This window comes from Bacillus sp. FSL K6-2944, from assembly GCF_038005385.1.
GTDB classification, from domain to species: Bacteria; Bacillota; Bacilli; order Bacillales; family Bacillaceae_G; genus Bacillus_A; species Bacillus_A cereus.
The window spans coordinates 57,672-173,014 of sequence record NZ_JBBOTE010000003.1; the positions used below are offsets into that span (position 1 = coordinate 57,672).

Sequence of the window (115,343 nt, forward strand, 5' to 3'; positions counted from 1 at the left end):
TCTGATCGATAAATGTTGTGTCTATATCCGAACCAAACCATTCTGCCAACTTCACTCGTGCCTTATCTTTCACATCTTCATTGACGTATAACGACACCTGTATTAGTGCGGCCGTTAACGCCCCTAAATCATCCGTATAGCCAATTCCAGCAATGAAATCTGGAATCGCATCAATCGGTGCAATAAAATAAGCAAGTGCTCCAATTACAATAATTTTCACTCGTTTTGGAACATCGGGTCTTTGCAAAACGTAAAACAGTAATAAACTTGCATAAATGACCGACTGCCCAGCTTGCTTTGCAACATGTTTTACTTTCTTCCAAAACGCTTCAACTGAAAATTTTTGTTTCATGTAAAAAGCCTCCCTATTTTTAAAAAGAAATAAGCTACAATATGTTATCAGTAAAAGTTCATGGAAATTACACAAAACCTATCAATGAACTTTTATTGTAACAAACAAACTAAAAAAGAACAAGTGTTCGTTAATTTTTACACGATTTCCTTCATATAATAGATTTCTAGATAACCCTTACCCATCTTCGTTTCTTATTTCTCAACAAAGAAAATTTTCACTTCTACTTAACATTCTGCTCTACCTTTGTTATATTTTCTAGTTGACGGACATATAAACGAATGTTAAAGTTTTCTCTGGTAGTGACAAATCTTATACAAAAAATGTAAAATGTTATAGTGTTTCTCAGAAATGAATTTTGTTGTATAATACAGAAATGACGTTATGCTTATGAGCAACAAAAGAAACCAAAAGGGTATGCATAGTTATAGTCGTATATGGGTGAATATAGAACCTTTAATTATGGCCAAGAAAACTATGTATTTTTTATTTTAGCATTTTTCGCTCCAAAATCGACCAAGCCTGATAGAGAAAGGGTGGAAATGAATGAAAGAAACCTTGAAATCACAATTTCAAAATGTGCGTTTCACTGTATTCGTAGCTTTAGCCTTATGGCTGAAAACTTACCTTATTACACGCACAAGCTTTGACTTAAAACTTGAATCTTTCATGCAAGAATTCATTTTATTCCTTAGCCCATTAGCAGCATCATTACTGCTTGTTGGTCTTGCATTATTTGCAAAAGGGAAAAAACGTAACTATATAGCACTTGGAATTAATTTTGTCTTAACAATCGTTCTTGTTGGTAACGTAATGTTCTACGGATTCTACAATGACTTCGTTACATTACCGGTGCTAGGACAAACATCTAACTTCGGAAGTTTAGGTTCTAGTGTGAAAGAATTATTTAACTACAAAATTATCCTTGCATTTGCAGACATTATCGTTTTCTTCGTTCTATTAAAGAAAATGAAGAACTTTGCACCTACAGAGCGTGTAGCACGCCCGATGCGTTCTCTATACTTCGTATCAACAGTTGCTATTTTCTTCGCAAACTTAGGACTTGCAGAAGCTGAACGCCCAGAACTATTAACACGTTCATTTGACCGCGTTATGCTTGTTAAAAACTTAGGATTATATGTACACCAAGTATACGATCTTGGCTTACAAGCAAAATCAAGTTCACAAAAAGCGTTCGCTGACGGTAGTAAATTACAAGAAACAGAAAACTACGTAAAAACAACACAAAGTAAACCAGATCCAAATATGTTCGGTACTGCAAAAGGGAAAAACGTAATTGTTGTCTCTCTTGAGTCATTACAAACATTCTTAATTGGTGCAACAGTTAACGGACAAGAAGTTACACCATTCTTAAACCAATTTACGAAAGAAAGTTATTACTTTGATAACTTCTTCCATCAAACTGGTCAAGGTAAAACATCTGATGCTGAATTCCTAGTAGATACTTCGTTATATCCACTAGACCGCGGTGCTGTATTCTTCACACACGGTAACAATGAATATACAGCAACTCCAGAAATTTTACGTCAGCAAGGGTATCACACGTCGGTATTCCACGCAAACAACGCAACATTCTGGAACCGTAACATTATGTATCCAGCACTTGGTTATGATCGTTACTACAACGAACTTGACTACAAGATTACGCCAGAAACAAAATTAAATTGGGGATTAAAAGATATCGAGTACTTCGATCAATCTATTGATATGTTAAAACAAGTGAAGCAACCATTCTATACTCGCTTCCTTACTTTAACGAATCATTACCCATTCACTTACGATGACAGTACAAAATTAATCGACGAATACAATTCTGGTGATGGAGTATTTGACCGTTACATGGTAACTGCTCGTTACTTAGACGAAGCAATGAAACACTTTATTGAGCGTCTAAAAGCAGAAGGTATTTACGACAACTCAGTAATCGTATTCTACGGTGACCACTACGGTATTTCTGAAAACCATAACCGTGCAATGGCACAGTTCTTAGGAAAAGAAGAAATCACTGCATTTGACCATATGAACTTACAAAAAACACCGATGTTTATTCACGTTCCAGGTCAAAAAGAAGGTAAAACAATTTCGAAACCAACTGGTGAAATTGACATTAAACCAACTATTCTAAACTTACTTGGTGTAGATTCTACAAATGACGTTCGATTCGGTCATGATGTATTCTCACCTGATAATAAAGGATTCGTTGTTCTTCGTGACGGTAGCTTCGTTACAGATAAATACATGTACACAAACAGTACATTCTATGACCGTGCTACTGGCGAAGTTGTACAATTACCGAAAGAAGAATCTCAACCACTAATTGATCGCGCCCAAAATGAATTGAACATGTCTGATAAAATCATTGAAGGTGACTTACTTCGCTTCTCTGAAAGTAATAAGATCAAAACTGGTGAAGTAAAAACAGTTATTAAAGAAGAAAAGAAGAGTGCTGAGTAATCTCAGCCTCTTTTTTTATTTTCTTCCATACAACTACTTATATTCATTAACTTTAAAATTACATAACCTTTACCAAATATTCACATAGTGTTAATGAAAAATCTCTATAATAAAATATGTAAACGAGGTTCTACATATTTCTTATCTCTCATCTTTCGTAAGATCCCTTAAAGAAGTGTGTAAATCTTTTGTTTCTACTTTCTTATAATTGTCTTTCAACATGTTTTGTTTCCATACACAAAACATTCAACGAGACAATGTCCCTATGAAAGATAGCTACCCTCCTTGTGCAGCATTCCATAAGAATGTTGCTTTTTTTTATTTAAAAGCAGGATTCTCATTCTTATTTTCGAATTTGTATATACAAAATGCTGTAAAGTGAAACTTTAATCAGCCCTCACCAATCGGGCAGCTACGGGCAGTTATTCGCCCAATTCACTTCTTTGCTCCACCCGAATTTTTAAGTAGGAGTTTTACTGCCCGTTAATGCGGGGTAAACCATCCTTACTTCTCTATGATTTACAAATACATATACGGTCATATGTAGAGAATTGCTTACATAAAAATTACTATAGTGATTTTTATCTCGCATGAATGAAAGTTTCACGTTACTTACGTACTTACGAAAGGATGGGACGGAAATTGGCATACGAAAAATTTGTACTTTGGAATGATGAAGTTATTGATACAACAAAACAACAAACGTACATAGAACTTGAAGAGAGAGGTTCGCAGTTCGGAGATGGTGTCTACGAGGTTATTCGCCTATATAAAGGGAACTTTCACTTATTAGATCCGCACATAACGAGATTATATCGATCCATGGAAGAAGTAGAATTATCGCTCCCTTTCTCAAAAGCTGAGCTCATCACTTTACTTTACAAATTAATTGAACGAAACCATTTCCACGAAGATGGCACAATTTATTTGCAAGTATCTCGTGGTGTACAAGCTCGCACACATGTATTTTCATATGACACCCCTCCGACAATTTATGCCTATATTACAAAAAAAGAAAGACCAGCCTTATGGATTGAATATGGTATACGCGCTATATCAGAACCCGATACTCGATGGCTACGCTGTGACATTAAATCATTAAATTTATTACCAAACGTACTAGCTGCTACGAAAGCTGAACGAAAAGGCTGTAAAGAGGCACTTCTCGTAAGGAATGGTATTGTAACGGAAGGAAGCCATTCCAACTTCTTTTTAATTAAAAACGGAACTCTTTACACACATCCAGCCAATCACCTTATTTTAAATGGCATTATTCGTCAATATGTCCTTTCTTTAGCGAATACTCTTCACATTCCTGTACAGGAAGAACTTTTCAGCGTTCGTGACGTTTATCAAGCAGATGAATGCTTTTTTACAGGCACAACAATTGAAATTTTACCAATGACCCACCTTGATGGAACCGCGATTCAAGATGGGCAAGTTGGACCTATCACCAAAAAACTGCAAAAATCTTTTAATAAAATCTTGTTACAATCCAATATGTCATCTTCTTAAACACGAATAATTTCTGTCCTTTTATATTCAATATATGCATTTAAATGGAAATCAAGGTGGAAATTTATACCTTGATTTTTTCTTGTAATCTTTTTGTCATATTCAGATTCCCACATAAGCCTTGACAGTAATCGACATGCTCTTTAGAATTTTTGTAACTACTCAGCTTCTTCAAATAAAAAAACAGGCCAAATACATGTTTCCGATTCGAAAACATGAAAAGAAAATACTCCAATCAGAGAAAGAATCTATGCCAAATAGAGAAATTCTCTTATGAAGTCGTGTTATTCCAAGGAACCGTTCTAGTTTCTATGACTTGGTTTATCGCTTGTAAGACCGATTGTTTTTGTTTTTTCATGGTACTCATAAAGCTTCGTATCTGACAAAAAGATTCTGCGCCTTTCTTACTTCGGAAAGTCCCAGACACTTTCTGTTTTACTTTCGTCATCCGAATATCCCGTTCTGCTTGATTGTTATCAAATGGAATGGCTGGATGTTCTAAAAACGCTAGAATTCTGTCAGAATACTTGACGAAGCGATTCCATAAATTTTGAGAAGGCGTCTGCTTTCCTTTCTTCTTTTGTTTCGTGGAAAGAATCTGTTGTTCTTTCAATATGGATTGATACATAATAAACAGATTCTTTTGCGTCGCTTTTGGCATGGTACCTTCGGATTGCTTTTTCATCGTCAACGCTTGCGTTAGAAATTTCTGCATCTGTTGTGCCCATTGTTCTCCAGTACTATCTATAATTCCTTGTAAATCTCGTAAGAGATGGGCATTACATAAAACGTGACGACAATCTGTATACGCATCATACGATTTCCAACCATCATGCATCGCAATTCCAGAAAAAGATGGCAAGATTTCTCCAGCATCCATTGCTTCTTTTCCACGTTTTTGATGAATATGTTGCAATGTCACCTCCGGTGTACTGGCAGTATGTAACCATTGTGTTTTGTTTTCTACACGCATACCAGTTTCATCAAAATGGACAACAGGAGACTGCAGAATCTTTTCCTTTACTTCTTTTATGAATGGCTGCAATTGAGAAGCGAAAGCCTGTGTATGATTTACCAGGGTTCCTTCGCTTATAGAATGTCCAAAACAATCCTGAAAGAATTCTTTTGTTCGCTTCAAAGAAATGCATTGATAATGCGTTAAATAGGGAATCAGTCTTTTTATATTTGGACCATATTGAACAGGACGAGATACTGTCGAAGGAAATTGGGCTTCTTGGATAGAATGGCAATGTGGGCATTCTTTCTGTTCTACTTTATGTTCTGTCACTTCGATCTGAATAGGTGGTAAGTCATACACTTGGCGAATGCGATACCCTTTTACAGGCTCGTGGTTCAAGGAAGTATGACAACAAGTACAATATGTAGGAGAATGTGTAATCGTATGATCTGGAGTCGCTGTCAAACCAAGAGTATGTCCCTTGTGGCCCAACTGGCCACCCGTTTGACGATGAGACGGTTTGCGCAAACTTTTTGTAACGGGCTTACCCAAACCATCTGTAGAAGGTGGCTTATGACTATTTTTGGAGTTTTTTTTTGAAGCATTTTCTAGTTCTTGTATACGTTTTTCTAACTTAGAAAATGTTTCTTCAAATAAAGAAATAACAGCTTCAGGTCCTTTTTTATATGTATCTAAAATAATTTTTCGATCGACCATAAGATTCACCTCCCCTGTTTGATATACTCAGTATTTACAAATGGGAGGCATATGAAACTAGTAAAATTTAAAAAAGACACCGAAAGGTGGCTGAGTAGTTACGAATTTTTAACAGTTGGTAAATATTTCTTCACTACATTACAGACAGAAAGGAATCGACAAATTATGAAAAAGTATCTTGCCGGTCTTGCGGCAGTGTCTGTAGCAGGAGGAGCAGCACCTACACTTGATAGTGTTCAAGCTGCACCTGAACAAAATACACAAAAAGCTGCTACAACTGTCCAAGCTTCTGCGTCAAACAACTCATCTTATACGGTAAACGCGAGCGTCTTACATGTTCGTGCGGGATCAAGCACTTCTCACGACATCATCTCACGCGTTTATAACGGTCAATCACTAAACGTGATTGGCGAAGAAAATGGTTGGTTCAAAATTAACATTAACGGAAAAACAGGCTTTGTTAGTGGCGAATTTGTATCAAAAAGTGGAGCAGCAAACAACAATGTAAGCACAGGTGGAAACAATAAAGTTACCGCTGATGTATTACGTGTACGTACAGCTCCTAACACTTCTAGTTCTGTTTCTGGACGTGTATATGCAGGACAAACATTAAACGTAATTGGACAAGAAAATGGTTGGGTGAAAATTAACCATAATGGACAAGTAGGTTATGTAAGTGGCGAATTCGTATCTGGCGTTTCTTCTACTGGGGGTTCTTCAAACAACAATACGAATAATAACAACCAAGAAGTAAAACCAGCAAGCGGAAACTATACAGTAAATGTATCTTCCCTTCGTGTTCGTACAGGTCCTAGCACTTCTCACACAACTGTAGGTTCTGTCAAAAAAGGACAAGTAGTACAAGTTGTTGGCGAAGTTCAAGATTGGTTCAAAATCAATTACGCAGGACAAACTGCTTATATAAGCAAAGACTACGTAACAAAAGGCGGTTCTAACGAAAACGTTACAGAAGGCAACAAACAAGAGCAAAACAATAATGGAACTATTCAAACTGGTGGTTCTTACGTAGTTAACGCTACATCTTTACGTGTTCGTACAGGCCCTGCCGCTTACCATAGTGTAATTGGTGGCGTTTTAAACGGTACAACATTAAACGTAGTTGGATCTGAAAACGGTTGGTTTAAGGTAAATTACCAAGGAAAAACAGGCTTTGTTAGCAGCGAATTTGTAAAATTCGTTAAAGGTGGCACTACTACTCCTGAGCAACCAAAACAACCTGAAAAACCTAACCAAGGTGCAATTGGTGACTACTACATTAATGCTTCTGCACTAAATGTACGTAGCGGCGAAGGTACAAATTATAGAATCATAGGCGCACTTCCACAAGGTCAGAAGGTTCAAGTAATCTCTGAAAACTCTGGATGGAGCAAAATTAACTACAACGGTCAAACTGGTTATATCGGAACACGTTACCTATCTAAAACACCAGTTGGAGGCGCAGTAGATAATAAGCCTAACAATAACCAAAATAACAATCAAAACAATAACAACAATAATAATACAGGTAATAATAGCGGCGACAGTTCTTCCGTACTTGCATACGCAAAATCAATGCAAGGTGTACCATACGTTTGGGGCGGAACTTCTGCTAACGGTGTTGACTGCAGTGGTTACATCTACCACGTATTTAAGAAATTTGGTCATAACATTAGCCGCCAAAGTGTTGCAGGATATTGGAGTAGCCTACCAAAAACTTCAAGTCCACAACCTGGTGACTTAATTTATTTCCAAAACACTTATAAATCTGGCCCTTCTCACATGGGTATTTACCTTGGGGGCGGATCATTTATCCAAGCTGGAGATAAAGGTGTAGCAATCGCTTCATTAAGTAACTCTTATTGGAAGAGCCACTTCTTAGGATACACGAAAGCACCTTAATTAATAGTTTCAAAGCCTTCTAGTTTACTAGAAGGCTTTTCGCTATGAGTTCAACATATTACTCCCTTTCCCCTAGCTTCCCTCTACAAAAATAATGTATCTATTCTTCCATTTCATACACTTTATTCTGCAAAAACAATCCATAACGTTATCATAATGTATATATTCCCATAAAAAACATAACCTATTTCATGTCTATTTATTTCATATGTGTTTTTTTGAAGAATTTTCTTTTTATTTAAACTTTTCATTAGACGTTTGACCTCCGATGTCCATTATGATAAGTTACTTAAGATGTTATATTCGTAAACGTATAGACAACTGGTTTATACACTGTTTTTACTATGAGGAAGGAGCATACACTGCATGAATCTTTTATGGGGAATTGGCGGCGTGATTGGAGTATTAGCAATTGCATTCTTACTATCTTCCAACCGCAAAGCTATTAATTGGCGCACAATTTTAATCGCGCTAGCATTACAAATGTCATTTTCATTTATCGTATTACGATGGGATGCTGGTAAAGCAGGTTTAAAACACGCTGCTGACGGTGTTCAAGGATTAATTAATTTTTCTTACGAGGGAATTAAGTTCGTTGCTGGGGATTTAGTCAACGCAAAAGGACCTTGGGGATTTGTATTCTTTATTCAAGCACTACTTCCAATCGTATTTATTAGTTCATTAGTAGCAATCTTATATCATTTTGGTATTATGCAGAAATTTGTTAGCGTCGTTGGTGGCGCATTAAGTAAACTTCTTGGAACTTCTAAAGCAGAAAGCTTAAACTCAGTAACGACTGTATTTTTAGGACAAACTGAAGCTCCAATTTTAATTAAACCTTACTTAGCACGTTTAACAAATAGTGAATTCTTCGCTATTATGGTAAGCGGTATGACAGCTGTTGCTGGATCTGTTCTCGTCGGTTATGCAGCAATGGGTATTCCGTTAGAGCACTTATTAGCGGCTGCAATAATGGCAGCTCCATCAAGCTTATTAATTGCGAAACTGATTATGCCTGAGACAGAAAAAGTAGATAATAACGTTGAACTTTCTACAGAACGTGAAGACGCAAACGTTATCGACGCAGCTGCACGCGGTGCATCTGAAGGTATGCAACTTGTTATTAACGTAGCAGCAATGTTAATGGCTTTCATCGCATTAATCGCTTTATTAAATGGATTATTAGGATTGATTGGTTCTCTGTTCGATATTAAACTTAGCCTTGATTTAATCTTCGGTTACTTATTATCACCATTTGCAATCTTAATCGGGGTTTCTCCTGGTGAAGCTGTACAAGCAGCAAGCTTTATTGGTCAAAAACTTGCAATCAACGAATTCGTTGCATACGCAAACTTAGGACCACACATGGCAGAGTTCTCTGACAAAACAAATCTAATTTTAACATTCGCAATCTGTGGATTCGCAAACTTCTCTTCTATCGCAATTCAATTAGGTGTAACAGGAACGCTAGCTCCTACTCGCCGTAAACAAATTGCACAATTAGGGATTAAAGCAGTTATCGCTGGTACATTAGCGAACTTCTTAAATGCAGCAGTTGCAGGTATGATGTTCCTATAAACTTATATAGAGTCTTCTCTTTCTACAAGAGGAGACTTTTTTCATGCAATCCAAATGTCTTTTATGCATCTATTAATCACTTTATGCCAAATATAAGAACATTATGATACAATAATGTTTAAGTCTTTTTATTTTTCTAATGAAAATAGAGATACTACTTGTTGTTGCCCTTCAAAAGAATGTAACGACATGGTCAATTTCTTAATAATTGCGCATACTACAAGTATCTATTGATGAAATAGCTTTAAGGAGGAAAGTTTTGTGAAAGATAAGTTCTATAAAATCCTCTCTATGTGGATTTTACAAATTGTATTTTATTTTACTACTGTACATGTGACGAAATATGAGCATGCTCTTATTTTTACAATAATATACGTAATCGTAAATGTACTATTCTTATTTTTAGCTGACAAAACAGCACTTGTTTTCTTCATACTAGGAACCATTATTTCCGTATTTTATTTGTTCTATCAAGCATGTCTTCATTTATGGAGTACATCAGATCAATGGCAATATATGATTATCCACTTCCTGATGGCAGCTAACTTCTTCATTGTATATATAACAACTCACCTATTGAAAAAAGTGATTCATGAAAATAAAACTTTAACTGAGCGTGTGAGAACGTTAGAACAATATATTGGAGAATCAAAATTACTAACAAGACAAGAATTCGAGAGACGCCAAGCATTATTAACAACTGCAATGAATCGTCGTAATGAAACAGGCGTTATCATTTACTTTGATTTCACTCCCTTTAGTAAATATACGAAGGAAAGTGTTATGGACCGTGTAGCTTCCTTATTAGTTGAAACGGTAAGGAATGATTTTGACCTTGCTGCTGAATATGATAATAATACGCTAGTTATTTTATTACAAAACACAAATGAAGCTGGTGCTGACATTGTAATGAACCGCCTAAAGCCAAAAATGGAGCAATGGCTTGCTGCTGAAGCAATCCGAGATATAAAAATTTCACGCGAGCAAATTGGAAACAAAGGACAGACACTGTTATGATGACTCTCGTTATACTTCTTTTATTCCTTCTGTTTTGCGTACTCGTTTTTTGGATTAGTATCACATTTTCAATTAAATATGTACTTATTTTTACGGCCTTTCTATTCTCTGGCTTACTCGTTTACTACTCTTTCTTAACAATCGCGGGCTTAATTCACCGAAATAGTAAACGAAAAGATCGTACATTAGACCATTATCCAAGCGTCGATATTTTCATACCTGCCCATAATGAAGGCGTCGTTATTAAAGATACTTTAGAGGCGATGGCGCAGATTGAATATCCAGGAAAACTAACTATTTATTTATTAAATGATAACTCTCAAGATGAAACACCTGAAATTGGCGATGATTTCGACAAAGCTTATGCTCATATTCGCCATATTCGTGTTCCACCCGGTGAACCGAAGGGTAAATCACGTGTACTAAACTACGGCCTTAGTATTTCAGATGGTGAATACTTCTGTGTGTACGATGCAGATAACCAGCCTGAACCACACGCACTGCGAATGCTTGTAGAACACGCTGAAACAACTGAAGATGCTGTTGGAGCTGTTGGACATGTTCGTACAGTAAATGAAAAGCGCAACTGGCTGACGCGAATGATTTCACTGGAATTTCAAATCTTCCAGCTCCTTATGCAATCTGGACGCTGGTTACTATTCCAAACAGGCTCACTGACAGGAACAAATATGCTTCTTCGTCGCTCCGCACTAGAAGAGCTTGGTGGCTATGACCCTTATGCAATTGCAGAAGATGCTGAATTAACATTAAGAATTACACAAAAAGGTTATCTCTTACCAATCGTCCCAGAATCAGTTACTTGGGAACAAGAACCAGAGCATTTAAAAATTCTTATTAAACAACGTACACGTTGGCTCCAAGGGAATTTATACATTTTAGAAAAAATGTTCTCATCATTAAGTTTCTTTAAAGGAAAACTTCTCGTCCATTCCTTACAACAAGTTCTAGTGTATGTTGTATTTTGGCTATTCCTAATCATTTCGAACGTTTGGTTTGTAATTGGGCTACTCGGGATATTCCAAATTCAATATAGCATCCCGCTACTATTTATGTGGTATGTCGCATATATTACATATGTTTCTCAATTATTTAGTGCCCAGAGTGTCGAACGAACCTTTACACCGACTAATATTTTTATTAGCGTTATTATGTACTTTACGTACGCACAGCTCTTTACGTACTTATTTATTCGTAGCTTAATCTTATACTTACGTGCAAAGAGCAAGAAACAAGTCATTGGCTGGGATAAGACAGTTCGATTCAAAAAAGAGAAATAATAACAATAAGCACAGAGCGCCGTATGCTCTGTGCTTATTTATTGCCGTATAAATTATATATCAGACAATACCCCTTAGCTGAAAGTAATTTCACGTCCATCCCCCAACGAACGATCGACCTTCATTTATATACGAAAAAGTGATTGCTATTTTTGTAGAACCAATTGCTTCTCTTGCTGTTCTTTGCGCGTTTCAGTCTTAGGTTCCGTGCTTTCTTGGACACTACGATGTGCCACACGTTTCAAACAAATATGCTTCCACTTTCTTTCGTAACGTTTCATTATTCTAGATGTCCCCCTTGAATGCGCTTTAAAACTATTTGAAATCGCTTACAGGAAATAATATAGCACATATATATAAACGTGACAACACATTTCCGACATATTTTTGACAAAAATACGAATAGAATTCGTAAGGTATCGAATATTGTCGAAACCTATCGTTTTTTCTTCGTATAAAAGGCATACTACTTATATGGTAAAGTATTTTATTTCCCCTACCCGCATTTCAAATTCCTTCTATATAAAGTGAAACTTTCATTAGCCATCACCAATCGTACTTTTACAGGCAAATAGAGAAATAAAAAAGAGCTGATATGAAATCAGCTCTTTTCCTTCTATTATTAATGACGCTTCATACGTCCTTCTTTTTGTAACTCTTTAAATAATGCTGCCATCATAAAGAAAATAACAAAGACGAACGGGAATGCTGCAATGATAGCTGCCGTTTGTAAGGCTTCTAATCCGCCAATATATAATAGCGTAGAAGCTATCGCGGCTAGAACGATACCCCAAATCATTTTAATACGATTGGGTGGGTTTAAACTACCATGTGTCGTTAACATCCCTAAAACGAATGTTGCAGAGTCTGCAGATGTAATAAAGAATGTTGCAATAAGTAAAATACCTAAAACTGATAAAGCTGATCCAAAGCTGCCCATCTGATCGAACATAGCGAATAATCCTACTTCTGTTCCCATTTCTTTCACTTTGTCGAAGATATGTGCATCACCAAACAGCTCCATATGAATACCAGTACCGCCGAACACAGAGAACCAAAGTGCACCAATTACGGTCGGCACAAGTAACACACCGATAACAAACTCACGAATCGTACGACCTCGTGAAACACGAGCAATAAACGTACCTACGAACGGTGACCACGCAATCCACCATGCCCAATAGAAAATTGTCCATGACTGAATCCATTGATTCCCACCTTCGTCTAATGGACTTAAACGGAAACTCATACTTGGCAATTCCTGAATATAAGAACCGATTGTTGAAGTGAAGTAATTCATAATAAAGTTTGTTGGACCTGCAAATAATACAATGATCATAAGTGCAAATGCAAAAATAATATTCGTATTACTTAAATATTTAATTCCTTTATCAAGACCTGTTTGCGCAGATAACATAAATAATACTGTTACGATTGCAATAATAACTAACTGAGTCGTTAATGAGTTCGGGATAGATGTTAAATAACTAACACCACCTGCAATTTGTTTCGCACCAAGACCTAATGACGTTGCAACACCAAATACAGTTGCGAAAACAGCTAACACATCAAATGAATGAGCAATACGCCCGTGTTCCCCGCCCTTAAATAACGGACCTACTGTCGCACTAATCGTACTTGCTTTTCCTTTTCTAAAAGTAAAGTAAGCAATACATAACGCTACAAACGCATATAGTCCCCAAGGATGTAATCCCCAATGGAAAAACGAAAAACGCAGTGCAAGGCGCGCACTTTCCTCAGTTGCACTATCTCCAAACGGAGGTGCGTATAAATGGTTTAATGGTTCGGCAACGCCCCAGAAAACTAAGCCAATACCCATACCAGCACTAAATAACATAGCAAACCATGTCATATAACTATAATCAGGTTCATCATCATCTTTACCTAAACGAATAGAACCGTATTTCGAAACAATTAAAAAGATAGACACACCTAAAATAATAGACACGGAAATAATATAAAACCACCCGAACTTACTAACTAATGCAGTTTGAATTGCGGTTGTTACATTTCCTAAGCTACCTTTTCCAATAATAGATTCGGGAATAATCCCCCAAATTGTAAATGCAATACATAATGTTAATGAAACGATGAATGTTTTTGTCAGTTTCCTCATCAAATCCCCCTTCGTAGGTTTCGCTTTTGTAAATAACATAAATTCCGATATGTAAAATCGGATAGAAAACTATAATTTTGCGGTGATTTTCTTACTTTCACCTTCACCAATTCGAATTCTTATAGACAGCCTTACCTTTCGTATAACTTTTTCACTCTGCAAGAGCTACAAGTTAGAAATACTGCTGTCAAATTGTGTGAGAAAAACGCGGATAGGAATGTATTTTCCTAAAAAAGGATGTGTTACATATGTAAAAAAGGGCAAAGTTCTTCCTTGCAACCCTTTCGTTTTGTAACAATTATGCGGTTTTTTTGCTAGTATATAGCACGTGTTTATAGCTTCACAAACAAAATGTTTATGTTTATATAACTATATTACCCATAAAACGGTAAAATACTCAAGGAATGTAATCGTTTAGTAAACATCATGTAACATTCCTGTAACATTTTTATTTACGTCGAAAAAAACATGTTGTATTAAATATTTTGAATATAACTAGAAACCTATGAGTCATATAGAATGAAAAACGCTTTCCTATATTTTTTGTTATATTACAGGATGTTAATGACTTATTACGAATGGTTTGTAATTGTGTGTTTTCCCCAAATCCGAAAAAATCTGTTGCTATAATGAGGACACGAAAACAAACGCAATGGAGGCTATCATGAAAAAATTAATTGGTATAGCAACAGCAGCAGTTTTTGGTCTTGGGATTTTCACATCATCTGCTAATGCAGAAACTGTTGTAACAACAGACGTACTAAACGTACGCGAAAACCCTACTACTGAATCAAAAGTTGTCGGTAAATTACTAAACGGTAATAAAATAGATGTTCAAAATACAGAGAACGGATGGTCAAAAATTACTTTAGACGGTAAAGACGCATTCGTAAGTGCAGAGTTCACAAAAAGCATCTACTACGTAACAGCTAACGTATTAAACGTACGTGCTGAAGCGAACACAAACTCAGAGGTTCTTGGAAAGTTGAAGAAAGACGATGTAATCGAAACAACGAACCAAGTACAAAATGAGTGGTTACAATTTGAATATAACGGGAAAACAGCTTATGTTCATGTTCCTTTCTTAACAGGTACAGCACCTGTAATTGAGAAACAAGAAACAACTGCTCCTGCTAAAGCTGCAGCTGCAGCACCAGCTAAGGCTCAAGCACCTGTAGCACAAGCAAAACCAGCTGCTAAGCCTGCTGTGAAAGCTGCTGAAACTAGCACACCATCTGGTGGTCGTGAGTTAACAGTTGTAGCTACAGCATATACAGCTCACCCGAGCGAAAACGGTGGCACATATGGCGGCCGTGTATTAACTGCAATGGGTCATGATTTAACTGCGAATCCAAACATGAAAATGATCGCTGTTGACCCGAAAGTAATCCCATTAGGATCTAAAGTATGGGTAGAAGGTTACGGAGAAGCTATCGCTGGAGATACTGGTGGTGCAATTAAAGGTAACCGTATTGATATCTTACTTGGATCAGATAGCGCTGCTCAAAAATGGGGACGCAAAACTGTTAAAGTGAAAATTTTAAAATAACCAATGACTGCTAAATTACAAGCCGGTTCTCTTTATTGAGAGCTGGCTTGTATTTATTTATAATACATATAAGGAGGCTACGCCCATGAATGTGCAAGCAAAAGTAGACTGGATTGGTACGCCAAAACCGTACATATATAAAGATGAAGTGACATATAACGCTACTTCTATTGATTTTTCACTCGCTGGCGATGATAACCGCTATAAGTTAATTGTGCTCAAGTCTGAAAACAATACACATTACAAAATTGTGCAATATGGAATAAAACCAGGCTCTCAAAAGCCATTTCCTATCGACATTCCATTTGAACAAAACATGTTACCAATTATAGAGCAAATATTACATGATCCATATGTACAAGCGATACTAAAGGAAACACACTCATAATTGTAAAAAAATATATCAACGATTTTTCAATTATATCTATCATAAATCGTAATATATCAACGATTTTTCGATTATATCTATCATAACTTACGATATATCAACGGTTCGACACGAAATATCGATTTAGCTACAAAAAAGAAGCTGTTCAAATATTGAACAGCTTCTCTCATATTAACGAGTTGGACCAGATACATCTTCTGATTTCAACGTATTATTTGCACCAAGAGAATGATACAACATCTTTCCATTTCCATTCACAGTTACAATATGTTCGTTATTAAAACTTTTGAACTTCACAGATCCATCACCGTAACGAATATGGTACTCTTCATATGTCGTTACTTTATATTTCGTAGTACTTTGACGCTCTACATTACGAACTTCCATTGTTAATAAGTCTTCTGTAATTCCTTTTTTGTGTAAATACTGTATATAATCACGGTCTTCCTTATACGATTTCCCGCTCTTATCATAATTATTTTCAATTAAACTAAAATCATTTAATGAAATTGCACGTACGTTATCATAAATATGATTTCTTACAAATTCGCCCACTGCTGAACTTGATGTTTCTTTCGGGAATTTTAAGTAATATGTGCTTTGGTCTCCAATTTTAACACTTTCAGATTTCATCACACCAAGATCAGTAGTTTTCTCTAAATGTACTTCTACTGTTTCATCTGTGGATACAGGGCCAAGCTTATAACTTCCATAATTTAATTTTCCACGTTTTTTCCCATTCACAAATACAGTTGCATCACTTTCATCAGAAGAAATGCTTACATACTTGCCTTCAAGCGATAAATCCACTTTCACCTTCTCGCTCTGTTCATCCGCTAAATCTACTTCTTTCTCTGTTTCTAATTCAGTAAGTTCTGTCTTCGCCGTTGCCTTTACAACATATGTACCTGGGAAGTATGGCCCCAACTCTTTCGAAGTTTTATCACTAGAAAGCTCTGCTTCTTTTTTGTCATTCACATATATTTCTGCATTTTTTGCAGTTGTACTAACGCTCATATAATAAGATTTCATGCTGAACTTATACTTTGGATATAAGAACCACTCTTTTCCCTCTTCTACTATTTCCCCGTCCTTAAATGAAGATTTATCTTTTGTTAACTTTTGATCTACTGTCTCTTTCTGTAAATAAGACAGTAATTGTTTGTTGTAAGAAGGATTCTCTTTTAAATAACGCATGTACGCTTTAAGATCCTCTGTCTTAATCTTTAAGCTTGAATCATTTGCTTTTACAAACTCATCAATTGCATTAATATCTTTCTTTTGGAATGCTTCAATCATTACATTTACTTGCTTTTCTTTTGAAAACTTATATGCTCCAAATTTATATGCCCCAAATAATAATGCAGCAATAATGGCAAAACCAATGATTACAAATAAATTTTTCTTACTTTTCACTGGTTTTGTCTCGGTTTGTAATTCTGTATATGAAGCAGCAGTGTTATCAACGATTACTTCTACTTTACTCCCACACTCAGGACAAAAGTTCAAATGGTCTGCAACATTCTTTTTACATGTTCCACAAAACTTCAACGTGCTCTCCTCCTATTTTTTAGCTAATTTCATTCCAGCAAATGCTGCTACATATGTCACAATCAAGCTAAACAAAGTTAAATATATAGTAACTACTCAGCCACCTTTCGGTGTCTTTTTTAAATTTTACTAGTTTCATATGCCTCCCATTTGTAAATACTGAGTATATCAAACAGGGGAGGTGAATCTTATGGTCGATCGAAAAATTATTTTAGATACATATAAAAAAGGACCTGAAGCTGTTATTTCTTTATTTGAAGAAACATTTTCTAAGTTAGAAAAACGTATACAAGAACTAGAAAATGCTTCAAAAAAAAACTCCAAAAATAGTCATAAGCCACCTTCTACAGATGGTTTGGGTAAGCCCGTTACAAAAAGTTTGCGCAAACCGTCTCATCGTCAAACGGGTGGCCAGTTGGGCCACAAGGGACATACTCTTGGTTTGACAGCGACTCCAGATCATACGATTACACATTCTCCTACATATTGTACTTGTTGTCATACTTCCTTGAACCACGAGCCTGTAAAAGGGTATCGCATTCGCCAAGTGTATGACTTACCACCTATTCAGATCGAAGTGACAGAACATAAAGTAGAACAGAAAGAATGCCCACATTGCCATTCTATCCAAGAAGCCCAATTTCCTTCGACAGTATCTCGTCCTGTTCAATATGGTCCAAATATAAAAAGACTGATTCCCTATTTAACGCATTATCAATGCATTTCTTTGAAGCGAACAAAAGAATTCTTTCAGGATTGTTTTGGACATTCTATAAGCGAAGGAACCCTGGTAAATCATACACAGGCTTTCGCTTCTCAATTGCAGCCATTCATAAAAGAAGTAAAGGAAAAGATTCTGCAGTCTCCTGTTGTCCATTTTGATGAAACTGGTATGCGTGTAGAAAACAAAACACAATGGTTACATACTGCCAGTACACCGGAGGTGACATTGCAACATATTCATCAAAAACGTGGAAAAGAAGCAATGGATGCTGGAGAAATCTTGCCATCTTTTTCTGGAATTGCGATGCATGATGGTTGGAAATCGTATGATGCGTATACAGATTGTCGTCACGTTTTATGTAATGCCCATCTCTTACGAGATTTACAAGGAATTATAGATAGTACTGGAGAACAATGGGCACAACAGATGCAGAAATTTCTAACGCAAGCGTTGACGATGAAAAAGCAATCCGAAGGTACCATGCCAAAAGCGACGCAAAAGAATCTGTTTATTATGTATCAATCCATATTGAAAGAACAACAGATTCTTTCCACGAAACAAAAGAAGAAAGGAAAGCAGACGCCTTCTCAAAATTTATGGAATCGCTTCGTCAAGTATTCTGACAGAATTCTAGCGTTTTTAGAACATCCAGCCATTCCATTTGATAACAATCAAGCAGAACGGGATATTCGGATGACGAAAGTAAAACAGAAAGTGTCTGGGACTTTCCGAAGTAAGAAAGGCGCAGAATCTTTTTGTCAGATACGAAGCTTTATGAGTACCATGAAAAAACAAAAACAATCGGTCTTACAAGCGATAAACCAAGTCATAGAAACTAGAACGGTTCCTTGGAATAACACGACTTCATAAGAGAATTTCTCTATTTGGCATAGATTCTTTCTCTGATTGGAGTATTTTCTTTTCATGTTTTCGAATCGGAAACATGTATTTGGCCTGTTTTTTTATTTGAAGAAGCTGAGTAGTTACAATATATAAATGAATTTTGCATAGATAATACCGTTCCACTTGTTCCAAATAAACCTGTTACCGTTCCTGAAACATTAATTTGGAACTTAGAAATCATATTCATTACAATCATCATAATTGTGTAAGAACCACTACATACCGCTAATGTAATATATATATTGGCAGTCGGTAATTTAGCTAACTTTCTTCCCGCTCTAAACATAAAGAACAATGGAATAATAAGCAGTAATAAACCATAATGGAATACGTTATTCACTCTATCAAATTCTGCAAGGCTTTCCTCATTTGCTCCTTTTGAAATCAATATCTCTCTAAGCTCTACGCCATTTACAGAGACGCCTGATATAAATGAAAACGATAGTGTGCTCTCATATGCATTTGATTTCTTACCAATTCTAGTAAATTCCTTACTAAGTGCTGGACTTGATACTTCTAACGGCGCAAAATGAGCCATACTCCATAATTGAGGTGTTAACTCTAATGCTAATAATGTACTTTCAGATTTTAAAGTTGTTATTTCTTTTAATGGTTCAATACCGTCTTCCTTACTTACTAACGCCATAATACAAACCGCTACTGCTGTTACTAAAAGTCCTTTTATCATAGCCGAAACACCGTAATAAACAGACGCTCCATATGGCATTAACTCTTGAAATGCTGCTGCCATATTGTTTTTGCTTGTATGAGCAATAAATCCTAATAAGGTAAATAATGTCCCACATACAAAACCACTCAATAAACTCTTCATCGCTGAATAGCCAACCGTAATCTTACCTGCTTCTGAGAATGGGATTGCAAAAGATTGTGATGCTATAAAACTTATAATGAATAAAAAGACTCCATAAATAATACCAACTGTTGCTGCCATAAAGATTTGATCTTTAATCGTTTTCGCAACATGCTGTTTCCCTAACCAAATTCCTGTACCAGCGAAAATAATAAATGGAATGATTAATAATAATGTAAATGGAGTATGCCAAGATAAAGAAAATATCAATCCACTATCATCGTTAGCTGTAAAACCAAGTAAATGGTAACTTAACATCGTAGAAGTTGCACTCGAATAAAAACTTGGCAACATTTCTAATTCTTTCGCAAATTTGCTAAACATCTCACTTAACATAGAGGCAAATAATAAACTACCAATCCAACCAGCAATTAACATGAGAATACTTGCAACAGCCCCACCAATAAAACCTTTTTGTAAAACGGCTTTATCTGCTTTAAATTCAACTTTAGGAGCACCATCCATTGTAGGCAATTTTACAGTTTGTTCTTTTTTCTTCACAACAGATAAAGAATACCCACACTTTTGACAATATAAATTTTTTTGAGCATTTTCACTGCCACAACCTCTGCAGTATTTTGCAGTATCTTTTTCTAATGTTACTGCATCTATAGCTCCTGCAATCTCCATACTACCTTCATTTGGGCAATAATTTACTTCTTCACCATGTTGTTTTCCACATGTGCGACAATACATTTAATTCACTCCCCACTTTGCTTAATTCCACAAACTGGACAGTAAGTAGAGTTTTTATCGATATGCTCATTACATGAAATACAATTTACCGTTTCACCTTCATTTTCTACTGTTAACATCGGGTTAGGCTTTCCACACGAACCACAAAACTTATCATTTATTGATAAAGGTCCACCACATTCACATGTAGCTTTTTCACCTTGTTGTTTTTGCAATTCAACAATGCGCTTTCTTGCTTGATAAATAGCTACATCAAATTCTTGAACTGGAGCAATCATTTCTTTTAAGCTCGCTTCATTTACTCCACTTCCTCTTAATTGAACATACACTTGCTGTCCAACCTCTAATAGAACCTCTGCTTTTTTCTGCATTTGCACTTGCATTCCCTTTTTCAATTGAGCAATTTCTTGTGCAACTTGCAACTTCATTTTCCCTTGTTCTATTCCTTCTTGTAACTTATTCATTCCACTACCTAACTTCGTCTGTAAATCTGACAAATCATTTCTCCTAATATACATATATATTCATATATGAAATTAACATTTTATATATTACCATGATTTTCAAGTTATGTAATCCAAATTTCATTTTTTCTGTTTTGAGCATTTTTTGTTTATAATGGTAAAGGAAAGAAATATGTGTACGGAGGAATATTATGCTGCAACACTCAATTACGAAAGATGAAATTATGATGATTGCGAATGAGTTCGTTCAAGGACTAGATCCACAGCAAACAGCTGATCAGGAACATGTCGCTACAGCTCGGCACCTATATCGTAGTGGTGTTGTCTATAACGTTGACTTTGATGGTTATACACTATCAGGAACTGTAGATGCGGAAGGCAACGTATATAGCGTTCATATTCCGATTCGTAATGTAGCTGAAAGTTATTGTGATTGCTTCGCACCAACACAATGTGAGCATATGCTCGCTGTATTACTATCTGCAGCGTCTAGTTTCGGGCAAGTAGGAGATGTATTAACTTTATTTAAAAATAATACGAAACCTTCCCTTCCTCCTATTCGAACTGCAAGACAAGTATTGCAATCATCAGCTTTTGAAGAAACGGATTATAAAAGTTGGGAATCGTATTTTGAAAAAGAATATGAATCATTTAAAAAAGAACAAGCTCGCCTTACTTATAAACAAATGTATTTTCTTATGAGTATCTTTACAGATTTCTATACGAAACTTGAGCGCAAAGCTCCGCGCGTAATCGCCATACATGAATTATTCAGGTTACATGCAGCACTTTACTGCTTTCAAAAATTATTAGAAGAAATCCAGGCATTCGAAGCAAACAAAACATATTCTTATCACCAACCTGTTAATGTCGTTCGCCTATTTGTAGACAAAGTGGAATCCATCGTTCGGGACTTACAATCAGAAGCGATTCCTTCAGAGTCTGAAATAATTTTGCAAGAAACAGCTCGTCTCGTTCATGAAGTATTCTTCTCTACCGACGCTTATACGCAAGAGCGATTTTTCATTTATCGCCACATATGGAGTGAACTTTTAAACAATAAAGAGAAAATACAAGAGGAAGAAAAACGAATCGATACGAAAATTAATCCACTATCTAAAGCGTTAGCGTCTTCTCACCTTCTCTTTTTAAATGAAGAAGATCTACTAGCGATGGACTTACTAAAGAAACAACCTGCTTCTGTTGTGAGTCTATACTTCTATTGGTTAGAAGAACTATTAAGTGCCATGCAGTGGGATCGTGCGAAAAACTGGCTTTCCTTTACGTATAAACAAGTAAAGAAAACGATCCAAGATCACGAAAATACGATTTTTATAAAAGATATCGTTCGGCTATTTGTAATCATGTATGAAACATATGCAACACATACAAATGAACAAGCTGGTTTTGAAATGATCTTGCAGGAACTATTACCGTATAGTTTCACAAACTATGAACAGTACGTACTCGCGAAAAAACAGTATCGTACATGGGCAGAGCTTCATCTCTTATATGGGTTTGAAGCAATTGAACTGTTAAAAGAACCACTGAAAGATATTGAAAAAGAAGCGCCAGAAGCAGCACTTCCTCTTTATCATCTTGCTGCTGTAGAAGCAATTGAAGAACGAAATCGTAAATCATATAGACGCGCAGTTCGTTACTTAAAGAAATTACGTACATTATATAAACGATTAAAACGCACCGATGAATGGGATGCTTTCATTATTCACATCGCCAATCTCCATTCACGTCTGCGTGCACTACAAGAGGAATTACGGAAAGGAAAATTAATCGATGATCAATCAAACTGAAGTAACAATTAGGCTCCAGCATGTTAGTCAAGGTTGGTTCCTTTGGGGAGAAGATGACAGCGGTACTCCATTATCCGTAACAAGTTGGAAACGAAATGCATTCACATGGCACTCCACTTCTTTCTACGGTACGTTTCTAAAAGAAGCAACCTTCGAAGGAAAACAAGGTGTGCTGCTAACAAATGCACAAGCCTTTGAATACATTGCAAACAAACCGATGAATTCCTTTGCACATATTCAACTGAACGGCCCTATTACAGCACTTACAAAAGATGCAAATGAATTATGGGATGCCTTTACGAGCGGTAGCTTCGTACCAGATATGGAGCACTGGCCCAAGCAACCATCTTGGAAAGTTCAAAATACGCCAATTGAAGATGACACATTAGCATCTCTTTTCTCAGCAGCAGTTAATGAAAGCATATTACAAGACAATCGCTCAAATGACGGCTGGGAAGATGCTAAAAGACTATATGAACATTACGACTTTACGAAAAGACAATTGGAAACAGCACTACATGAAGAAGATTGGCTTCGAAAAATTGGTTATATTGAAGATGATCTTCCGTTTACAATCGGACTAAGACTGCAAGAACCACAAGAAGAATTTGAAATGTGGAAGCTTGAAACAATCGTGACACCAAAGCGCGGGGCGCATCGCATATATGTATACGAAAACATCGATTCCTTACCGAAAAGATGGCACGATTACGAAGAACGTATTACAGAAACACAAGAAGGTTTTAGTAAGCTCATACCGTGGTTAAAAGAAGGAGATACGTTCCGAAATGAGCTCTTTGAAACAGAAGCGTGGAACTTCTTAACAGAAGCAAGCAATGAATTACTTGCAGCCGGCATTACAATTTTACTACCATCATGGTGGCAAAATTTAAAAGCAACAAAACCGAAATTACGTGTCCAGCTGAAGCAAAATACAGTACAAACACAATCGTTCTTCGGTATGAATACGCTCGTTAATTTTGACTGGCGAATTTCGACGAACGGCATTGATTTATCAGAAAGCGAATTTTTTGAACTCGTTGAACAAAACGAACGTCTATTTAATATAAACGGTCAATGGATGCGACTAGATCCAGCCTTTATCGAAGAAGTAAGGAAACTCATGAACCGTGCCGATAAATACGGACTAGAGATGAAAGATGTCCTGCAGCAACATTTATCAAATACGGCTGAAACAGAAATTGTAGAAGATGATAGTCCGTTTACTGATATTGAAATCGAACTAGATGGATATTATGAGGAACTATTCCAAAAGCTACTTCATATTGGAGATATTCCAAAAGTAGATGTCCCTGCTTCACTAAACGCAACACTTCGTCCGTATCAACAACACGGCATTGAATGGTTGTTATATTTACGAAAGCTTGGATTTGGAGCATTGCTAGCTGACGATATGGGACTCGGGAAAAGTATTCAAACAATCTCTTACTTACTATATATAAAAGAAAACAATCTCAAAACAGGCCCTGCATTAATTGTAGCGCCGACATCTGTTCTTGGAAATTGGCAAAAAGAATTTGAGCGTTTCGCACCGAATTTACGTGTTCAATTACATTACGGAAGTAATAGAGATAAGGGCAATTCATTTGAAGATTTCCTTCAATCGGCAGATGTTGTATTAACATCTTATGCATTGGCTCAACTCGATGAGGAAGAACTAACTTCATTATGCTGGGATGCTGTTATTTTGGATGAAGCACAAAATATTAAGAACCCACATACGAAACAGTCGAAAGCAGTACGAAACTTACAAGCAAATCACAAAATCGCTTTAACTGGTACGCCGATGGAAAATCGCCTCGCTGAACTTTGGTCCATTTTCGACTTTATTAATCATGGATATCTCGGAAGCTTAGGGCAATTCCAACGTCGCTTCGTCACACCGATTGAAAAAGATCGTGATGAAGGAAAAATTCAGCAAGTTCAACGGTTTATCTCACCATTTTTACTGCGCCGAACGAAGAAAGATCAAACAGTCGCATTAAATTTACCAGATAAACAAGAACAAAAAGCTTACTGTCCTCTTACTGGTGAACAAGCTTCCTTATATGAACAACTTGTTCAAGATACACTGCAAAATGTCGAAGGATTAAGTGGAATTGAAAGACGCGGCTTTATATTACTTATGCTGAACAAGCTAAAACAAATTTGTAATCATCCAGCTCTTTATTTAAAAGAAGAAGAGCCACAAAATGTCGTTGAACGCTCTATGAAAACAAAAACGTTAATGGAGCTCATCGAAAATATAAAAGATCAAAATGAAAGTTGCCTAATCTTCACTCAATACATCGGCATGGGGAACATGCTAAAACGTGTGCTAGAAGAAAAATTCGGCCAGCGTGTTCTCTTCTTAAACGGTAGTGTACCGAAAAAAGATCGCGACAAGATGATTGAGGAGTTCCAAAACGGAACGTATGACATTTTTATCTTATCCTTAAAAGCTGGCGGAACAGGATTAAACTTAACCGCTGCCAACCATGTCATTCACTACGATCGTTGGTGGAACCCAGCTGTGGAAAATCAAGCAACAGACCGCGCATATCGTATTGGTCAAAAACGATTTGTTCATGTTCACAAACTCATTACAACAGGAACATTAGAAGAAAAAATTGATGAAATGCTAGAAAGAAAACAATCTCTAAACAATGCGGTCATCACAAGCGATAGCTGGATGACTGAACTATCAACAGACGAACTAAAAGAATTACTTGGTGTATAAAGTGAAACTTTAATCAGTGGAGGTTTTACTCCCCGCAAAAAAAAGCGCTAATCTCATTTGAGATTAGCGCTTTTTTCTATTCCAAAACCAATTACTTATTATAATTCCCGTTAATCCGCCGCACGTATCAAGCAATGAATCTTGCCACATTGGTGTACGGTCTCCCGTATACCATTGGTGAATTTCATCAAATGTTGCATAACCCGCAACGAAAAGAAGGGCATATATAAAACATCTTTTCCTCGAATGACCTGATCGATGAAAAGCGTAATAAATCAATGAACCTAGCATAAAGAACACCATAAAATGAGCACCTTTACGAAGGAAAAACTCAATAAATCCGCCTACACCTTTATTCGCAATACTAACAGGGGTTCCTCCACCATAATCAATAGATACCCATGAAAAATGCTCTTTCACAAATTCAACATTTACATATTGTTCAATATCTGAACGCATATCCTGCTTTTTATATGGTTGTGCCGAAGAATAGAAAATCAGCCCCATCCATAGTAATACAGGAATCCAAAATAACCATTTACGATTCATTATCCAGAATTCTCCTCTCTTAATCTTTTAAGGGTACCAAAAAAAAGAAAAAATTTCACGCCAAAACATGACATTTGTACCCTATTTATAAAGTGAAAGGAGGTGATACACATGGCAATTGAAACAATCGTAATGGATTTAACTTTACGTCTTGTCTTAAATAACGGATTAGATAAGAACGGCAAAACAGTTTTCAAGAGCAAACAATTTAAACGTGTTAAAACAAATGCGAGCTTAGATCAAGTACACAACGTAGCTCATGCTCTAGCTTCCTTACAAGCATCATCACTTCACGCTGTACAACTTGTAAGCACATCAGATCTTTCTAAACTATAAAGTAAAACTCGGATCAGTGGGGATTTTAATCATCCCCGCTGATTATTAGACCGCAATTTAACCGGCAGACCCAAATCCCATAAATAGCTTGATAAATACAAAGGAGGGAATAACAACATGCAAGTACTAGAGTTGATTTTCGCAAAAGAAGATGGAAAAACAGTCGTTTTTTCTATCGATACGCCCATCACACCAATCGATGCACAAGTCGTAAATCAAGTAATGGATACAATCCTCGCCTCATCTGTATTTTCATCCATTGATGAAAATACACGAAAAAAGGGAGCTCGCCTTGTAGAAAAAAATGTATCTGAAGTTCCAATTACTCTATAAAATGAAAAAGACGAATCTGCATCATTTTGCAGATTCGTCTTTTTTCTTCGGCATTTCAATCGGAATAAAAATCTTTGAGAAACCGACGCATACGTACTTATAATGTTCTTCACCTATATCAAACTCAGTCGTATATGTTGAGAAGAATATATAATCATTTCGCTTCGTATAATGATCAATTAATAACCCAACTTGTGGCTCAACATACTTTTTCGCTAACTTTTTACCGGCCGATGCCAAGTCGCCAAGGAGACCCTCTTCATTCTCTTTTTGAACTTCATCTAGCTTCTTACTCACATCATTACGCTTCATAAACTGCTTCGCTGCCCATTCTGTATATTCGCCCTTACTCGGATTACTGTTTGCTAAATATACTAGGAGAACGACAACTAAAGCCATAATAATATACTTTTTCTTCATACTATATCACCGCCTACTCTTTTCTATTTTCATATATATGTACAAGCGATGCAAATTAGAAAGACTATCACCTATTGATTGTAAACGAATAGCCAAAATTTACAATATGAAATAGAATATTAACGGTAAATTTACTTAATTTATATATAATTATATTCGGAATGAAAATTATAAGGGAGGATATAGAATTATGGATAATGAAAACAACATTTTTATTTCTAGTTCTACAATGATGCTTGAACCATGTAAACACCCTTATTACCGCACAAAAATTATCGACAGTAGCGGGAACCATCTTTACTCCTGTCAAACTGCTCTCCAACTTATACAGAAATCTTGTCTAACAAATATTCATTCTACTTATCAAGGGAGACGTAATGCCGTAAAAACAAAATTTAAATTCAAACAAAACGTTCCAATTCCGATCAATCATAGAGAATATATTTGTGCTTTCCCAACAGAATCTCCTGCTTCTCCAAATTGCATTTGGCTTTTCTTCAAACATGTTCATACAATAGAGTTTTTCAAAAAAGCTAAACAAGCTAAAATTCATTTTTCAAATGGAGCTACCGTAACGATACAAATTAGTCCCCATAAGTTAAGCCAGCAATTATGGAAAGCTGGATATGTATTATCCCAAATGAACATGCAAGATTCATCACCTTAATAACAAATAGAATGGAAGGTAGTATTTCCTTACCTTCCATTCTATTTTCTATTTTTATCCTTTTACACTATCTCGCATTTTCTCGAGTGCTTGCCGATACATCCATCTTACTTGATAATATGTCATTTCCGTCTCTAAAGCGATTTCTCCCATCGTCTTCCCTACAAAAAAACGTTCAAAAATAATATACTTCTCCTTCTCATCTAACACGCTCATAAAATCCTTCACTCTTATTTCAACGTCCTCAAAATGAAAGATATCCTCATACTCTCCTACACATACACATCTCTCCTGCACTGCGAACTCTTTCTTCAATCTCTCTAATATATAACCTCGCACCGTGACAACTGCATATGCAGGGAAATACCCCTTCTTTTCATCAAATCTTTCATACGCATGCCAAAGACCGATTAAACCACATTGATAATACTCTTCATAATCTTTACGAATACCTAATTTCTTTATTTGATTTACAATCATCCCTTCATACAAAACAACTGCCTCTTTAAAAGTCGCTGGCTTCACACAGTACCCGTTTCTAAAAGGTATACCTTTCTAGTATTCCGCGGTACCTTCACAATATAAAAATAAAGAAAAGATTTCACTGTGAGTAATTTCAAATACTACCGACGGAATTTGAAATTACACTAGATAGTATTTGAAATTTTGTTGGTGGTATTTGAAATAGGGGTAAAAATAAAAAAGGTGACTCCTTTAAAGAGTCACCTTTTTAAAATAATATGTTATGCACCAAAGCCGCTTACTAAACCTCTTACAACGCCGAATGCAATTGTTAGGATAAAGAAGATTACAATTAAAATCGTAGCTTGTTTCTTACTTAAACCAGCTACAATGTGTAAGCCTAGTCCTGTTAGAATGAGGCTCCAAATATTAAAAATTTCAATTGAAGAGGCAATTCCATGTGCTACTGTCCCTTGTTCAAATAAAGGAGCTAAACTTGTATAAACATCAGTGCCATTTCCATCAAAAATAAAGCCTAATCCTGCATTTAACAATCCGCCGATATAATAAACAAGATTAGCATATAAGTAAATCGATAATATTTTCATGTATGGTGTATCATTGCTCATAAACATCATAATAATTTTATAAAAACCTGCCGCAATAAAGAGACCTATAGGTGTTCCTAATAGACCAACAAGTGCGCCTCCACCAAGGGTAAATCCTTTTACCATTGCCCCTGTTTCACCATTTAATTCTTTTGCCAATTCTGGAGTACTAATTAATGTTAAGTAAGACACTGCTGTTGCTATAATCGTTCCTAATATAACAAATAAGACAAATGCCCCCCAAACCGGACTTTTCGTCTTCATTCTCTCAAACTGCTCACCTGGAGAAGTAATCATTCCTAATAATGATGGCTTCTTCGCGCCTACATCTTGCGTATTAATATTTGCTTCCATTATAACGCCTCCTTCTATTTATATAACCCGTTCTAACGGGCGGTTCACTTCCTCATATAGAGGCTACGAACCGCCCACTAGAACGGTAATGTGTAGTTCTACTACACTATTAATTACTCATAACGCAATGCTTCAATTGGATCTAATTTCGCAGCTTTATTTGCTGGAATTAATCCGAAAATAATACCGAGTGTCATCGAGAACAGTACGCCTCCAACGACAACTTCCCATGAAACGAGTGGCGGCCATTTTGCGAATGTAGAAACGATATATGCTCCGCCATACCCAAGACCAATTCCGATTAAACCACCTAGAAGTGTTAACATAACGGCTTCAATTAAAAACTGTAATAAAATTTTACTACGTGTTGCTCCAAGCGCTTTACGTATCCCAATTTCGCGCGTACGCTCCGTTACAGATACGAGCATGATATTCATAACACCAATACCACCAACGACTAATGAAATACCAGCGATACCACCGATAATCATCGTCATGATGCTAGTTACTTTAGAAACATTTTCTTGGAGTTCTTTTAAATTCACCAGTTCATATTTACCTGGGATTTCACTTGGCTTACGACTATTTAATACATCAACAGCTCGTTTCCCTGCTGCTTCTAAATTGTCTACATTTTTAGCTTGAATTGCGATATTTTGAATATCATCTGTCCCGTATAAAACAGGCCATAACGTAAGAGGAATTAACGCTTCTTCCATTTCAAATCCCATAAATTCATTATCTGATGTATACACACCAATAATTTGCATTGGCTGTCCCTTCATCTCAATAATTTGTCCAACTGGGTTTACGTCCTTAAATAACGTTTCCTCTGTTTTTGTGCTAATCATCACAACGTTATTCGCGTGAGAAATATCTGATTCATTTAAGGAGCGGCCCTTTACAACCTTTACTTTATTAACCGCAAAATATTCATTATCAAGTCCAATAACATTCAGCCTTGCTTTTTTATCATTTACATCAAGTGTCTCTGTTGTCGAATTTGTTGTAATAACGTGTGAAACATCTTTCACTTGTTTTACTTCCAAAATATCCTCTTCCGTTAACTTCGGTATTTCAAATCCACCTATAGCAAATTCATCATTAATATCTGCTTTAAATTGAATTGGCATAAGGTTATTACCACCAGAACCTGCGAATTTCGATTTCAACATCGCTTCCCCGCCTTGCCCAATTGCAACGACAGTAATAATCGAACCTACCCCGATAATAATACCGAGCATCGTAAGAGCTGAACGTAGTTTATGAGCTAAAATAGAAGATAAGGCAATTTTTATACTATCTAGTAAACTCATACCGCACACCTTCTATCTTCTGTAACTTTCCCGTCTCGCAGTACAATGCGGCGGGAAGAATACGCTGCTACTTCCTCTTCATGCGTAACCATAACAATCGTCGTACCTTCTGCATTAAGCTTCGTGAAAATATCCATAACTTGCTCACCAGACTTCGTATCAAGTGCACCAGTCGGTTCATCGGCCATAATGAACGTTGGATTATTCGCAATCGCTCTTGCAATCGCTACACGCTGCTTCTGTCCACCTGATAACTCATTTGGTAAATGATGCACGCGATCTGCCAATCCAACTTTACCTAACGCCTCCAAAGCACGCTTGCGACGCTCCGCTTTCTTCACGCCACCATATACGAGCGGAAGCTCAACATTTTCCACTGCCGAAAGACGCGGAAGCAAATTAAAGTGCTGGAATACAAAGCCAATATATTCATTACGAATTAAAGCAAGCTTTGACTCGTCTGCTGTTAAGATATTCACATCGTTCAGCATATATTCGCCTTCTGTTGGACGATCTAAACAACCGATAATATTCATAAGCGTTGATTTACCAGAACCAGACGGTCCCATAATCGAAACGAACTCACCGCTCTGAATTGTTAAACTAATACCATGCAAAATCGGCACTGCCAATTTTCCTTGATAATACGTTTTAGCAATATGATTTAACGTAATCATTTCTCTTTCACTTCCATTCCGTCATACACATCGTCGGAAGGATTTTTAACCACCTTTTGCCCCACTGTTACGCCTTCTACAACCTCTGTCCAATCTCCATCAGTAGAACCTTTTTTCACATTTTGTTTACGAAGCTTCCCTTTATCCTCAACATAAACAAATGCATCATCGCCTTTTGCTACAATGCTCTTACTTGGGACAGCAATCATCTTCTTATTCTCTAAGTTTACTTGCAATGAAACATGATAACCTGGAGATAAACCATCTTGACTATCAAGACTTGCTTTATATGTATACTGAGACATATTTTGAGTTGCTTCACCCATGCCGCCAGCTTGCGCCATCTCTGCACTTGTTGGGAACTCACTTACCTCTGTAATCTTACCTGTCCACTTCTTCTTATTATTTGCTTTTGCAGTTACAGTGAATGTTTGATCTTTTTGGATTTGTGACTTTTGAAGCTCAGTTAACGTACCTTGAACTTGGAATGGATCTTTAGAAGCTACTTGTAAAAACGCTTTTCCTTGACCACCTAACGCTTGAGATGAACTTTGTGCCGCATCTTTATCTAACTTTTGAACAACACCAGCAAAATTGCTATAAATCGTAAGTTCTTTCTGCTTCTTACTTAACTCTTCTTTCTGCAACTTTCCTTTTTCTTTCTCAAGGTCAATTGTTTTTTGTCCTATCTCTAACTCGTTTACTTGCTCTTCCATCGGATCTGTTACTTCTTTCCCAGCTCCGTTATCTTTCGCCTTCTTAATTTCTTTCTTTAACGAATCAATCTTCTTTTTTCCTTGATCATAACGCATATCCGCCATCTTCTGATCAAGCTCAGCTTGCTTCATTTGAAGGTTAATCTCTTCATTATCATAAGAGAATAACTTCGTGCCTTTCTCTACCTCTTGCCCTTCTTTTACCTCAATATCTTTCACTTTCCCTTTGGCCGGATCTGCATAGAAGCTTTCAATATTACCAGGCTTCACCTGACCAGAAATTAACTTCGTATTATTCAGCTTACGCTCTGTCACTTTCTCAAAACTTACAGCATCAGCATTTGTTGATGCACCCTTCTTCTTACCTTGCATAACAAAAATATTAATTGCCGCTACAATAACAATTAGTGCAATAACCCCAATAATAATCCATTTCTTCTTCTTGTTTGGAGTACGAACCGTATTTGGTAACATATTACCGCTCCTTTTTTATAACTTAATAGTTTAATATAAAAATTGTATAAAACTTTCTGAAAATAAACTGTATATTATTACAATCTTTTTACAAAGTTTTACACATCCATTTATATTGTAACAAAAATTCCAATGATTAGAAATATGACATTATATCTTTTAAGATAGATTTAAGGAAAGGAAAAAGGATAATTTAAATTGAATTTTCAAGTACTTTTTATATGAATGTAAGCCATCTTTTATTAATAAACTTCTTACCAAGATAAATTATTAAAATCATTTTCCTAATTGTACTACTATCATTTTTGTCATATATATTTGACATTTCATTTATTCAATTATAAAATGTCACATATAAATGACATTTTGGTACACGAGGTCTACAACCATAAATGGGAGGGTTATATTTGAATAACGTTAAACAATATCGAAAATCTGAAGGGCTATCGCAGCTAGAGTTAGCTAAAAAAGTTAACGTGGCGAGACAGACAATAAATTTAATTGAAAATAATAAATATAACCCTTCTTTAGCCTTATGTATCGAATTAGCAAAAGCACTAAAAACAGATTTAAACAGTCTATTTTGGGAGGGAGATTAAATGATGAAAATTGAATGGAAAGAAAGAGTTTATAATAGTTTTGTTGGAACACTGAGTGAGAGAGATGAATATCAAAAACAAGAAATCAATAAAGAATTATCTGTAGCTGGAATTGGTTTATGGTGGCTAAATATGTTGGTAATGCTTATTATGTTACTTGTCGATACTATGAACCACACAATATCTATAGGAACAATATTCATTTTTCTATCTAATATGATTTATGCTAATTATTTAGTCTTTAAATTCAAGAAAAAAGGTTTAAGTGATACTGAATGTGCAACAAAAGAAGAATATTTACAACACAAGAAAAAATTAAGAAAAGCTGGCTTAAAAGCAGGTGTGCTTTGGGGCTTTCAAATGTTTGTTTTTATGAATTATATCCTTCCCTATGTAGGTTCAGAAGAAATCTCTATTTCTTTATTTGATGTTATGCTTTGGGGCTGCGCCGGCGGATTTTTCGGTACAACCATGTATCTATTTGGTTTATGGAATCTAAAAAAATTATATTAAGTAACAAAAGTCTTTTACATATTAAACTGCAATTTTACATACTGTTTGTTTTTTCTAATATAAAAGCTATCCAATCACAATTGGATAGCTTTTCAAACAAAATATTACGCCGCTTTAGGATCTTTTCTCTCATGTCCACGTTGAACAATAAATAAGAAGATTGTTGATAAAACCGCTCCTGTTAATAGTAAGATGAAACAACCATCCCAGCCAGAACTATCAACAATAACACCAATTGCTGCGTTAGCTACAAGACTTCCGCCTACATAACCGAATAGACCACACATACCAACTGTCGTACCTACTGCAAATTTCGGTACTAATTCCATCGCACTTAAACCGATTAAGAACTGTGGTACATAAATTAAACAACCGATAATAGAAACTGCAATACTTACAACAAGTACGCTAGTTGCTTGCCAATATATAAACGTACCAATAACAACTCCAACCATACTAATAATACATAATGGCATACGTTTTCCTTTAAATAATTTATCACTTAAAAAACCAACGATTAATGAACTTGGAATTGCCATACCTTCAAAGATTGCATATGCCGCATGCGCTTCTGCTTTTGAAAATCCTTTAACTGTCGTTAAATAAAGTGGAACCCAGTTAATAACACCGAAACGAATTAAATAAACAAAAGCATTCGCAATACATAAGAACCATACAAATTTATTTTTCACTACATACTTCATTAAAATTTCTTTTGGTGACATCTTGTTAGCATTATCTGCTTTTTCAAGATTTTCATAGTCATTACGATACTCATCAATTGGAGGAAGACCTTCAGATTCTGGTGTATCCTTCGCATTGATCCAAACAAGTACTGCAATTACCATTGCGATAATCGCAGGGAAAATAAACACGCCGCCTTGCCAATGATTTTCACCGAAAATACCTACACCAATTCCGACAAGTGGTGGCACAAGCATTCCACCAACGTTATGTGAAATATTCCAAAGACCTGTTTTCGTACCACGTTCTTTCTTCGAGAACCATTTCGTCATAACAATACTACAAGGTGGTGCTCCCATACCTTGTACAATACCGTTAACAACAAGTAATGTAACAATCATCCCAAATGATGATGCAAAGCCGAAACAAATATTTACAAGCCCTGATAAGAATAAACCGACTGCGATAAAGCGCTGGGCGAAAGCTTTATCTGATAAATTCCCCATAAAGAACTTACTAAATCCATAAACAATTGCCATTACTGAACCTAGTAGACCAATTTCAGCTGTACTAAAACCATATTCTTGTACTAAATACGTACTTGATAACGTAAAGTTACTACGAACTAAATAATAAGCAGCATATCCAACTGAAATCCCGATTAACACACGAATACGTAGTAATCGATATACACGGTCGATCATATCCGCTGGCAATCTTTCAATTGCAGGTGCTGGCTTGAGCCATTTAAACATATATTTCCGTCTCCTTTTCTCACTTCAGAGAGAGACGCTGTCTATTCCATATCTCGATTATTCCGCTATTTGATATATTTTGGTTTGTTCTTCTAACCGGCTGTCCTTCTATTTCTTTCTCATTCTTCGCAAACATCGTTGGTACGCCAAACGACACTTTTTCTAAAATATGCCCCGCTTCTTCTGATAAACAATAATCAATAAATAAATCCGCAATAATACCACTCGGTGCACGTTTTAGTTTCGAAATCGCATTAACAGATAACCCTGTTTGCTCAGGTTCGTTACTTAAAATCGGAAAGCCTTGTTTTTGAAGCATTTTCTGATCTCCCATAAAGTTGATGCCTATCATATATTCACCGCTCGCAACAAGTTCTGCTGGAATGTAACCATTCACTGTTACTTCTCCAACTTGTTCTGCCAGATTCTTCACATATTCCTTCGCTTCCTCTTCACCTAACGTATCAATAAGTGATTGGAAAAACGTATATGCTGTACCTGAAACATTTGGATCGGGCATGACAATCTTTCCCTTATATACTGGATTCAATAAATCTTTCCATCTTAACGGATACGAGAGACCGAGCGGCGCTATTTCCTCGTTCCACCGCTCTTTATTAATCGCAATTGCCAGCTTCTCCACTTCATAACCGTACCAATAACCATCTTTATCTTTAACAGTTTTTGAAATACGATTTGCATGTTGGCTTATCACAGGAATAGAAAGATTTTTTTGCTTCATCATTTGATGCGCATCTACTGTACCGCCAATAATAATATCCGCCTTCGGATTTCCAGCTTCTTCTTCCACTCTACGAAGAAGTTCTTCTGTTGAAAGACGAATAAATTCATACGTACATCCGCGCGGCTTACAAAATGATGAAAGTAACGCTTCACCAACTTCCTCACGAGCCGCCACATACGCAACAATATGACGATCATCCAAAATAGGGAGACCATTTTTACTATATTTAATAGAGGTTGTATCTCGAGAGCAACTAGACATCGCTCCTCCAATTACTAGCAAAAAGAAGAAAAAGGCTATCTTTCTCATGACGCATTCTCCTTTACGAATAACTCTGCTAGAGAGCTTTTCATATACATGACATTTCCGTTATTATCACCGAGATATTGCACAACAAAGTACGATGGATACACAGAAATCGTAAGAATATCTTCACGATCATTCTTTACACGCTTACCTGTTTTATAAGCTGTAATATAAGCAATCGGTTCATTCTGCGATTGTAATAACTTCTGAATTTCTCCGTAATCTGTAATTTGCTTTGCGTATCGAATAGAATCAAGTATGTGCGTAAGATTGATAGTACGTACCACATCACCTTGACGTACTATGACATCCTTTGCTGAAGCAAAGAAATCACTAATACGCTCTGGTGTGTAATACAGGCTTAATAAATACGTTTGAAGTGCTGAAATCATCGGATCCATGCCATTCTTTCCGTATACATTTTCCCCATACTGGAACAAGTCACCTACTGCAAAAGTACGCTTATGTCCATTCAAGTACGTTACTTCTCCAGTAAATACTTGTTCTTGGCTCTTAACGTCCCCAGGCTCTATTCGAATTCGGTCAAAGAATGAAACAATCGTATGCAAACGAACTTCATCCGTTACAACAATTTCTCCCCACTTTTCATGTCTTACTTTCACTTCAATTGGAAGAGATTCATTCACCCTTTGTAAAACGGCTTGTTTATCATTTACAATGTTAATTCGATTATAGATTTGCTTCTCCATAACATAAAACAAAACAAGAGAAACAATCATACAAATGACAAACATAAGAATTTGAAATGATAGCCTTTTCATTTCTGCCTACCTCCAAGATAAAAAAACGTTGTTTCGAAAATACCGCATAATTGTTTCATAATACCGCATAATTGTTTCATAAATGTATCATTTAACCGCTTTCAAGTTTTTTATGTCTTCCATCCTTCTCGGAAGCAAAAATGTAATGAATATTGTAGTACCTATTTCTTCACTACTCTCAATCCGCATGCTTCCGCCCTGCTTATTCATAATCTCCTGACAAATATACAAACCATAACCATTCCCGTAACTAGAAGGAAGTGCCTTTCCTTTCGGAGATTCATTCCACTCTGCAAGCACCACTTCATCTATACCGATCCCATCATCATGAACAAAAACCTTCGCCTCATGCTCATTTACAATTATATTCATACGAATGTGAGAAGCATCACTATACTTAATTGCATTATCAAGCACATTTAAGAAAATTTGCTTCGTCTTATCAAAATCCGCAACAACATGTACATCTGTTAACTCATTTATCACTTCAATTTCAAACTGATTTAGACGAGGCTTCACAATTGAAACTGCTTCCTCTGCCAATGCCTTTATGTTCACAACTGTAGGAGACACTTCAAACGTACTCGTTCCATATTTCGAGGACTTAAGCAATTCCTCTACAAGTGATAATAAACGCTCACTTTCCACAGCCACATAACGAAGACTTTCCTGTACATCTTCTTTCGATTGTAACTTCGGAATTAAATCAACAGAACCGATAATTGCCGTTAGCGGTGTTTTTAGCTCATGCGTAATGCGGTCTAGGAAATCTTTCTGCTTCTCCTTCTCCTCCTGCAATTGCTTAATATGCAGTTCAATTCCATCGGCCATCGCGTTAAAAGATGCTGAAAGCTGAGCGATTTCTACGTACTCATTTAACTCAATCTTACTCTTATAATCACCATTCGCGAGCCTCTGTGCCATTTGTCTCAACTGATCAATCGGTTTATGAAGAGACTTCGCCAAACGAATCGCAAAGAAAATACCGGTAGCTACTAAACAAAGGGACGTCATTAAGAACGTCCAGCTCACATTTGTTAAAACTTCCTTCTCACCCGTTAACTCATTTATAAAACGAATACTTCCAATGACATCGTTTCCATAATACACCGGGCTTGAAAACAAAAGAATGGGAGCGGGATCCGCCTCTTCGAAAACATAAGACTTCTTCCCCTTCAAAGAACTCTCAATGTCGATGTTACGGTGAAGCAATGCTCCTTTTTGTGTATCTGCAACAACATCGCCATTCTTCCCGATCATCTGCACACGGACATCCATACGCTTCGCTAAATACGACGCAATTAAAAGTGAATTCGGACCAAGCGTATCCACTTCTGCTTCCTTCTCTAAATAATTCATCGTATAAATTTGTGCTTCTACACTTAACTTTTCTAAAGAATCTGCTGCATTATGATACATATTCTTTTCTAACGTAATATAAACAACTGCATATAAAAGAACAAAAATCGGAATTAACAGCCCAACTATTCCAAACACCATATTTCGCTTTAAAGACATACCATCACCACTTAACAATCCAGTTTATAGCCAACGCCATAAATTGTCTTAATATATTCTCCGCTCGTCCCAAGCTTCTTGCGAAGTCTCTGCACCATAATATCAACTGCTCTCGTATTTCCGATATACTCAAACCCCCATACTTTCTCAAGCAACTCATCCCTCATAAACACACGCTGCGGATTTGAAACAAACAACTGACATAAATTAAACTCTCGGTACGTTAACTGAATCTCTTGTCCACTCACATGTACCTTTCTTTCCTTAGGACAAATCACTATCTCTCCAGCCTCAATTACTTCATGACTTACAGCGACCTCCGTCTTCTTTACACGCCGCGCCATATTCTTAACCCGAAGAATAAGCTCCGCATAATTAAACGGCTTCGTCACATAATCATCAGCACCAAGCTGCAAGCCAAGCAACTTATCATTCATCTGACTCTTTGCCGTTAACATAAGCACCGGAATATCCCTATCCCTCTCACGGAACAAACGAAGCAACTCATACCCATCCGTATCCGGAAGCATAACATCCAAAATCAATACATCCGGCCCTTCATTCCATCGCTCCAAAGCTTCTCTCCCATCAGCCGCTGCCAATACTTCATAACCTTCCATCTCCAACTGCATCCGAATTAAATTACGAATACTCGATTCATCATCAACCACAAGTATTTTCATTATTTTCCTCCTTCCATCATGTATTATAGTACAGTTTAGTATAGCAAAAATCGTACAAAAAAAGAGAGGGTATTGTCGAACATATTTTGTCGACGATACCCTCTCTTATACAAGTCATAGCTTATATCCTATCTTGCAGCATACAACCTATTAAATAAATCAACTTTATCATAAAAGAAGGATTCGGCACATAACCAAATCCTTCCACAATTTATTATAAACGATTCATAATGTCTTCTTTAATAGTAAGTAACTTTTGTTCACTATTTTGTAAAGAACTATCTTTTACACCAAAGTAAAACTTAATCTTCGGCTCAGTTCCAGATGGACGTAGGCAGAACCATGAACCATCCTCTAATTGATATTTTAACACATTTGATTTCGGTAAGTGAATCTCTTCTTTATGTCCATCTTGTAAAGATGTAACGATGCTTGCTTTATAGTCTTCCACTGCTACGACTGTTAAGCCTGCTACTTCTTTCGGCGGATTCTCACGGAACGTTGCCATCATCTCTTGGATTTTTTCAGCTCCATCTTTTCCTTTTAACGTTAACGATACAAGGTCTTCACGGAAGAAACCGTACTTCTCAAATACTTCTAATAGACCGTCATATAACGTTTTCCCTTGTGATTTGTAGTATGCAGCTACTTCACATGCAAATAGGACAGATTGTACTGCATCTTTATCACGGCAGAATGGGCGGATTAAATAACCATAGCTTTCCTCATAACCGAATTGGAATTCATATTGTCCGCTTTCTTCATACTGCCTAATTTTCTCACCGATAAATTTAAATCCAGTTAACGTATCAACTGTATCTAAACCGTATGCTTTCGCAATTGTACGGCCAATCTCAGACGTTACGATTGTTTTTAATACGACACCGTTCTCCGGAAGCGTTCCGTTTTCTTTCTTTTGAGATAGTAAGTAATCAAGCATTAATGCACCTGTTTGGTTTCCTGTTAATACTTGGAACTCACCATTATGATTACGCACTGCTACACCAAGGCGGTCTGCGTCAGGATCAGTTGCGATTAATACATCTGCGCCTACCTTTTCACCGTCACGAATGGCATACTCAAACGCTGCGTGCTCTTCTGGGTTCGGTGATTTTACTGTAGAGAAGTTTGGATCTGGTAACTCTTGCTCTTTTACAACTGTCACATCTGTAAATCCAACTTCTTTTAAACCACGGCGTACAGAAATATTTGATGTTCCGTGTAATGGTGTAAAGACGATTTTTAAGTCTTTGCCGACCTTTTGCACCATTTCTTTATTAATGATGACATTGTTCAATTCTGCAGCATATGCATCATCTACTTCTTGTCCAATAATATGTAATAAACCGTCAGCTTTTAATTGCTCTACATCAGCGACTTCAACTGTTAATTCATCTTCTACTGCATTTACGTAGCTAATTAACTCATCTGCTTCTTTTGGAGGTAACTGTCCACCATCTTCACCGTATACTTTGTATCCGTTATATTCAGGTGGATTATGGCTTGCCGTAAGAACGATTCCACTTACTGTATGTAAATGACGAACTGCGAAAGAAAGTACTGGCGTTGGACGTAAGCTTTCAAACACATATGTTGTGATACCGCGTGCCCCAAGTGTAGCAGCAACTTCCATTGCGAACTCAGGTGATTTATGACGAGAATCATAGGCTACAACAACACCGCGTTTTTTCGCTTCCTCACCTAATTTTTCAATAAAGCTTGCTAATCCTTTTGTTGCTTTACGAACTGTATATACGTTTAAACGGTTCGTACCAGCACCAAGTTCACCACGCATACCACCTGTGCCAAACTCTAGATTTTTATAAAAGCTATCCTCGATTTTCTTCTCATCTTGCTTCATATTTTCTAGCTGTTCTTTTAATTCTGCATCTAATTGTGCGTAAGAAAGCCAGCGACTAAATTCTTGTTTCCAATCCATTCTATTATCCTCCAATTTCAAATTTAAAAGGTATGCCATAGAACACATACCTTTTAAACTAGTAAATTAATTTCTTATATTTTAATTTTAAATCCTTATTTCTCATACCCATGGGGTTTCTTCTGGTGCCAATTCCAAGCATGTTCAATAATTGTTTTTACATTTACATACTTAGGGTCCCATCCTAACTTCTCTTTCGCTTTTTGAGAAGAAGCAACTAAACGCGCTGGGTCGCCTGCACGGCGAGGTGCTACTTCAGCTGGAACCTCATGATTTGTAACTTCACGAACTGCATCAACGATTTCTTTTACACTGAAACCATTACCATTTCCTAAGTTATAAAAATCGCTCTCTCCGCCACCTTGTAGATCTTTAAGCCCTAGGAAATGAGCCGCTACTAAATCTTCAACATGAATATAATCACGGATACAAGTACCGTCTGGTGTATTATAATCATCACCAAACATCATAATCTTCTCACGTTGGCCTAACGCCACTTGCAACACAAGAGGAATTAAATGCGTCTCTGGGCGATGATCTTCTCCAATAATACCACTTGGAGTTGCACCAGCCACATTAAAGTATCTAAAGATCTTATAACGTAAATTTGAAGCTTGGCTATACCAATGAAGCATCTTCTCGATTGCTAACTTCGTCTCTCCATACGTATTCGTTGGATTCGTCATCGTTTCTTCAGTAATAAGATCAACATCTACCTCACCATACGTTGCCGCAGTTGAAGAGAAAATAAACTTATCTACCTTAAACTCATCCATTACCTCTAATAAACAAAGTGCACCATACACATTATTATTATAATATTGAAGGGGCTGCTCCATACTAACTCCAACTAAAGAATCTGCTGCAAAGTGCATAACCGCCTCAATATTTTCTTGTTTAAAAACATCCCTTAAAAAGGATTTATCACGAAGGTCGCCATTATAAAACTTCGCGCCTTCCGTAATTGCATCTTCATGACCAGTTTGTAAGTTATCTACTACTACTACAGATAAGCCTTCGTCTACTAATTTTTTCACAGCGTGAGAACCGATGTAGCCAGCTCCGCCACAGATTAGGATTGAGTTCATTGTTTTCCTCCTACTATTTTCAAATCTCTTAATTATAAAAGGAAAAGGTATACGAGAACTCGTACACCTTTTATCTCTCCTTCATTACTTAGCTACAAAATAATCAGTTACATATTTCGCCCAAACTTCATGTCCTTTTGCACTTGGGAAACCAAACTCTTCTTGTAAATATGGTAAAATCGCCTTTGTAGATGCATCAGGCCACGCTTCCCAATGATTAACATATGTATAACCATTTTGCGTCGCGAATTGTTTTAATGCTTCAATCGCTTTTGGATAATTCTTCGCACCATACACTGGATTTGATGGTTGAATCATAATTGTAGCACCCTTTGCACTAGTAGAAAGTGCTTGAACGAACTTCTGTGTATTTGCTACAGAGTTTCCGTTACCACTTTTACCATTATCAGTAATAAATGGTGGTTCAAATAAAATCACATCTGGATTCTCTTTCGCAATCTCTTTATCACGTTTATTCGTAATTAACTCTTCTGTGCTTTCACCCTTATATTCCTTTACAGTCACATTCCATAAACCTTTACCGTAAGCAGTTTCTAAATTAGTTGTTAACTTAGCTGCCCAAGCACCTTTTTCGGATGAAGAAGCTTCATCACCAACAATAACAAGATTTACTGCCTTTTTATCCTCAGCAGCTTTCTTTAACTTCTCTTTCACTGCATCTGGCAAGTTCTTCGCGTATGCCTCATTAAAAGATGACTTCGCATCTTGTTTTTTCTCTTCCTTTTTCTCTTCCTTTTTCTCTTCTTTCTTGGCTCCGCTATCTTTCACTTCAGCCTTTGTTTTCGTTACTTCACTCGTTTGTCCTGTTGCATTCGCAATCTTCTTATTCCAGTACAATTTACCGCTCACAATCGAAGCTACAAACAATACAAAAATAACAAGGACAAGTACTGCTTTCTTATTCATCGATTCACCTCATCTATTAATCTCACAATATATAATACTAATATAAATCCATGCAAAAATAAACCCAACTCCTTCCAAAGGAGTTGGGTTATTACATATTACTTAGTTAATTCAAGATGTGCTCGTAACTTATTTGTTATATCTTGTTTCGCTGCATCCGGAACATAGTAGTACCAAATACCATCAGCGGCTTTGTGACCGTCGCCTGGGATTTGAATTTCTTCACTGTTCTCCATACAATCTTTATAATTCTTTTGAATATCAAACATTTGATCCTGAGTTAAACTTGTTTTAACGTTCTTCTCAATTGCTTTTAATACATCACCGTAGCTTGCTAATGAAGAAACACTAGCACCCTTTTTAATTACTGCTTGGATTACTTGACGTTGGCGCATTTGACGGCCAAAGTCACCGCGCGGATCTTCATAACGCATACGAGTATACTTTAATGCTGTTTCACCATTTAAATGGATATTCCCTTTAGCAAAATGTTGCTCTCTTGACGTAAATTCCAAATCGTTATTTACATCAACACCACCAACAGCATCTACAATATCTCTAAATCCAGCCATATTTACTTCAATGTAATGATCAACCGGTACATTTAGGAAATTCTCAACTGTTTTTACAGACATATCAATACCACCAAATGCATAGGCGTGGTTGATTTTATCTTTTTTCCCTTTACCTACAATCTCCGTATAAGAGTCACGTGGAATACTCGTAATTTTCATAGATTTTGTTTTTGGATTTAAGGTAAATAACATAAGTGAGTCTGATCTACCTGTCCCATTATCTTCCTGATCTACACCCATCAGTAAAATAGAGATAGGTTTATTATCCGAAACGTCTACTTTCTTATCTCGTTTATCAGACTTATCGCGATCCAAAGGCTTATGCACCGTATTTAACGTATTAGATACATTAGAGTAAACAGTATATGCATATACACCACCAGCAATAACAAGAACACCAATGATACCTAGAATCCAAAATAGAATCTTTTTCTTCATCGTTTTTCCTTCTTTCGGTTAACAATTTTAATAATTCACATATGAACCTATAATACTATACTTCCATATATATGGCTTGTAAATCATTAAAGTATAATGAGTTATTGTACTACAAAGTAAATTTACATTCACTTCATAATTCAAATAATAAATATAGAGATAACACTAGTCAGGTGTTATCTCTATAAATTAATTATTTTATTACTTTTCCAATGATGAATATTGTTTTGTAAAGTAGTTTTGATATTCGCCCGTTACAATCGCTTTCCACCATTCTTCATTATCTAAATACCACTGAATCGTTTGAGCAATTCCTGTTTCAAATGTATAAGTTGGTTTCCAACCTAACTTTTCTAGCTTTGTTGGATCAATTGCGTAACGTTTATCATGACCTAAGCGATCTTGAACGAACTCGATTAAGTCTTCTGATTTACCAAGCGTACTAATAATTGTTTGAACTACTTCTAAATTTGTACGTTCATTATGCCCACCAACATTATACACTTCACCATTTATGCCTTCATGCATAACTAAATCAATTGCTGCACAATGATCAATAACGTGTAACCAGTCACGAATATTTTTACCATCTCCATATACAGGAACCTTTTCATCATTTAATACACGTGAAATTGTTAATGGAATTAATTTTTCTGGGAAATGGAATGGTCCATAATTGTTTGAGCAACGTGTAATATTAATTGGTAAACCAAATGTTTCATGATACGCTCGAACTAATAGGTCAGAAGAAGCTTTACTTGCGCTATATGGGCTATTTGGTTGTAGAGGCGTCTCTTCTGTAAAGAATGTAGTTGGATCAAAATCTAATTCACCGTATACTTCATCTGTCGATACATGAACAAATTTAGTAATACCAAACGCTTTTGCTGCATCTAATAATACTTGTGTCCCTAATACATTGGTACTAATAAATACTTCAGGTTCAGTAATAGAACGATCCACATGACTCTCTGCAGCAAAATGCACAACATAATCAAATTTTTCTTGTTCAAATAGTTGGTTTACCGCTTGACGGTCTACGATATCAACCTTAGCGAATGAATAGTTATCTTTGTTCTCAATATCTTTATGCTTTGTTAAATCTCCTGCATATGTCAATACATCTAAATTTACAATATGATAATCTGGATATTTATTTACCATATACTGTACAAAGTTTCCTCCAATAAAACCTGCGCCACCTGTTACTAATACTTTCTTTTTTTCCATCTTATTTCACCTCTTGTTGTAATTGTGTAATATAATGTTTTGTTGCTTTCTTCCAATCTTGTAATGGCTCAAATCCATTATCAATTAATTTCTGCTTAGACATACGTGAATTTTTAGGACGTACTGCACGAGTAGGATACTCTTCTGTTGTAATACTATTTACTTTCACATCTTGTCCTGCTATTTCAAAGATTTCTTGCGCAAATTCAGCCCAACTACAGAAACCTTCATTTGTAGCATGATATGTACCATATTTCTCTGTTACAACCATATCAACTAACAACCGAGCTAAATCATATGTGTAAGTTGGTGATCCTATTTGATCCCCAACAACGTTCAGTTCATTACGTGTCTCACCTAAACGAAGCATCGTTTTAATGAAGTTATTTCCATTAATACCGAATACCCATGAAATACGCACAATAAAGTTGTTATCTATTAAACTTCTAACTACTTTTTCCCCCTCATGCTTTGTTAAACCATAGTACCCAACCGGATTAGGCGCATCAGTTTCTACAAATGCATGAGTTCCTTCTCCATCAAATACATAATCTGTACTAATATAAACAAATTTAGCATTTAACTTTTTTGCTGCTGTAGCAAGGTATTTTGTACCTTCTACATTCACATTCCAACAAAGTTCTTTATCATCTTCAGATTTATCAACAGCCGTATATGCTGCACAATGAATAATTGCATCTGGTTTTACTTTATCTACAAATTCATAAACCGCTGCTTCGTTTGTAATATCTAAATCTTCTATTCCAATACCTTGCATTTCTAGCCCTTGCTTTTCTCCACGTTTTACTACGTCATATCCAAGCTGACCATTATAACCGGTTACTAAAATTTTCATTTTTTTACTCCCCGTATACAAAGTTTTTTTCTGCTTCTTTTAATGAAGGTGCTTTTTCGTCTTTTTCAGATAGCACTGGTTGAATTTCCATTGGCCATTCTATACCAACCTCAGCATCGTTCCAAATGATTCCTCGATCACATTCAGGTGCATACAATTCATCAACTTTATACTGCACCTCAACATCATCTGTTAATGTCATAAATCCATGTGCAAATCCTTTTGGAATTAATAACTGTTTTTTATTCTCAGCACTTAACTCAATACCGAACCATTGACCGTATGTAGGGCTTCCCTTACGAATATCTACTGCAACATCAAATATTGAACCACGTGTACAACGTACCAGCTTAGTTTGTGCTTTAGGATTTAATTGATAGTGTAAACCACGAAGTGTTCCTTTGGTTGCAGAAAATGATTGATTATCTTGTACAAATTGTAAATCAATACCTGCTTCTCTCATTGCCTGATCACTAAAAGTTTCCATGAACCAACCACGGTGATCCCCAAATACTTTTGGTTCAATTACCTTTACACCTAACAAATTTGTATCTACAATTTTCATTATGTTCACTCCAAATTAGTATTTAATACCACCGTTTGCTACTTTTAATAAATATTGACCATAGCCATTTTTAGAACATTGATCACCTGATTCAATTAGAGTTTCTTTATTAATCCAGCCATTAATAAAGCCAATCTCTTCAAGGGCAGCGATTTTAATTCCTTGATGGTCTTCAACTGTTTTCACAAAGTTTGTTGCATCTACAAGGCTTTGATGTGTACCTGTATCTAACCATGTATAGCCACGACCTAATAATTCAACTTCTAATTCACCATTCTCTAAATACGCTTCATTTATAGACGTAATTTCTAATTCACCACGTGCTGATGGTTTAACATTCTTAGCAATTTCAACTACACGATTATCATAGAAGTATAAACCAGTAATTGCATAATTTGATTTTGGTTCTTCTGGTTTTTCTTCTACGCTCAATACTTTTCCATTCTCATCAAATTCAACCACACCAAAACGCTCTGGATCATGTACATGATAGCCAAATACTGTCGCTCCGCTTTCTTTCTGGGCAGCTCGCTGTAACATTTTTCTCATTCCGCTACCATAATAAATGTTATCCCCTAATACCATAGCCACAGAATCATCACCAATAAATTCTTCACCCAGAATAAATGCCTGTGCTAATCCATCTGGACTTGGTTGAACTTTATATTGAAGGGAAATTCCAAATTGAGATCCATCCCCTAATAAAGCTTCGAAACGCGGTGTATCCTCAGGTGTTGAGATAATTAAAATTTCACGAATTCCCGCTAACATCAATGTAGATAATGGATAATAAATCATTGGTTTATCATATATCGGTAATAGTTGTTTACTTGTAACCATTGTTAATGGATATAATCTCGTTCCACTTCCACCTGCTAAAATAATACCTTTCATAATTCCGCTCCTCTACCTTCAACTTAATATTTATTCTTTTAAAATACTATATTTTAAAATTAACTTGATGCAACTTTATCAATTACTTCTTTAAGGCGAGAAACATGTACTTGTAAAGAATACTCAGCCTGAAGTTTTTCCTCAGCGAGCATTCCCATTTCTTCTAACATATTAGTCTCGTGTTCCTTAACTACTAGCTCAATATATTTTTCCCAATCATCTAAACTATGCGTTAAAAAGCCGTTCTTCCCATGATCAATTATGCTTGTATTAACACCCACTGCATCAGCAATAGTTGTTTTTCCAACACTCATATATTGTAATATCTTCAAACCACACTTTCCTTTGGACCAATCTGAATCCTCCAACGGCATGATTCCAACATCAATTTGGCTTAAATTCTTATATTCGGTTTCTTCGGACCAAGCTAACTCCTCTACAACAAAATATGGTGAGTTGGGTATATAATTCAAATTTCCACCTATACACCTAAATACAATCTGCTTCTTATATTTATCAGCCGTTTTGTCAAAAATAGGTAATATCTTTTTAAAGTATGATGAGTTTCCTGGATTTCCTATCCATCCAAAAACAATCTTATCTTTTAAACTTGAATCTCTATCTATATTTTTTACACAGTTCAAATCAATAACAGTCGGTATAATAATTGTATTGGAGTTTATTTGTTTACAATAAGATTCCAAGAATTCATTTCCACAAATAATCATGTCTGAAATTTTAATTATCCTATCATAACGCTTTCCATATTTCAGATTATAAAGTAACTTATTTTTTTTATTACTTATCTCTGAGGTGTCATCTAAGAAGATTGCATCATCTAAATCAAAGATAATTTTAGCTCCCTTTCGCTTTAATAACCGTTCTAACCAAAATAATCCAAAGGGATATATGTCCCTGTGAACCAAAAGAATGTCTCCCCTTTTCACCTTAAAAATTAAAGATAATGGCTTAAACAATAAAAATATTAAGCGATAAAAGACACTAAATAAGTTATTACTCTTAAATAAACTATATGTAGTATCATCTAAAAATTGAAAGGTTTCTTTTTCCAATTGAATATTTAGATATGGCAGAAATTGAAACACTCTATATCTAGAACTTGCACCTCTTCTACCAGTCGGTGTACAAAAATAGATTTTCACTTTTCAATTCTCCCTATCTGGATATTTCCTTGTTATTCAAACTTCCCATATTATTACGAAGTCCATCAATAAAGCCTTTACCCATCATTTTTATTTTTTTAAACTTGTCTTCTTCAATGACAATAGTATCAAGCATAATTTTAAAAACACCTTTAGTAGATAAAAATACTCTAATTGGGTATTTAAAAAGGTATTCTTTATATAACTGAACTGTATTACGATAAATATAATATTTTCTTATCTCATTATGATTAAGGGCTTTCCATTCTTTTTTCCCGATTTTTAATATATGTTTCTCTCTTCCCAACCTATGACGCAAAATAGCATCCTCAACTTGATAAACTTTATATCCATTTTTTTTCAATCTAAAACAGTATTCAATATCAACCATATCGATAAAATATTCGTCCTTAAACCATCCAACAAGAGAAAATGATTTTGTATTAATAAGACTACCAGATGTTATAGCCGCATCTATATATCCACTACCACGATTTTTACCTTTTCCATTATAATCAGTGATAACTGGTGCTAAAATCATAATTTTTTCATCTTTTTTATCATTATATGCCTTTAAGAGATTCTCTATCATATTCTCAGGTACCGAACTATCATCATCTAATGTTAATGCCCACTGAAAACCATTTCTTTCAGCGTATTCACACCCTTGGTTTAAAGCTGTAGCTATACCTAAATTCTTTTCATTATAAATAATAGTACAGTTCTCTATATCTCTCTCAATTTTTTTCAACAGATGTTTACTCTGATCGGAAGAGCTTCCATTATCTACTATTACAACGAAATCAATTAAATTTTTTATTTTTTTCACATTTTGATATATATTCTCTTCGGGATTATAAGAAACAATAACAGCACAAACTTCTTTTTTCATTATTTTTACCTCATTTTAATTAGTTAGCTATATATTTTCTCTTTCAAATCTTTATGTAAATTCCGTTCCTTTTTTATTCCATATATACATTAAAAATTTTGTCGGAATACTACATTTAATTAAACCTTTAATACAGGTACTGATATCAATTGTTTTACTTTTATATGCCTTATAATAAATCTTACTCGCTTCTTTCTTTCTTCCATTAGCTAGCAAATGATATACTACAAACATCAATAAAAATGAGTGGTATGCCCTTATAGATAAGTCTTTTTTTACATTTTCTCCCCACTCAATAGATAGGTAGAACTTATTATTATTTCCTACCCTTCCTTCCCTTTTCTCATGATGATAAATTGTCAAATGTTCCTTGAAATTTATAAACTTTGCTCCATTATTTCTTAAACGCAAACAAAAATCGATATCTTGATGCTTTCTTAATTCTGGGTTAAATAATGTTTTCTTGCCTAATTGACTAGAAAACATATAAGTACTTGCTTGAACCCAAGTACCATTATTATTAATGAACATATAGTCCATAATATCCTCATGCTCTTCTAAATCTCTATTAGTAGAAAGGGTTTCTTTTTCATCATCTTTTACTATTAAACCAGTGAAGCAAACTATATTATCTGTTTGTCCACTATGTTTAATAAAATCTATTTGCTTTTCTAACTTATTCGGTAACCATTCATCATCCGAATCTAATAAAGCAATATATTCACCTTGACTTTGCAGAATCCCAGTATTTCTTGGTCTAGTGCCATGAGTGTTTTCTTCTAACTTTATATATTTAATTCTGCTATCTTTATAACTGTTAATAATTTCTTCTGTATTATCAGTTGAAGCATCATCCACAATTATTAATTCAAAATTAGAATATGTTTGAGATAATACACTATCAACTGTCCTTCTTATCAAGTCCCCTCTATTATAAGTAGGTACAACCACACTTATTAATGTTTTTTCCATCTTAACCACCGTCTTTTCTGACTAAAAGTTATACATAACTTAACGCTTAACTAAAAAGTTTAAAATTTTAAATATCACTGCTCTAAAATATGAAATTGGCAACAAGCAAATAAACAATATAATCGTTATAGAAGAAAAAATCATAACTCCATTTATCAATAAAGTGCCTATGCCATTCACTTTAATAGTGAACCAACTCATTATATTTTCCACGACGATTATAGTTCCAAGAGAGATACTTGTTAATAAAGTAAAGTGCATAAAATAGGACTTAACACTGCATTTGAATCCTGCTTTAAATAATATATACGGCCTCCAAAATACAATTATAGGTAAACTACTCGCTAAAGTCCCCAAGTACACTCCTATAACACCATACATTTCACCAAGATAAATTGAAACAAATAAATTTATAATAACTTGGATCAATGGCGCATATACGTCCCAAAAAATCCCATAACCGTCTTTAAAATAATCTACCGTTCTTCTAGTAACTTGGATAAAGAAATTACACGCAATAACAAAAACTAATGCTTGAGTAAAAACATACTCTTTTCCAATCCATACCCCAATAAACTCGTTTGCTAGCTTATAAAACGTATATGAAGCACTTATACCAATAAAAAATTCTAAATAATATAACTGTAAAAATACTTTATAAGATTTTTTATTATTTCCTTCAGATATTAAATTACCTATGCTAGCAGTAAACCCATTAAATATTTGCGAAATAATAGTTGTTAATCCATTTACTATCAGTAAATAATTAGAATATAATGCAATATCTCTTGTAGTTGAAACAATTGAAATTATTATACTATCAGTTTGTGTAGTAACTGTTCCCGAGATTTTGTGCACCATAATATTTTTTATATTAGTTAAAACACCTTTATTATCTCTCGCTAATTCCTTATATTTTTTTAATGATGTAAGATTTAACCAAGAATATTTTCTATCAATCTCTCTATTAATTAAAATATAAGTAATTACATTTCCTAAACATTCTAAAATAACCCATGCCAAAAAATTCTTAGTATATAGTATTACTGTAATTTGGATAACTGTTTTTACTATTCTTATTATCCCCGTTGTTCTTGTAATAACATAAGCATTTTGATCTGAAATAGCTAATACATGCTTATATGTCATGAAGTATGAAAAGGCTGTAGTTATTAAAAATAATAAATACGTTACATAAACCTCTATACTACTAAGATTGGATTTAAAAATAATATCAAAAAAAGGAATTACTAAAACTCCAACTCCTAATATTAAAAAACCTATAATACTATAGGTTTTTTTTATAAATTTCATTAACTCGTTTATCTTCTTAAAATTCTTATCTTGAAGGTGAGAATAAAGTGTGTATGCAATAGCAGCAGACACACCCAATTCCATTAAGCTTACTACGCCAATGATATTAGTTACGATAGTAATTAAGCCTAGATAATCAGTATTAAAAATCTGTAAGAATATGGCCCTAGAAAAGAAACCCAAAAACAAATTAATAAAATTAAATGACAAATTATAAATTATGTTTATAAAAGATTTTTTTGTTCTCATCTTTAAAACCCCTGCACTCTAAAAACTTCCTTAGCACTAAATATCGCCATTAGGTTTACTATTTTTTTTTTCTATAGACCTTAATATTTTTCAATTTCAACTTAATTCCCATATACATAAGAACATACAGACACCAAACATTACTTACGGTCATAGGCCTAATAAAATAACTTTCATTAAATTCATGAATAAATAATAAAATCAAAAATACAATTGAAAAGTAATCCATTAGCTCCTTTTTATTTGCATTTATTCTCATATTATTTATTACATAACAAATAAAACTTAGTACCACTACTAATAATCCAATAATCCCCATATTAGCAACGATATCAATATAATTATTATGTGCATGTGGAACATCTGTGTACATATAAAAATCAACATAATTTTTGGTTGCACTATCTTTAATCCAAAAGCTATCAAATCCATATCCTAATATCCAATGATTATTCATCATTGTGAAAATAGCATTCCATATACTCGTTCTTCCAGTAAAAGTAAGATCTCTTCCTAATAACCCGAATATATTATTAATATTCATAGCTAAATAAATCCCAAAGGTAAAAACTGCTCCTAAAGTAAGCGAGGTAAACATCATTCTTAAATAATTATTTTTCACCTTTCGGTATAAGGCTAAAGTTATGGTTAAGCAAATACCTAGTAATAATATTACTAAGCTAGTTACAGAACCACTGTTTAAAAGAATTATTCCCTGGACAAGCATTATCAATAAATAAATTCCTTTTTTATACATTTTTTCAGAATCAAGAAAATAGAAAAATGTGAGAACAGCATATAAAAACATTGAAAAGCCTAATGGATTTTTATGTACAAACACACCAATCCACTCACCGTTGGATGCAATACCTTTATCTGGTTCTATTTGAATAGTGAATAGTGAAACAACAGTAATAAACAAGCCTACCACAAAAATAAGGCGCAATATCTCTTTAAACTTATATACGCTAATTAAAAAAAACATTATTAGCGTAGGCATGATCAAATAAAAAACTGCAGATTTAAAGCTTTCACTTGGATAATTTGACCACATAAAAGATACAAATGCATATATTAAAATACACACTATACTTTTAGAAAAGTAAATCTTTCCTTTTTCTAAAAAGATATATAAAATAATTCGAACACTATAGTATCCATAGATTAGTAAAATCATACTATCTTTTGGAAAAACCGTCCTAATAATCCCTATTGATGTCAAGTAGAAAAGCATCATGAATAATAGATAATCTATATACTTTACTAATCCTTTATAATTCATTAAAACCTTCCTTATATCTCCAATAATTACTTAACAAAAAATCATTGGAATTTATCTATTTATGTAACTACTCAGCCACCTTTCGGTGTCTTTTTTAAATTTTACTAGTTTCATATGCCTCCCATTTGTAAATACTGAGTATATCAAACAGGGGAGGTGAATCTTATGGTCGATCGAAAAATTATTTTAGATACATATAAAAAAGGACCTGAAGCTGTTATTTCTTTATTTGAAGAAACATTTTCTAAGTTAGAAAAACGTATACAAGAACTAGAAAATGCTTCAAAAAAAAACTCCAAAAATAGTCATAAGCCACCTTCTACAGATGGTTTGGGTAAGCCCGTTACAAAAAGTTTGCGCAAACCGTCTCATCGTCAAACGGGTGGCCAGTTGGGCCACAAGGGACATACTCTTGGTTTGACAGCGACTCCAGATCATACGATTACACATTCTCCTACATATTGTACTTGTTGTCATACTTCCTTGAACCACGAGCCTGTAAAAGGGTATCGCATTCGCCAAGTGTATGACTTACCACCTATTCAGATCGAAGTGACAGAACATAAAGTAGAACAGAAAGAATGCCCACATTGCCATTCTATCCAAGAAGCCCAATTTCCTTCGACAGTATCTCGTCCTGTTCAATATGGTCCAAATATAAAAAGACTGATTCCCTATTTAACGCATTATCAATGCATTTCTTTGAAGCGAACAAAAGAATTCTTTCAGGATTGTTTTGGACATTCTATAAGCGAAGGAACCCTGGTAAATCATACACAGGCTTTCGCTTCTCAATTGCAGCCATTCATAAAAGAAGTAAAGGAAAAGATTCTGCAGTCTCCTGTTGTCCATTTTGATGAAACTGGTATGCGTGTAGAAAACAAAACACAATGGTTACATACTGCCAGTACACCGGAGGTGACATTGCAACATATTCATCAAAAACGTGGAAAAGAAGCAATGGATGCTGGAGAAATCTTGCCATCTTTTTCTGGAATTGCGATGCATGATGGTTGGAAATCGTATGATGCGTATACAGATTGTCGTCACGTTTTATGTAATGCCCATCTCTTACGAGATTTACAAGGAATTATAGATAGTACTGGAGAACAATGGGCACAACAGATGCAGAAATTTCTAACGCAAGCGTTGACGATGAAAAAGCAATCCGAAGGTACCATGCCAAAAGCGACGCAAAAGAATCTGTTTATTATGTATCAATCCATATTGAAAGAACAACAGATTCTTTCCACGAAACAAAAGAAGAAAGGAAAGCAGACGCCTTCTCAAAATTTATGGAATCGCTTCGTCAAGTATTCTGACAGAATTCTAGCGTTTTTAGAACATCCAGCCATTCCATTTGATAACAATCAAGCAGAACGGGATATTCGGATGACGAAAGTAAAACAGAAAGTGTCTGGGACTTTCCGAAGTAAGAAAGGCGCAGAATCTTTTTGTCAGATACGAAGCTTTATGAGTACCATGAAAAAACAAAAACAATCGGTCTTACAAGCGATAAACCAAGTCATAGAAACTAGAACGGTTCCTTGGAATAACACGACTTCATAAGAGAATTTCTCTATTTGGCATAGATTCTTTCTCTGATTGGAGTATTTTCTTTTCATGTTTTCGAATCGGAAACATGTATTTGGCCTGTTTTTTTATTTGAAGAAGCTGAGTAGTTACCTATTTATTTTATATTCACACCAAAATATCTCTGTTTATTCTGCTAATGTTTTTCCTACCTATTGAATAGTAGTTCACTTTATATTCTTCTATGTTTTCTAAATCAAAACAATTTCTACCATCATATATATTTGGTATTTTCATTTCTTCTACGAAGCTTTCTATACTTAAAGATTTAATCTCGTTCCATTCAGTTAAAATAAACACTGCGTCAGTATCTTTTATTGTTTCAATTGGGTCCTCAAAATATCTTACTTTTGGTGATAGTACTTTTTTTGCATTCTCAATAGCAACAGGATCATATGCTTTTACTTCTGCTCCCATTTCTATAAGTTCTGGTATAATTGCCAATGAAGCAGCCTCACGAATATCATCCGTATTTGGTTTAAATGCAAGACCTAATATTCCTATAGACTTCCCTTTTAAAGTTCCAAAATCTTCTATAGCTTGATTTAAAAGCCTTCTCTGCTGTTTATTATTAAACTCAATTACAGCACTTAATAAAGAAAAATCATAATCCACATTTTCTGCAATTTTTCTTAAGGCCTTTGTATCTTTTGGAAAACAAGATCCTCCATATCCGAGTCCAGCTTTTAAAAACTGATTCCCTACTCGGCTATCTAATCCCATTCCATATGCTACGCTCTCTACATCGGCCCCTACTTTTTCACAAACATTAGCAATCTCATTGATAAAACTAATCTTTGTAGCTAAAAATGCATTTGATGCGTATTTTATCATTTCTGCACTATTTATATTCGTCATATAGATAGGTGTATTAAAAGGTTTATTAATTTCTTCAATTATCTTTCCAGCCTCTTTATTATCTGCTCCAATTACAATACGATCTCCATTAAACACATCCTCAATGGCAGAACCTTCTCGTAAAAACTCTGGATTTGAAACAATCTGAACAACTAGTTCCTTATCGCTTAAATTCTCCTCGACATACGCTTTAATTTTATGGTTTGTACCAACTGGTACCGTACTTTTCACTACTATAACTACATTTTTTGTAATTGAATTCGCAATATCCTCACAAACTTTATAAATATATGATAAATTTGCTGAACCATCTTCTTTTTCTGGCGTACCAACCGCAATATAAATCACATCAGCATCTCTATAGCTATTATTATTCGCTACTTCAAAAGACAGTGTGCCTTTATCTAGATTATCTTTAATTAATTTTTCAATCCCTGGTTCATAAATTGGTGAAATACCCTCTCGCAATTTATGAACTTTCATTTCATCAATATCTAAACATGTAACATTATGACCAATTTCAGCCAAAGAAACTCCTGAAACTAAACCAACATATCCTGTACCAACTACTAATATTTTCATTTTCCAATCTCCTTACACTAAATAATTAGTATGCACCCTTACTTAATAAAACATTTTTTACTGTTAATAGTAAAATTTTAATATCAAACCAAACAGATGCATTATAAACATAGTATAATTCTAAATCTACACGCTCAGGGTAACCTACATCACTTCTACCACTTACCTGCCAATAACCCGTTACCCCTGGTTTTACAGATAAAAATTCATGTACTTTCTCCTGGTACTCCTCTAACTCCTCTACAACTACTGGGCGTGGGCCAACTAGACTCATTTCCCCCTTTAATACATTAAGAAATTGTGGGATTTCGTCTAAGCTAGTTTTTCTTAAAAATCGGCCTAACCCAGTAATTCTTGGGTCTTCATGTTGTTCTAATTTGTAATTATTCTCTAAATATTTCCTGTATAATTCCTTATTTTTCTTTAATTTTTCTTCTGCGTTTACAATCATAGTACGAAACTTATATATTCGGAACTCTTTACCTTTTTCGCCTATCCTTACCTGCTTAAAGAAAACAGGCCCCTTATTTTCTCCTAGTAAAAACAAAAATGGAATTACTAGAAAAAATGGAGAGAAGATAACTAACCCAATAATAGCTCCTATAATATCTAAAGCTCTCTTAATAAAAACATAGGATGTACTTTTCTTTTTTATATGTACTTCCTCATTTTCTAAAATTTCAACTTTAGCCAATGAAGTTTTACTCAATTGACACTCCCCCAGTTAAATTATTTTTAATTACTATTTTTTAATACTTCATTCATGTAAGTGATCATATCTTCTTTTAAATTTATATCTTGCAAGGCAAATTCTATTGTCGTCTTAATAAAGCCAAACTTCTCGCCTACATCATAACGAATACCTTCAAAGTCATATGCAAATACACGTTGAATTTCATTTAATCGTTGAATCGCATCTGTTAATTGAATTTCCCCACCTGCACCTGTTTGTTGACTTTCAAGGAACATAAAAATTTCTGGTGTTAATACGTAACGACCCATAATCGCTAAATTTGATGGTGCTGTACCTACCGCTGGCTTTTCAACAAACTGGCGCACTTGATAACGACGGTCGTTTTGTTCAATTGGATCGATAATGCCGTAACGATGTGTTTCGTTTTCTGGTACTGTTTGTACACCGATAACCGATGACTGTGTACCTTCATATTGATCCATTAATTGGCGTAAACATGGTGTTTCCGCTTGCACAATATCATCACCAAGTAGTACCGCAAATGGTTCATTTCCAATAAATTTACGTGCGCACCATACTGCATGTCCTAGCCCTTTTGGTTCCTTTTGTCTTATGTAATGAATGTTAATTTTTGAGGAAGCTTGTACTTTTTCAAGCATTTCATACTTTCCTTTTTCTAAAAGGCTTTGCTCAAGCTCGAAAGAATGATCAAAGTGGTCCTCAATGGCACGCTTTCCTTTTCCAGTAACAATAATAATATCTTCAATTCCTGATTCTATTGCTTCTTCCACTATGTATTGAATTGTGGGCTTATCGACGATTGGTAACATTTCTTTTGGCATCGCTTTTGTTGCTGGTAAAAATCTTGTCCCAAGACCAGCCGCTGGAATAATTGCCTTTCTTACTTTTTTCAATTATGACCCTCCGCATTTAAATATTTATATGTAGCAATAACAAAAACCCTACTTATAGGGTCGTCTTTACAACTCCATAAGTAGAGTTTCTAACATAAATAAATTATGGGCATCTAACCCACCCTCACGTCATACTCCCGACGACAAGCGTCTAAGGTAGGCTCGAAATAAAAATTTCTACCCACAGCACGACCGAGTGCCCCCGTTGATAACGGTTAGGAGACATCACCCAAACTCTTCAATTAAAAAATACCGAACAATTTTTTACGGCGAATTTGTTCTGGATCTTCTTTATAAATTGCTTTCCCGCTAATTATTAAGTACGGATTTTCTTTCAAATCACTCATAACATTCATTCCAAATTCTTTCTCGATTAATTCATAGCTCTCTGCTAAATGAAATCCTCTTGACGTTGTGTTATGTGCATCTGATGCAATCATATGTGTTAAATTATGTTCCACAAGCTGTAGTGAGAATTTTTTAATCTTTTTACCAAATTTCCCAAGCAAACTACCTGCTGTTACTTGTGTTAATGCACCTTTATTTACAATGTTATATAACTTATCTGGCCGCTCGATTAACTCGGCATTACGTTCTGGGTGAACAATAATTGGAATCATTCCCTTTACACGTAATTCGTATAATAATTGTTCGGCATAACGAGGTACGTGATTCGACGGAAATTCAATGAATATATATTTATTTGTTTCATTTAAAGTAACGATTTTACCAGCTTCATAGTCTTCTAATAAATCACCATATAACCTGACTTCTTGTCCCGGTAAAATAGTAAGTGGGATATTATGTTGTTGTAGTTCATCATTTAATTGTTTTACGTGATGAATAATTGAGGTACGTTCATTTACATATTTTCCATTTTGATGGTGCGGCGTTGCGACAATTGTATGTATTCCTTCTGAAGCGGCTTGTTGTGCCATCGCTAAACTATCGGTTACTGTTTGTGCACCGTCATCGATACCAGGTAAAATGTGACAATGTAAATCTATCATTTGTTTCATCCTCCCTCTCTCCTATAAAGATCTTTTTTCCCTTGAATATGAGAGATTTCTCATATTCAAGGGAAAAAAGGAGATATGTTTCAACCATATCTCACTCTTTTAATTAGTTTGCACCGTAATAATAATATAATCCTTGTTCACGTTCACGGTCATTTAGAACGACACCTAACAATTTACCTTTAGCCGATTCTAACAATCCTTTTGCTTTTACCGCTGTTTCTTTCTCTGTTGATTCACTACGAACAACAAGAATAGAAGCATCACATACATTTGCCATAATTTGTGCGTCGGTAACAGCTAAAATAGGTGGCATATCAAAAATAACTAAGTCGTACATGCTGTATGCTTGTCCAAGAAGCTCTTTCATTGATTTTGAACCTAACAATTCGGCCGGATTTGGTGGGATTGGACCACAAGCTAAAAAGTGTAGATTATCAACTAATGTTGTTTGCACACATTTTTCTAAACGTTCACTATGTGTTAATACATTTGTTAGTCCAAAAATATTATCTACTTGGAACATTTGATGCATTGCTGGTTTACGCATATCTGCATCAATTAATAATACTTTTTTTCCTTGTTGAGCAAACACCACTGCCATATTCGCCGTCGTTGTTGTTTTCCCTTCACTTGGGTTTGCAGACGTGACCATTAATGAATGTAAATTCGTATCAATAGCCGCAAATTCAATATTCGTTCGAATATTACGATATTGTTCTGAAATTGGTGATTTCGGTTGTTGATGAGCAATTAATTGACGGCGTTGACGATGATTCTTTTTCTTTTTAAATAAATTAAGAGCCAATTGTTTGTCCCCTCACTTTTCTTGATGATGGAGCGTGTGATTTCACGTTCATTGTTTCTTCATCCATACGAGCTACAATTCCTAATACTGGTAAGCCAAGTAAGTTTTCCACATCTTCTTCTTTTTTCACTGTGTTATCTAAGTACTCTAGTAAGAATGCAAGGCCAACTGAAGCCATTAAACCAACAACGAAAGCGATTGCCACATTTAACATTGGGCGTGGTTTAATTGGTGATAATTCTTCTGATAACTCAGCCTTAGAAAGTACCGTAACATTATCCACACTCATAATCTTCGCAACTTCGCCTTTAAATACTTCTGCAGTTGTATTAGCAATATCACGAGCTAATTTCGGATCTTTGTCTTGTGCAGTTACCGCTACGACTTGTGAATCTTTTTCATTAGCCACTTCGATTTTTTTGTTCAATTCTTGTGTTGTTATGTTCAAACCTAATTTTTCTTTTACTTGGTCCAAAATAACAGGGCTTTTTATAATAACCTTATATGTATTTGTTAATTGAATATTTGTTTGTACTTCATTGTACTGAATTGCTGCCCCTTCTTGCTTCTTCTGATTAACAAGAATTTGCGTCGAAGATTGATAGATTGGTGTCATGAAGAAAAAGCTAATGATAGCACTTACAATAGCTGCACCAAAGGCGATTACGAGGATCATTGCTAAACGTTTTTTTAAGATATGAAATAACTCTTTTAGACTAATTGTTTCTTCCATAGGTTCCTCCAACTTTCTAAAATTTACACATAGGAAAAATTATAACATATAAATCTTACATTTTTTATTTTTAATAATTCAGTTTTATATTTGTTCACAAGAAACAAGTTTAATCTTACAAAATTATCTTAAATATGACAACACATTCCAATCATTTTCCAAAATTTTTATTTTATCACTTTTTTCAAATTGTGTAACTTGATAAAGAATTTTCAGAAAACAACAAAAAGCCAACAAAATTTTTTGTTGGCTTTTTCATATTTTAGTAATAACCATATTGCTCTTTTTCTTCTCTTTTATCGTTTAAAACGACTCCAAGTAGTTTGCCTGATGCTTTATCTAATATTTGTTTCGCTTTTACAATTTTATCTTTTTCCGTCTTTTCACTGCGTACAACGAGTACGATTCCATCACATTTATTTGCAAGTATTTGCGCATCCGTAACCGCAAGGACAGGTGGTGTGTCGATTAATATAATATCAAACATGTTATATGCTTCTAGCAACGCCTCGTCCATTGCCCGGCTTCCTAATAGTTCTGCTGGGTTTGGCGTGCTGCCATTAAGTATACGTTCTCTATATCTGTTTTTTTGAATGCATTGCATAAGTTTTGCTTGTCCTGATAATAAGTTCGTTAACCCATTTGAACTATGAATGGTAAATAAGTTTTGTATCGTCGGCTTACGCAAGTCAGCTCCAATTAATAAAACTTTCTTTCCTTGTTGTCCGAAAACAACTGCTAAGTTTGAGATTGTTGTCGTTTTCCCATCACCTGGATCGGCTGAAGTAACAATAATAGAACGAACATGATTATCTACAGATGTAAACTCAATGTTTGTACGAATGTTACGGTATTGTTCTGTAATACGCGATTTAGGCTCTTTATGTGTAATTAATTGTCGTAATGGTTTTCTTTTCTTTCTCCCGAACATATTCATAATCTCCTTTTGTGAAATGCGACATTTCCCTTTTCTCTCTTTTATGCTCGATTTCATACGTCTAATTAATATTTTTGCTGATTTCCCCATATCTCATCATAATCAATAACATTCTAATTTGTCTTACTTAAGTACCTTAACAATATGACAATGCCTTTATTTCTTTAATACCTTTATCGCTTATCCTGTTTTCTAAATAAATAATAAAGTAAGTATATGGTAATTACCATCTATTTACAAGATATTTTCTGATTAGTTTGTATATTATTGTTTCATCGTTATATAGCATAAATTAAAAAATCCCCTTGTCTTTTTCACAAGGAGATTTTTTAGTACTATCTATTCTTTTTTATCACCAATTGCAAATGTAATTTCTGCCTCACATGCAATTTCACCATCTACTGTTGCAATTGCTTTTCCTTTTCCAATTGGACCGCGTACGCGTGTCATTTCTACTTCTAGACGAAGCTGATCACCTGGGCGTACTTGTTTTTTGAAACGGCAATTGTCGATACCTGCAAAGAAAGCAAGTCTTCCGCGGTTTTCTTCTTTCTTTAATACTGCAACTGCTCCGACTTGTGCTAATGCTTCTACAATAAGTACACCAGGCATAACTGCATAGTCAGGGAAGTGTCCGTTAAAGAATTCTTCATTTGCGGATACATTTTTAATCCCAACCGCTCTTTTGCCTTCATCTACTTCTAATATTTTATCAACAAGTAAAAATGGATAGCGATGAGGAATGATTTCTTTAATTTGTTCTATATTTAGCATGTAACAATCGCCCCTTTTGTAATATTGGTCTTACCACTTGGACATATTGCTATTATCCCATTTTGTTTATTGTTTGTCATTACAAAGTAACATTTTATATTTAGCACAACTTCCTAAAAAAAATGCACACACTCTATTCCATTAAAATAGTTGCACATTTTTGCAACTGACACGGAGGTGGAAAGGAGTGTATGCCCAAATTAGGGAAAGGCAATATGTATTGAAACATTATTTGCCTTAATGTCGTATTCGACTCATTATATTATAAACGTTTTCAATTAAGGAAATATTAAATTTAACCATATATATGAATATTTTACCTGTTTCCTTCACATTTCTCTATTTTCCTTCCATTTTCGCAAAAAATCAAAATAAAAAAATATAAAAACGAAAAAAAAGAACTAAGGCGTCAGCCTTAGTTCTTTCAAATTATCTCAAAGCACGCTTTGGTAATCTGTCGATATTCTCTAACATAATACCTGTACCAACCGCAACGCAGTGCATTGGGTTTTCAGCAATTAATACTGGTACTTTTAGTTCTTCTGCTAGAAGCATGTCGATACCGTGTAGTAAAGCTCCACCGCCTGTTAGAATAACACCGCGGTCGATGATATCTGCAGATAATTCTGGTGGTGTGCGCTCTAATACACCTTTTGCAGCTTGTACAATAACAGCTGCATTTTCTTTTAATGCTTCTGTAATTTCTTCAGAGCATACTGTAATTGTACGTGGTAAGCCTGTTACCATGTCACGTCCGCGAATTTCAAGCTCTTCGCTACGTGCACCTGGGAATACTGTACCAACTTTAATTTTAATATCTTCTGAAGTACGTTCTCCGATTAATAGCTTATACTTACGTTTAATATAGTTTAAGATCTCCATATCAAACTTATCGCCAGCCATTTTGATAGAGGAAGAGGTAACAATATCACCCATAGATAGTACAGCGATATCTGTTGTACCTCCACCAATATCAACAACCATGTTACCGCTTGGTTGGAAGATTTCCATACCAGCACCAACTGCGGCTACTTTTGGTTCTTCTTCTAAAAATACTGTTTTACCACCTGAACGTTCAGCAGCTTCACGAATTGCTTTTTGTTCTACTGATGTAATATTTGTTGGACAACAAATTAAAATACGAGGTTTTGAAAAGAAGCTCTTTACGTCCAATTTGTTAATGAAATACTTTAACATTGCTTCTGTAATTTCGAAGTCTGCGATTACACCATCTTTAAGTGGACGAATTGCTACAATATTACCCGGTGTACGTCCCACCATACTTCTCGCTTCTTCACCTACTGCTAATACTTTACCACTATTACGATCAATTGCCACAACAGATGGCTCATTTAATACAATACCCTTACCTTTAACATGAATTAATACGTTAGCCGTACCTAGGTCAATTCCGATATCTCGCGCAAACATTCCCGTTTTTTCCTCCTCGATATTCAAAATCAGGTTACACCCGAATTCTTTTCACCTAATTTCTGATTTTATCATAAATTTAACAGAAACGTAATATTCGCAAAAAGAATTCTTCTGAAAAATATTACCGAATGTGAACGGAATGTTTGCTACTGTAACATTATTGACGTACAGGCTTCTCTACATCTTCTTTTCTATACTTTTGCTTTGTTGCTTCTCCACCTCTTAAATGACGAATAGACTTATGATAATCAAGAATTTCTTTCACTTCATTTGCGAGCTCTGGATTAATTTCTGGTAGACGTTCTGTTAAATCTTTATGGACTGTACTTTTTGATACCCCAAATTCCTTTGCAATGACACGCACTGTCTTTCTTGTCTCCACGATATACTTACCAATCTTGATAGTTCTCTCTTTGATGTAATCGTGCACACCACTCGCCTCCCTAATTTGGATGTGAGAAGGGTGAAATGAGCCTCGCTGCATACGACTAAGAAGTAAGTGTGAGTGCTGTTTGTAAGCGTTAAACATTCTTGGATTTATAATGAAATGATTCACGATTTCTCACCTCAAACACTCTCTTTGCTTTGGTTTATACCATTGTATTGCCCGCACTACTGATATATGCTACATGTTCACTATTTTTGCGGACTAAGTTAAGAAAAATTACGTTTTTTTGTGAGAAATACGTTAACAGTGACTATTTTGACGAAAAAAAATGACACCTTATATATAAGGCGTCATTCTTCTCTTTCAAACTCTTCTTCTAATAATTGATGGTGGGGAACCTCTTTCTTACCGGCAATATAATAATATAAGGTGAATAAAACAAACAATAAAATAATAGCAGTCGACAGAACAAATAAAAATGACACAGTATCCCCTCCCTTTTGTAATATATATTCGAGAATCTCGTCATTTTTCCTTGTTTTTGCAACTTTTTTCTCGAAATTGAGTATTTTTATATAAAAATAAAAAAATCAGCTCCCCTAGTGGGAACTGATTTTTTCACTTTCTTATTCTTGTGAAGAAGAATCGTTAGATGATTCTGTAGAACCATTTGTTGATTTTTCTTCTTTCTTCGGTTCTTCTTTTTTGTCACTAGTTGAACCGCTTGTTGATTTCTCTTCTTTTTGAGACTTGTCTTCTGTTTTACTTTCTGGTTTCGTGCTCGTTGACTTCTCTTCTTTTTGAGATTTGTCATCAGCTTTTTTACCAGAAGCATTCGTAGCCTTTGCAGCACCTGCATCAGCTTTAATTTCTGTTACTGATTTATTTAAGTAACGTTCAGGGTTCACAGCCACATTGTCTTTACGTACTTCAAAGTGAACGTGAGAGCCTGCCTCTTTATTCATTGCACTTAGACCGGATGTTCCTAATACTTCACCTTGTGCAACTCTTGCACCTTTTTCTACTTTCACACTGCCTAAGCTTTGATAAGATACCGCTACACCATTTCCACTATCAACTGTTACAACATAACCAAGAAGTGAATCTTTTTCAGCTTTCGTTACTGTACCACTTAAAGCAGCAGCAACATTGAATTCTTTTCCATTCTTCGCAGCAATGTCAATTCCTTTGTTCGGGGAATATGTGTTGTTATAAAAGACAAGTGCTTTTTCTTGTTCCGCCTCAGTTGCTGCATCTTCATAGAATTTCTTCTGTACGACTACTTCCGCATTCGCGGCAGCTGGCATTTTCACTACTTCTGAAGATTTCGTTACTGGTACTGCTGGATCTTCCGATTGTGTATACGGTGTTGCTTGATCGTGGTTTGGAGTCTTCTTCGGATTAGCTCCTTGGAACCATAGCGCAACCATTAAGATTACCGCTGCACAAGCAATGTATAGTGCCGGAAACACCCATCTTTTTTGAAATAAATGTACTACCTTTTGCGACTTTTTATTATTTCTTCCTCGCATTCCATCATCACCTCAGCAATCATTTTGAACAATATTCACGTATCCTATACAACGTATAACTAATTACTTTTCGACAAAATCTGTAAAAATATGTATAAGAACTGTAAAATTTCCGAGGAAATGATAGAAAAAAGAAAAAACTGAGCACTTTTAGCTCAGTTTTTAGTCTAATTGTTTCTTTTTATATACGATTAAACATACAACGAGCGATATAATAAGCCAAACTGCAACATTTAATACATGCCCACTAATACTACTAAATCCCGCCCCACCTACTAAGCTTTTAAGTGCTTTCACAATATGAGATGTTGGAAGATATCCAATCATCGTCTTAATTACTTTATTTTCAACCATTGGCTCAAACTGTACAGCCAAATACATCGTCATTAATATCGGCATTCCAATTATTGATGTTTGTGGTACAGAAGATGCAAGTAATCCGATCATTGTTCCAAGTACGATAAACAAAATAGTTCCGCATAAGAATATCAATCCTACCAATGGAAGATTAATATTTAACTGATCTAAAATGAATAAATTTACAATACAAATGACCATCGTCAGACCCGATGTTAATAAACTCTTTCCAAGTAGAACTTCAACCGAAGATGCCGGTGATAGCATTAATACACGCAATGTATGTTTTTCTTTTTCTTCTGCAATTACCATAGATTGAACAAAGCCTGCGACAAATAGGAAGGCCGTTATAGTAGTAATACCTAACATTTCCTTTCCCACTCCAAATCTGCTAAACAAAAATGAAAGTATAATTGGTAAAAATGCCATTAACAACACTTGTGAATTTGTCTTAAAATCTTGTACTTCTTTTCTAAAAATAGCTGATACACGTCTCATTGAAAATGTCATTATAATCCCCTCCCAGTAACTTCAATAAAAATATCTCCTAGCGTTGGTTCGTGTGAATGAATGGATAGTAATTCTCCTTTGTTCATCCATTCTGAAATACGTTTTGCGCCTAATTCATCTTTTTGCACTACTTCTTTTTGTTTATCTTTTAATACGACCTCTATTTGATCCTTAGCGTATTGCAAGCGCAGGTTCTCTGGCGTATCAAGCGCTACAATTTCTCCGCCACAAAGGAAGGCAATACGGTTACAAAGCGTTTCTGCTTCGTCCATGTTGTGTGTCGTTAAGAAAATCGTTGTTCCTTCTTTATTTAAGTCTTTTAAGATTTTATGAATATTTTGTACGTTTACTGGATCAAGTGCAGATGTTGGTTCGTCTAAGAAGAGGATATCTGGTTTATGAAGGATTGCTCTAGCTAATGTGACGCGTTGTTTCATTCCCTTTGATAATTTTTTTACTGGTGTTTTTTTATCATCTAATAAATTCACTTGTGCTAGTACTTCATCGATTCGTTCTTTTTTGCAATCATATAAGTCACAAAATAATAGTAAGTTATCATAAATGCTAAGTCTTTCATATAAGCCGCTGTTATCTGTTAAAATACCAATTCGTTTATAATCGATGCTACTTGGTCCTGTAATATCTTTCCCTAATACTCTTACCGTTCCAACACTATGAAGCAATTGAGAAGTTAAAATTTTTACTGTTGTCGTCTTACCAGATCCACTCGGTCCGAGGAATCCGAATATCTCTCCTCGCTTCACCTCAATATTTACATTTCGAAGTGCCGTTTTTCCGTCGAAACTTTTCATTACATCTTTCATTTCAATTGCCAATGTCATTTCTTCATCCCCTTTGTTTTTCTTCTTTATAGATGAAAGTCGCTTTAGCGCTTTTCGTTCGTTTGTTTCACTTTTCTTGACTCAATCATATGAAAAACAAAGGGTTTACGCAGTAAAATACCGGTAAAAGGAGTATTTTTACCGGTGAATGGATCGCATGTTAAGCTTATTGGAGCACTTTTTATAGCCCAATCACGCCTTTTAATTCATCCATGCGTCCTTTTGAAAGCGGAATTGAACTTTTTCTTTCGTCATCCAAAATTAAACTAAAACTGTTACGAGTCCAAGTAATCACTTCTCGTACTCTTTGTAAATTCACAAGATACGAGCGATGACATCTAAAGAAACCAAAACCTGTTAATCTTGCTTCTAGTTCACTTAATGTTAATGCACATACGAAATCACCTTCACGAACGTGAATATGCGTTACTCCGTTTTGCGTTTCAATGAAATGGATTTCCATCGGATCAAGTAAAATGATTTTATCGTTCACTTTCGCAGGTATTCTTTCTAACTTCATTTGCGGAATCATTTGAATGACTTTTTCTTCACCGACTTCTTCCACTTCCTCTTGCTCAATTTCTATCTTTTTCACACCATCATTGTTTAATATGTATACATCCTCTGTTAACGAAAGGGCATCCGATAAAAATGATGACGTAATAAAGATTGCCTTTCCTTGCTCTTTCATTTTCATAATTGCTTTTCGAATAATAACCGTACTCTCTATATCTACATTTTGCTCCGGTTCTTCCAAAATAATTAAATCCGGATTATGAATCATTATTCGTCCAATATGAAGACGACGCTTCTCTGAAAATGATAGTTTTTCTATTTTAACGTTTAGCTTATCTAGGAGACCAACAGACTGCACAACTTCTTCTATACTTATCTTTGATTCATAAAGCCCTATTAAAAACTTAAAGTATTCCTTCACCTTCAAACGATCATATGCCTCATCTTTCAAAAAACAAAAACCGATGCGGGAATAATTTTTCTTTCCAATCACTTCTCCTTCAAACAGTACATTGCCAGTCGAAGCTTCTTCTTCACCAATAATAATGCGGTGTAACACTTTAGCTGTATGATTATTGCATTGCAAAACAATACATTGTCCTTTTTCAACCTTTAGCTCAATTTCCGGTAACTGGTTCGTCTTCCCTAACTGTTTCAACTCTAGTAACGCCATTTCATTTCCCCCAAATGCCTTTTTATCCTATTATATCAAACAGTTAATGGAAAATTATGATATTTTAAACAAAAAGAAATAGGTGCCAGAGTTCTGACACCTATTTCTTCACCATCAATTTCCCTTCATAATCATTCATCGTCTTTATTTCAACGCCTTTATAGTAATGAGCGACGATATCTGTATATTTCTTTCCTTCCGCTGCCATGCCGTTCGCCCCGTATTGACTCATACCAACGCCGTGACCGAAACCTTTCGTCGTAACGATGATTTTATCTCCTTGTTGTTTCCACGTAAAATCAGAAGAACGTAAATCTAACTTTTCACGAACTTCTTTTCCAGTTAATGTTTTTCCTTGAAAAGCTACATCCTTTACGCGCTTTCCTTCCGTAAGGTCTTTAATATTGCCAACCTTTCCGTCTGCTAGCACTTTCACACCGAGACGTTTTTGAAAATCAGCTACTGTAAATGTTTGCTCGCTCGTAAACTTTGGAGAGGCTTGATCCCACGGACTATCTACACTTTTCAAGTACGGATAATCATTTCCCCAATAGTCAGCTGCATTTTCTGTTCGACCATTACTCGTTGAAAAGAAGGATGCTGAAATTGGTTTTCCATCATACGTTAAAACTTGTCCTGCTGTTTTCGAAACGGCTTCTTCGATTTTCTTCAAATTATTTTCGTAGTTATTACCCCATTGCTTCTTCAATTCATCTTTGCTTTTGTACACTTGATCTTTCACCGTATCTGTCACGTCCGCATTATTTTTCTTTCCTCCGCTTAGCATACGTTGTACTACAAATGTTCTCGCTGCTAATGCCTGCGCCTTTAGTGCCTCTATTTCAAAACTGGCATTCATCTCAGAAGCTACTACACCTGTCACATACTCCTCCACTGGTAATGTTTCTACCTTCTTCTGTTTTTCGCGATATACAGCAACTTGAACAGCTGTATCTACTTTTCCTGGAGCTGGTATGCTTTCTATCGCTGGAGGAGTTTTAGAGGCCGTTTCTTCCCCTACTTTTGCTTTCGCAAATGGAATAACAAGGGCTGCAGGTACAATGATAACGAGCGCTATTAAGAGCGCTACTGTAATAAAAAGTGGCTTTGAAAATTTCATCCTATTTTCCTCCAATATAAAAGCTTTACTCCATTCATTCTTATGGAACAACTCTTTCTTTTAGAACATACTTAAGGGGAAGAGTATAAAACAGAAATTTTCTAAATATTTTTACTGGTACGTGCATAAGTATAGAATTTATTGACTATAACAGTAATAACCCAAAAAAATAGCCCCTATGTCAAAAGACATAGAGACTATTTTAATTAAGCGTGAAGATCAGAAACTTCTTGTTCTTTCACTTCTTCTACTTTTTCGTTTACACGTTCAATAGTTGCACCTAATGCAGCTAATTTCTTATGGAAGTTTACATAGCCACGGTCAAGATGTTTTAACTCAGTTACACGAGTATAACCTTCTGATACTAAACCAGCTAAGATTAATGCAGCTGCAGCACGTAAGTCAGTTGCTGCTACTTCAGCACCTTGTAAGCTGTTTGGACCGTTCATAATAACAGAACGACCTTCAATTTTAATATCAGCATTCATACGACGGAATTCTTCAACGTGCATAAAGCGGTTTTCGAATACCGTTTCTGTAATCATGCTTGTTCCATCAGCTTGTAGTAATAATGCCATCATTTGTGATTGCATGTCTGTTGGGAAACCTGGGTGAGGCATAGTTTTAATATCAACCGCTTTTAACTTATCTGGGCCGATAACACGTACACCTTCGTTTTCCTCAATAATTTTAACACCCATTTCTTCCATTTTCGCTGTAATTGAGCGTAAATGTTCAGGTACAGCATTTTCAATTAAGATGTCTCCACCAGTAATTGCTGCTGCAACCATGAATGTTCCCGCTTCAATACGGTCAGGAATAATAGAGTGGTTTGCACCATATAATTTATCAACGCCTTCGATACGAATCGTTCCAGTTCCAGCTCCGCGTACTTTCGCTCCCATCGCATTTAAGAAGTTAGCTAAGTCAACGATTTCTGGTTCTTTCGCTGCGTTTTCAAGAATTGTTGTCCCTTTTGCTAATGTAGCTGCAGACATAATGTTTTCTGTCGCGCCTACGCTTGGGAAGTCTAAGTAGATTTTAGCTCCTTTTAGTTCTCCCTCAACATATGCCTCAACAAAACCGTTACCAACCTGTACTTTTGCTCCCATTGCTTCGAAGCCTTTTAAATGTTGGTCAATTGGACGTGAACCAATTGCACATCCACCAGGAAGTGCAATACGAGCACGACCGTTACGTGCTAATAATGGTCCCATTACTTGAACAGATGCACGCATTTTACGTACATATTCAAATGGTGCTTCAATGTTTAGTTCTTTAGAAGAATCGATTGTTACTTGATTATTTTCAAATACGACTTCAGCATTTAAATGACGTAATACCTCATTAATTGTGTATACATCAGACAAAACTGGTACTTCAGATAGTACATTCTTTCCATCACTCGCTAATAGGGCTGCAGCGATTATAGGTAATACAGCATTTTTTGCGCCCTCAACACGCACTGTGCCGTTTAACCGCTTTCCGCCACGGACGATGATCTTTTCCAAATTATTCCCCTCCGTGTCCTTTTTTCAGTATCTATTCACTCAATACTCAGAAGTTATGATCGGTGTGCCAACCACAATTGTATCTTTGTTGTCTGTAGAACGTATTGCTATTTGCACATTTATTTTCTCTCTATTTGTTGAAAGAGCGTCATCCCACTTTTTATTGTATGCGGAGACTGACACAAATGCTCTTTCTTCTACTTGTTCGATCGCTCTTGCTGAAAGATCTTTCAAAACCTGATTGGTTTTATTTTGCAAAACACCTTCAATCTTATCATTCAGTACACCTTGAACACAAGTGTAAATTATAGGTTTTTCACTAAAAATTTTATTCATGTTTCGAACATACTTCGGGTCCCATTTCGCCCCACTTACTTCAAAGATAATGAAAGTGTTTTCTTTAGTATTTTCTTTACTCCAAGTTACTACTACTCGTTCTTCATAAGAAGAAAGCTTTTTATAGGATGTAGCTTTATATCCATCTGGAGATTGCTCTACTTCCCACTTTTGAATATTTGCCTTTTCCTTCACATCGTTTAACAACTTTTGAAACGTATGTATGTTAGAAATTGTTTTTGTTTCTCTCGCTAACCATGACCATTTTTCTACTTTAGCATCATTTTTCTCTAAAGCCTTGATCATGCTCTCCATTTTCTGTTCATCGCTTATCGGTTTCATCTCTCTATATCCAACCAAAAATAAAACAACACTAAGTGCAACAATAAGAATGGCTTTAAGCTTCAATTTCATCCCCTCCTATCCCCATTGTTAACGGAGATTTGAGGTTCTATACACTTACTTTACTAAATACGTTAAACTCTTCGAATAGCCTAAATAATCAAGGAAAAAGTTACTTACAGATGTCCCAATTGCAATTGTAATTAAGATGAGTAATACTCTCGTCTGCAGCACTTTTCCGGACTTCATTAAACGCTCAATGTGAATGCCTTGTAAGGCCCACCACGTAATGGTAATAAACAATAAATGCGAAACAATGGCAATCAGTGCTTGTTGCCCTAAAAGTTGTGCCAAAAAATCGACCCCTTTTTACTCAGCTACTACTTATGAAAGAATATAAAAACGATACCATAATAAGTAGGAGCTACACTTTTTCAAATGCACATAGACATCTTACATTTTACATCGTGATTTTCTTTCCAAAAATGTATATCTACATTACAAGTTAACACAAAATAAAAAGCGCAGAGTACTGACTCCACACCTTTTATTTTCACTATTGTACCACGTTCCCTAAGAAGAAGAAATCTTTCATTAATGGAAAATATTCATAAAAGAAATTGTACCCAATCATCGGCATAATCCCTAGTATTACAATCGAAATTGCACAAAGACTCATAACAACCTTTATATTTAACGGTAACCGTATTCTCTCTTCTGTCTCTCCGGTGCGGAAAAACATTTGTTGTAAAATACGGAAATAATATACGAATGAAACAACTGTCGTACCCATCATAATCGAAGCTAGTACGTAATGTGCTGGCTCTACATGAAGTGCGCCTAAAAAGATATTAATCTTTCCAATGAAGCCAGCCGTTCCTGGTATCCCAGCCAACGATAAAATAAAAATTGTCATCATTATCGCTGTAAATGGCGACCTTTTATATAAACCTGTGAAAATTGTTATATTTTCCTCATTATTTTGTAAGATTAAGCCATGGATGATAGCAAATGCCCCTATATTCATAAGCATGTATGCCAGCATATAAAACCATATGCTATCCATCGTAAATGGTGATAATGCCACAAGTGGAACGAGTAAATATCCTGCATGAGCAATGCCCGAATAAGCAAATAAACGCTTTATATTGTATTGTTTTAATGCGACTACATTCCCAACAATCATCGTAATACTTGCTAGCACTGCAATATATATACTCATATGCCCATATAAAGATTGCATATCTCCTTGTATTAATACACTTGCAAAGATCATAAGGAACAAACGAATAATGAGTAGGAACCCAGCAATTTTAGAAATCGTTCCAAGAAAAGCAGTAACAGGTGTAGTCGCTCCTTCATACACATCAGGTGCCCACATATGAAACGGCACTGTGGCAATTTTAAATGAGAGACCAACTAGCAATAAAAGAAATGCGAGAGCTAACAATAACTGAATACCACTAGCGAGCTCCCCAGTGAGTACCTTTTGCATATCTACAATGTTAGTTGAACCTGTAATACCGTATAAATAACTCATTCCGAAGAGCGTAATCGCCGTTCCAATTCCTCCGCTAATGACATATTTCATTGCCGCTTCATTTGATGCACGGCTCTTTTTTCGTATTCCTACTAAAATATAAGAAGAAAGTGAAAGTAACTCCAAACCAACGAAAAGGGTAATAAAATCAACACTAGAAGCCATGAACATCGCACCAAGAAGCGCCATTAAAAATAAATAATAATATTCGCCCTTATCTTCGATTGGATTCTTCTTATCATCGCTCATCGCGGTGCATAAAATGAGAGCTGAGGCACCTAATAGCAACGTTTTAAACCCTTTTGAAAATCCATCTAACACAAACGATCCATTTAAAATATCTCCTGCCGGTTCGCTATATAGAGTAATTAATGACACGATTGCTAATACGATGGCAGCAATCGCACCAAGAGCTACATATCTATGGTTCAGCTTAAAAAACAAATCACATATGGAAAGGAGGATGGCGGCGCCGAGAATAATAAATTCTGGCACCATTAGATGCCACGATAAGCTAAGTAACGTATTCATATCCATCCTACTTCACCCCCAATGTTTTCAATGTATTTTGAAGCGGATCTCCTAGTATCTCTGGCATAACTCCAATTGCAATAATACAAAAGATAAGTAGTAAAACAGGGACATACTCCCATCCGTGTATATCAGATTTTGCTTCCCACTCTTTCTTTCCAAATGTCACTTGAAGTGTCGCCCTTAATACATACACAGCGGTTAAAATGATGCCAATCACACCGACTGCAGCAATGACGGGCTCTCCTTGAAATAAACCGAGAAAGGCAAGAAATTCACTAACAAACCCAGACATCCCTGGTAATCCGAGCGATGCCATTCCTCCTGCTAAGAAGAAGCCGCTAAGTACTGGGACACTTTTTGCGAGTCCACCAAGCGCTGTAATGTCTGATGTTCCGAAACGTTGTTCTATAACACCGAGTAAGAAAAACAGCAAGGCTGCAATTAAACCGTGCGATACAACCTGGAATAACGCTCCTTGTGTACCAGGTGCATTAAGTGACGCAAGTCCCATTAACACAATTCCCATATGCGAAATACTAGAGTAGGCCAGTACTTTCCTAAAGTCTGTTTGGATGAGCGCTAAAAAGGCACCGTATAATAAATTAATTACGCCTAATATCGCAATTAGTGTTGCAACATCGTGAAAATATTCCGGGAATAGCCCTTTCCCGAAGCGAATAATACCGTACGCTCCAATCTTCAGCAAAACACCCGCATGAAGCATAACTACAGCTGGATGCGCTTCTATGTGTACATTGACCATCCAGCGGTGCAACGGAAAAACAGGTAGTTTAATTGCAAAAGCAATCATTATGGCAATAAATACACTAAGCTGCAAACTACTTGGGATGACGAGTGCTCCCTCTGCGTTTACGCTTCTTAATATCTCTTTCAGCTCCACAATATTTGTTGTACCTGTTTTCGCGAACAAAATTGAGAAAATAATGAGCAAAATAGCTGAGCCAATACCGTTATATATTAAATAACTATACGCAGCCTTTTCACTCGACAATTTTCCCCACTTTCCAATTAATAAGAACATTGGTGGCAACGTAATTTCAAAGAAGATAAAAAACAACATTAAGTTTTGAGCAGCAAAGACACCGAGTATTCCTATTTCTAGCATGAGTAACAGCATATAAAATGCTTTTAAATTTCTTTTAATAGAAAAGGCTGCAATTGCTGCAAGCGTTGCTAGAAGAGCCGTCAGTACCATCATGACAAGCGACAAACCATCAATACCGAGCTCGTAATAAATAGAAAACCACCTTTTATCTACCGCTGTAAAATCGCCGAACTTAATCCATTTCATCTTTTCATCGAATAGTGACAAATTCTTTCCAGAAGCATATGTACAAGCGAGGACGATAGCGATTCCAAATGGCAGTGCCGTCCCAAATAAGCCAAGCGCTCGCACTGTACGCAATTCCTTTTTCGGTGTTAATACAAGCAATAAAATTCCTAAAAGCGGGGAAAAAATGAAGAACGTTAACAACAAATCATTCATCGTAAATCCCCTCCCGTATAGAGCAAAATAATGACGAGTACAGCGAGCGAAACCGCCGTTACAGTACCGTACACTTGTACATTCCCGTTTTGAAGTTTCGATCCAAGGTTACTTGTGCCTTTCACTACACTTGCAATTAAAACTGCAATTCCTTCGACTACATACACTTCAAATAAGCGAAGCACATGAGCGATTCCTTTCGTAATAGGGATCACCGTCATGTTATATAGTTCATCCACATAATATTTTTCTTTCAAAAGATTATAAAGCGATGTTTCCGTACCCCCAGCCCAATTCCTAGAAATTGATTTCTTGCTATATATGAAATATGCAAGAGCGATTCCCGCAAATGAAACGAGTGTCGCAACAATCATAATCCAAACTGGTCCATGCGCTTCTTCAACCTTAAACCCTACATCTTTCGTCAACCAATCTCCGAGAAACGTCCCAAACCATGGTGTATTTATATATCCTACCACTACTGCGAGAACGCCGAGAACAATCATTGGATACGTCATAACGCGAGGCGATTCATGCACTTCTTCCTTCGTCTTCGTTTCTCCAGTAAAGACAAGAAAATATAGGCGGAACATATAGAACGCTGTTAAAAACGCCGCAATTACCGCTAAAGTAAATAAAACGTAATTGCCATTCATCCACGTCGCCGCTAAAATTTCATCTTTGCTGAAAAAACCGGAAAGCAGCGGAACACCGCTAATGGCAAGGGTACCTATTAAAAATAGCGTACCAGTTACTTTCATCTTCTTCTGTAAACCGCCCATTTTATTAATGTTTTGCGTATGCACAGCATGAATTACACTTCCTGCCGCCAAAAATAGTAGTGCTTTAAAAAAAGCATGTGTCGTTAAATGAAATATACCAGCTACATAACCGGCAGAACCTAACGCGAGCATCATATACCCGAGCTGGCTAACTGTAGAATAAGCAAGCACCCTCTTTATATCTGTTTGCACAAGACCGATAGAGGCCGCAAAGATTGCAGTGAAAGCTCCAACGATTGCCACTGTCTGCATCGCCACTGTACTTGCTGAAAATAGAGGGAACATCGTCGCTACTAAATATACGCCAGCTGCGACCATCGTCGCCGCGTGAATAAGTGCCGAAACGGGCGTTGGCCCCTCCATTGCATCTGGCAACCACGTATGAAGCGGGAACTGACCTGATTTCCCCATCGCCCCGATAAAAATTAATATCGCTGTTATTGTAATCATGTAAGGAGGTAGATCCCCTGTATAAATCGCCCTAAATATTGCGTCATATTCAAAACTACCTGCGTACCAAAAAATTAAAATCATCCCGATAAATAAACCAACATCCCCAATACGGGTCATAATAAAAGCCTTTTTTGCAGCAGCCTTCGCTTCTTCTTTAAAGAAATAAAAACCGATAAGTAAAAATGAGCCAAGGCCAACTAATTCCCAAAATATATAAAGTTGTAATAAATTCGTTGATATAACAAGCCCTAACATCGCAAATGTAAAGAGTCCTAAATATGCGTAAAAGGTTGGTAATCGTTCATCACCTTTCATATAACCTTTCGAATACACATGTACAAGTAGACTCACAAGCGTCACGATAAATAACATTAAAGCTCCTAATGCAGTCACTTCAAAGCCGAATGATATATCCACATCTCCAGCTCTAAGCCACACCCACTTATGCTTCACGCTTGCTTCTGAAAACCTTTCTATTAACACAAGTACCGCAAGTATAAAGGAGAGAAAGACGAAAAAAATACTAAGTACGCTGCTTCCTTCTCTAATTTTCTTCCCGAATATAATAAGTAACAAAAACGAAACGAGTGGGAAAAGCGGTATGAGCCATGCATAATCGATCATTGTTTCCTTCCCCCTTTTTCGGTCACAATGCTATCCTTTGAGCGTATCCATTTCATCCACCTGAACTGTCGTACGATTACGATATAAAGCAATTAAAATAGCGAGTCCTACCGCCGCTTCCGCTGCCGCTACAGCCATCGTAAACAGTGAGAAAATTTGACCTGTTAAATTCGGAAATAAGCCTAATTTACTAAACGCCACTAAGTTTAAATTGGCAGCATTCAGCATTAATTCGATACAAACTAATACGATTACTGTATTCCGCTTTGTTAAAGCTCCAAATAGACCGATGCAAAACAAAATAATCGCAAGTGTTAAATATGCAGAAGCTGGAACGCTACTCATTGGAATCCTCCTCTTTCTCGTCCTTTTTCGCAAGTATAATTGCGCCAACGAGTGCTACAAGTAAAATAACTGAAGTTAGTTCAAATGGAATAATATATTTTGAATAGAGAAGCGTACCGATTTGAAGTGTGTTGTTTTCATGGAGAGGTAAACTTCCTTGTGTGCTTTCATTTGCAAAATCAACATTATTAACAGCGAAATACATAACCGCTCCAAATGCTACAACTGCAAAGAAGATAATCCATTTTCGAAGAGTAAGACGCGATTCATTTTCCGCGTTATGTTTCGTTAACATAATGCCGAAAATCATAATAATTGTGATTGCACCAGAGTAAAGTAAAATTTGTGCAACGCCTATAAATTCGGCTGACAAAAGAAAATACAAACCTGCAATGCTGAGAAATGTCAGAACGAGAGCTAGCATCATGTGCATAACTTTCGTTAAGTTCAACATAAGAACACCGCCGATAATTGCAGACAAGGATAGTATAAAGAATGCTACAAACTCGCCATTCATGCCTTATTCTCCTTCCTGACGTTTTCGTCGTTTTCGTCAAGCCACTGCAAATTTTTAAATAAGTCATCACGTGAATATTCCGCGAGTTCAAAGTTATTTGTCATGACAATTGCCTCTGTCGGACAAACTTCTGTACATAAATCACAAAGAATACAAATTTCAAAATTAATATCATACGTGTCGATAATTTTTCCTTTTTTCGTAGGATCCGGATGTTTCTTTCCTGTTAACTGAATACAGTCTGTCGGACAAATGTTAGAGCACTGATTACAAACAATACATTTCTCCGGATAAAATTTTTGAATCCCCCGAAAACGGTCTGGCAACGGCAACGGTTGATTTGGATAATCATACGTTACCTTCTTCTTGCTCAAATTACTTAATGTATATTTTAACCCTTTAAATAGTCCTTTCATCTCTTACTGGCACCCCCCTCATAGATTAGAAGAATAACTCCTTAATCAATGCCGTTAAGAAAATATTTGCAAGTGCAATCGGCAATAATACTTTCCATCCAAACTCCATTAACTGGTCACCTCTTATACGCGGGAACGTAACGCGGAACCAAATTAATAGAAAGACTACACTGCTAAATTTCAAAGCAAACCATACGGCACCTGGGATAAATCCAAGAAACATGACTGGATTCCATCCGCCTAAAAAGAGCACTGTAATTAACGATGCCATCCCGAAGAAATATACGTACTCTGAAAGCATGAAAAACGCCCAGCGAAAACCTGAGTATTCCGTATGATATCCAGAAACAAGTTCTGACTCCGCTTCCGGCAAATCGAATGGCGTCCTATTTAACTCTGCAACTGCTGCGATTAAGAAAACGACGAATCCAATTGGCTGTACGAAAATGTACCAGACCCTCTCCTGCGCCGCTACAATCTCATTTAAATTCAGACTACCAGCTAGCAAAACGATGCCAATTACACTCATTACGAGCGGAATCTCATAAGAAATCATTTGCGCCGCCGCACGCATCCCTCCTAAAAGGGAATATTTATTATTCGATGCCCATCCCCCAGTTACAACACCTATCGTCGTAATACCGGAAACAGCAATATAATAAAGTAGCCCGACTCCAATATCTGCAAATTGAAATTTATCAGTGAACGGGATAACCGCAAGCACCATAAATGCTGGTGCAAATGCAATGACAGGCGCTAATATAAACAGCGGTTTATCTGCTGCTTTCGGAATACTATCTTCTTTCAATAATAGTTTTAAAACATCAGCTACCGTTTGCAGTAAACCGAATCGGCCTCCAACCTGGTTTGGTCCAATCCGCCCTTGCATAAACCCCATCACTTTCCGTTCTGCCAAAATTCCATATGTAACGAAGCCAAGGACTGCAAATAGTAGAAGTACCGCTAATCCGAAAAAAATGAAGAAATTCGTCCAGCTTGAAGGTGATTGTAAGAGCGTCTCAATCATTAGCCATCAACCTCCCCAAGTACAATATCAACTCCACCTAAAATCGTAATTAAATTAGCGATGTTTTCACCTTTCAATAACTTCGGTAAAATTTGCAAGTTATAAAAAGATGGCCTACGAAACTTCAAACGGTACGGCTCTTTCTTTCCGTCACTTGCGATATAACAACCAATCTCTCCGCGCGGCGATTCGATACGTACAAATGCTTCTCCCTTAGGTGCCTTAATAATTTTCGGTACTTTTGCCAGCACAGCTCCATCTTTCGGGAACTGCTGAACCGCTTGCTCAACAATCTTTAAAGACTCCTCGATTTCTTGCATTCGGCAAACGTAGCGATCCCAAGCATCTCCCACGCTTCCAACAGGAATATCAAAATCAAAACGATCATAAATCGAATACGGCTCATCTTTGCGAAGATCCCAGTTTACTCCAGTGCACCGCAAATTTGCTCCGCTTAAAGAATACGAGATCGCTTCTTCCGCGCTATATATACCAACGCCTTTCACACGATTTAAGAAAATCTCATTACCGCTAACAAGATCATGATAACCTGCTAATTGCTCCCTCATATACGGAACAAACTCTTCCACCTTTTCAATCCAACCATCTGGCGCATCCCACTTCACACCACCAACTCTCATATAGTTAAAAGTAAGCCGTGCCCCGCATAATTCATTTAATAAATTTATAATCATCTCTCGTTCACGAAACGCGTACAAAAACGGGCTGACCGCTCCTATATCAAGAAGATTCGTCCCCCACCAAACGAGATGACTCGCAATTCTTCCTAACTCCATCGCAAGTACTCGCAAGTATTCGGCACGCTCCGGAATTTCAAGCCCCATCATCGTCTCCACAGCATGGCAAATGACGTAATTATTCGTCATGGCTGATAAATAGTCCATTCGATCTGTATAAGGGATAATTTGCGTATACTGTAAGCTCTCAGCGATCTTTTCGGTCCCGCGATGCAAATATCCAATAACAGGTGTAGCTTCTTTAATAATTTCCCCGTCAATCTTAATTACGAGCCTGAACACACCATGTGTACTCGGATGCTGAGGTCCTACATTCAAAAGCATCTCTTCCGTGCGGATCATAGCTACACCTCCACATCATACGGTTCATAGTCTTTTCTAAGCGGATATCCTACCCAATCATCTGGCATTAAAATACGCGTTAAATTCGGATGCCCTTTAAATACAATGCCGAGCAAATCGTATGCTTCTCGCTCCGGCCAGTCAGCTCCTTTCCAAAGCGCTGTCACAGATTCGACTTGCGGCGCTTCCCGGTCTAGCTTTACCTTCACCGCTACCGATTGTTTCTTGCCATATGAAAACAAATGAACATACACTTCCATATGTGTCACAAAATCCGTCGCATGTAGCTCTGACATATAATCAAAAGCAAGTCCCTCATGGAATCGCAGTGACTCCATCACTTCATAATACTTTTCGGGATCCACCACAAGAGTTGGCACATCCTTTGACAGTTTATTAATGTAGGAATCTACTAATGCACCCTCTCCTAACTTCTCCCTAATAGCCTCAACATACTGATTTAAATACGGCTGATTTACGGACGGTTCTTCCTGCTTCGGCTCATCCTCTTTCTTACCTTCAGCTCCCTTTGTCTTCGCTCTTGCAGCCGCTGCTGCTGCCTTCGCCTTGGCTTTCGCTTTTTCTTCTTCCGTTACTTCTTCTGTCCCTTCTCTTTTCTGCTTCGCTAACGCTGCCGCTTTTGCCTTTGCAGCTGCTGCTGCCTTCGCCTTGGCTTTCGCTTTTTCTTCTTCCGTTACTTCTTCGATTCCTTCTCTTTTTTGCTTCGCTAATGCTGCCGCTTTTGCTTTTGCCGTTGCTGCTGCCTTCGCCTTGGCTTTCGCTTTTTCTTCTTCCGTTACTTCTTCGGTTCCTTCTCTTTTCTGTTTCGCTAACGCCGCCGCTTTTGCCTTTGCAGCTGCTGCTGCCTTCGCCTTGGCTTTCGCTTTTTCTTCTTCCGTTACTTCTTCGGTTCCTTCTCTTTTCTGTTTCGCTAACGCCGCCGCTTTTGCCTTTGCAGCTGCTGCTGCACGTCGTTTTGCTTCTTCTATAGTAATATCATCATTTTTTGGTAGCGCTTTCTCTTTTTCTTGATCTTCCTCCTCAAGTTCACTTATTTCCGCCTCGTGTTTCGCTACAAGGCGTTTTCTCGCTTCTTCTTTCGCACGCCTAGCTGCTTCTTTTTTCAGATCCTCTAAATCTTTATTTGGATTACTCATTTATTCGTCACCTGCTTTCCGGTCTTTGCCTCGTAACGAATTTTCTCTTTTAATTTATTAATCCCATAGATTAAAGCAGCTGGATTTGGGGGACAACCAGGAATATACACATCAACTGGTACGATTTGGTCTACACCTTTCACAACAGCATATGAATTTACATACGGACCACCTGCTGTCGCACAAGATCCCATCGCAATAACCCATTTTGGTTCGGGCATTTGATCATATAAACGCCGAACAATAGGAGCCATCTTCTTCGTTACTGTTCCCGATACAATCATGACGTCCGATTGCCTTGGTGAAGTTCGAAAAAATGACCCAAATCGATCTAAATCGTAATGTGATGAGCCTACCCCCATCATTTCAATTGCACAGCATGCCAGTCCGAATGTCATCGGCCATAAAGAGTTGCTCCTCGCCCATCCTTTCAACTGTTCCAATGTAGAAAAAAAGATATTTCGTTCTAATTCTGCTCGCTCATTTGGATGTAATTCCTCAAAATTTATAACCATTGTAACACCTTCTTTTTCCAAGCATACGCTAATCCAACTAGCAACATTACAACAAAGATGAGCATTTCAATTAATGCAAATAAACCTAGCTTGTCATACGCAACAGCCCAAGGATATAAAAATAAAGTTTCTACATCAAAGATCACAAACAATAAAGCGAAAATATAATAACGAGCATGAAACCGAATATTTGCATCATGAAAAGGCTCAATTCCACTCTCATACGTCGTCGCCTTTGCTGCACTTGGTTTATTTGGGCGCAGCATCCTTCCTAATGTAAGAGCCACTACCGGCAGCAATATACCTAATAGCAAGAAAATCAAAACGATCATATAACTATTTTCATATACACTTGCCATTGTGAAACCCTCCCCCCTAAATTAAGAACAAGTTCACATAGTAAACAATATGTCCTAGTTGCAGTAATTATTATTTTTAAATTTTTCTAAATAATGCAACTATTCTAATCATTATAGCAAACTTCAAATTCCTATGTCGATATGTTGGGAGACAGAAACAAGAATTATTAAAATCTATCTTTACAACTTGCTATAATTGTGCAAAATAAATATAAAACTTATATATGCTTTTCAAGAAACCGTAGGTGATATAAATGAAAAAACAAACACATGTAAGTATTCTTATAAGCATTGTATTGCTGTCTATAACGCTTCACTATGTAGCAATGCCTTTTGTATATGAATACTCATTTCCTTTTCAGCTATTAATCGGAACGAGCACCCTATTAATTGATATTATCGCTTGTAGTTATATACTTTATTTTTCAAACATGAAAGAAGGGCTATCTCGTTTATTTTGGATCATATTATCTGTTGGAGCTCTCTCTTATTTTATCGGTGATATAGTCGTTGCCTATCAGCGTTTAATTGTAAAGGACTTCTATACGTTCGTTGATCCATCTGACTTTTTTTACTTACTTTTTTTAGTTAGCTTTACGTTTGCCTTTCTATACGAAATCATTTATAACCGAGATTTATTAGAAAAACTTTTTATGCTATGTGATATTTGTATTATCGTTACAGCCCAATTTACTTTAAGTTACTACTTACTTATTGAACGAACTATTCATATCTTTACAACATCCTATATCGACATATTTGTTCAACTTACCTATCCAATGGCTGATTTACTCTTTCTCTTAATAGGAATCAACCTTTTATTCAAACCACTATCCTTATTACCTAAAAAGGTCGGTGCACTTCTTGGCAGTGCTTTAATTTTATATGCTACTACAGATGCGATTTATGCTTATATAAAATACTTCATACCAGAGTATTCTATGTTTACAGTTACGCCTTTCTATCAAGTAACCTTAGTACTAGTAGCAATCGCCTGTATTCTCCATACAAAAAAGCCTGAAAAACAAGAACAAGTACTACTAACACCTAAAATTGGCGAATCAATCCGATTATCATTACCGTATATTTCGGTAGTAATGCTTATTGTTTTTATATTAGTTGAATACGTTTTTGCGCCTATTATAGTAATCGGACTTATAATAACTTTTTCTTTCGTTCTCATACGTCATAGTTTAGTTCGAAAACAAAATAAAATATTATTGATCGCTCAAATGCAATTCAACTCAGAACTCGAGAAACAAATTAAACTACGTACAGAAGATTTAGTAGAACAGAAAAATGAACTCTATCATAATCAACAAATGTTTAAATCTTTATACGAGCATCATCCCGATCCAATTTTCACATTAGATTTGTACGGTAATTTTCTCAAAGTAAATAACGCTGGTACTACTTTACTCGGGTATCAAACGAATGAATTATTAAACCAGCCTTACTACTCACTCATATACGAAGAAGATTTAGAAGAAATGATTAACGCCTTTCATCGCGTGAAAAAGGGATATTCTATTTCTTTAGAAATACGGGCTTACCATAAAAACAGAGATATTTACTACTTGCACGTTACCGCCGTACCGATCTTTTTAAAGGAGAAAATTTCTGGGGTTTATTTAATGATTAAAGATATTACAGAAAGCAAACAACAACAAGAACAAATCAACTTCCTAGCATACCATGATACTTTAACAGAGCTTGCAAATCGTCGTGCATTTCATCAACATTTAGAACAGGCAATTGCGCGAGCAAAAATATCGAAAAAGCCTTTTGCTGTTATGTTTCTCGACCTAGACCGTTTTAAAGTTATTAATGATACCCTCGGTCATCGAGTAGGAGACCTATTGCTCATCGCAGTAGCAAAAAGGCTCGAAAGAATAGCAACATCAAATATGAAACTCGCGCGGCTAGCTGGGGATGAGTTCACAATCCTTATCGAGAATTACAAAAAAAAGCCAGATGTCCAAAAAATAGCTGATAGGATTGTAGCGGCCATGAATGAGCCATTTGAAATCGAAAATCAACATTTACAAATCTCACCGAGTATCGGAATTGCAATATATCCTGAAGCAGGTGAAGATGCGCTATCCATTTTGCAGCATGCTGATATGGCCATGTACGAAGCAAAGAATAAAGGAAAAAACGGTAGCTCTCTTTACACGAAAGAACTATATAAAAAAATGGAACGAAAAGCTCGAATTGAAAAAGATTTGCCAATCGCTTTAGTAAACAAAGAATTTTATCTCGTTTATCAACCACAAATTGATACGACAACAAATAAAATTATCGGTGCTGAAGCTTTAATACGTTGGAAACACCCACTATTAGGTGACATTTCACCATGTGAGTTTATTCCAATTGTAGAAGAGACGCCACAAGTAGTCCCACTTGGACATTGGGTATTACAAGAAGCTTGTCTCCAATTAAAAATATGGCATACCTTTGGCTACCAAAATTTAAAAATAAGTGTTAATTTATCCGCAAAAGAATTCCGGCAAGATCAATTAATCGAAAACATTTCACAAATATTAAACGACGTGCAAGTCGATCCAAAATATGTAACACTTGAGTTAACAGAAAGAATTGCAATGATTGACGAGAAAGAAACATTATTGAGACTGAAGCAATTAAAAGAGTACGGTATCCAAACTTCCATTGATGACTTCGGTACTGGGTATTCTTCTCTTGCTTATTTATCAATTTTTCCAATCGACACATTAAAAGTACCGAGAGAATTTACACAATTAGCTGATCATCGTCCTGAAGAACGAGCCATCGTTTCTACAATACTTTCCCTCGCAAATACTTTAAATCTTTCAGTCGTTGCCGAAGGAATTGAAACCGAAAAACAACTTAAGTTTCTGCAAAAACATAACTGTAAATATATGCAAGGTTACTATTTCAGTAAACCACTTACTAGTAATCAATTTATAAAATTTCTACAAAAAACCCCCAGTATGAACAAATAATTCATACTGGGGGTTTTATAGTGCTAAATTTTTTTCTCATAATATTCTTCTGCAATCTCTTCGTAAAAAGCTGCAGATGTCGTATAGAAATATGGAATTAACCATAAGAATCCAATCCCTAACGTAATACAACTTAATATAAACCAGCCAATAAAACTTAAACATAAAATGAAATACTCCATCTTATGTCCATCCATCATACGACGACTTTCTGTAATAGCTTGGTTCAGTGAATACTCAGGATGATCGTTTATAATAAAGTATGTCATCGCATAAGAAAATGATTTAATAATACCTGGAATAATGAACAATAACGTCCATAAGAAAAGATAAAGATTTACTAATAAATATAATAAAAATGATTTTAGAAATCTCTTTCCCTCTGAAAACCAAATAAATACATTACCAATACTAGCTTGCTTTTCACGAAGGATATTTAAACCAAGGTAATATCCACCTAAAGTTAACGGTCCAGTAACAAAAAATGAAAGAATATTCGTTGAAAGTGAACCATTTGTTTTTTGCCAACCGAAAATTAAAGAAAATCCCCAATCAACACTAAAACTAAAAGCCGTGATAAGAATTGAAATGAGTAGTGTAGCTCCAACAGCTAATCCCCATTTCCCTTCTAATGAATCTAGTGCTTCTCCTTTTAAATCACTAATCATGCGTAGCCTCGCCTCCTATACACAATAATTCTATTAGTATAGCATGTTCCTATTGAAATTCACCTTTTGAAATGTAGCGATAAAAGTGTGCTGTCGTCGTACTCATATACGGACTAAGCCAAAGAAATCCTATTCCAAAAGTAAGCAGCGCTAAAATAGCCCATCCTATGAAGCTCAGCCATAAAAGAAACAAATCTAACTTATGACCCTTCATAAGATTCTTACTTTCCTTCATCGCCTGCGAAACACTATATTCTGGATTTTCAATCATCACATAGTACGTCAGTGCATAAGAAAAATACATCACAATCATACCAACAATTGAAATTGCTAATAGTACGAAGAAAGCTATTGCAAATGACGTATTCCCTTCTTCACCTAACAATGCAAATAAGCCTATTAACAGCATCGGAATCCATGTACCTGTATATAACAAAATCGCAAGCATTGCCCACATTGTTTTCATCATTCTTTTAAAGCCACGAAATCCTTCGAATAAGTAATCTACTTTAGCATCTTCTCGTTTACTAATCTGTAAAAATACATTTGTATAACCATATGACGTAATCCCATACGATGCGTTACTCAAAATTATCATAATGCAATAAAAAATTCCAAAGGTAATACCTGCTCCAATTGACATCGTTTCCTCTTCAAATGATCCAGTTAAGCCTGCAACTGAGAGAAATATAATAATTCCTGGAATTAACAGTATAAGCATTGCAGCCATCGAAACGACATAACTTAAAATAAAATATAAAATTGTTGATCCAACACCTAGTCCCCATTTTCCCTTTAAAGAGTACAATGCTTCTCGCTTCATTTCACCAATCATTGATCCATCCCCTTTATGAAATATAAATTGTTGTACACTTCTACTTATACAAGCATCAATATAATTATACCATTTTTGTAAAATTATCCATAAAATACACACAAAAAAATCCGTAAAGGCAAAGCCCTTACGGATTTTTTTACTTCATATCGGAAACGTTTAAACGGTTCACGGCACGTTGTAATGCCATTTCTGCACGTTTAAAGTCAACATGTGCTTGTTTATCTTGCAGACGTTGCTCAGCGCGACGCTTCGCTTCATTTGCGCGATGGATATCGATATGGTTTGCTTCTTCAGCAGATGATGATAATACAGTCACTTTATCTGGACGAACTTCGATAAAGCCACCACTTACTGCTACATAATCAGTGTGTCCACCATTTTTCAGACGAACTGCACTAATTTTTAATGGTGCAACAGTTGGAATGTGACCTGGTAAGATCCCCATTTCCCCACTCTCTGCTTTTACACTTACCATTTCTACTTCTTTTTCGTAAACCGGTCCATCAGGAGTTACAATACTGACTGGAAATGTCTTCATACTTCGTCCCTCCTAAGGCCTTACGCCATCATTTTCTTCGCGTTTTCAATAACTTCTTCAATGCCACCTACTAAGCGGAATGCATCTTCTGGAAGGTCATCATATTTTCCTTCTAGAATTTCTTTGAAACCACTAACTGTATTCTTTACAGGTACGTAAGAACCTTTTTGACCTGTAAACTGCTCAGCTACGTGGAAGTTTTGAGATAAGAAGAATTGAATACGACGAGCACGATGTACAACTAACTTATCTTCTTCAGATAACTCATCCATACCTAAGATAGCGATGATATCTTGAAGTTCTTTATAACGTTGTAAAGTTTGCTGTACTTGACGAGCTACTTCATAATGCTCTTCTCCTACGATTTCTGGAGAAAGTGCACGAGATGTAGATGCTAATGGATCTACGGCTGGGTAAATACCCATTTGCGTTAAACGACGCTCTAAGTTTGTTGTTGCATCTAAGTGAGCGAACGTTGTAGCTGGTGCTGGGTCAGTATAGTCATCGGCTGGTACATATACCGCTTGGATAGACGTGATAGACCCTTTATTTGTAGATGTAATACGCTCTTGTAATTGACCCATTTCTGTTGCAAGTGTTGGTTGGTAACCTACCGCAGATGGCATACGACCAAGAAGGGCAGATACTTCAGAACCCGCTTGCGTGAAACGGAAGATGTTATCGATGAACAGAAGTACGTCTTGTCCTTGCTCATCACGGAAATGCTCAGCCATTGTTAAACCTGTTAATGCAACACGTTGACGTGCTCCAGGTGGCTCGTTCATTTGTCCGAATACCATCGCAGTTTTCTTGATTACGCCAGAATCGCTCATTTCGTGGTATAAGTCATTACCCTCACGAGTACGCTCACCTACACCAGCGAATACAGAGATACCACCGTGCTCTTGTGCGATGTTATTGATTAACTCCTGAATTAATACTGTTTTACCTACGCCGGCACCACCGAATAGGCCGATCTTACCACCCTTAATGTAAGGAGCAAGTAAGTCTACTACTTTAATACCAGTTTCAAGAATTTCTACTTTAGTAGATAATTCTTCGAATGCAGGTGCTTGACGGTGAATTGGATCACGGTGTACATCCGCAGGAAGTTCACCATCTAAGTCAATTGCATCACCTAATACGTTGAATACACGTCCAAGTGTTGCATCACCAACTGGTACAGAGATTGCTTTACCAGTATCTTCTACTTCTGTGCCACGAACAAGTCCATCTGTGGAAGACATCGCAACTGTACGAACTGTATCATCACCTAAATGAAGTGCAACTTCAAATGTTAAGTTCATGCTTCCGTTTTCGTTGCTTTGTTTTACCGTAAGGGCATTGTAGATTTCTGGTAGCTTTCCGCCATCAAACTTAACGTCTACAACCGGACCCATGATTTGCGTAACGCGCCCTTTATTCATCGGGTTCCCTCCTAGCTTTCTTTTAATTAGCTACCTCTATCAGAGAAGTTAGCTTTTAATTTTTTATTAGTTTAGCTTACGCGACTCTCCTGAAAGAGCCGCTTCCGCTTTTTATTGAATCCAGCTCCAGCGGTTAGAATGTTCGGTGGCTTCGCTTTTTCCTACGAGGCACAAATCGCCTCTACGTCAAAAGGCTCCATCCCCCTCTCATTCTGAACGAACCGCTTCCGCTTTTTAATACTATTCTAACGCTGCTGCTCCACCAACGATTTCCGTAATTTCTTGCGTAATCGCTGCCTGACGCGCACGGTTGAATGAAAGTGTAAGTGAATCGATAACTTCCATTGCGTTGTCTGTAGCACTCTTCATTGCTGTCATACGCGCTGCGTGCTCACTTGCTTTACCGTCTAGTAATGCACCGTACACTAAGCTTTCTGCGTATTGTGGCAATAGTACTTTTAAAATTTCTTCTTCAGAAGGTTCGAATTCATAAGCTGTCGTCGGTTTGTCAGACGCCACATCAGTAAGCGGTAAAATTTTATTTTCCGTTACCTCTTGTGAAATTTTACTTACGTAATGGTTGTAGTAAATGTACAGCTCATCATAAGCACCATCTGCGAACATCGCAATTGCTCGAGAAGCAAGGTCTTTAATATCAGTAAATGATGGGTGGTCAGATAATCCAACTACTTCATCAATAATGTTAAAGCCGCGACGTTTTAAATAATCACGTCCTAGTCGTCCAAGCACAATAATAGAATATTGGTTTGAATCCATATTATGACGTTCACGAATTACGTTACTTACTGTACGTAATACGTTACTGTTATAACCACCTGCTAGTCCGCGATCAGACGTAATAACGATGTATCCTGTACGCTTTACAGGACGCGCATTTAGCATTGGATGATTAATCCCTTTGCTTCCTTGCGCAATGCTCGCTACTACTTCTTGAATCTTTTCCATATACGGAACGAAAGATTTAGCATTTTGCTCTGCACGGTTTAACTTAGATGCAGATACCATCTCCATCGCTTTCGTAATTTGACTCGTTTTCTTTGTCGAGTTAATCTTCGCTTTTATATCGCGTAAAGATGCCACAGGTTTTCACCACCTTTTTTCCGGAAGTTGGCACGATTAGTAAGAATCCTCTTCCTAATCTACGTTGCAAGATATTCTTGCCCATGATTGAAGGAAAAGAATAGGTGCACCTACTCTTTTCCTTTACATGACCTTTAGCAATCTCAGAGCCCGAGATGCCTTTTATATATACTATCTAGCTCCAGCGGCTTGAATGAGCCGCTGGAGCTTTTATTATTCAGAAGCTACGAATACTTTTTTAAATCCATTGATTGCTGCTGCAAATTTGTCGTCATCCGCAAGTTTCTTAGTTGTGCGGATTTCTTCTAATAAGTCAGTCGCATTAGAATCTAACCAAGCATGGAATTCTTCTTCAAAACGAGTGATATCTACTACTGGGATATCATCTAGGAATCCACGTGTTAAAGCGTAAAGAATGATAACTTGTTTCTCTACACGTAACGGTTTGTGTAATCCTTGTTTTAATACCTCAACAGTACGAGCACCACGGTTTAATTTCGCTTGAGTTGCTTTATCAAGGTCAGAACCGAACTGAGCGAACGCTTCTAACTCACGGTAAGATGCAAGGTCAAGACGAAGTGTACCTGATACTTTACTCATTGCTTTAATCTGAGCAGATCCACCTACACGAGATACAGAAGTACCCGCATCGATCGCTGGACGTACGCCAGAGAAGAATAGGTCAGATTGTAAGAAGATTTGTCCATCCGTAATAGAAATTACGTTTGTTGGGATGTATGCTGATACGTCCCCTGCTTGTGTTTCGATGAAAGGTAGTGCAGTTAAAGAACCGCCGCCTTTTGCATCACTTAATTTTGCTGCACGCTCTAATAAGCGAGAATGTAAGTAGAATACATCCCCTGGGTAAGCTTCACGACCTGGAGGACGACGTAATAGTAATGACAGCTCACGGTAAGCCGCTGCTTGTTTTGATAAGTCATCATATACTACTAATACGTGTTTACCATTGTACATGAACTCTTCACCCATTGTTACACCAGCATAAGGAGCTAGGTATAGTAATGGAGCTGGTTGAGAAGCAGATGCAGTTACAACGATTGTGTATTCTAATGCACCGTGCTTACGTAGTGTTTCTACTACGTTACGTACAGTTGATTCTTTTTGTCCAATTGCTACGTAGATACAAATCATGTCTTCATCTTTTTGGTTAATGATTGTATCAAGTGCAACTGCTGTTTTACCAGTTTGACGGTCACCAATGATTAACTCACGTTGACCACGGCCAATTGGTACAAGAGCATCGATCGCTTTAATACCTGTTTGAAGTGGCTCATGAACAGATTTACGATCCATTACACCTGGTGCTGGACTTTCGATTGGACGAGTGTTTGTTGTATTGATTGGGCCTAAACCATCAACTGGTTGACCTAATGGGTTTACAACACGACCAATTAGTTCTTTTCCTACTGGTACTTGCATGATGCGACCAGTACGACGAACTTCGTCACCTTCACGGATTTCTGTGTAAGGTCCTAAAATGATAATACCTACGTTGTTTTCCTCTAAGTTTTGTGCTAGTCCCATAACGCCGTTAGAGAACTCTACAAGTTCACCAGCCATAACGTTATCAAGACCATGAGCACGCGCGATACCGTCACCAACTTGGATAACTGTACCAACATCACTAACTTCGATTTCAGACTGATAGTTCTCGATTTGTTGCTTTATCAGTGCGCTAATTTCTTCAGCTCTGATGCTCATGTGCTTCACCCCTATCTATTCTTCATTAATTCACGCTGAATACGTGCTAATTTTCCTTGTAAACTTCCGTCATAAATGCGATTTCCAATACGTACTTTAATTCCGCCTAGTAAATCTTCATCTACAACATTTTTCACGCGAATTGCATCTTTTCCCGTTCTCTTTGCAAATGCTTCAGCAATGTTAAGCTTCTCTTCTTCTGATAGAAGACGAGTAGAATATACAGTTGCATCCGCTACGTTACGTTCTTCATTAGCAAGAACAACATATTCATCTGCAATTTCAGGTAAGATATCAATGCGTTTGTTATCAATTAAAATATATAACGTATTTAAAATAGATTCAGAAACAGATCCGAATACGTTTGCAAGAAACGTTTTCTTTTGTTCCTTTGAAATGTTCGGTTGCGTTAAAAAGCTATGTAGTTCTCCGTTCTTTACATAAACGTTTTGTACAAGGCGTAATTCCTCTTCAAACATTTCTAATACGTGTTTTTCTTTTGCAATTTTAAAAAGAGCGACAGCATAACGTTTTGCTACAATCCCATTGCTCATCGCGCTTCTCCTACTTCTTTAATATAATCGCGAATTAACTTCACTTGATCTTCTTCTTTTAATTCTTTTTCAATTACTTTAGAAGCAATTTGAACAGATAAAGAAGCGACTTGTTCTTGTAAAGCAGCAATTGCTTGCTCTTTTTCGCGTTGAATTTCTTGTACAGCAGATGCTTTAATTGATTCTGCTTCTTCTTTCGCAGCAGCAACAATAACATCCTTTTGATCTACAGCTTGCTTTTTCGCTCTTTCGATTAACTCTTGTGCTTCAACACGCGATTGTTTTAACATCTCACGTTGTTCTTCTACTAATTTCTTCGCTTCAGCATTATTTCTTTCTGCAGCGTCGATTTCATTAGCAACGTGCTCTTCACGTTCTTTCATAATTCCCATTAAAGGACCCCACGCAAATTTGCGTAGCATTACTAATAGAAGTAAGAAAATGAACAATGTATAAGCAATCGTTCCAAATGGAATGGAAGCTCCTAATAATAAAGTTGGCACAAGGATTCACTCCCTTCAAAATATCTAAATTGATCATATGAAAAAAAAAGACATACGTTTCGTTCATAAAGCAATGGCGAAGAAAGTTCGGAAAAACACTCTTCGCCATCTATGTAAGGGGAGTCTCCCTTATTTGTTCATTACGATGAATGCAATAACTACACCGATGATTGGAAGTGCCTCAACTAAAGCAACCCCGATGAACATAATTGTTTGAAGTGCGCCTTTTAATTCTGGTTGACGAGCAACACCTTCGATTGTACGTGATACGATAAGACCGTTACCAATACCTGCACCTAATGCTGATAAACCAATTGCAATTGCAGCTGCGATTACACCTAAACTCATTTAATTTGTCCTCCTTTGTATTATAAAAAAATAAATTTTTTCTTACTTAAATTATATTAATGGTCATGGCTTACTTTATGAGCCATATAAACCATCGTTAACATAACGAAAATAAATGCTTGGATTGATCCAACGAATACACTGAATCCCATCCATGCTAACATTGGTACAAGCGCACCTAATGCCCCAAGGACTGATGCTCCGCCCAACTTAGCAAGTAATCCTAATAAGATCTCACCTGCATAAATGTTACCAAATAAACGAAGACCTAACGTTAATGTGTTAGCAAACTCCTCAATAACCTTTAATGGGAATAAGAATTTCATAGGTTGGAAATAACCTTTTACGTACTCTTTCGTACCCTTCATCTTAATTCCATAATAATGGGTGAGGGTAACTACCATCACGGCTAATGTTAATGTAACTGCTGGATCAGACGTTGGTGATCTCCACCATGCAATATGTTCGCCAGCTTCAGTTGCTGAATACATGAATGGTAAACCAAGGAAGTTCGATACGATGATAAACATGATAAGCGTAACGCCAAGCGTTAAGAAACGTCCACCTGTTTTCCAGTCCATCGTACTATTGATAATCCCTTTCACGAAGTCAAACACCCATTCCATGAAGTTTTGCATCCCGGTTGGGCGCAGAGCTAAGCTGCGAGTTCCGATAACAGCGATTAAGAAAACAATAACTGCTGCTACAGTAACCATCATAACTGATGACAAATCGAACGTTAAACCTAGAAATTCAACTAATTTACCGTGTTCCACTAGTAATTCACCTCTCTTCCCTGCTCTTATACTCTAAATAAAGAAAATCTATGATCATGACAAGGTATCCTGTCAGCAATCCTACACCTAGGCCCCACATCGCGATTAACTCTTGATATTTGGCTGCAAATAAAATTAATAACCCAATCGTGGCGAATCTTGAATATGTACTTACCGCTGTTGCCTTGAACTTCACGTTTTCTCCATTTGTTACGCGATCTAGCAGCTTGTCTGTTCTACGTGCAATGATGCGCAAACTAAGAAAACTGAAAATCGTACCGATAATCAGTCCAAGAAATACATCCTTGTAAGAGGTAAATCCCCATCCTAGCACTAGAAGCGCAAGCAAGTAGTACATATATTTCTTTTGTCTTTGGACAAGTCCATGTACGTCTATCATCATTGCTCTCCCGAATAGTAATGTCGAATGAGTCGAATCATTGCGTATACCCCTGTTCCTAGTCCGAGTAATAACCCTATAATAAGAAACAACGGAAACGTTCCAACCTTATTATCAATCCACTGCCCACCAAAGATTCCAACAAGAATAGAACCGACTAATTGAGCAAGAATACCTGACATTAAAGCATAAGCTTTTATATGGCTGCGATCGTTTTTTTGCAAGGATTCATCCCTCCAATATGTAACCCTCATTCACGATGTGTTAATAATAACTCATTTTTTTGCATAAATCCTATACAAAACAAAAAGTTTACATTTTCGTCACGGAATAGATGTAATTTTGTCACTGAAAGCCCTACCATCTATCCCCGTTGTTAGCATACAATAGGGTATTAACAGTGTCAACGAGAAATCGTAAAAAATCTAAAAATTTGAGTATTAGGCATTTCCTCCCAAAAATGAAAACGTTCCCCTTCTAAATACTGGTTACATATATGCAATTTCTAACAGTTTTCTCTTTATAATAGAAGGAAATGTTCACAAGTTTGTCACTATTATATTTTCGAGATATAACGCTTTTCTTCCATAATATAGTGTTCCTCAGACGTAAGACTTCTATATTATATGTGAGGTGTATGCAACTTATGTTGTATATACGATGTATATTTATCCTCTCCCCCTCCCCTACTTGCTTACAGCAAAAAAGACGAGCTGGGGAATCTCCCCTGCTCGTCAGTTGTCTTACTTCGTTCCGAATAAACGGTCACCAGCATCACCAAGACCTGGTACTACATATCCGTGGTCATTTAATTTCTCATCTAATGCTGCTACATAAATATCAACATCAGGATGTTCTTCTTGTACTACTTTTACCCCTTCTGGAGCTGCAACGATACACATTAATTTAATTTGTTTCGCACCGCGCTTTTTCAGAGAGTTAATTGCTTCAGCCGCAGAACCACCTGTTGCTAGCATCGGATCTAGTACGATAAAGTCACGCTCTTCTACATCCGTTGGAAGTTTCACATAGTATTCTACCGGTTGCAATGTTTTAGGGTCACGGTATAAACCAACGTGTCCTACTTTTGCTGCTGGAATTAATTTCAGAATTCCATCAACCATTCCTAAACCTGCACGTAAAATCGGAATTAAACCAAGTTTTTTACCAGCGATCACTTTTGTTGTCGCTTTGCTTACAGGTGTTTCAATTTCAATGTCCTTAAGTGGAAGGTCGCGAGTAATTTCGAAAGCCATTAAGCTTGCTACTTCGTCCACTAATTCACGAAAATCTTTCGTACCTGTATTCTTATCGCGAATATATGTAATCTTATGTTGAATTAACGGGTGATCAAATACATACAGTTTTCCCATGTGAATCTCTCCTTTAGATGATATTCATGCGTTTGCACGCTTTTTTACACTATTTACGATTGTAAAGAAAACGCTACTAATATTCAAGGGCAAATTTGGCAAAATCATGATTTTACAATGAATCTATCTAGTATCTTTACCAATTATGGGAGCTGTATCCTTCATTATATCGCCAAAATTTATTCATCATTTGTATACATACTTTAAAAATAATATATGTCCAAAAAAAAAGACCGCCAAAACAATTAAGTCTCGGCAGTCTTCTTCAATCTATTATAGATTTGGATACATTGGGAATTTGCTAGTTAACGCTTCTACACGCTTACGTGCTTCTTCTAATGCAGCTTCATTTTCATGATTTTTTAATGTATAAGCAATAAGTGACGCAATTTCATCCATTTCTTCTAAACCAAAACCACGAGATGTTACAGCTGCTGTACCGATACGTACACCACTTGTTACAAATGGGCTTGCTGTTTCAAATGGAATTGTATTTTTGTTCACTGTAATACCAACTTCATCTAATACGTGCTCTGCTACTTTACCTGTGATTTCTAAGTTACGAACATCAATCAAGATTAAGTGATTGTCTGTTCCGCCAGAAACAAGTGTAAGTCCTTCTTTTTGAAGACCTTCAGCTAAGCGGTTCGCATTGTTAATGATATTTTGTGCATATGTTTTGAAATCATCTTGAAGTGCTTCACCAAATGCAACAGCTTTTGCAGCGATTACGTGCATAAGTGGACCACCTTGAATACCAGGGAAGATTGATTTATCAATTTGTTTTGCAAATTGCTCTTCACATAAAATCATACCACCACGCGGACCACGTAACGTTTTATGTGTTGTCGTTGTAACGAAATGTGCATGTGGTACTGGATTTGGATGTAAACCAGCAGCTACTAAACCTGCGATATGTGCCATATCAACCATTAAATAAGCGCCCACTTCATCTGCAATCTCACGGAATCGCTTGAAATCGATAACACGAGGGTATGCACTTGCACCTGCAACGATTAATTTTGGTTTATGTTCTTTCGCTTTTGCTAATACATCATCGTAATTAATACGGTGAGAGTCAGCATCCACGCCATATTCTACGAAATTATATTGTACTCCACTGAAGTTAACAGGGCTTCCGTGTGTTAAGTGACCACCATGAGATAAGTTCATACCAAGTACTGTATCGCCTTGCTCTAAAATCGTGAAGTATACTGCCATGTTCGCTTGTGCACCAGAGTGTGGTTGAACATTTACGTGCTCTGCGCCGAAAATTTCTTTCACGCGATCACGTGCGATATCTTCTACTACGTCTACGTGTTCACAGCCACCATAGTAACGTTTTCCAGGATATCCTTCAGCATACTTATTCGTTAAAACAGAACCTTGTGCCTCCATTACTGCTTCACTTACGAAGTTTTCCGAAGCAATTAACTCAATCTTTGAACGCTGTCTTCCTAGTTCTGCCTCAATTGCAGCAAATACCTTTTCATCTTGACGTTTTAAATGATCCACCAAAATCCCCCTTTTCTGAACGAATTACATCGATTCCCAACAGTTTTTTCTTATTTATTCAGAAAAAACGAAAATTCAGGTTGTAATTCTTTCGAACCTTCATGTTTTCAACTACATTCTAACATGACTTTCTATATCATAAAAGAAAAAAAAGACCGAAAATCGGTCTTTTCTTTCTTCTATTATAAAGTCAGACAACATACCTTTTATCTTATGATAAACAGGTACTATATGACTTCCTAATTTCTCATATTTAACGGCAAGTGGTAGTCTCTTCCACTGCCGCATAGACAGCACGTGCTCCACCAATTAGTTTTCCACGTGTTTTGGCCATCGTTACATGCGCACTTCCAATTTCCTTCACACTTGTACGAACCGGAACAGCTACATGCTTTAAATGCATACCGATAAATGTATCACCAATATCCATTCCTGCATCAGCTTTAATAAACTCAACTACTACCGGATCTTTCAAATTGTGATACGCGTATGTCCCCAATGCACCACCTGCTGATCTAACAGGCGTAACTGTTACAATTTCAAATTGATATTTTATCGCTACTTCTCTCTCAACTACTAAAGCACGGTTTAAATGCTCACAACATTGAAACGCTAATTCAATACCTGTTTGCTCTTGAAATTGTTTTAACTCAGAGAAAATCGCCTCTGCTACTTCCATCGTTCCTGATGTTCCAATTCTTTCGCCTAGCACTTCGCTCGTGCTACAACCCACTACAAAAACTTGACCGCTTTGTAATGAAGCTTGTTCTTGGAAATCAGAAAGCGACATTTGTAGCTGTTCTCTTACCTTTACGATTTCTGTCATTACGCCTCTTCCTTTCACAGGTTGGTTCACCAAATTATATTTCACACTACTGATAGTTAGAATCTATTACTTTGTTTCGTATGTTTTAATTTTTCCTACGCGGTTTTCGTGACGACCACCTTCATAATCAGTTGTTAACCAGATTTTCGCGATATCACGCGCTAGACCAGCACCAATTACACGCTCGCCCATTGCTAGCATGTTAGTGTCATTATGCTCTCTCGTCGCTTTCGCGCTGAAAGTATCATGAACTAACGCACAACGGATACCATTTACTTTGTTTGCTGCGATTGACATACCAATGCCTGTCCCACAAACTAAAATACCACGATCTACTTCACCATTCGCTACCATTTCAGCTGCTGGAAACGCAAAGTCAGGGTAATCAACAGAACCAGCTTCACATTCACAACCTAAATCAATATATTCAATATTTAACTCTTCTAATAAACTTACAAGTTCTTTGCGGATATTCATACCGCCGTGATCAGATGCTATTACTACTTTCATTTTTACCCCTCCAAAGTTTCAATCAATTATCTTCATTTCACACTCGCTACCTCATATAGGAAGAAGTGATCTCCAATATCGTATTATACACGAAACATCAACCTACTGAATGTTTTTTCAGTAAAGTTTGTACAAGTTTTTCCATCTCATCTAACGTTTCTTTATAAATAGAAAGCGAGCCTCCAAATGGATCTGAAATGTCCTTGCCTATACCTTCAGTTAATCCATATAACGTATTTAATTTCTTTTCAACGCTCGGATAATGCCCAAGTACAATTTGCTTATGGTTTTCTGTCATCGTTACGACAATATCAGCCCAATCAAGCAAAGTTTCATTTACTTGCTGCGCCGCATGATCAATTGAAATTCCTTTTTCAGCTAAAGCTTCCTTCGCATGTACCGATGCATCGCTCCCAGGATAGGCGAAAACACCAGCAGATTGCACTTCAAACTTATCTCCTCCGTGATGACGAAGCAACGCCTCAGCCATTGGACTACGACATGTATTGCCAGTACAAACAAATAACACTCGTTTCATTCAAACCCACCCCTATATTCGATTTCTTATCATTCATCATAACTTACATTAGAATAGAACAAAAGAAATGTGAATATACAAAAGGCGCATTTCTCTTATATTTTTTCTAAGAAAAATGCGCCTTATCCACATATATGTGAAACCCTATTTCCAAGTGCCTAGAGTATTTTAACATACATACTGAACACGCAACAAAAATAAGGAATCCATTTCATACGAAACGGATTCCTCTTATATTGCAATTATTTCATTGTAACTTTCATTACTTCTGTTGAACCTTTTGTAGCTGCTACGCCTACAGTTGTCTTAATAGACTCAGCTGCATCTGTGTTTGTAATAACAATTGGAGTAATTGTGCTTTTCGCTTTTTCACGGATTAATTCTAAGTCGAATGAGATTAATTTATCTCCAGCTTTTACAGCTTGACCTTCAGAAACGTGAGCTTCGAAACCTTCACCTTCCATTTTTACAGTTTCTAATCCAACGTGGATTAAAATTTCTGTACCGTTTTTCGCTTTAATTCCGATAGCATGTTTTGTGTGGAATAATTGTACGATTTCACCATCAACTGGAGATACAACTACACCTTCAGTAGGATCAATTGCAACACCGTCACCCATCATACGACCAGCAAATACTGGATCTGGTACTTCTTCAATATTTTTCACTGCTCCAGTTAATGGAGCTACGATTGTTTCTTCATTTGTTTTTGAACCAAGACCGAATAATTTTTTAAACATAGGATAGTCCTCCTTATAATTTACCTAAAAGTTTATAGGGCAATCCCTAGTAAAACTCGGGATACATGTAAGACTTCATACTTCGAATATTATACTGTAAAAACGCTTTCGAAATAAATTATGTCATTACTAATAGACTCTTATTGTAGCGCTTCACAAAATTCCAGTCAATTCTGATTGTCTGAATAACAATAAGAAGTTAACTTCTACTTATATTTTCTCTTTTTTTACCTAACTTGTCTAGAGGTCTTTACTACATTTTATTTTTTGTTGTTAATTTGTAAAATTTAATTCAAACTTTTTTCAAAATCCACTTGACTATAGTAAGTAACTATTTTATTATTACTTACGTAAGGTAAGTTAATAACTTTTAGGAGGTTTTTAAAATGATGGATTTCGGTCTACTTATTATTCGTCTTATTATAGGAATTACATTCATGGGTCATGGCGCTCAAAAATTATTTGGTTGGTTCGGCGGTTACGGTTTAAAAGGAACAGGTGGCTGGATGGAGTCAATCGGTTTACGTCCTGGTGTATTTATGGCATTTATGGCTGGCGCAACTGAATTACTAGGTGGTTTCTTATTCGCATCAGGTATTTTCATTGTAGTTGGTTCATTATTTATCGTTGGAACAATGTTAATGGCTATCTTCACTGTTCACGGAAAAAATGGTTACTGGGTAACACAAAACGGATATGAATATAACTTAATGTTAATCGCTGTCGCTGTTGGTGTAGCTTTAATCGGACCTGGCGCATACGTTTTACTTTAATTTTTATCTCAAATTTGAGATTCTTGAAAAAGAACTTACTTCATTACAATTGAAGTAAGTTCTTTTTATGAAACAAAATATTATTTCCAGCAGGATTTTCTCATCGTTATCTTGTAAACAAACAATAAGTATTCATATTTAGAAAGGGGATTACAAGCATGTTATCCATTAATCCAAATGAACAAACTGAAAAAGATAATTACAAATTACTTACCGGAAGTATCATCCCTCGTCCTGTCGCATTCGTTACTTCTGTAACAAAAGAAGGTGTACTAAACGGAGCACCATATAGTTATTTCAATATTGTCGCTGCTAATCCACCACTTATCTCAGTATCTGTACAACGAAAAGCAGGAGAAAGAAAGGACACTTCCCGAAACGCAATTGAAAAAGGAGAATTTGTCGTACATATTTCTGACGAATCATATGTAGCAGCAATTAACGAAACAGCAGCTAACCTCCCGCCAAATGAAAGTGAAATTGAACTAGCAAAACTAACACCAATCGAAAGTGAAGTCATCTCTGTTCCAGGTGTAAAAGAAGCAAATATTCGAATGGAATGCGTATTAGAACGTGCAATTCCACTTGGCGGAACGGAAGACTCACCAGCTTGTGATCTACTAATTGGACGCGTCGTTCGTTTCCACGTTGCCGAACATCTATATGAAAAAGGGCGCATTCACGCCGAAGGACTCAAACCAATAAGCCGCCTAGCAGGACACAACTATGCAAAATTAGGAGAACAATTTGAATTAGTTAGGCCAGTTTAAAAGTGGAAGTGGCCCGTTTAGCTCTGACCAGCTAAGGTTCTCTCGCACAAAAGGTGCTTTTTACCTTTCGTGCGGGAGGTTCTTAGATGCGAAGAGCCGGCCACTGGAACTGGATAATATCTAAAAGCGGAAGCGGCTCGTTCAGAATGGGAGGAGGATGGAGCTTCTGACGTAGAGGCGCTTTTTGCCTCGCAGGAAGACGCGAAGCCACCGACCATTCTAGCCGCTGGAGCTAGATATATCTAAAAGCGGAAGCGGCTCGCTCAGAATCGCAGGGCACTTCAAGCTCTCGACCTTGAAGCGCTTTTTGCTTCATGCGAGAGAGCGAAATGACCGGAGATTCTAGCCGCTGAAGCTGGATAATATCTAAAAGCGGAGGCAGCTAGATTCCTCCCATCACTCAAATATAAAATCCCCTGCTTTTTAGCAGGGGATTTTATCATTGTAATTCTTCCTTCTTTTCCTCTAAAGTAGGCATTTTCTCTTTTTTCGGCTTCCCTAGCTTAATTACGAAGAAGTATAGGGAAAGCAATGTAATAAGAAAAACAATTAAAAACGGGTACGGAGAGTAAAAGGCACGCGCCGCCTCAGTCTTTCCCGCAACAAATTTCAATGACTCAATATCTAAAAACTCAGCAAACATTTGTACACCGAGCATACTAAACCAAAAAACAAAAAAACTAATAATAATACCAAAAACTTGCTTCAATCTCGTCATTCATCTCATCCTTTCTATATCTGTAATTTTTAGCGTAATAAATATAGTACAAACAAAATATTCACAGAAAGGAACTATCTCACCATTCACGAATTAACTTAATCCAACCTAACATCGAAATTTGCAAAATAATACCCCAAATTATAAGTCGTCTTAGCCATCGAGGAAAGAAGGTTAAAAACTTAACATACCATTCCAATAGCTTGTTCATAATTCCCTCCTACATAAAATTATATAGGAAAAAGGATATATAATCCAAACCCAACCAAAATGATACCACCTACTATCTCACCGTATGTACCGAGCATATCTTTCGCATGTCTCCCAATTAATAAACCAATCCACGCTAATAACATGCTAACAAATCCAAACAGTAAAATCGTAATAATTGTCTGTGCCCCATAAATACCAAGACTAAGCCCTACTGAGAAACTATCTATACTGACGCCAAATGCAAATACGAATAAACTAATTCCAATAGGAGCAGTTCTAGTCTCTTCATTTTGTAAAATGGTCGAATATACGATATAAAACCCTAGTCCGATTAATAAAATAGCACCCGCAAAATGTGCGATATCTCCATATTTCTCTGATAAAAAACGACCTAGTACCATTCCTATAAACGGCATAATAATATGAAATATCCCTATCGTCATACCAATATACAGGATTTGTCTTAACTTTAGGGGCATCATCCCCATACCAAGACTCACCGAGAACGCATCCATCCCTAAGGCGAATGCCATAATTATTAAAGGTATTAGCTGTTCAAACGTCATTCATGCCCCTCCTTGGACGTGCTACTTCACAATATGCTTATCCAAGGAGAAATATTCTGTTTGCTAATCTTACCTTATCATTCAATAATAATATGATGTCCTGCCGCTTTCGTTAAACGATTCATAATTGCATTCCCTATTCCTTCATTAGGGAATGACTCACTAAAAATAACATCCACTTCACTTGCATCAAATGTTCTAAGTACATCATATAATTTAGTCGCAACGCTAGCTAAGTCACTTCTAACACCACAAGATAATATAACATCTGCACTATATACGTACTGATACTCTTCTGTCGTTAATACGCCTACTTTAAATCCTTCTTTCTTTTTCTCATCCACAAGATGCTGAATAAACTCACGTGAGCCCTCGACAATACTAAGTGGTGCTTTCGGCGCATAATGTGTGTATTTCATTCCAGGCGATTTCGGTTTTTCCTTCTCATCCTTTAAAGCTGGATCTAAAGAAACAGTACCTATCACCGCTTCTAATTGTTCTTTCGTAATCCCACCTGGACGTAATATTGTTGGAACCGTGCTTGTACAATCAATTACAGTTGATTCAACGCCTACTCCAGTTGCACCACCATCAACAATACCTGCAATCTTCCCATTCAAATCTTCATATACGTGAGAAGCTAATGTTGGACTTGGACGCCCTGAACGATTCGCACTTGGTGCCGCAACAGGTACATTCGCCTCTTCAATAAGAGCAAGTGCAATTGGATGATCAGGCATTCTTACTCCAACCGTATTAAGTCCTGCCGTCACCTTCTCTGAAATTCCTTCTTTTCTCGGCAAAATAATTGTTAATGGTCCTGGCCAAAAATGCGCCATTAACTTCTCTGCAACTGGTGGAATTTCTTTCACAATCCCATCTAACTGAGATTTTGTACCTATGTGGACAATGAGTGGATTATCACTCGGTCTTCCTTTCGCTTCGAAAATTTTCGCGATTGCTTCATCATCCATCGCGTTTGCCCCTAACCCATATACTGTTTCCGTAGGGAAAGCAACCGCCTCATTTTCTCTTAATAATTTTGCTGCTTCTTGTAACTGTGGATAATATTTTTTTCTTTCCACAACATTATCCACAACCCACATATTTGTATGCATTTTTTTCCACGTCCTTTTCTAGCCTTAAATACTTGTCTATTTTTAGTTTACTATGAGATTTATCCAAAAGACAAACAAGGTTTATCCACAAAATGTGGATAAACCTAATTAATCCGTGGATAACTTTGTGAATAGCTGACAATTTAGTATTATTGCATTCTGCTCTTTTATATTTTTACAAAAATGTTCTAGCTGTTGAATTCCCTCTGGAACCTCATCCTTTTCTATAGTAAAAAAGTCAAAGAACTGAAAGATCGGTACAGATTGTGGATGATTTGTTAGTAAGTACAATTGTTGAACACTTTTTTCTTTCATATACTGCAAAAACATTTCAAAAAAATATAAGAAAGTCTGTTTATCCACATGAGGTGTGAATAAACAAGAACGAATAAGTACATCTTCCCCACTTTGTTCATAACCAATTACAGCTCGTATTTCTTCCGCCTCTTCCAAAATCATAAATTGTGCGTACAACTCATTTATTTTATCATCTTTTTTATTAGCTTGTCCGAAAAAAGAATGTAATCTTTCCACATCTGCTTTCGTAGCAAAATACACTTTCTTCATAATAAATCCCTCCTCATTTTTATATATGAGGAGGGATTTATTAATAGTACTATTTAGAGAATAAAGATGTAAAAGCTTCTACAATAAACAATTTAACTTCTGGCTTTTCTTCTTCCTCTTCTACTTTTACATACTCATTTTGCTTTTCTTGTTTTTTCTCCACAGGTTTCTCCACTTTTTCCACATTTTTTGTTTCTTCTTTACTTACAGGCTGCTCTTCGACTTTTGTTTCATTTTTTACTACTTTCTTTTCAGAAGATGTTACTTTTTTTACTACTTCCCGCTTTACAACTTTCGTTTCTTTTACCTCATCCTCTTTTTTCTCTTCTACATTTACTACTTCTTCATTATCTATTTGTTTTACTTGCTCCTCTTCAGGAGATTCAGCCTTCACAACATGTTCTTCTTTCCTTACAGCTGTACCACTTGAAAAATCTAAGAAACACATCGGTGGAAATAATACACACCACCAGTTTGCCCCTTCACCTTCCCCAATTGTAATTAAGACTGCTTCATATTCCCCTGCCGGATAAATAAAATTCCCATATACCTTTGTAGGAAACTTTACATTCTTACTAAATTTCACTTGAAATGATTCTTTACTTCCTTCTCTTTTTAACGTATTTTCCACCGTTTTCTCGATTTCTGGAATATGACTTTGAATTACTTTGCGCGCCTCTTCAAATGAAGTTAAATCCGCTACCCATCCATCAATTTGTGCTTTTACTTCATCACGCACTTTACGCTTTAATGCCTGGTCTTTATCTGAATCACTATTTGCTAAAATTCGTAATCGAACGGCCTCTTTCGGAATAACTGAAGGCCCTTTCGCATCAGCTTTCATATATCCAAACTGCACAAGTAACTGTGCACCAATTAATAGTATAAGAAGATAAGCAATAACTTGTTTTTTCATTTCCTCCACCGTCCCTTCTACAAACAGTGTGGACAGACTTTCATCTTTCTAAACTATTAAATTCAAAATCTATATGAATTTTTCCACAAAAAAATAGAGTAAGGTGTGAACCTTACTCCATCTCTGCAAATACCATACGATCTTTTCCGTTAATATCGAAAACAACCTCAACATGAGCATGTGGAAAAGCTTGTTGTAACAATCTTTTTACATCCTCACCTTGTCCTACTCCAATTTCAAACGCCACAATCGCTTTCTTCTGCAACACATTCGGCAATTCTTCCATAAAACGGCGATAGAAATCTAATCCGTCTTCACCACCAACAAGTGCTCTCTTCGGCTCATGCTCTTTCACAACAGGAGAAAGACCACGCCAATCCTCTTCCGGTATATATGGAGGATTTGAAACAACAACATCTAGCTTTTGACCCGTTTTATGAAATGGTGACAATAAATCACCGTGATAGAACGTTACTTCTGCACCTAAAGCTTTTGCATTTTCTTTTGCAACTTCAATCGACTCTTGTGCAATATCTACTGTATACACATGAAGATTTTTATTTTCTAAAGCAAGCGTAATAGAAATCGCTCCACTACCTGTACCTATATCTGCTACATGTAGTTTCTCATCACCAAAATGGCGCTCGATTCTTTCTAATACTCCCACTATAAGCTCTTCTGTTTCCGGCCTTGGTATTAATACTTCTTCATTCACAAAGAAAGACCGTCCATAAAACATTTCATAACCAATCATATATTGAATAGGAATACCTTCTACATGCTTATGGATAAACTCCGTAAAGCTTTTCTCTTGTTCCTCAGTTATTTCTTCACGCATATTCATAAGTAATCCTGTTCTGTTCACCTTTAATACATGACAAAGGACAATTTCTCCCGCATTTTCATCTCGTCCATTTTCCTGTAAAAAAGAAGAAGCCCATTTCAGGGCTTCATAGACACGCATTACTCAGCTGCCTCCATCTTTTGAGCCTGATCTTCCATCACTAAGGCATTGATGAAATCATCTAACTTACCTTGTAAGATTTGATCTAGCTTTTGAATCGTTAAACCGATTCGATGGTCTGTAACACGGTTTTGCGGGAAGTTATACGTACGAATACGCTCTGAACGATCTCCCGTACCAACAGCTTGTTTACGGTTTTGATCATACTCAGCTTGCGCTTCTTGTCTAAACTTATCATAAACACGTGCGCGTAATACTTTCATCGCTTTTTCTTTATTCTTGATCTGTGATTTCTCATCCTGACAAGATACAACTACACCAGTCGGTAAATGCGTTAAACGCACCGCTGACATCGTTGTATTAACGCTCTGTCCACCAGGTCCACTAGAAGCGAATGTATCAACACGAACATCTTTCTCATGAATATCAATTTCTACTTCTTCTGCCTCTGGTAATACAGCTACAGTTGCTGTAGATGTATGAATACGTCCACCAGATTCCGTTTCAGGAACACGTTGTACACGGTGAGCACCATTCTCGAATTTCAGCTTCGCGAAAGCACCTTTACCATTAATCATAAAGATAATCTCTTTATATCCACCTAACTCTGTATAGCTAGCCTCAATAATCTCCGTTTTCCAGCCCTGTACCTCAGCGTAACGGCTATACATACGGTATAAGTCACCAGCAAATAAAGCTGCCTCGTCTCCACCAGCAGCTCCACGAACCTCAACGATAACGTTCTTATCATCATTAGGGTCTTTGGGAACAAGTAAAATTTTCAGACGCTCTGATAATGTTTTATCTTGTGATTCTAACTCAGAAACTTCTTCTTTTACCATTTCACGCATTTCTGCGTCTAACTTATCTTCTAACATTGCTTTCGCATCTTTTAATTGCTCACGAACATCCTTATACTCACGATACACCTCTACCGTTTCCTGTATATCAGACTGTTCCTTTGAATATTCACGAAGCTTATTTGAATCACTAATAATCGCTGGATCACTTAACAATTCATTTAACTTCTCATAACGATTTTCTACAGCTTGCAAACGATCTAACACATCATTCACCTCTACATCCTAGTATCTAATACAAATAGTATATGGTACTTACTCAAAAAAACGCAAATTATATTTAAAAGCGCAAGCGGCTCGCTCAGAATCGCAGGCCATTGGAGCTCTCGACCTTGAAGCGCTTTTTGCTTCGAGCGAGAGAGCGAAATGGCCGGAGATTCTAGCCGCTGGAGCTAGATAATATATTTAAAAGTGGCGGTGGCTCTTTCAGCTCTGACCAACTAAGGTTCTTTCGACCTAAAGGTGCTTTTTACCTTTCGGGCGGAAGGTTCTTAGATGCGAAGAGCTAGCCACCGGAACTAGATATATTTAAAAGCGCAAGCGGCTCACACCGCTCATTCTCTCTATTTTGAAAAAAACCCGCCTTGCGCAGCGAGTTTTACTTATCTTTGTTTGCAGGTACTGCATGACAATGACGACAACGTGGTTCATACGATTCTGAAGCTCCAACTAAAATAATTGGATCATCAAATGCCGCTGGTTCTCCATCAATTAATCGTTGTGTACGACTTGCTGGAGATCCACATACAGAACATACTGCTTGTAGTTTTGTCACATGTTCAGCAATCGCCATCAGCTGAGGAACTTGTCCAAATGGTAGACCACGGAAATCTTGGTCTAAACCAGCTACAATGACACGATAGCCACGATTTGCCAATACTTGCACCACTTCCACAATGTCCCCATCAAAAAATTGCACCTCATCGATTGCAATAACATCCAGCTCTTCTGTAATATGTTCAAATATATCCTTTGAAGCTGAAACAGGAACTGCTTTTACCTTTAATCCGTTATGTGATACAACATCTTCTTCACTATATCGATTATCAATACATGGTTTAAATACAATTGCATGTTGTTTTGCAAATTGCGTACGGCGCACACGGCGGATTAGCTCTTCTGACTTGCCAGAAAACATACTACCGCAAATCACTTCAATCCAGCCATTTTGATTTATTAAGTACATGAAGCTCTCCTTTCATCTACTTTTCAGTTAAAAGTAGGGTAAAGGTATAATATTTTCGCAAAAAAAACAGACAAGCGAATACATACACTTGCCTGTTTTATGTTTTTATTACTTAAGACCGTATTTCTTATTGAAGCGGTCAACGCGTCCGTCTGCAGTAGCAAACTTCTGACGTCCAGTGTAGAATGGGTGAGAATCAGAACTGATCTCAACTTTTAGTAATGGATAAGTGTTACCATCTTCCCACTCAACAGTTTCGTTAGATCCTTTAGTAGATCCGCTTAAGAATTTGAAGCCTGTGTTTGTGTCCATGAATACAACTTTCTTGTAATCTGGGTGAATTCCTGCTTTCATTCTTTTCATCTCCTTCCGCCCTGAATCATTTTCGAAACAGAGTTTTTCATCTTCAGCTGCATACACAACTATATTGATGAAACACATATGATGAAATTATAACAAGGCTAACTTCATTTTGCAACTACCTGTTTTTGTCTTTTGAAATTAAAAGTGTAGACGGCTCGTTTAGCTCTGACTGGCTAAGGTTCTCTCGCACAAAAGGTGCTTTTTACCTTTAGTGCGGGAGGTTCTTAGACACGAAGAGCTAGCCGTCGGAACTAGATACAATTTAAAAGCAGAAGCGGCTCGTTCAGAATGGGAGGGGGATGGAGCTTCTGACGTAGAGGTGCTTTTTACCTTGTAGGAAGACGCGAAGCCACCGACCATTCTAGCCGCTGGAGCTGGATATTATCTTAAAAGTGGCGGTGGCTCGCTCAGCTCTGACCAGCTAAGGTTCTTTCGCCCTAAAGGTGCTTTTTACCTTTCGGGCGTAAGGTTCTTAGATGCGAAGAGCTAGCCACCAGAACTGGATATTACTTAAGAATCCAGGACACTTCGAACTCTCGATCTTGAAGCGCTTTTTGCTTCATGCGAGAGAGCGAAATGACCGGAGATTTTAGCCGCTGGAGGGAGCTCATCCAGCTCTGACTAGCTCAGGTTCTTTCACTTATTTCTCTCTTTAATATCACCTAAACAGCATAAAAAACTCGCTTACTATAAAATAAGCGAGTCTTGATTTTTTCCCTTTACTTAGTTGTTACATACCTTTTCGAGTCTGCAACAATGTTTTGTAAAAACTCTTCATTTGTCTTCGTTTGACGAAGCTTACGTAAGAAACTTTCAACAAAGTCTGGTGTATCACGCATTGTCTTACGAATGCCCCATAACTTGTCTAAATGTTCTTTTGGAATTAATAGATCTTCTTTACGTGTACCAGAACGACGAATATCAATCGCTGGGAAGATACGACGTTCAGCTAATGAACGATCTAAGTGAAGTTCCATATTTCCAGTTCCTTTAAATTCCTCGTAAATAACATCGTCCATACGTGATCCTGTATCAACAAGGGCTGTTGCTAAAATTGTTAAGCTACCGCCTTCTTCAATATTACGTGCAGCTCCAAAGAAACGCTTCGGTCTATGGAAGGCAGCTGGATCGATACCACCTGATAATGTTCTACCACTTGGTGGAATAACGAGGTTGTAAGCTCGAGCTAAACGGGTAATACTATCCATTAAAATGATAACATCTTTCTTGTGCTCTACAAGACGCATCGCACGTTCTAACACAAGCTCAGCTACTTTAATATGATTTTCTGGTACTTCATCAAAAGTAGAACTTACAACATCTCCTTTAACAGAACGTTCAATGTCTGTTACTTCCTCTGGACGCTCATCAATTAAAAGTACAATTAGTTCTGCTTCCGGATGATTTGTTGTAACACTGTGCGCGATTTCTTTTAATAGACTTGTTTTACCAGCCTTTGGAGGCGCAACAATTAAACCACGTTGTCCAAATCCAACTGGTGCGATTAAATCCATGATGCGTGTCGGTAACTTTTTCGGTTCCGTTTCCAATTTCATTTGGCGATCTGGGTATAATGGTGTTAATGCAGGGAAATGCACACGCTCTTTTGCTGAATCTGGATCATCTCCGTTTACAGCTTCAACTTGTAATAACCCAAAATAGCGTTCATTTTCTTTCGGAGGTCGTACTTTACCAGAAACCTTATCTCCATTACGTAAATCGAAACGACGAATTTGCGAAGCTGAGATATAAATATCTTCTGAGCTTGGAGAATAGTTGATAGGACGTAGGAATCCAAATCCTTCTGATTGAATAATTTCTAATACGCCTTCCATGAAAAAGAAACCTTCTTTTTCTGCTCGAGCTTTCAAAATAGAAAAAATCAGCTCTTTTTTCGTTAACTTGCTATAATACGAAATCTTAAATTCTTTCGCAAGCTCGTATAACTCTTTTAATTTCATGTTTTCTAATGCTGCAATTGACAAATTCATTCAGACACCACACTTTAACGTTATTCTCTTTTTTCATGGGTAAAGGGAAAAAATACGGAAGGCAAATAATTAATAATGAAAGGCAATAAGTTCAAGTAGGGTAATATTCACTATTGTAACCCTTTTATCTAGTTTTAATCAATACGTTGGAACACAAATACAAGAAGCGAAGACAAGAAAATTTGTCTTCGCTTCTTATTTAATTTAGTTCCAGCTCCAATAGTTAGAAAGATCGACCATTTTAACCTTTCTGAAGGAGCTGCTTACGCTTTTTATTTAATCTAGCTTCAGCAGCTAGAATGGTCAGTGGCTTCACTTCTTCCTGCGAGGCAAAAAGCGCCTCTACGTCAGAAGCTCCATCCCCCTCCCATTCTGAACAAGCTGCTTACGCTTTTTACTTAAATCCAGCTCCGGTGGCTAGAAGGGTCAGTCATTTCACCCCTTCCTGCGAGGCACAAAACGCCTCTTCGTCAGGAGTTCCAATGCCTTCCCCTTCTGAGCAAGCCACCTCTGCTTTTTACTTAATAACCAAGTTCGGTTTTTTATTTAAGCTATGACGACCATCTACGAAGCGAACTGTGCCTGATTTTGCGCGCATAACAAGGGATTGCGTTGTTCCTACGCTACCTTTAAATTGAACACCACGTAATAGTTCTCCATCTGTTACGCCTGTTGCTGCAAAGATTGCATCGTCACCTTTTACTAAGTCCTCCATGCGAAGGATACGATTAATGTCTTCTATGCCCATTTTTTTACAACGTGCTAATTCAGCTTCGTTTTGTGGCAATAGTTTTCCGTGAATTTCTCCACCTAAACATTTTAAAGCAACTGCTGCTAATACACCTTCAGGTGCTCCACCAGATCCAAATAAAATATCTACACCTGTACGATCAAACGCTGTATTAATCGCTCCAGCTACATCTCCATCATTAATCAATTTAATGCGCGCACCAGCTTTACGAATTTCTTCAATAATTTCTTGATGACGTGGACGATTTAAAACTGTCGCTACAACATCTTCAATATCTTTATTTTTCGCTTTCGCAACTGCACGTAAGTTATCAATAATAGGCGCATCAATGTCGACCGCCCCAACTGCTTCTGGGCCAACCGCGATTTTATCCATGTACATGTCAGGGGCATGTAACAAATTACCGTGGTCTGCAATTGCAATGACAGCAAGAGCATTCCAGCCACCAGCTGCTACGATGTTTGTCCCTTCTAAAGGATCAACCGCAACGTCTACACGTGGTCCATATCCTGTACCTAATTTCTCTCCGATATATAGCATTGGTGCTTCATCCATCTCACCTTCACCAATTACAACTGTACCTTTCATCGGAATTGTATCAAATACATCACGCATAGCTGATGTTGCTGCACCGTCTGCCTCATCCTTTTTCCCGCGCCCCATCCAACGCGCTGATGATAAAGCTGCAGCCTCTGTTACACGTACTAACTCCATAGATAAACTTCTTTCCACGATAATCCCTCTCCTTTAAGCCTTTATATTTCTGCCGTATTTTGTGAACCGTGTTTTTCTATAAAGTGTACTTCCGCAAGTAGTGATGCTTCGCTTCCCCCTTGCGGAAGTATCACTTATGCGTTCTTCATTTCTTCAATTTCTTGCTTTGTCATTTGTTCTCGCCAAATGTTTGCACCAAGCCCTTTAAGCTTGTCCACTATATTCTCATAACCTCGATCAATATGCTCAAGTCCTGTTACTTCTGTAATTCCATCTGCCATTAACCCTGCAATAACAAGTGCCGCTCCTGCTCGTAAATCACTCGCCTTCACTTTTGCACCTTGCAGTAACACAGGACCAGTTACAATTGCCGAACGACCCTCTACTTTAATTTGAGCATTCATACGACGTAATTCATCAATGTGTTTGAAACGGGCACCGTAAATTGTATCTGTTACAACTCCCGTCCCGTGCGCCTTTGTTAAAAGCGTCGTAAACGGCTGTTGTAAATCCGTTGGAAAACCTGGATATACAAGCGTTTTGATATCAACTACTTTTAACTTTCTATTACCGTTCACCGTAATTTGATCATCGTTCGTTTCAACTTGAACACCAGCTTCTCTTAGCTTTGCAGTAACTGATTCTAAATGCTGAGGAATAACGTTATCAACCGTTACTTCTCCTCCTGATGCAGCTCCTAGAATCATATACGTACCAGCTTCAATACGATCTGGGATGATAGTATGGTGACAACCATGTAAAGAGTCAACACCATCTATTCGGATTACGTCAGTACCAGCACCTTTAATACGTGCTCCCATGCTTGTTAACAATGTAGCTACATCAATGATCTCAGGCTCTTTCGCTGCATTTTCAATAACAGTTCTACCTTTCGCTCGTACAGCTGCTAGCATAATATTAATCGTAGCTCCTACACTAACAACATCTAAATAAATACGTGCCCCGCGTAGCTCATCTGCTCTTAAATAGATGGCACCTTGTTCATTCGTAACATGTGCACCTAACGCTTCAAACCCTTTAATATGCTGATCAATCGGCCTCGGTCCTAAATGACATCCACCCGGAAGCCCAATAACAGCTTTTTTAAAACGGCCAAGCATTGCACCCATTAAATAATAAGAAGCGCGCAATTTTTTCACTTTTCCATTTGGCAAAGGCATTGCAACCATGTTAGAAGGATCGACTACCATCTCTTCCTCCTGTCCATAAGTTACTTTCCCTCCAATTTCCTCTAGTAAGTCTCCTAACATTTTCACGTCCGAAATATTAGGGACACCACCAATAGTTACTGGAGTATCTGCTAAAATTGTCGCTGGAATTAATGCAACGGCACTGTTCTTTGCACCACTTACTCGAATTGTTCCATTTAAAGCTCTTCCGCCTTCAATTAGCAATTTTTCCATATTGAGCTCCCTTCTTGTGAATGTATTTACTTTCTATCTTTTTATAGAAAGCTCCCCTTAAGAATCTCAATTACTCTTTCCATCCCAAAACTCAATAAATAGGAAACCATTATCTTCATTTCTCCTGTAGCACGAATAGATAAAGATCAACTATTCATCGAATTCACTTTATCAATTTAGATACGTTATCACATTTATTAATAGGACTATGCACATTATTTTCTATTTAAAAACCAAAAATGATAAAATCTTTAGACTTGTTCACGCTTTCATTATACAACGAAAGGAAACCGTCTAAAAGACTAGACGGTTTCCAAAACGGAATTTTATTCTTACGCTTTACCGTTAGAACCGAATTCGCGAATTTTACCAATAACAGTTGCTTTGATAGCGTCGCGGCCAGGTCCGATAAATTTACGAGGATCGTAAACTTCTTGGTCTTTGTTTAATACTTCACGAACAGCTTTTGTAAACTCGATTTGGTTCTCAGTGTTTACGTTGATTTTTGAAGTACCTAAAGAGATAGCTTTTTCGATATCAGCAGTTGGGATACCAGTACCACCATGTAATACTAAAGGTACGCCAGTGAAGTCACGAACTTGTTCCATTTCAGCGAATCCTAAGTTAGGCTCACCTTTGTAAGGACCGTGTACAGAACCTAAAGCTGGAGCTAGGCAATCGATACCTGTTGCTTCAACAAGGTGCTTACACTCTGCTGGGTCAGCGTAAATTACGCCTTCAGCGATTACGTCGTCTTCTTGTCCGCCAACTGTTCCAAGCTCAGCTTCAACAGATACGTTACGAGCGTGTGCGTATTCTACTACTTGTTTAGTAGTTTCAACGTTTTCTTCGAATGGGTGGTGAGAAGCGTCGATCATTACAGATGTGAAACCTGCATCGATTGCTTCTTTACATTTTTCGAAGCTTGAACCATGGTCAAGGTGAATCGCTACAGGAACAGTGATGTTCATTTCTTCGATTAAAGCTTTAACCATAGCTACAACTGTTTTGAAACCAGTCATATGACGAGCTGCACCCTCAGATACACCTAGGATTACAGGAGATTTTTCTTCTTCCGCAGCAGCTAAGATAGCTTGAGTCCACTCTAAGTTGTTCATGTTGAATTGACCAACTGCGTATTTTCCTTCTAGTGCTTTGTTTAGCATTTCTTTCATAGAAACTAAAGGCATGGTGAATCCTCCTAAAAAACGTTTTTTG

114 protein-coding genes (1 of these 114 only partly in view) are annotated in these 115,343 nt (G+C 36.6%); 20 read left to right on the forward strand and 94 right to left on the reverse strand.

What is annotated here, in order from left to right; all coding sequences use genetic code 11:
* A protein-coding gene (locus MHH55_RS26840; protein WP_000810369.1) for a YkvA family protein crosses the window boundary here: on the reverse strand, positions 1-352 show its 5' portion. 14 nt of this gene lie to the left of the window's left edge; 352 of the gene's 366 nt are visible here — the first part of the coding sequence; it begins with the start codon at positions 350-352; the stop codon falls past the left edge of the window.
* Between the two features lie 546 nt (positions 353-898).
* On the opposite strand from MHH55_RS26840, the gene MHH55_RS26845 reads away from it, so the two are divergent.
* On the forward strand, positions 899-2,827 hold the full coding sequence (locus MHH55_RS26845; RefSeq protein ID WP_000665358.1) for an LTA synthase family protein: 1,929 nt from the start codon (positions 899-901) through the stop codon (positions 2,825-2,827).
* Positions 2,828-3,457: 630 nt separating this feature from the next.
* Positions 3,458-4,342: a D-amino-acid transaminase gene (locus tag MHH55_RS26850; protein WP_078186980.1), complete on the forward strand. Its 885-nt coding sequence runs from the start codon at positions 3,458-3,460 to the stop codon at positions 4,340-4,342.
* A gap of 271 nt (positions 4,343-4,613) precedes the next feature.
* On the opposite strand, the gene tnpC (MHH55_RS26855) is transcribed toward MHH55_RS26850, so the two are convergent.
* On the reverse strand, positions 4,614-6,017 hold the full coding sequence (gene tnpC, locus MHH55_RS26855) for an IS66 family transposase (RefSeq protein ID WP_100910632.1): 1,404 nt from the start codon (positions 6,015-6,017) through the stop codon (positions 4,614-4,616).
* A 165-nt stretch (positions 6,018-6,182) separates the two neighbouring features.
* On the opposite strand from tnpC (MHH55_RS26855), the gene MHH55_RS26860 reads away from it, so the two are divergent.
* The 4 genes from MHH55_RS26860 to MHH55_RS26875 all read left to right on the forward strand — a co-directional run bounded on the left by MHH55_RS26860 (position 6,183) and on the right by MHH55_RS26875 (position 11,809).
* A complete protein-coding gene (locus MHH55_RS26860; protein WP_075676757.1) occupies positions 6,183-7,916 on the forward strand; it encodes a C40 family peptidase in 1,734 nt (577 codons plus the stop codon).
* 366 nt (positions 7,917-8,282) lie between these two features.
* Positions 8,283-9,494 carry a NupC/NupG family nucleoside CNT transporter gene (locus MHH55_RS26865; protein ID WP_001051015.1) on the forward strand — a complete coding sequence of 404 codons (1,212 nt, stop codon included), beginning with the start codon at positions 8,283-8,285 and terminating at the stop codon, positions 9,492-9,494.
* A 261-nt stretch (positions 9,495-9,755) separates the two neighbouring features.
* Positions 9,756-10,511, forward strand: a complete 756-nt coding sequence (locus MHH55_RS26870; RefSeq protein ID WP_078187559.1) for a diguanylate cyclase — start codon at positions 9,756-9,758, stop codon at positions 10,509-10,511.
* Positions 10,508-11,809, forward strand: a complete 1,302-nt coding sequence (locus MHH55_RS26875) for a glycosyltransferase family 2 protein (RefSeq protein WP_000988746.1) — start codon at positions 10,508-10,510, stop codon at positions 11,807-11,809. The genes MHH55_RS26870 and MHH55_RS26875 overlap by 4 nt, the downstream gene beginning before the upstream one ends.
* Before the next feature lie 622 nt (positions 11,810-12,431).
* Here the strand turns inward: MHH55_RS26875 and opuD are convergent.
* Entirely contained in the window at positions 12,432-13,946 is a 1,515-nt protein-coding gene (gene opuD / locus MHH55_RS26880) for a glycine betaine transporter OpuD (RefSeq protein ID WP_001229103.1), read from the reverse strand.
* A gap of 664 nt (positions 13,947-14,610) precedes the next feature.
* On the opposite strand from opuD, the gene MHH55_RS26885 reads away from it, so the two are divergent.
* Together MHH55_RS26885 and MHH55_RS26890 are read left to right on the forward strand one after the other, a co-directional pair.
* Complete coding sequence (locus MHH55_RS26885; protein ID WP_000733325.1) at positions 14,611-15,495, forward strand: cell wall-binding protein EntA; 885 nt, start codon at positions 14,611-14,613, stop codon at positions 15,493-15,495.
* Positions 15,496-15,580: 85 nt separating this feature from the next.
* Entirely contained in the window at positions 15,581-15,883 is a 303-nt protein-coding gene (locus tag MHH55_RS26890) for a DUF3910 family protein (RefSeq protein WP_001102539.1), read from the forward strand.
* 171 nt (positions 15,884-16,054) lie between these two features.
* Here the strand turns inward: MHH55_RS26890 and MHH55_RS26895 are convergent, their stop codons facing one another.
* Positions 16,055-17,434: a zinc ribbon domain-containing protein gene (locus MHH55_RS26895; protein WP_078187560.1), complete on the reverse strand. Its 1,380-nt coding sequence runs from the start codon at positions 17,432-17,434 to the stop codon at positions 16,055-16,057.
* A gap of 190 nt (positions 17,435-17,624) precedes the next feature.
* On the opposite strand from MHH55_RS26895, the gene tnpC (MHH55_RS26900) reads away from it, so the two are divergent.
* Positions 17,625-19,028, forward strand: a complete 1,404-nt coding sequence (tnpC, locus tag MHH55_RS26900) for an IS66 family transposase (RefSeq protein WP_100910632.1) — start codon at positions 17,625-17,627, stop codon at positions 19,026-19,028.
* Positions 19,029-19,080: 52 nt separating this feature from the next.
* On the opposite strand, the gene MHH55_RS26905 is transcribed toward tnpC (MHH55_RS26900), so the two are convergent.
* Complete coding sequence (locus MHH55_RS26905) at positions 19,081-20,628, reverse strand: zinc ribbon domain-containing protein (protein WP_340881754.1); 1,548 nt, start codon at positions 20,626-20,628, stop codon at positions 19,081-19,083.
* A 5-nt stretch (positions 20,629-20,633) separates the two neighbouring features.
* Positions 20,634-21,125 (reverse strand): zinc ribbon domain-containing protein, encoded by a 492-nt coding sequence (locus MHH55_RS26910; protein WP_001281754.1) that lies wholly within the window; start codon positions 21,123-21,125, stop codon positions 20,634-20,636.
* 158 nt (positions 21,126-21,283) lie between these two features.
* Between MHH55_RS26910 and MHH55_RS26915 the strand changes: the two genes are divergently transcribed.
* Together MHH55_RS26915 and MHH55_RS26920 are read left to right on the forward strand one after the other, a co-directional pair.
* On the forward strand, positions 21,284-22,903 hold the full coding sequence (locus MHH55_RS26915; protein WP_000939139.1) for an SWIM zinc finger family protein: 1,620 nt from the start codon (positions 21,284-21,286) through the stop codon (positions 22,901-22,903).
* Positions 22,887-25,643, forward strand: a complete 2,757-nt coding sequence (locus tag MHH55_RS26920) for a DEAD/DEAH box helicase (RefSeq protein WP_078187122.1) — start codon at positions 22,887-22,889, stop codon at positions 25,641-25,643. Before MHH55_RS26915 ends, MHH55_RS26920 begins: the two co-directional genes overlap by 17 nt.
* 63 nt (positions 25,644-25,706) lie before the next feature.
* On the opposite strand, the gene MHH55_RS26925 is transcribed toward MHH55_RS26920, so the two are convergent.
* Entirely contained in the window at positions 25,707-26,192 is a 486-nt protein-coding gene (locus tag MHH55_RS26925) for a VanZ family protein (protein WP_001080707.1), read from the reverse strand.
* Positions 26,193-26,303: 111 nt separating this feature from the next.
* Between MHH55_RS26925 and MHH55_RS26930 the strand changes: the two genes are divergently transcribed.
* Together MHH55_RS26930 and MHH55_RS26935 are read left to right on the forward strand one after the other, a co-directional pair.
* Entirely contained in the window at positions 26,304-26,528 is a 225-nt protein-coding gene (locus MHH55_RS26930; RefSeq protein ID WP_063549091.1) for a DUF1659 domain-containing protein, read from the forward strand.
* Positions 26,529-26,645: 117 nt separating this feature from the next.
* On the forward strand, positions 26,646-26,861 hold the full coding sequence (locus tag MHH55_RS26935) for a DUF2922 domain-containing protein (protein WP_001197593.1): 216 nt from the start codon (positions 26,646-26,648) through the stop codon (positions 26,859-26,861).
* Positions 26,862-26,882: 21 nt separating this feature from the next.
* Here the strand turns inward: MHH55_RS26935 and MHH55_RS26940 are convergent, their stop codons facing one another.
* Positions 26,883-27,281 (reverse strand): DUF4359 domain-containing protein, encoded by a 399-nt coding sequence (locus MHH55_RS26940; protein WP_000731405.1) that lies wholly within the window; start codon positions 27,279-27,281, stop codon positions 26,883-26,885.
* A 190-nt stretch (positions 27,282-27,471) separates the two neighbouring features.
* On the opposite strand from MHH55_RS26940, the gene MHH55_RS26945 reads away from it, so the two are divergent.
* Positions 27,472-27,948 carry a competence protein ComK gene (locus MHH55_RS26945; RefSeq protein ID WP_000368309.1) on the forward strand — a complete coding sequence of 159 codons (477 nt, stop codon included), beginning with the start codon at positions 27,472-27,474 and terminating at the stop codon, positions 27,946-27,948.
* A gap of 54 nt (positions 27,949-28,002) precedes the next feature.
* Here the strand turns inward: MHH55_RS26945 and MHH55_RS26950 are convergent, their stop codons facing one another.
* The 5 genes from MHH55_RS26950 to MHH55_RS26970 all read right to left on the reverse strand — a co-directional run bounded on the left by MHH55_RS26950 (position 28,003) and on the right by MHH55_RS26970 (position 32,555).
* Complete coding sequence (locus tag MHH55_RS26950; protein ID WP_002025078.1) at positions 28,003-28,473, reverse strand: sigma-70 family RNA polymerase sigma factor; 471 nt, start codon at positions 28,471-28,473, stop codon at positions 28,003-28,005.
* 218 nt (positions 28,474-28,691) lie between these two features.
* Positions 28,692-29,372 carry a Yip1 family protein gene (locus MHH55_RS26955; protein ID WP_000387925.1) on the reverse strand — a complete coding sequence of 227 codons (681 nt, stop codon included), beginning with the start codon at positions 29,370-29,372 and terminating at the stop codon, positions 28,692-28,694.
* Between the two features lie 113 nt (positions 29,373-29,485).
* On the reverse strand, positions 29,486-30,688 hold the full coding sequence (locus MHH55_RS26960) for an ABC transporter permease (RefSeq protein ID WP_000054354.1): 1,203 nt from the start codon (positions 30,686-30,688) through the stop codon (positions 29,486-29,488).
* Positions 30,685-31,365, reverse strand: a complete 681-nt coding sequence (locus MHH55_RS26965; protein WP_000631603.1) for an ABC transporter ATP-binding protein — start codon at positions 31,363-31,365, stop codon at positions 30,685-30,687. The genes MHH55_RS26960 and MHH55_RS26965 overlap by 4 nt, the downstream gene beginning before the upstream one ends.
* Complete coding sequence (locus MHH55_RS26970; protein ID WP_063538122.1) at positions 31,362-32,555, reverse strand: efflux RND transporter periplasmic adaptor subunit; 1,194 nt, start codon at positions 32,553-32,555, stop codon at positions 31,362-31,364. Before MHH55_RS26970 ends, MHH55_RS26965 begins: the two co-directional genes overlap by 4 nt.
* Positions 32,556-32,962: 407 nt before the next feature.
* Between MHH55_RS26970 and MHH55_RS26975 the strand changes: the two genes are divergently transcribed.
* Entirely contained in the window at positions 32,963-33,154 is a 192-nt protein-coding gene (locus tag MHH55_RS26975; RefSeq protein WP_001067016.1) for a helix-turn-helix transcriptional regulator, read from the forward strand.
* Complete coding sequence (locus tag MHH55_RS26980) at positions 33,155-33,667, forward strand: DUF3278 domain-containing protein (protein ID WP_000975596.1); 513 nt, start codon at positions 33,155-33,157, stop codon at positions 33,665-33,667.
* Between the two features lie 104 nt (positions 33,668-33,771).
* On the opposite strand, the gene MHH55_RS26985 is transcribed toward MHH55_RS26980, so the two are convergent.
* From MHH55_RS26985 to MHH55_RS27070, 18 genes are all read right to left on the reverse strand, one after another.
* Positions 33,772-35,106 carry an MFS transporter gene (locus MHH55_RS26985; RefSeq protein ID WP_000477601.1) on the reverse strand — a complete coding sequence of 445 codons (1,335 nt, stop codon included), beginning with the start codon at positions 35,104-35,106 and terminating at the stop codon, positions 33,772-33,774.
* Positions 35,107-35,125: 19 nt separating this feature from the next.
* Positions 35,126-36,160, reverse strand: a complete 1,035-nt coding sequence (locus tag MHH55_RS26990) for an ABC transporter substrate-binding protein (protein WP_074553769.1) — start codon at positions 36,158-36,160, stop codon at positions 35,126-35,128.
* Positions 36,157-36,939 (reverse strand): DUF3919 family protein, encoded by a 783-nt coding sequence (locus MHH55_RS26995; protein ID WP_078187121.1) that lies wholly within the window; start codon positions 36,937-36,939, stop codon positions 36,157-36,159. Before MHH55_RS26995 ends, MHH55_RS26990 begins: the two co-directional genes overlap by 4 nt.
* Positions 36,940-37,026: 87 nt before the next feature.
* Complete coding sequence (locus tag MHH55_RS27000) at positions 37,027-38,457, reverse strand: HAMP domain-containing sensor histidine kinase (RefSeq protein ID WP_078187120.1); 1,431 nt, start codon at positions 38,455-38,457, stop codon at positions 37,027-37,029.
* An 11-nt stretch (positions 38,458-38,468) separates the two neighbouring features.
* Positions 38,469-39,140, reverse strand: a complete 672-nt coding sequence (locus tag MHH55_RS27005; protein WP_000699557.1) for a response regulator transcription factor — start codon at positions 39,138-39,140, stop codon at positions 38,469-38,471.
* Between the two features lie 214 nt (positions 39,141-39,354).
* Positions 39,355-41,079 carry a phospho-sugar mutase gene (locus MHH55_RS27010; RefSeq protein ID WP_340881761.1) on the reverse strand — a complete coding sequence of 575 codons (1,725 nt, stop codon included), beginning with the start codon at positions 41,077-41,079 and terminating at the stop codon, positions 39,355-39,357.
* Between the two features lie 95 nt (positions 41,080-41,174).
* Positions 41,175-42,167, reverse strand: coding sequence for a UDP-glucose 4-epimerase GalE (gene galE, locus MHH55_RS27015; protein ID WP_050292812.1), 993 nt, complete (start codon positions 42,165-42,167; stop codon positions 41,175-41,177).
* Between the two features lie 84 nt (positions 42,168-42,251).
* Complete coding sequence (locus MHH55_RS27020) at positions 42,252-43,094, reverse strand: SGNH/GDSL hydrolase family protein (protein WP_078187512.1); 843 nt, start codon at positions 43,092-43,094, stop codon at positions 42,252-42,254.
* A 98-nt stretch (positions 43,095-43,192) separates the two neighbouring features.
* Entirely contained in the window at positions 43,193-44,107 is a 915-nt protein-coding gene (gene tagU / locus MHH55_RS27025) for a polyisoprenyl-teichoic acid--peptidoglycan teichoic acid transferase TagU (protein ID WP_050292989.1), read from the reverse strand.
* A 201-nt stretch (positions 44,108-44,308) separates the two neighbouring features.
* Positions 44,309-45,337: a dTDP-glucose 4,6-dehydratase gene (gene rfbB, locus MHH55_RS27030; protein WP_075676654.1), complete on the reverse strand. Its 1,029-nt coding sequence runs from the start codon at positions 45,335-45,337 to the stop codon at positions 44,309-44,311.
* Between the two features lies 1 nt (position 45,338).
* On the reverse strand, positions 45,339-46,193 hold the full coding sequence (gene rfbD / locus MHH55_RS27035) for a dTDP-4-dehydrorhamnose reductase (RefSeq protein ID WP_048568638.1): 855 nt from the start codon (positions 46,191-46,193) through the stop codon (positions 45,339-45,341).
* A gap of 4 nt (positions 46,194-46,197) precedes the next feature.
* Positions 46,198-46,758, reverse strand: a complete 561-nt coding sequence (rfbC, locus tag MHH55_RS27040) for a dTDP-4-dehydrorhamnose 3,5-epimerase (protein ID WP_000706172.1) — start codon at positions 46,756-46,758, stop codon at positions 46,198-46,200.
* 15 nt (positions 46,759-46,773) lie between these two features.
* Complete coding sequence (gene rfbA / locus MHH55_RS27045; protein ID WP_075676656.1) at positions 46,774-47,652, reverse strand: glucose-1-phosphate thymidylyltransferase RfbA; 879 nt, start codon at positions 47,650-47,652, stop codon at positions 46,774-46,776.
* A 59-nt stretch (positions 47,653-47,711) separates the two neighbouring features.
* Positions 47,712-48,815, reverse strand: a complete 1,104-nt coding sequence (locus MHH55_RS27050; protein WP_075676658.1) for a glycosyltransferase — start codon at positions 48,813-48,815, stop codon at positions 47,712-47,714.
* 13 nt (positions 48,816-48,828) lie between these two features.
* On the reverse strand, positions 48,829-49,707 hold the full coding sequence (locus tag MHH55_RS27055; RefSeq protein WP_075676660.1) for a glycosyltransferase family 2 protein: 879 nt from the start codon (positions 49,705-49,707) through the stop codon (positions 48,829-48,831).
* A 51-nt stretch (positions 49,708-49,758) separates the two neighbouring features.
* Positions 49,759-50,679, reverse strand: a complete 921-nt coding sequence (locus MHH55_RS27060) for a glycosyltransferase family 2 protein (protein WP_078187511.1) — start codon at positions 50,677-50,679, stop codon at positions 49,759-49,761.
* Positions 50,680-50,718: 39 nt separating this feature from the next.
* Positions 50,719-52,242 carry a lipopolysaccharide biosynthesis protein gene (locus MHH55_RS27065; RefSeq protein ID WP_078187510.1) on the reverse strand — a complete coding sequence of 508 codons (1,524 nt, stop codon included), beginning with the start codon at positions 52,240-52,242 and terminating at the stop codon, positions 50,719-50,721.
* Between the two features lie 58 nt (positions 52,243-52,300).
* Complete coding sequence (locus tag MHH55_RS27070) at positions 52,301-53,524, reverse strand: O-antigen ligase family protein (protein ID WP_078187509.1); 1,224 nt, start codon at positions 53,522-53,524, stop codon at positions 52,301-52,303.
* 165 nt (positions 53,525-53,689) lie between these two features.
* Between MHH55_RS27070 and tnpC (MHH55_RS27075) the strand changes: the two genes are divergently transcribed.
* Positions 53,690-55,093 carry an IS66 family transposase gene (gene tnpC / locus MHH55_RS27075; RefSeq protein ID WP_100910632.1) on the forward strand — a complete coding sequence of 468 codons (1,404 nt, stop codon included), beginning with the start codon at positions 53,690-53,692 and terminating at the stop codon, positions 55,091-55,093.
* A gap of 132 nt (positions 55,094-55,225) precedes the next feature.
* Here the strand turns inward: tnpC (MHH55_RS27075) and MHH55_RS27080 are convergent, their stop codons facing one another.
* From MHH55_RS27080 to nuoA, 30 genes are all read right to left on the reverse strand, one after another.
* Positions 55,226-56,557, reverse strand: coding sequence for a UDP-glucose dehydrogenase family protein (locus MHH55_RS27080; protein ID WP_075676668.1), 1,332 nt, complete (start codon positions 56,555-56,557; stop codon positions 55,226-55,228).
* 25 nt (positions 56,558-56,582) lie between these two features.
* Positions 56,583-57,236 (reverse strand): sugar transferase, encoded by a 654-nt coding sequence (locus tag MHH55_RS27085; protein WP_371862108.1) that lies wholly within the window; start codon positions 57,234-57,236, stop codon positions 56,583-56,585.
* Between the two features lie 56 nt (positions 57,237-57,292).
* Positions 57,293-58,165 carry a UTP--glucose-1-phosphate uridylyltransferase GalU gene (galU, locus tag MHH55_RS27090; RefSeq protein WP_075676672.1) on the reverse strand — a complete coding sequence of 291 codons (873 nt, stop codon included), beginning with the start codon at positions 58,163-58,165 and terminating at the stop codon, positions 57,293-57,295.
* A 242-nt stretch (positions 58,166-58,407) separates the two neighbouring features.
* Positions 58,408-59,175 (reverse strand): tyrosine-protein phosphatase, encoded by a 768-nt coding sequence (locus MHH55_RS27095; RefSeq protein WP_050293046.1) that lies wholly within the window; start codon positions 59,173-59,175, stop codon positions 58,408-58,410.
* A 112-nt stretch (positions 59,176-59,287) separates the two neighbouring features.
* Complete coding sequence (locus MHH55_RS27100; RefSeq protein WP_016099316.1) at positions 59,288-59,989, reverse strand: CpsD/CapB family tyrosine-protein kinase; 702 nt, start codon at positions 59,987-59,989, stop codon at positions 59,288-59,290.
* Positions 59,979-60,722 carry a YveK family protein gene (locus MHH55_RS27105; RefSeq protein ID WP_060634685.1) on the reverse strand — a complete coding sequence of 248 codons (744 nt, stop codon included), beginning with the start codon at positions 60,720-60,722 and terminating at the stop codon, positions 59,979-59,981. The genes MHH55_RS27100 and MHH55_RS27105 overlap by 11 nt, the downstream gene beginning before the upstream one ends.
* Before the next feature lie 262 nt (positions 60,723-60,984).
* Positions 60,985-61,653, reverse strand: coding sequence for a polysaccharide biosynthesis tyrosine autokinase (locus tag MHH55_RS27110; protein WP_176116529.1), 669 nt, complete (start codon positions 61,651-61,653; stop codon positions 60,985-60,987).
* A 345-nt stretch (positions 61,654-61,998) separates the two neighbouring features.
* Positions 61,999-62,433: a 3-hydroxyacyl-ACP dehydratase FabZ gene (fabZ, locus tag MHH55_RS27115; protein ID WP_000931956.1), complete on the reverse strand. Its 435-nt coding sequence runs from the start codon at positions 62,431-62,433 to the stop codon at positions 61,999-62,001.
* Positions 62,434-62,862: 429 nt separating this feature from the next.
* Positions 62,863-63,864 carry a rod shape-determining protein gene (locus MHH55_RS27120; RefSeq protein WP_000457978.1) on the reverse strand — a complete coding sequence of 334 codons (1,002 nt, stop codon included), beginning with the start codon at positions 63,862-63,864 and terminating at the stop codon, positions 62,863-62,865.
* Positions 63,865-64,024: 160 nt separating this feature from the next.
* Complete coding sequence (gene spoIIID, locus MHH55_RS27125) at positions 64,025-64,297, reverse strand: sporulation transcriptional regulator SpoIIID (protein ID WP_000544012.1); 273 nt, start codon at positions 64,295-64,297, stop codon at positions 64,025-64,027.
* Between the two features lie 308 nt (positions 64,298-64,605).
* Entirely contained in the window at positions 64,606-64,740 is a 135-nt protein-coding gene (locus tag MHH55_RS27130) for a hypothetical protein (protein WP_000008901.1), read from the reverse strand.
* A 141-nt stretch (positions 64,741-64,881) separates the two neighbouring features.
* Positions 64,882-65,787, reverse strand: a complete 906-nt coding sequence (locus tag MHH55_RS27135) for a M23 family metallopeptidase (protein WP_001214926.1) — start codon at positions 65,785-65,787, stop codon at positions 64,882-64,884.
* A 162-nt stretch (positions 65,788-65,949) separates the two neighbouring features.
* The gene (locus tag MHH55_RS27140; protein WP_048655556.1) at positions 65,950-66,654 is read right to left on the reverse strand and encodes an ABC transporter permease; all 705 of its coding nucleotides are present in this window, start codon (positions 66,652-66,654) and stop codon (positions 65,950-65,952) included.
* Positions 66,654-67,496: an ABC transporter ATP-binding protein gene (locus tag MHH55_RS27145; RefSeq protein WP_078186263.1), complete on the reverse strand. Its 843-nt coding sequence runs from the start codon at positions 67,494-67,496 to the stop codon at positions 66,654-66,656. Before MHH55_RS27145 ends, MHH55_RS27140 begins: the two co-directional genes overlap by 1 nt.
* 181 nt (positions 67,497-67,677) lie before the next feature.
* Positions 67,678-68,685 carry a LytTR family transcriptional regulator DNA-binding domain-containing protein gene (locus MHH55_RS27150; RefSeq protein ID WP_071740228.1) on the reverse strand — a complete coding sequence of 336 codons (1,008 nt, stop codon included), beginning with the start codon at positions 68,683-68,685 and terminating at the stop codon, positions 67,678-67,680.
* Between the two features lie 100 nt (positions 68,686-68,785).
* On the reverse strand, positions 68,786-69,805 hold the full coding sequence (spoIID, locus tag MHH55_RS27155) for a stage II sporulation protein D (RefSeq protein WP_000672663.1): 1,020 nt from the start codon (positions 69,803-69,805) through the stop codon (positions 68,786-68,788).
* Positions 69,806-70,011: 206 nt separating this feature from the next.
* Complete coding sequence (gene murA, locus MHH55_RS27160) at positions 70,012-71,316, reverse strand: UDP-N-acetylglucosamine 1-carboxyvinyltransferase (protein WP_000411274.1); 1,305 nt, start codon at positions 71,314-71,316, stop codon at positions 70,012-70,014.
* A 39-nt stretch (positions 71,317-71,355) separates the two neighbouring features.
* Positions 71,356-72,060, reverse strand: coding sequence for a YwmB family TATA-box binding protein (locus MHH55_RS27165; protein ID WP_000767917.1), 705 nt, complete (start codon positions 72,058-72,060; stop codon positions 71,356-71,358).
* Between the two features lie 51 nt (positions 72,061-72,111).
* Positions 72,112-72,348: a DUF1146 family protein gene (locus tag MHH55_RS27170; protein ID WP_000057889.1), complete on the reverse strand. Its 237-nt coding sequence runs from the start codon at positions 72,346-72,348 to the stop codon at positions 72,112-72,114.
* Positions 72,349-72,550: 202 nt separating this feature from the next.
* Complete coding sequence (gene nuoN / locus MHH55_RS27175) at positions 72,551-74,065, reverse strand: NADH-quinone oxidoreductase subunit NuoN (protein ID WP_340881992.1); 1,515 nt, start codon at positions 74,063-74,065, stop codon at positions 72,551-72,553.
* 7 nt (positions 74,066-74,072) lie between these two features.
* Positions 74,073-75,575, reverse strand: a complete 1,503-nt coding sequence (locus MHH55_RS27180) for an NADH-quinone oxidoreductase subunit M (RefSeq protein ID WP_078186265.1) — start codon at positions 75,573-75,575, stop codon at positions 74,073-74,075.
* On the reverse strand, positions 75,572-77,434 hold the full coding sequence (nuoL, locus tag MHH55_RS27185) for an NADH-quinone oxidoreductase subunit L (RefSeq protein ID WP_078186266.1): 1,863 nt from the start codon (positions 77,432-77,434) through the stop codon (positions 75,572-75,574). The genes MHH55_RS27180 and nuoL overlap by 4 nt, the downstream gene beginning before the upstream one ends.
* Before the next feature lie 30 nt (positions 77,435-77,464).
* Positions 77,465-77,779 (reverse strand): NADH-quinone oxidoreductase subunit NuoK, encoded by a 315-nt coding sequence (gene nuoK, locus MHH55_RS27190; protein WP_000100079.1) that lies wholly within the window; start codon positions 77,777-77,779, stop codon positions 77,465-77,467.
* Positions 77,772-78,296, reverse strand: a complete 525-nt coding sequence (locus MHH55_RS27195) for an NADH-quinone oxidoreductase subunit J (protein WP_001012812.1) — start codon at positions 78,294-78,296, stop codon at positions 77,772-77,774. The genes nuoK and MHH55_RS27195 overlap by 8 nt, the downstream gene beginning before the upstream one ends.
* Positions 78,293-78,712 (reverse strand): NADH-quinone oxidoreductase subunit NuoI, encoded by a 420-nt coding sequence (gene nuoI, locus MHH55_RS27200; protein ID WP_000677191.1) that lies wholly within the window; start codon positions 78,710-78,712, stop codon positions 78,293-78,295. The genes MHH55_RS27195 and nuoI overlap by 4 nt, the downstream gene beginning before the upstream one ends.
* Positions 78,713-78,737: 25 nt before the next feature.
* Positions 78,738-79,739 carry an NADH-quinone oxidoreductase subunit NuoH gene (gene nuoH, locus MHH55_RS27205; protein ID WP_000573432.1) on the reverse strand — a complete coding sequence of 334 codons (1,002 nt, stop codon included), beginning with the start codon at positions 79,737-79,739 and terminating at the stop codon, positions 78,738-78,740.
* Entirely contained in the window at positions 79,739-80,839 is a 1,101-nt protein-coding gene (gene nuoD, locus MHH55_RS27210) for an NADH-quinone oxidoreductase subunit NuoD (protein ID WP_000621434.1), read from the reverse strand. The genes nuoH and nuoD overlap by 1 nt, the downstream gene beginning before the upstream one ends.
* A gap of 2 nt (positions 80,840-80,841) precedes the next feature.
* Entirely contained in the window at positions 80,842-81,996 is a 1,155-nt protein-coding gene (locus MHH55_RS27215) for an NADH-quinone oxidoreductase subunit C (protein ID WP_078186267.1), read from the reverse strand.
* Complete coding sequence (gene nuoB / locus MHH55_RS27220) at positions 81,993-82,511, reverse strand: NADH-quinone oxidoreductase subunit NuoB (RefSeq protein ID WP_000236331.1); 519 nt, start codon at positions 82,509-82,511, stop codon at positions 81,993-81,995. Before nuoB ends, MHH55_RS27215 begins: the two co-directional genes overlap by 4 nt.
* Positions 82,502-82,870, reverse strand: coding sequence for an NADH-quinone oxidoreductase subunit NuoA (nuoA, locus tag MHH55_RS27225; RefSeq protein WP_000179273.1), 369 nt, complete (start codon positions 82,868-82,870; stop codon positions 82,502-82,504). The genes nuoB and nuoA overlap by 10 nt, the downstream gene beginning before the upstream one ends.
* Before the next feature lie 254 nt (positions 82,871-83,124).
* On the opposite strand from nuoA, the gene MHH55_RS27230 reads away from it, so the two are divergent.
* A complete protein-coding gene (locus MHH55_RS27230; RefSeq protein WP_000745011.1) occupies positions 83,125-85,854 on the forward strand; it encodes an EAL domain-containing protein in 2,730 nt (909 codons plus the stop codon).
* A gap of 23 nt (positions 85,855-85,877) precedes the next feature.
* Here the strand turns inward: MHH55_RS27230 and MHH55_RS27235 are convergent, their stop codons facing one another.
* From MHH55_RS27235 to MHH55_RS27325, 19 genes are all read right to left on the reverse strand, one after another.
* Entirely contained in the window at positions 85,878-86,522 is a 645-nt protein-coding gene (locus MHH55_RS27235; RefSeq protein WP_000622462.1) for a DUF975 family protein, read from the reverse strand.
* A gap of 49 nt (positions 86,523-86,571) precedes the next feature.
* Positions 86,572-87,357: a DUF975 family protein gene (locus tag MHH55_RS27240; protein WP_000578827.1), complete on the reverse strand. Its 786-nt coding sequence runs from the start codon at positions 87,355-87,357 to the stop codon at positions 86,572-86,574.
* A 139-nt stretch (positions 87,358-87,496) separates the two neighbouring features.
* On the reverse strand, positions 87,497-87,898 hold the full coding sequence (atpC, locus tag MHH55_RS27245; protein ID WP_000847211.1) for a F0F1 ATP synthase subunit epsilon: 402 nt from the start codon (positions 87,896-87,898) through the stop codon (positions 87,497-87,499).
* A gap of 20 nt (positions 87,899-87,918) precedes the next feature.
* Positions 87,919-89,325 (reverse strand): F0F1 ATP synthase subunit beta, encoded by a 1,407-nt coding sequence (gene atpD / locus MHH55_RS27250; RefSeq protein WP_001032595.1) that lies wholly within the window; start codon positions 89,323-89,325, stop codon positions 87,919-87,921.
* Between the two features lie 240 nt (positions 89,326-89,565).
* Complete coding sequence (gene atpG / locus MHH55_RS27255; protein ID WP_000157696.1) at positions 89,566-90,426, reverse strand: F0F1 ATP synthase subunit gamma; 861 nt, start codon at positions 90,424-90,426, stop codon at positions 89,566-89,568.
* 213 nt (positions 90,427-90,639) lie between these two features.
* Positions 90,640-92,148, reverse strand: a complete 1,509-nt coding sequence (gene atpA, locus MHH55_RS27260; protein ID WP_000027518.1) for a F0F1 ATP synthase subunit alpha — start codon at positions 92,146-92,148, stop codon at positions 90,640-90,642.
* 11 nt (positions 92,149-92,159) lie between these two features.
* Complete coding sequence (atpH, locus tag MHH55_RS27265) at positions 92,160-92,702, reverse strand: F0F1 ATP synthase subunit delta (RefSeq protein WP_000064683.1); 543 nt, start codon at positions 92,700-92,702, stop codon at positions 92,160-92,162.
* On the reverse strand, positions 92,699-93,205 hold the full coding sequence (gene atpF / locus MHH55_RS27270; protein ID WP_001142624.1) for a F0F1 ATP synthase subunit B: 507 nt from the start codon (positions 93,203-93,205) through the stop codon (positions 92,699-92,701). The genes atpH and atpF overlap by 4 nt, the downstream gene beginning before the upstream one ends.
* A 129-nt stretch (positions 93,206-93,334) precedes the next feature.
* Positions 93,335-93,553: a F0F1 ATP synthase subunit C gene (gene atpE, locus MHH55_RS27275; RefSeq protein WP_000052064.1), complete on the reverse strand. Its 219-nt coding sequence runs from the start codon at positions 93,551-93,553 to the stop codon at positions 93,335-93,337.
* A gap of 56 nt (positions 93,554-93,609) precedes the next feature.
* Positions 93,610-94,329, reverse strand: a complete 720-nt coding sequence (gene atpB / locus MHH55_RS27280; protein WP_000399871.1) for a F0F1 ATP synthase subunit A — start codon at positions 94,327-94,329, stop codon at positions 93,610-93,612.
* A 7-nt stretch (positions 94,330-94,336) separates the two neighbouring features.
* Positions 94,337-94,729 carry an ATP synthase subunit I gene (locus MHH55_RS27285; protein ID WP_000567600.1) on the reverse strand — a complete coding sequence of 131 codons (393 nt, stop codon included), beginning with the start codon at positions 94,727-94,729 and terminating at the stop codon, positions 94,337-94,339.
* Positions 94,729-94,953: an AtpZ/AtpI family protein gene (locus tag MHH55_RS27290; protein WP_001171223.1), complete on the reverse strand. Its 225-nt coding sequence runs from the start codon at positions 94,951-94,953 to the stop codon at positions 94,729-94,731. The genes MHH55_RS27285 and MHH55_RS27290 overlap by 1 nt, the downstream gene beginning before the upstream one ends.
* Before the next feature lie 26 nt (positions 94,954-94,979).
* Positions 94,980-95,093, reverse strand: a complete 114-nt coding sequence (locus tag MHH55_RS27295; protein ID WP_000232962.1) for a DUF4024 domain-containing protein — start codon at positions 95,091-95,093, stop codon at positions 94,980-94,982.
* A gap of 379 nt (positions 95,094-95,472) precedes the next feature.
* Complete coding sequence (gene upp / locus MHH55_RS27300; protein ID WP_000517539.1) at positions 95,473-96,102, reverse strand: uracil phosphoribosyltransferase; 630 nt, start codon at positions 96,100-96,102, stop codon at positions 95,473-95,475.
* A gap of 273 nt (positions 96,103-96,375) precedes the next feature.
* The gene (glyA, locus tag MHH55_RS27305; protein ID WP_000349805.1) at positions 96,376-97,617 is read right to left on the reverse strand and encodes a serine hydroxymethyltransferase; all 1,242 of its coding nucleotides are present in this window, start codon (positions 97,615-97,617) and stop codon (positions 96,376-96,378) included.
* Positions 97,618-97,870: 253 nt separating this feature from the next.
* Positions 97,871-98,443: a TIGR01440 family protein gene (locus tag MHH55_RS27310; RefSeq protein WP_000136386.1), complete on the reverse strand. Its 573-nt coding sequence runs from the start codon at positions 98,441-98,443 to the stop codon at positions 97,871-97,873.
* A 66-nt stretch (positions 98,444-98,509) separates the two neighbouring features.
* On the reverse strand, positions 98,510-98,953 hold the full coding sequence (rpiB, locus tag MHH55_RS27315) for a ribose 5-phosphate isomerase B (protein ID WP_000869542.1): 444 nt from the start codon (positions 98,951-98,953) through the stop codon (positions 98,510-98,512).
* Positions 98,954-99,050: 97 nt separating this feature from the next.
* Positions 99,051-99,491 carry a low molecular weight protein arginine phosphatase gene (locus MHH55_RS27320; RefSeq protein ID WP_000832373.1) on the reverse strand — a complete coding sequence of 147 codons (441 nt, stop codon included), beginning with the start codon at positions 99,489-99,491 and terminating at the stop codon, positions 99,051-99,053.
* Between the two features lie 242 nt (positions 99,492-99,733).
* Entirely contained in the window at positions 99,734-100,231 is a 498-nt protein-coding gene (locus tag MHH55_RS27325; RefSeq protein WP_000473665.1) for a PTS sugar transporter subunit IIA, read from the reverse strand.
* Positions 100,232-100,617: 386 nt separating this feature from the next.
* On the opposite strand from MHH55_RS27325, the gene MHH55_RS27330 reads away from it, so the two are divergent.
* On the forward strand, positions 100,618-101,004 hold the full coding sequence (locus MHH55_RS27330) for a DoxX family protein (RefSeq protein ID WP_000968616.1): 387 nt from the start codon (positions 100,618-100,620) through the stop codon (positions 101,002-101,004).
* A gap of 158 nt (positions 101,005-101,162) precedes the next feature.
* Positions 101,163-101,774, forward strand: a complete 612-nt coding sequence (locus MHH55_RS27335) for a flavin reductase family protein (protein ID WP_000949055.1) — start codon at positions 101,163-101,165, stop codon at positions 101,772-101,774.
* Positions 101,775-102,213: 439 nt separating this feature from the next.
* On the opposite strand, the gene MHH55_RS27340 is transcribed toward MHH55_RS27335, so the two are convergent.
* The 14 genes from MHH55_RS27340 to MHH55_RS27405 all read right to left on the reverse strand — a co-directional run bounded on the left by MHH55_RS27340 (position 102,214) and on the right by MHH55_RS27405 (position 115,315).
* Positions 102,214-102,492, reverse strand: coding sequence for a DUF3935 domain-containing protein (locus tag MHH55_RS27340; protein ID WP_000197472.1), 279 nt, complete (start codon positions 102,490-102,492; stop codon positions 102,214-102,216).
* A gap of 79 nt (positions 102,493-102,571) precedes the next feature.
* Positions 102,572-102,703, reverse strand: a complete 132-nt coding sequence (locus MHH55_RS27345; RefSeq protein ID WP_001037634.1) for a hypothetical protein — start codon at positions 102,701-102,703, stop codon at positions 102,572-102,574.
* 19 nt (positions 102,704-102,722) lie between these two features.
* Positions 102,723-103,271, reverse strand: coding sequence for a manganese efflux pump MntP (locus MHH55_RS27350; RefSeq protein WP_000142475.1), 549 nt, complete (start codon positions 103,269-103,271; stop codon positions 102,723-102,725).
* A 77-nt stretch (positions 103,272-103,348) separates the two neighbouring features.
* Positions 103,349-104,389, reverse strand: coding sequence for an L-threonylcarbamoyladenylate synthase (locus tag MHH55_RS27355; RefSeq protein ID WP_000557354.1), 1,041 nt, complete (start codon positions 104,387-104,389; stop codon positions 103,349-103,351).
* Positions 104,390-104,497: 108 nt separating this feature from the next.
* Positions 104,498-104,956 (reverse strand): mechanosensitive ion channel protein, encoded by a 459-nt coding sequence (locus tag MHH55_RS27360; protein ID WP_000758437.1) that lies wholly within the window; start codon positions 104,954-104,956, stop codon positions 104,498-104,500.
* A 49-nt stretch (positions 104,957-105,005) separates the two neighbouring features.
* Positions 105,006-105,872 (reverse strand): stage II sporulation protein R, encoded by an 867-nt coding sequence (gene spoIIR, locus MHH55_RS27365; RefSeq protein ID WP_078186271.1) that lies wholly within the window; start codon positions 105,870-105,872, stop codon positions 105,006-105,008.
* A 112-nt stretch (positions 105,873-105,984) separates the two neighbouring features.
* Positions 105,985-106,836, reverse strand: coding sequence for a peptide chain release factor N(5)-glutamine methyltransferase (prmC, locus tag MHH55_RS27370; protein ID WP_001267065.1), 852 nt, complete (start codon positions 106,834-106,836; stop codon positions 105,985-105,987).
* A complete protein-coding gene (prfA, locus tag MHH55_RS27375) occupies positions 106,836-107,903 on the reverse strand; it encodes a peptide chain release factor 1 (RefSeq protein WP_000887064.1) in 1,068 nt (355 codons plus the stop codon). The genes prmC and prfA overlap by 1 nt, the downstream gene beginning before the upstream one ends.
* 391 nt (positions 107,904-108,294) lie before the next feature.
* Positions 108,295-108,882 (reverse strand): thymidine kinase, encoded by a 588-nt coding sequence (locus tag MHH55_RS27380; RefSeq protein WP_000280859.1) that lies wholly within the window; start codon positions 108,880-108,882, stop codon positions 108,295-108,297.
* A gap of 108 nt (positions 108,883-108,990) precedes the next feature.
* Entirely contained in the window at positions 108,991-109,236 is a 246-nt protein-coding gene (locus tag MHH55_RS27385) for a type B 50S ribosomal protein L31 (RefSeq protein WP_000643433.1), read from the reverse strand.
* Positions 109,237-109,964: 728 nt separating this feature from the next.
* Complete coding sequence (gene rho / locus MHH55_RS27390) at positions 109,965-111,236, reverse strand: transcription termination factor Rho (RefSeq protein WP_001053903.1); 1,272 nt, start codon at positions 111,234-111,236, stop codon at positions 109,965-109,967.
* A gap of 517 nt (positions 111,237-111,753) precedes the next feature.
* Entirely contained in the window at positions 111,754-112,719 is a 966-nt protein-coding gene (glpX, locus tag MHH55_RS27395; protein ID WP_000442340.1) for a class II fructose-bisphosphatase, read from the reverse strand.
* Positions 112,720-112,835: 116 nt separating this feature from the next.
* Positions 112,836-114,125 carry a UDP-N-acetylglucosamine 1-carboxyvinyltransferase gene (gene murA / locus MHH55_RS27400; protein WP_000413254.1) on the reverse strand — a complete coding sequence of 430 codons (1,290 nt, stop codon included), beginning with the start codon at positions 114,123-114,125 and terminating at the stop codon, positions 112,836-112,838.
* A gap of 332 nt (positions 114,126-114,457) precedes the next feature.
* A complete protein-coding gene (locus MHH55_RS27405; RefSeq protein WP_001131855.1) occupies positions 114,458-115,315 on the reverse strand; it encodes a class II fructose-bisphosphate aldolase in 858 nt (285 codons plus the stop codon).
* Positions 115,316-115,343 lie beyond the last annotated feature (28 nt).

Excerpts from the sequence above, each read along its gene's own strand:
- MHH55_RS27005 (WP_000699557.1), bottom strand. The coding sequence starts at position 39,140 with ATGAAAATACTTGTGGTTGATGATGAATCGAGTATTCGTAATTTAATT.
- tnpC (WP_100910632.1), top strand. The coding sequence starts at position 17,625 with ATGGTCGATCGAAAAATTATTTTAGATACATATAAAAAAGGACCTGAA.
- MHH55_RS27010 (WP_340881761.1), bottom strand. The coding sequence starts at position 41,079 with ATGGATTGGAAACAAGAATTTAGTCGCTGGCTTTCTTACGCACAATTA.
- MHH55_RS27150 (WP_071740228.1), bottom strand. The coding sequence starts at position 68,685 with ATGGCGTTACTAGAGTTGAAACAGTTAGGGAAGACGAACCAGTTACCG.
- MHH55_RS27330 (WP_000968616.1), top strand. The coding sequence starts at position 100,618 with ATGATGGATTTCGGTCTACTTATTATTCGTCTTATTATAGGAATTACA.
- MHH55_RS26945 (WP_000368309.1), top strand. The coding sequence starts at position 27,472 with ATGGATAATGAAAACAACATTTTTATTTCTAGTTCTACAATGATGCTT.
- MHH55_RS26925 (WP_001080707.1), bottom strand. The coding sequence starts at position 26,192 with ATGAATCGTAAATGGTTATTTTGGATTCCTGTATTACTATGGATGGGG.
- tnpC (WP_100910632.1), top strand. The coding sequence starts at position 53,690 with ATGGTCGATCGAAAAATTATTTTAGATACATATAAAAAAGGACCTGAA.
- MHH55_RS27180 (WP_078186265.1), bottom strand. The coding sequence starts at position 75,575 with ATGAATGATTTGTTGTTAACGTTCTTCATTTTTTCCCCGCTTTTAGGA.
- nuoI (WP_000677191.1), bottom strand. The coding sequence starts at position 78,712 with ATGAAAGGACTATTTAAAGGGTTAAAATATACATTAAGTAATTTGAGC.
- nuoK (WP_000100079.1), bottom strand. The coding sequence starts at position 77,779 with ATGAGTAGCGTTCCAGCTTCTGCATATTTAACACTTGCGATTATTTTG.
- MHH55_RS27320 (WP_000832373.1), bottom strand. The coding sequence starts at position 99,491 with ATGAAACGAGTGTTATTTGTTTGTACTGGCAATACATGTCGTAGTCCA.
- nuoB (WP_000236331.1), bottom strand. The coding sequence starts at position 82,511 with ATGGTTATAAATTTTGAGGAATTACATCCAAATGAGCGAGCAGAATTA.
- MHH55_RS26920 (WP_078187122.1), top strand. The coding sequence starts at position 22,887 with ATGATCAATCAAACTGAAGTAACAATTAGGCTCCAGCATGTTAGTCAA.
- atpD (WP_001032595.1), bottom strand. The coding sequence starts at position 89,325 with ATGAATAAAGGGCGCGTTACGCAAATCATGGGTCCGGTTGTAGACGTT.
- atpC (WP_000847211.1), bottom strand. The coding sequence starts at position 87,898 with ATGAAGACATTTCCAGTCAGTATTGTAACTCCTGATGGACCGGTTTAC.
- MHH55_RS27235 (WP_000622462.1), bottom strand. The coding sequence starts at position 86,522 with ATGATTAGTGATTTAAAAGGAGAAGCACTAGATTCATTAGAAGGGAAA.
- MHH55_RS27140 (WP_048655556.1), bottom strand. The coding sequence starts at position 66,654 with ATGACATTTTCAATGAGACGTGTATCAGCTATTTTTAGAAAAGAAGTA.
- MHH55_RS27230 (WP_000745011.1), top strand. The coding sequence starts at position 83,125 with ATGAAAAAACAAACACATGTAAGTATTCTTATAAGCATTGTATTGCTG.
- MHH55_RS27195 (WP_001012812.1), bottom strand. The coding sequence starts at position 78,296 with ATGAATGGCGAGTTTGTAGCATTCTTTATACTATCCTTGTCTGCAATT.
- MHH55_RS27215 (WP_078186267.1), bottom strand. The coding sequence starts at position 81,996 with ATGAGTAATCCAAATAAAGATTTAGAGGATCTGAAAAAAGAAGCAGCT.
- MHH55_RS27065 (WP_078187510.1), bottom strand. The coding sequence starts at position 52,242 with ATGAGAACAAAAAAATCTTTTATAAACATAATTTATAATTTGTCATTT.
- rpiB (WP_000869542.1), bottom strand. The coding sequence starts at position 98,953 with ATGAAAGTAGTAATAGCATCTGATCACGGCGGTATGAATATCCGCAAA.
- MHH55_RS26985 (WP_000477601.1), bottom strand. The coding sequence starts at position 35,106 with ATGTTTAAATGGCTCAAGCCAGCACCTGCAATTGAAAGATTGCCAGCG.
- MHH55_RS26930 (WP_063549091.1), top strand. The coding sequence starts at position 26,304 with ATGGCAATTGAAACAATCGTAATGGATTTAACTTTACGTCTTGTCTTA.
- nuoA (WP_000179273.1), bottom strand. The coding sequence starts at position 82,870 with ATGGCAAGTGTATATGAAAATAGTTATATGATCGTTTTGATTTTCTTG.
- MHH55_RS26885 (WP_000733325.1), top strand. The coding sequence starts at position 14,611 with ATGAAAAAATTAATTGGTATAGCAACAGCAGCAGTTTTTGGTCTTGGG.
- MHH55_RS27020 (WP_078187512.1), bottom strand. The coding sequence starts at position 43,094 with ATGAATAAGAAAGCAGTACTTGTCCTTGTTATTTTTGTATTGTTTGTA.
- nuoH (WP_000573432.1), bottom strand. The coding sequence starts at position 79,739 with ATGATTGAGACGCTCTTACAATCACCTTCAAGCTGGACGAATTTCTTC.
- MHH55_RS27095 (WP_050293046.1), bottom strand. The coding sequence starts at position 59,175 with ATGATAGATTTACATTGTCACATTTTACCTGGTATCGATGACGGTGCA.
- murA (WP_000413254.1), bottom strand. The coding sequence starts at position 114,125 with ATGGAAAAATTGCTAATTGAAGGCGGAAGAGCTTTAAATGGAACAATT.
- MHH55_RS26940 (WP_000731405.1), bottom strand. The coding sequence starts at position 27,281 with ATGAAGAAAAAGTATATTATTATGGCTTTAGTTGTCGTTCTCCTAGTA.
- atpH (WP_000064683.1), bottom strand. The coding sequence starts at position 92,702 with ATGAGCAATGGGATTGTAGCAAAACGTTATGCTGTCGCTCTTTTTAAA.
- MHH55_RS26850 (WP_078186980.1), top strand. The coding sequence starts at position 3,458 with ATGGGACGGAAATTGGCATACGAAAAATTTGTACTTTGGAATGATGAA.
- MHH55_RS27325 (WP_000473665.1), bottom strand. The coding sequence starts at position 100,231 with ATGTTTAAAAAATTATTCGGTCTTGGTTCAAAAACAAATGAAGAAACA.
- MHH55_RS26875 (WP_000988746.1), top strand. The coding sequence starts at position 10,508 with ATGATGACTCTCGTTATACTTCTTTTATTCCTTCTGTTTTGCGTACTC.
- MHH55_RS27285 (WP_000567600.1), bottom strand. The coding sequence starts at position 94,729 with ATGATAGACGTACATGGACTTGTCCAAAGACAAAAGAAATATATGTAC.
- nuoN (WP_340881992.1), bottom strand. The coding sequence starts at position 74,065 with ATGAATACGTTACTTAGCTTATCGTGGCATCTAATGGTGCCAGAATTT.
- MHH55_RS26915 (WP_000939139.1), top strand. The coding sequence starts at position 21,284 with ATGCTGCAACACTCAATTACGAAAGATGAAATTATGATGATTGCGAAT.
- MHH55_RS26935 (WP_001197593.1), top strand. The coding sequence starts at position 26,646 with ATGCAAGTACTAGAGTTGATTTTCGCAAAAGAAGATGGAAAAACAGTC.
- MHH55_RS26960 (WP_000054354.1), bottom strand. The coding sequence starts at position 30,688 with ATGAGTTTACTAGATAGTATAAAAATTGCCTTATCTTCTATTTTAGCT.
- MHH55_RS26980 (WP_000975596.1), top strand. The coding sequence starts at position 33,155 with ATGATGAAAATTGAATGGAAAGAAAGAGTTTATAATAGTTTTGTTGGA.
- MHH55_RS27340 (WP_000197472.1), bottom strand. The coding sequence starts at position 102,492 with ATGACGAGATTGAAGCAAGTTTTTGGTATTATTATTAGTTTTTTTGTT.
- MHH55_RS26955 (WP_000387925.1), bottom strand. The coding sequence starts at position 29,372 with ATGGAAGCAAATATTAATACGCAAGATGTAGGCGCGAAGAAGCCATCA.
- MHH55_RS27295 (WP_000232962.1), bottom strand. The coding sequence starts at position 95,093 with ATGGTAGGGCTTTCAGTGACAAAATTACATCTATTCCGTGACGAAAAT.
- MHH55_RS27145 (WP_078186263.1), bottom strand. The coding sequence starts at position 67,496 with ATGACATTGGCAATTGAAATGAAAGATGTAATGAAAAGTTTCGACGGA.
- MHH55_RS27345 (WP_001037634.1), bottom strand. The coding sequence starts at position 102,703 with ATGAACAAGCTATTGGAATGGTATGTTAAGTTTTTAACCTTCTTTCCT.
- spoIID (WP_000672663.1), bottom strand. The coding sequence starts at position 69,805 with ATGAAATTTTCAAAGCCACTTTTTATTACAGTAGCGCTCTTAATAGCG.
- MHH55_RS27380 (WP_000280859.1), bottom strand. The coding sequence starts at position 108,882 with ATGTACTTAATAAATCAAAATGGCTGGATTGAAGTGATTTGCGGTAGT.
- MHH55_RS27055 (WP_075676660.1), bottom strand. The coding sequence starts at position 49,707 with ATGAAAAAAGAAGTTTGTGCTGTTATTGTTTCTTATAATCCCGAAGAG.
- MHH55_RS27335 (WP_000949055.1), top strand. The coding sequence starts at position 101,163 with ATGTTATCCATTAATCCAAATGAACAAACTGAAAAAGATAATTACAAA.
- MHH55_RS27000 (WP_078187120.1), bottom strand. The coding sequence starts at position 38,457 with ATGTCTTTAAAGCGAAATATGGTGTTTGGAATAGTTGGGCTGTTAATT.
- opuD (WP_001229103.1), bottom strand. The coding sequence starts at position 13,946 with ATGAGGAAACTGACAAAAACATTCATCGTTTCATTAACATTATGTATT.
- MHH55_RS27405 (WP_001131855.1), bottom strand. The coding sequence starts at position 115,315 with ATGCCTTTAGTTTCTATGAAAGAAATGCTAAACAAAGCACTAGAAGGA.
- MHH55_RS26995 (WP_078187121.1), bottom strand. The coding sequence starts at position 36,939 with ATGAAAAGGCTATCATTTCAAATTCTTATGTTTGTCATTTGTATGATT.
- MHH55_RS26990 (WP_074553769.1), bottom strand. The coding sequence starts at position 36,160 with ATGAGAAAGATAGCCTTTTTCTTCTTTTTGCTAGTAATTGGAGGAGCG.
- MHH55_RS27350 (WP_000142475.1), bottom strand. The coding sequence starts at position 103,271 with ATGACGTTTGAACAGCTAATACCTTTAATAATTATGGCATTCGCCTTA.
- nuoL (WP_078186266.1), bottom strand. The coding sequence starts at position 77,434 with ATGATCGATTATGCATGGCTCATACCGCTTTTCCCACTCGTTTCGTTT.
- MHH55_RS27355 (WP_000557354.1), bottom strand. The coding sequence starts at position 104,389 with ATGCATACAAATATGTGGGTTGTGGATAATGTTGTGGAAAGAAAAAAA.
- fabZ (WP_000931956.1), bottom strand. The coding sequence starts at position 62,433 with ATGCTAAATATAGAACAAATTAAAGAAATCATTCCTCATCGCTATCCA.
- tnpC (WP_100910632.1), bottom strand. The coding sequence starts at position 6,017 with ATGGTCGATCGAAAAATTATTTTAGATACATATAAAAAAGGACCTGAA.
- prmC (WP_001267065.1), bottom strand. The coding sequence starts at position 106,836 with ATGCGTGTCTATGAAGCCCTGAAATGGGCTTCTTCTTTTTTACAGGAA.
- rfbD (WP_048568638.1), bottom strand. The coding sequence starts at position 46,193 with ATGAAAATTTTAGTAACCGGTTATAATGGTCAGCTTGGATATGACGTA.
- tagU (WP_050292989.1), bottom strand. The coding sequence starts at position 44,107 with ATGAAGAAAAAGATTCTATTTTGGATTCTAGGTATCATTGGTGTTCTT.
- MHH55_RS27070 (WP_078187509.1), bottom strand. The coding sequence starts at position 53,524 with ATGAATTATAAAGGATTAGTAAAGTATATAGATTATCTATTATTCATG.
- MHH55_RS26970 (WP_063538122.1), bottom strand. The coding sequence starts at position 32,555 with ATGTTACCAAATACGGTTCGTACTCCAAACAAGAAGAAGAAATGGATT.
- rfbC (WP_000706172.1), bottom strand. The coding sequence starts at position 46,758 with ATGAAAATTGTAGATACAAATTTGTTAGGTGTAAAGGTAATTGAACCA.
- MHH55_RS26965 (WP_000631603.1), bottom strand. The coding sequence starts at position 31,365 with ATGATTACGTTAAATCATATTGCTAAAACGTATTATCAAGGAAAATTG.
- upp (WP_000517539.1), bottom strand. The coding sequence starts at position 96,102 with ATGGGAAAACTGTATGTATTTGATCACCCGTTAATTCAACATAAGATT.
- atpA (WP_000027518.1), bottom strand. The coding sequence starts at position 92,148 with ATGAGCATCAGAGCTGAAGAAATTAGCGCACTGATAAAGCAACAAATC.
- MHH55_RS27310 (WP_000136386.1), bottom strand. The coding sequence starts at position 98,443 with ATGACAGAAATCGTAAAGGTAAGAGAACAGCTACAAATGTCGCTTTCT.
- MHH55_RS26865 (WP_001051015.1), top strand. The coding sequence starts at position 8,283 with ATGAATCTTTTATGGGGAATTGGCGGCGTGATTGGAGTATTAGCAATT.
- MHH55_RS27385 (WP_000643433.1), bottom strand. The coding sequence starts at position 109,236 with ATGAAAGCAGGAATTCACCCAGATTACAAGAAAGTTGTATTCATGGAC.
- galE (WP_050292812.1), bottom strand. The coding sequence starts at position 42,167 with ATGAACTCAATCCTAATCTGTGGCGGAGCTGGCTACATCGGTTCTCAC.
- MHH55_RS27110 (WP_176116529.1), bottom strand. The coding sequence starts at position 61,653 with ATGTTCGGGAGAAAGAAAAGAAAACCATTACGACAATTAATTACACAT.
- MHH55_RS26860 (WP_075676757.1), top strand. The coding sequence starts at position 6,183 with ATGAAAAAGTATCTTGCCGGTCTTGCGGCAGTGTCTGTAGCAGGAGGA.
- MHH55_RS27120 (WP_000457978.1), bottom strand. The coding sequence starts at position 63,864 with ATGTTTGCGCGAGATATCGGAATTGACCTAGGTACGGCTAACGTATTA.
- MHH55_RS26845 (WP_000665358.1), top strand. The coding sequence starts at position 899 with ATGAAAGAAACCTTGAAATCACAATTTCAAAATGTGCGTTTCACTGTA.
- MHH55_RS27060 (WP_078187511.1), bottom strand. The coding sequence starts at position 50,679 with ATGGAAAAAACATTAATAAGTGTGGTTGTACCTACTTATAATAGAGGG.
- rfbA (WP_075676656.1), bottom strand. The coding sequence starts at position 47,652 with ATGAAAGGTATTATTTTAGCAGGTGGAAGTGGAACGAGATTATATCCA.
- MHH55_RS27360 (WP_000758437.1), bottom strand. The coding sequence starts at position 104,956 with ATGAAGAAAGTGTATTTTGCTACGAAAGCAGATGTGGAAAGATTACAT.
- rho (WP_001053903.1), bottom strand. The coding sequence starts at position 111,236 with ATGAATTTGTCAATTGCAGCATTAGAAAACATGAAATTAAAAGAGTTA.
- MHH55_RS26890 (WP_001102539.1), top strand. The coding sequence starts at position 15,581 with ATGAATGTGCAAGCAAAAGTAGACTGGATTGGTACGCCAAAACCGTAC.
- MHH55_RS27080 (WP_075676668.1), bottom strand. The coding sequence starts at position 56,557 with ATGAAAATATTAGTAGTTGGTACAGGATATGTTGGTTTAGTTTCAGGA.
- MHH55_RS26905 (WP_340881754.1), bottom strand. The coding sequence starts at position 20,628 with ATGTATTGTCGCACATGTGGAAAACAACATGGTGAAGAAGTAAATTAT.
- spoIIR (WP_078186271.1), bottom strand. The coding sequence starts at position 105,872 with ATGAAAAAACAAGTTATTGCTTATCTTCTTATACTATTAATTGGTGCA.
- atpE (WP_000052064.1), bottom strand. The coding sequence starts at position 93,553 with ATGAGTTTAGGTGTAATCGCAGCTGCAATTGCAATTGGTTTATCAGCA.
- rfbB (WP_075676654.1), bottom strand. The coding sequence starts at position 45,337 with ATGGAAAAAAAGAAAGTATTAGTAACAGGTGGCGCAGGTTTTATTGGA.
- MHH55_RS27105 (WP_060634685.1), bottom strand. The coding sequence starts at position 60,722 with ATGGAAGAAACAATTAGTCTAAAAGAGTTATTTCATATCTTAAAAAAA.
- MHH55_RS27135 (WP_001214926.1), bottom strand. The coding sequence starts at position 65,787 with ATGCGAGGAAGAAATAATAAAAAGTCGCAAAAGGTAGTACATTTATTT.
- nuoD (WP_000621434.1), bottom strand. The coding sequence starts at position 80,839 with ATGATCCGCACGGAAGAGATGCTTTTGAATGTAGGACCTCAGCATCCG.
- MHH55_RS27240 (WP_000578827.1), bottom strand. The coding sequence starts at position 87,357 with ATGATTGGTGAAATGAAGCGAGAAGCATTGTACTCTTTAAAGGGAAAA.